Source organism: Pollutibacter soli (genome assembly GCA_029269725.1).
GTDB classification, from domain to species: Bacteria; Bacteroidota; Bacteroidia; order Chitinophagales; family Chitinophagaceae; genus Pollutibacter; species Pollutibacter soli.
Genome location: JARJHS010000012.1, coordinates 15664 through 131006, shown reverse-complemented (window position 1 = coordinate 131006; position 115343 = coordinate 15664). Strand labels below are relative to the sequence as shown.

At 41.3% G+C, this 115343-nt stretch carries 108 protein-coding genes (1 of these 108 running past the window's edge); 30 read left to right on the top strand and 78 right to left on the bottom strand.

From position 1 onward, the window contains the following. A protein-coding gene (locus tag P2W82_RS22715) for an aldo/keto reductase (protein WP_336518250.1) crosses the window boundary here: on the top strand, positions 1-931 show its 3' portion. Its footprint begins 101 nt before the window's first position; the window shows 931 of its 1032 coding nt (coding positions 102-1032); the start codon falls outside the window, past its left edge; the stop codon is at positions 929-931. 25 nt (positions 932-956) lie between these two features. Here the strand turns inward: P2W82_RS22715 and P2W82_RS22710 are convergent, their stop codons facing one another. From P2W82_RS22710 to P2W82_RS22700, 3 genes are all read right to left on the bottom strand, one after another. After that, positions 957-1346 carry a GxxExxY protein gene (locus tag P2W82_RS22710; RefSeq protein ID WP_336518249.1) on the bottom strand — a complete coding sequence of 130 codons (390 nt, stop codon included), beginning with the start codon at positions 1344-1346 and terminating at the stop codon, positions 957-959. A 2-nt stretch (positions 1347-1348) separates the two neighbouring features. Beyond that, positions 1349-1708, bottom strand: a complete 360-nt coding sequence (locus tag P2W82_RS22705; RefSeq protein ID WP_336518248.1) for a hypothetical protein — start codon at positions 1706-1708, stop codon at positions 1349-1351. A gap of 360 nt (positions 1709-2068) precedes the next feature. Then, the gene (locus P2W82_RS22700; protein ID WP_336518247.1) at positions 2069-2629 is read right to left on the bottom strand and encodes a hypothetical protein; all 561 of its coding nucleotides are present in this window, start codon (positions 2627-2629) and stop codon (positions 2069-2071) included. Positions 2630-2898: 269 nt separating this feature from the next. On the opposite strand from P2W82_RS22700, the gene P2W82_RS22695 reads away from it, so the two are divergent. From P2W82_RS22695 to P2W82_RS22670, 6 genes are all read left to right on the top strand, one after another. Beyond that, positions 2899-3366 carry a hypothetical protein gene (locus tag P2W82_RS22695; protein ID WP_336518246.1) on the top strand — a complete coding sequence of 156 codons (468 nt, stop codon included), beginning with the start codon at positions 2899-2901 and terminating at the stop codon, positions 3364-3366. Positions 3367-3733: 367 nt separating this feature from the next. Continuing rightward, positions 3734-4408: a response regulator transcription factor gene (locus P2W82_RS22690; RefSeq protein ID WP_336518245.1), complete on the top strand. Its 675-nt coding sequence runs from the start codon at positions 3734-3736 to the stop codon at positions 4406-4408. Beyond that, a complete protein-coding gene (locus tag P2W82_RS22685) occupies positions 4405-5448 on the top strand; it encodes a sensor histidine kinase (RefSeq protein WP_336518244.1) in 1044 nt (347 codons plus the stop codon). Before P2W82_RS22690 ends, P2W82_RS22685 begins: the two co-directional genes overlap by 4 nt. A 50-nt stretch (positions 5449-5498) precedes the next feature. Next, on the top strand, positions 5499-6185 hold the full coding sequence (locus tag P2W82_RS22680) for a phosphatase PAP2 family protein (RefSeq protein WP_336518243.1): 687 nt from the start codon (positions 5499-5501) through the stop codon (positions 6183-6185). A gap of 7 nt (positions 6186-6192) precedes the next feature. Beyond that, a complete protein-coding gene (locus P2W82_RS22675) occupies positions 6193-8601 on the top strand; it encodes a TonB-dependent receptor (protein ID WP_336518242.1) in 2409 nt (802 codons plus the stop codon). 11 nt (positions 8602-8612) lie between these two features. Beyond that, entirely contained in the window at positions 8613-9026 is a 414-nt protein-coding gene (locus tag P2W82_RS22670; protein WP_336518241.1) for an EamA family transporter, read from the top strand. Between the two features lie 1799 nt (positions 9027-10825). Here P2W82_RS22670 and P2W82_RS22665 read toward each other — a convergent pair. Then, positions 10826-12535 (bottom strand): LTA synthase family protein, encoded by a 1710-nt coding sequence (locus tag P2W82_RS22665; RefSeq protein ID WP_336518240.1) that lies wholly within the window; start codon positions 12533-12535, stop codon positions 10826-10828. Positions 12536-12557: 22 nt separating this feature from the next. Between P2W82_RS22665 and P2W82_RS22660 the strand changes: the two genes are divergently transcribed. Then, positions 12558-12818: a hypothetical protein gene (locus tag P2W82_RS22660; RefSeq protein WP_336518239.1), complete on the top strand. Its 261-nt coding sequence runs from the start codon at positions 12558-12560 to the stop codon at positions 12816-12818. A gap of 431 nt (positions 12819-13249) precedes the next feature. Here P2W82_RS22660 and P2W82_RS22655 read toward each other — a convergent pair whose 3' ends face one another. From P2W82_RS22655 to P2W82_RS22610, 10 genes are all read right to left on the bottom strand, one after another. Then, the gene (locus P2W82_RS22655; RefSeq protein ID WP_336518238.1) at positions 13250-13636 is read right to left on the bottom strand and encodes a nuclear transport factor 2 family protein; all 387 of its coding nucleotides are present in this window, start codon (positions 13634-13636) and stop codon (positions 13250-13252) included. 241 nt (positions 13637-13877) lie between these two features. Continuing rightward, positions 13878-14381 (bottom strand): GNAT family N-acetyltransferase, encoded by a 504-nt coding sequence (locus tag P2W82_RS22650; RefSeq protein WP_336518237.1) that lies wholly within the window; start codon positions 14379-14381, stop codon positions 13878-13880. A gap of 27 nt (positions 14382-14408) precedes the next feature. Continuing rightward, positions 14409-15335 carry an alpha/beta hydrolase gene (locus tag P2W82_RS22645; protein ID WP_336518236.1) on the bottom strand — a complete coding sequence of 309 codons (927 nt, stop codon included), beginning with the start codon at positions 15333-15335 and terminating at the stop codon, positions 14409-14411. A gap of 199 nt (positions 15336-15534) precedes the next feature. Further along, the gene (locus tag P2W82_RS22640; protein ID WP_336518235.1) at positions 15535-16413 is read right to left on the bottom strand and encodes an alpha/beta fold hydrolase; all 879 of its coding nucleotides are present in this window, start codon (positions 16411-16413) and stop codon (positions 15535-15537) included. Between the two features lie 402 nt (positions 16414-16815). Continuing rightward, complete coding sequence (locus tag P2W82_RS22635; RefSeq protein ID WP_336518234.1) at positions 16816-18324, bottom strand: serine hydrolase; 1509 nt, start codon at positions 18322-18324, stop codon at positions 16816-16818. 300 nt (positions 18325-18624) lie between these two features. Further along, positions 18625-19509, bottom strand: a complete 885-nt coding sequence (locus tag P2W82_RS22630; protein WP_336518233.1) for a class I SAM-dependent methyltransferase — start codon at positions 19507-19509, stop codon at positions 18625-18627. A 351-nt stretch (positions 19510-19860) separates the two neighbouring features. Continuing rightward, positions 19861-22893 carry a ligand-binding sensor domain-containing protein gene (locus P2W82_RS22625; RefSeq protein WP_336518232.1) on the bottom strand — a complete coding sequence of 1011 codons (3033 nt, stop codon included), beginning with the start codon at positions 22891-22893 and terminating at the stop codon, positions 19861-19863. Between the two features lie 76 nt (positions 22894-22969). Further along, positions 22970-23506: a DUF4269 domain-containing protein gene (locus tag P2W82_RS22620; RefSeq protein ID WP_336518231.1), complete on the bottom strand. Its 537-nt coding sequence runs from the start codon at positions 23504-23506 to the stop codon at positions 22970-22972. A gap of 225 nt (positions 23507-23731) precedes the next feature. Then, the gene (locus tag P2W82_RS22615; protein WP_336518230.1) at positions 23732-24181 is read right to left on the bottom strand and encodes a VOC family protein; all 450 of its coding nucleotides are present in this window, start codon (positions 24179-24181) and stop codon (positions 23732-23734) included. Positions 24182-24257: 76 nt separating this feature from the next. Beyond that, on the bottom strand, positions 24258-24752 hold the full coding sequence (locus P2W82_RS22610) for an AraC family transcriptional regulator (protein WP_336518229.1): 495 nt from the start codon (positions 24750-24752) through the stop codon (positions 24258-24260). Positions 24753-25108: 356 nt separating this feature from the next. Here P2W82_RS22610 and P2W82_RS22605 point away from each other — a divergent pair, with 356 nt between their 5' ends. Then, a complete protein-coding gene (locus P2W82_RS22605) occupies positions 25109-25678 on the top strand; it encodes a hypothetical protein (RefSeq protein ID WP_336518228.1) in 570 nt (189 codons plus the stop codon). 244 nt (positions 25679-25922) lie between these two features. Here P2W82_RS22605 and P2W82_RS22600 read toward each other — a convergent pair whose 3' ends face one another. From P2W82_RS22600 to P2W82_RS22550, 11 genes are all read right to left on the bottom strand, one after another. After that, on the bottom strand, positions 25923-26900 hold the full coding sequence (locus tag P2W82_RS22600) for a 5,10-methylenetetrahydrofolate reductase (RefSeq protein ID WP_336518227.1): 978 nt from the start codon (positions 26898-26900) through the stop codon (positions 25923-25925). An 87-nt stretch (positions 26901-26987) separates the two neighbouring features. Continuing rightward, positions 26988-27446, bottom strand: a complete 459-nt coding sequence (locus tag P2W82_RS22595; protein ID WP_336518226.1) for a hypothetical protein — start codon at positions 27444-27446, stop codon at positions 26988-26990. A 193-nt stretch (positions 27447-27639) separates the two neighbouring features. Continuing rightward, complete coding sequence (locus P2W82_RS22590; protein WP_336518225.1) at positions 27640-28410, bottom strand: MBL fold metallo-hydrolase; 771 nt, start codon at positions 28408-28410, stop codon at positions 27640-27642. 141 nt (positions 28411-28551) lie between these two features. Beyond that, on the bottom strand, positions 28552-29265 hold the full coding sequence (locus P2W82_RS22585; protein ID WP_336518224.1) for a DUF4386 domain-containing protein: 714 nt from the start codon (positions 29263-29265) through the stop codon (positions 28552-28554). Positions 29266-29413: 148 nt separating this feature from the next. Further along, positions 29414-29824, bottom strand: a complete 411-nt coding sequence (locus P2W82_RS22580; RefSeq protein WP_336518223.1) for a VOC family protein — start codon at positions 29822-29824, stop codon at positions 29414-29416. Between the two features lie 64 nt (positions 29825-29888). After that, a complete protein-coding gene (locus tag P2W82_RS22575; RefSeq protein ID WP_336518222.1) occupies positions 29889-30440 on the bottom strand; it encodes a DinB family protein in 552 nt (183 codons plus the stop codon). Between the two features lie 226 nt (positions 30441-30666). Continuing rightward, entirely contained in the window at positions 30667-31032 is a 366-nt protein-coding gene (locus tag P2W82_RS22570) for a VOC family protein (protein WP_336518221.1), read from the bottom strand. Positions 31033-31103: 71 nt separating this feature from the next. Next, positions 31104-31658 carry a Crp/Fnr family transcriptional regulator gene (locus P2W82_RS22565; RefSeq protein ID WP_336518220.1) on the bottom strand — a complete coding sequence of 185 codons (555 nt, stop codon included), beginning with the start codon at positions 31656-31658 and terminating at the stop codon, positions 31104-31106. Between the two features lie 67 nt (positions 31659-31725). Continuing rightward, a complete protein-coding gene (locus P2W82_RS22560; protein ID WP_336518219.1) occupies positions 31726-32028 on the bottom strand; it encodes a DUF1330 domain-containing protein in 303 nt (100 codons plus the stop codon). A gap of 572 nt (positions 32029-32600) precedes the next feature. After that, positions 32601-33407 (bottom strand): SnoaL-like domain-containing protein, encoded by an 807-nt coding sequence (locus P2W82_RS22555; RefSeq protein ID WP_336518218.1) that lies wholly within the window; start codon positions 33405-33407, stop codon positions 32601-32603. 11 nt (positions 33408-33418) lie between these two features. After that, positions 33419-33907, bottom strand: coding sequence for an SRPBCC family protein (locus tag P2W82_RS22550; RefSeq protein WP_336518217.1), 489 nt, complete (start codon positions 33905-33907; stop codon positions 33419-33421). Positions 33908-34107: 200 nt separating this feature from the next. Between P2W82_RS22550 and P2W82_RS22545 the strand changes: the two genes are divergently transcribed. Both P2W82_RS22545 and P2W82_RS22540 read left to right on the top strand, forming a co-directional pair. Next, positions 34108-35106, top strand: a complete 999-nt coding sequence (locus P2W82_RS22545) for a GlxA family transcriptional regulator (RefSeq protein WP_336518216.1) — start codon at positions 34108-34110, stop codon at positions 35104-35106. Positions 35107-35764: 658 nt separating this feature from the next. After that, positions 35765-36100, top strand: a complete 336-nt coding sequence (locus tag P2W82_RS22540; protein ID WP_336518215.1) for a hypothetical protein — start codon at positions 35765-35767, stop codon at positions 36098-36100. 183 nt (positions 36101-36283) lie between these two features. Here the strand turns inward: P2W82_RS22540 and P2W82_RS22535 are convergent, their stop codons facing one another. Both P2W82_RS22535 and P2W82_RS22530 read right to left on the bottom strand, forming a co-directional pair. Beyond that, positions 36284-37516 (bottom strand): alpha/beta hydrolase-fold protein, encoded by a 1233-nt coding sequence (locus tag P2W82_RS22535; RefSeq protein ID WP_336518214.1) that lies wholly within the window; start codon positions 37514-37516, stop codon positions 36284-36286. Between the two features lie 60 nt (positions 37517-37576). Continuing rightward, positions 37577-39391, bottom strand: a complete 1815-nt coding sequence (locus P2W82_RS22530; RefSeq protein WP_336518213.1) for a M61 family metallopeptidase — start codon at positions 39389-39391, stop codon at positions 37577-37579. A gap of 11 nt (positions 39392-39402) precedes the next feature. Here P2W82_RS22530 and P2W82_RS22525 point away from each other — a divergent pair, with 11 nt between their 5' ends. From P2W82_RS22525 to P2W82_RS22510, 4 genes are all read left to right on the top strand, one after another. Then, positions 39403-39546, top strand: a complete 144-nt coding sequence (locus P2W82_RS22525) for a hypothetical protein (RefSeq protein ID WP_336518212.1) — start codon at positions 39403-39405, stop codon at positions 39544-39546. Positions 39547-40564: 1018 nt separating this feature from the next. Next, positions 40565-41059: an Hcp family type VI secretion system effector gene (locus tag P2W82_RS22520; RefSeq protein ID WP_336518211.1), complete on the top strand. Its 495-nt coding sequence runs from the start codon at positions 40565-40567 to the stop codon at positions 41057-41059. 1159 nt (positions 41060-42218) lie between these two features. Continuing rightward, positions 42219-45356: a PVC-type heme-binding CxxCH protein gene (locus tag P2W82_RS22515; RefSeq protein WP_336518210.1), complete on the top strand. Its 3138-nt coding sequence runs from the start codon at positions 42219-42221 to the stop codon at positions 45354-45356. Between the two features lies 1 nt (position 45357). Beyond that, entirely contained in the window at positions 45358-46266 is a 909-nt protein-coding gene (locus P2W82_RS22510; RefSeq protein WP_336518209.1) for a hydroxypyruvate isomerase family protein, read from the top strand. 202 nt (positions 46267-46468) lie between these two features. Here the strand turns inward: P2W82_RS22510 and P2W82_RS22505 are convergent, their stop codons facing one another. The 4 genes from P2W82_RS22505 to P2W82_RS22490 form a co-directional block, all read right to left on the bottom strand. After that, positions 46469-47176, bottom strand: a complete 708-nt coding sequence (locus P2W82_RS22505; protein ID WP_336518208.1) for an SIMPL domain-containing protein — start codon at positions 47174-47176, stop codon at positions 46469-46471. 1508 nt (positions 47177-48684) lie between these two features. Next, entirely contained in the window at positions 48685-49053 is a 369-nt protein-coding gene (locus P2W82_RS22500) for a hypothetical protein (protein WP_336518207.1), read from the bottom strand. Positions 49054-49081: 28 nt separating this feature from the next. Further along, positions 49082-49234 carry a hypothetical protein gene (locus P2W82_RS22495; RefSeq protein WP_336518206.1) on the bottom strand — a complete coding sequence of 51 codons (153 nt, stop codon included), beginning with the start codon at positions 49232-49234 and terminating at the stop codon, positions 49082-49084. Then, positions 49231-49392, bottom strand: a complete 162-nt coding sequence (locus P2W82_RS22490) for a hypothetical protein (RefSeq protein ID WP_336518205.1) — start codon at positions 49390-49392, stop codon at positions 49231-49233. The genes P2W82_RS22495 and P2W82_RS22490 overlap by 4 nt, the downstream gene beginning before the upstream one ends. Before the next feature lie 159 nt (positions 49393-49551). Here P2W82_RS22490 and P2W82_RS22485 point away from each other — a divergent pair, with 159 nt between their 5' ends. Further along, positions 49552-49779, top strand: coding sequence for a hypothetical protein (locus tag P2W82_RS22485; protein WP_336518204.1), 228 nt, complete (start codon positions 49552-49554; stop codon positions 49777-49779). Positions 49780-49893: 114 nt separating this feature from the next. Here the strand turns inward: P2W82_RS22485 and P2W82_RS22480 are convergent, their stop codons facing one another. Then, complete coding sequence (locus P2W82_RS22480; RefSeq protein WP_336518203.1) at positions 49894-50415, bottom strand: DinB family protein; 522 nt, start codon at positions 50413-50415, stop codon at positions 49894-49896. Between the two features lie 272 nt (positions 50416-50687). Here P2W82_RS22480 and P2W82_RS22475 point away from each other — a divergent pair, with 272 nt between their 5' ends. Together P2W82_RS22475 and P2W82_RS22470 are read left to right on the top strand one after the other, a co-directional pair. Continuing rightward, positions 50688-52559 carry a bZIP transcription factor gene (locus P2W82_RS22475; RefSeq protein WP_336518202.1) on the top strand — a complete coding sequence of 624 codons (1872 nt, stop codon included), beginning with the start codon at positions 50688-50690 and terminating at the stop codon, positions 52557-52559. A 24-nt stretch (positions 52560-52583) separates the two neighbouring features. Next, on the top strand, positions 52584-53222 hold the full coding sequence (locus P2W82_RS22470) for a T9SS type A sorting domain-containing protein (RefSeq protein ID WP_336518201.1): 639 nt from the start codon (positions 52584-52586) through the stop codon (positions 53220-53222). A 91-nt stretch (positions 53223-53313) separates the two neighbouring features. Here P2W82_RS22470 and P2W82_RS22465 read toward each other — a convergent pair whose 3' ends face one another. The 12 genes from P2W82_RS22465 to P2W82_RS22410 all read right to left on the bottom strand — a co-directional run bounded on the left by P2W82_RS22465 (position 53314) and on the right by P2W82_RS22410 (position 60878). After that, positions 53314-53478 (bottom strand): hypothetical protein, encoded by a 165-nt coding sequence (locus tag P2W82_RS22465; RefSeq protein ID WP_336518200.1) that lies wholly within the window; start codon positions 53476-53478, stop codon positions 53314-53316. A gap of 507 nt (positions 53479-53985) precedes the next feature. Further along, a complete protein-coding gene (locus P2W82_RS22460) occupies positions 53986-54537 on the bottom strand; it encodes a DUF4256 domain-containing protein (RefSeq protein ID WP_336518199.1) in 552 nt (183 codons plus the stop codon). A gap of 58 nt (positions 54538-54595) precedes the next feature. Beyond that, entirely contained in the window at positions 54596-55180 is a 585-nt protein-coding gene (locus tag P2W82_RS22455) for a YdeI/OmpD-associated family protein (protein WP_336518198.1), read from the bottom strand. A 186-nt stretch (positions 55181-55366) separates the two neighbouring features. Continuing rightward, on the bottom strand, positions 55367-55750 hold the full coding sequence (locus P2W82_RS22450) for a DoxX family protein (protein ID WP_336518197.1): 384 nt from the start codon (positions 55748-55750) through the stop codon (positions 55367-55369). A gap of 6 nt (positions 55751-55756) precedes the next feature. Continuing rightward, positions 55757-56224 carry an SRPBCC domain-containing protein gene (locus P2W82_RS22445; RefSeq protein WP_336518196.1) on the bottom strand — a complete coding sequence of 156 codons (468 nt, stop codon included), beginning with the start codon at positions 56222-56224 and terminating at the stop codon, positions 55757-55759. Between the two features lie 5 nt (positions 56225-56229). Continuing rightward, positions 56230-56553 carry an ArsR/SmtB family transcription factor gene (locus P2W82_RS22440; RefSeq protein ID WP_336518195.1) on the bottom strand — a complete coding sequence of 108 codons (324 nt, stop codon included), beginning with the start codon at positions 56551-56553 and terminating at the stop codon, positions 56230-56232. Between the two features lie 102 nt (positions 56554-56655). Beyond that, positions 56656-57138, bottom strand: a complete 483-nt coding sequence (locus P2W82_RS22435; RefSeq protein WP_336518194.1) for a GNAT family N-acetyltransferase — start codon at positions 57136-57138, stop codon at positions 56656-56658. 30 nt (positions 57139-57168) lie between these two features. After that, entirely contained in the window at positions 57169-57966 is a 798-nt protein-coding gene (locus P2W82_RS22430; protein ID WP_336518193.1) for a PhzF family phenazine biosynthesis protein, read from the bottom strand. Between the two features lie 42 nt (positions 57967-58008). Beyond that, the gene (locus P2W82_RS22425) at positions 58009-59070 is read right to left on the bottom strand and encodes a serine hydrolase domain-containing protein (protein ID WP_336518192.1); all 1062 of its coding nucleotides are present in this window, start codon (positions 59068-59070) and stop codon (positions 58009-58011) included. Between the two features lie 64 nt (positions 59071-59134). Then, complete coding sequence (locus P2W82_RS22420; RefSeq protein WP_336518191.1) at positions 59135-59671, bottom strand: GNAT family N-acetyltransferase; 537 nt, start codon at positions 59669-59671, stop codon at positions 59135-59137. 250 nt (positions 59672-59921) lie between these two features. Beyond that, positions 59922-60356 carry a hypothetical protein gene (locus P2W82_RS22415; protein WP_336518190.1) on the bottom strand — a complete coding sequence of 145 codons (435 nt, stop codon included), beginning with the start codon at positions 60354-60356 and terminating at the stop codon, positions 59922-59924. Between the two features lie 117 nt (positions 60357-60473). After that, on the bottom strand, positions 60474-60878 hold the full coding sequence (locus tag P2W82_RS22410) for a putative quinol monooxygenase (protein WP_336518189.1): 405 nt from the start codon (positions 60876-60878) through the stop codon (positions 60474-60476). Positions 60879-61430: 552 nt separating this feature from the next. On the opposite strand from P2W82_RS22410, the gene P2W82_RS22405 reads away from it, so the two are divergent. Next, entirely contained in the window at positions 61431-61631 is a 201-nt protein-coding gene (locus P2W82_RS22405; protein WP_336518188.1) for a quinol oxidase subunit 4, read from the top strand. Between the two features lie 977 nt (positions 61632-62608). Here the strand turns inward: P2W82_RS22405 and P2W82_RS22400 are convergent. Next, positions 62609-63430, bottom strand: coding sequence for an alpha/beta fold hydrolase (locus tag P2W82_RS22400; protein ID WP_336518187.1), 822 nt, complete (start codon positions 63428-63430; stop codon positions 62609-62611). A 629-nt stretch (positions 63431-64059) separates the two neighbouring features. On the opposite strand from P2W82_RS22400, the gene P2W82_RS22395 reads away from it, so the two are divergent. From P2W82_RS22395 to P2W82_RS22375, 5 genes are all read left to right on the top strand, one after another. Beyond that, positions 64060-65013: an NAD(P)-dependent alcohol dehydrogenase gene (locus tag P2W82_RS22395; RefSeq protein ID WP_336518186.1), complete on the top strand. Its 954-nt coding sequence runs from the start codon at positions 64060-64062 to the stop codon at positions 65011-65013. 140 nt (positions 65014-65153) lie between these two features. Beyond that, the gene (locus P2W82_RS22390; protein WP_336518185.1) at positions 65154-65468 is read left to right on the top strand and encodes a hypothetical protein; all 315 of its coding nucleotides are present in this window, start codon (positions 65154-65156) and stop codon (positions 65466-65468) included. Between the two features lie 44 nt (positions 65469-65512). After that, positions 65513-66589, top strand: a complete 1077-nt coding sequence (locus P2W82_RS22385) for an efflux RND transporter periplasmic adaptor subunit (RefSeq protein ID WP_336518184.1) — start codon at positions 65513-65515, stop codon at positions 66587-66589. Further along, positions 66589-67848 carry an ABC transporter permease gene (locus tag P2W82_RS22380; protein WP_336518183.1) on the top strand — a complete coding sequence of 420 codons (1260 nt, stop codon included), beginning with the start codon at positions 66589-66591 and terminating at the stop codon, positions 67846-67848. Before P2W82_RS22385 ends, P2W82_RS22380 begins: the two co-directional genes overlap by 1 nt. Position 67849: 1 nt before the next feature. Continuing rightward, entirely contained in the window at positions 67850-68530 is a 681-nt protein-coding gene (locus tag P2W82_RS22375; protein WP_336518182.1) for an ABC transporter ATP-binding protein, read from the top strand. Between the two features lie 295 nt (positions 68531-68825). Here the strand turns inward: P2W82_RS22375 and P2W82_RS22370 are convergent, their stop codons facing one another. The 13 genes from P2W82_RS22370 to P2W82_RS22310 form a co-directional block, all read right to left on the bottom strand. Beyond that, on the bottom strand, positions 68826-69248 hold the full coding sequence (locus P2W82_RS22370; RefSeq protein ID WP_336518181.1) for an ester cyclase: 423 nt from the start codon (positions 69246-69248) through the stop codon (positions 68826-68828). A 74-nt stretch (positions 69249-69322) separates the two neighbouring features. Next, entirely contained in the window at positions 69323-69889 is a 567-nt protein-coding gene (locus P2W82_RS22365; protein WP_336518180.1) for a Crp/Fnr family transcriptional regulator, read from the bottom strand. Between the two features lie 77 nt (positions 69890-69966). Then, positions 69967-70170: a hypothetical protein gene (locus P2W82_RS22360; protein ID WP_336518179.1), complete on the bottom strand. Its 204-nt coding sequence runs from the start codon at positions 70168-70170 to the stop codon at positions 69967-69969. Positions 70171-70284: 114 nt separating this feature from the next. Further along, a complete protein-coding gene (locus tag P2W82_RS22355) occupies positions 70285-70923 on the bottom strand; it encodes a hypothetical protein (RefSeq protein ID WP_336518178.1) in 639 nt (212 codons plus the stop codon). 257 nt (positions 70924-71180) lie between these two features. After that, complete coding sequence (locus P2W82_RS22350; RefSeq protein ID WP_336518177.1) at positions 71181-71660, bottom strand: VOC family protein; 480 nt, start codon at positions 71658-71660, stop codon at positions 71181-71183. A gap of 70 nt (positions 71661-71730) precedes the next feature. Then, positions 71731-72021: a hypothetical protein gene (locus P2W82_RS22345; RefSeq protein ID WP_336518176.1), complete on the bottom strand. Its 291-nt coding sequence runs from the start codon at positions 72019-72021 to the stop codon at positions 71731-71733. Positions 72022-72241: 220 nt separating this feature from the next. Continuing rightward, positions 72242-72694 carry an Hsp20/alpha crystallin family protein gene (locus P2W82_RS22340; protein ID WP_336518175.1) on the bottom strand — a complete coding sequence of 151 codons (453 nt, stop codon included), beginning with the start codon at positions 72692-72694 and terminating at the stop codon, positions 72242-72244. 233 nt (positions 72695-72927) lie between these two features. Beyond that, complete coding sequence (locus tag P2W82_RS22335; RefSeq protein WP_336518174.1) at positions 72928-73458, bottom strand: hypothetical protein; 531 nt, start codon at positions 73456-73458, stop codon at positions 72928-72930. 7 nt (positions 73459-73465) lie between these two features. Next, complete coding sequence (locus P2W82_RS22330; RefSeq protein ID WP_336518173.1) at positions 73466-74071, bottom strand: hypothetical protein; 606 nt, start codon at positions 74069-74071, stop codon at positions 73466-73468. A 75-nt stretch (positions 74072-74146) separates the two neighbouring features. Continuing rightward, positions 74147-75241 carry a DUF6544 family protein gene (locus P2W82_RS22325; RefSeq protein WP_336518172.1) on the bottom strand — a complete coding sequence of 365 codons (1095 nt, stop codon included), beginning with the start codon at positions 75239-75241 and terminating at the stop codon, positions 74147-74149. A 279-nt stretch (positions 75242-75520) separates the two neighbouring features. Beyond that, complete coding sequence (locus P2W82_RS22320) at positions 75521-76144, bottom strand: DUF3267 domain-containing protein (RefSeq protein ID WP_336518171.1); 624 nt, start codon at positions 76142-76144, stop codon at positions 75521-75523. A gap of 472 nt (positions 76145-76616) precedes the next feature. Further along, a complete protein-coding gene (locus P2W82_RS22315; RefSeq protein WP_336518170.1) occupies positions 76617-77294 on the bottom strand; it encodes a DUF1349 domain-containing protein in 678 nt (225 codons plus the stop codon). Positions 77295-78639: 1345 nt separating this feature from the next. Continuing rightward, positions 78640-81120, bottom strand: a complete 2481-nt coding sequence (locus tag P2W82_RS22310; protein ID WP_336518169.1) for an ABC transporter permease — start codon at positions 81118-81120, stop codon at positions 78640-78642. 69 nt (positions 81121-81189) lie between these two features. Between P2W82_RS22310 and P2W82_RS22305 the strand changes: the two genes are divergently transcribed. After that, positions 81190-81648: an ASCH domain-containing protein gene (locus P2W82_RS22305; protein ID WP_336518168.1), complete on the top strand. Its 459-nt coding sequence runs from the start codon at positions 81190-81192 to the stop codon at positions 81646-81648. 364 nt (positions 81649-82012) lie between these two features. Here P2W82_RS22305 and P2W82_RS22300 read toward each other — a convergent pair whose 3' ends face one another. From P2W82_RS22300 to P2W82_RS22280, 5 genes are all read right to left on the bottom strand, one after another. Beyond that, the gene (locus P2W82_RS22300) at positions 82013-82912 is read right to left on the bottom strand and encodes a hypothetical protein (RefSeq protein WP_336518167.1); all 900 of its coding nucleotides are present in this window, start codon (positions 82910-82912) and stop codon (positions 82013-82015) included. A 489-nt stretch (positions 82913-83401) separates the two neighbouring features. Continuing rightward, positions 83402-85330, bottom strand: coding sequence for an ATP-dependent helicase (locus P2W82_RS22295; protein ID WP_336518166.1), 1929 nt, complete (start codon positions 85328-85330; stop codon positions 83402-83404). Further along, positions 85312-87405, bottom strand: a complete 2094-nt coding sequence (locus tag P2W82_RS22290) for an ATP-dependent nuclease (RefSeq protein WP_336518165.1) — start codon at positions 87403-87405, stop codon at positions 85312-85314. Before P2W82_RS22290 ends, P2W82_RS22295 begins: the two co-directional genes overlap by 19 nt. A gap of 454 nt (positions 87406-87859) precedes the next feature. Further along, on the bottom strand, positions 87860-88291 hold the full coding sequence (locus P2W82_RS22285; protein ID WP_336518164.1) for a hypothetical protein: 432 nt from the start codon (positions 88289-88291) through the stop codon (positions 87860-87862). Positions 88292-88305: 14 nt separating this feature from the next. Further along, positions 88306-88614, bottom strand: a complete 309-nt coding sequence (locus P2W82_RS22280) for a hypothetical protein (protein ID WP_336518163.1) — start codon at positions 88612-88614, stop codon at positions 88306-88308. A gap of 203 nt (positions 88615-88817) precedes the next feature. On the opposite strand from P2W82_RS22280, the gene P2W82_RS22275 reads away from it, so the two are divergent. Next, entirely contained in the window at positions 88818-89846 is a 1029-nt protein-coding gene (locus P2W82_RS22275) for a hypothetical protein (RefSeq protein WP_336518162.1), read from the top strand. A 194-nt stretch (positions 89847-90040) separates the two neighbouring features. Here P2W82_RS22275 and P2W82_RS22270 read toward each other — a convergent pair whose 3' ends face one another. Further along, the gene (locus tag P2W82_RS22270) at positions 90041-92218 is read right to left on the bottom strand and encodes a hypothetical protein (protein ID WP_336518161.1); all 2178 of its coding nucleotides are present in this window, start codon (positions 92216-92218) and stop codon (positions 90041-90043) included. A 1091-nt stretch (positions 92219-93309) separates the two neighbouring features. Between P2W82_RS22270 and P2W82_RS22265 the strand changes: the two genes are divergently transcribed. Beyond that, the gene (locus tag P2W82_RS22265; protein WP_336518160.1) at positions 93310-94572 is read left to right on the top strand and encodes an alpha/beta hydrolase; all 1263 of its coding nucleotides are present in this window, start codon (positions 93310-93312) and stop codon (positions 94570-94572) included. A 677-nt stretch (positions 94573-95249) separates the two neighbouring features. Then, complete coding sequence (locus P2W82_RS22260) at positions 95250-95426, top strand: hypothetical protein (protein WP_336518159.1); 177 nt, start codon at positions 95250-95252, stop codon at positions 95424-95426. 460 nt (positions 95427-95886) lie between these two features. On the opposite strand, the gene P2W82_RS22255 is transcribed toward P2W82_RS22260, so the two are convergent. From P2W82_RS22255 to P2W82_RS22195, 13 genes are all read right to left on the bottom strand, one after another. Then, entirely contained in the window at positions 95887-96540 is a 654-nt protein-coding gene (locus P2W82_RS22255; protein WP_336518158.1) for a DUF6064 family protein, read from the bottom strand. Positions 96541-96658: 118 nt separating this feature from the next. Then, the gene (locus P2W82_RS22250; RefSeq protein ID WP_336518157.1) at positions 96659-97024 is read right to left on the bottom strand and encodes a hypothetical protein; all 366 of its coding nucleotides are present in this window, start codon (positions 97022-97024) and stop codon (positions 96659-96661) included. Between the two features lie 205 nt (positions 97025-97229). Then, entirely contained in the window at positions 97230-97778 is a 549-nt protein-coding gene (locus P2W82_RS22245; RefSeq protein ID WP_336518156.1) for a cupin domain-containing protein, read from the bottom strand. A gap of 272 nt (positions 97779-98050) precedes the next feature. Further along, entirely contained in the window at positions 98051-99166 is a 1116-nt protein-coding gene (locus P2W82_RS22240; RefSeq protein WP_336518155.1) for a TlpA family protein disulfide reductase, read from the bottom strand. A gap of 253 nt (positions 99167-99419) precedes the next feature. Beyond that, positions 99420-100244, bottom strand: a complete 825-nt coding sequence (locus P2W82_RS22235; RefSeq protein ID WP_336518154.1) for an alpha/beta fold hydrolase — start codon at positions 100242-100244, stop codon at positions 99420-99422. Between the two features lie 241 nt (positions 100245-100485). Then, on the bottom strand, positions 100486-101610 hold the full coding sequence (locus P2W82_RS22230) for a leucine-rich repeat domain-containing protein (RefSeq protein ID WP_336518153.1): 1125 nt from the start codon (positions 101608-101610) through the stop codon (positions 100486-100488). Positions 101611-101924: 314 nt separating this feature from the next. Further along, complete coding sequence (locus P2W82_RS22225) at positions 101925-104327, bottom strand: multicopper oxidase domain-containing protein (RefSeq protein WP_336518152.1); 2403 nt, start codon at positions 104325-104327, stop codon at positions 101925-101927. 2 nt (positions 104328-104329) lie between these two features. Next, on the bottom strand, positions 104330-106525 hold the full coding sequence (locus tag P2W82_RS22220; RefSeq protein WP_336518151.1) for a copper-translocating P-type ATPase: 2196 nt from the start codon (positions 106523-106525) through the stop codon (positions 104330-104332). A 59-nt stretch (positions 106526-106584) separates the two neighbouring features. Then, entirely contained in the window at positions 106585-107055 is a 471-nt protein-coding gene (locus P2W82_RS22215) for a DUF3347 domain-containing protein (RefSeq protein WP_336518150.1), read from the bottom strand. 72 nt (positions 107056-107127) lie between these two features. Further along, positions 107128-107583, bottom strand: coding sequence for a hypothetical protein (locus tag P2W82_RS22210; protein ID WP_336518149.1), 456 nt, complete (start codon positions 107581-107583; stop codon positions 107128-107130). A gap of 11 nt (positions 107584-107594) precedes the next feature. Further along, positions 107595-107747 carry a hypothetical protein gene (locus P2W82_RS22205; protein WP_336518148.1) on the bottom strand — a complete coding sequence of 51 codons (153 nt, stop codon included), beginning with the start codon at positions 107745-107747 and terminating at the stop codon, positions 107595-107597. A gap of 132 nt (positions 107748-107879) precedes the next feature. Beyond that, positions 107880-110603 (bottom strand): phosphoenolpyruvate synthase, encoded by a 2724-nt coding sequence (gene ppsA / locus P2W82_RS22200; RefSeq protein WP_336518147.1) that lies wholly within the window; start codon positions 110601-110603, stop codon positions 107880-107882. Between the two features lie 212 nt (positions 110604-110815). Further along, positions 110816-111028: a hypothetical protein gene (locus tag P2W82_RS22195; protein WP_336518146.1), complete on the bottom strand. Its 213-nt coding sequence runs from the start codon at positions 111026-111028 to the stop codon at positions 110816-110818. Positions 111029-111485: 457 nt separating this feature from the next. Between P2W82_RS22195 and P2W82_RS22190 the strand changes: the two genes are divergently transcribed. Beyond that, entirely contained in the window at positions 111486-111791 is a 306-nt protein-coding gene (locus tag P2W82_RS22190) for an ATP-dependent Clp protease adaptor ClpS (protein ID WP_336518145.1), read from the top strand. Between the two features lie 50 nt (positions 111792-111841). Further along, on the top strand, positions 111842-112513 hold the full coding sequence (gene aat / locus P2W82_RS22185; RefSeq protein WP_336518144.1) for a leucyl/phenylalanyl-tRNA--protein transferase: 672 nt from the start codon (positions 111842-111844) through the stop codon (positions 112511-112513). Between the two features lie 25 nt (positions 112514-112538). On the opposite strand, the gene P2W82_RS22180 is transcribed toward aat, so the two are convergent. Then, positions 112539-114788, bottom strand: coding sequence for a Tex family protein (locus P2W82_RS22180; RefSeq protein ID WP_336518143.1), 2250 nt, complete (start codon positions 114786-114788; stop codon positions 112539-112541). Positions 114789-115343: the final 555 nt, after the last annotated feature.

Genomic DNA, 115343 nt, shown 5'->3' with positions numbered 1-115343 from the left:
AAATGCAATCGAACTGATCCGGGGATCATATGAAATGGGCGTCAACTTTTTTGATACCGCAGAAGCCTATGGTCCTTTCACTAACGAAGAATTACTTGGCGAAGCCCTGGCTCCGTTTCGTGATAACGTTGTCATTGCGACCAAGTTCGGGTTCCAGGATGGCGTTGCTTCCAAAGGAGTGGATAGTCGACCGGAAAGAATAAAACGGGTAGCAGAAGAATCCCTAAGACGTCTTAGAACTGATCGCATCGATCTTTTTTATCAGCATCGTGTCGATCCGAAAATTCCGATCGAAGAGGTTGCCGGTGCAGTTAAAGACCTGATCGCTCAAGGCAAAGTGAAACATTTTGGATTGTCTGAAGCAGGGGCGCAAACGATTCGTCGCGCGCACAAAGTTCAGCCTGTTACTGCACTCCAGAGTGAATATTCACTATGGTGGCGTGAACCTGAAAAAGAAATCATCCCGATACTGGAAGAATTGGGAATCGGACTTGTGGCTTTTAGTCCGCTGGGAAAAGGATTTCTTACCGGTGCCATCGATGCGGATACACAATTCGATAAATCGGATTTCAGAAATATCGTTCCGCGTTTTCAAAAAGAGAACAGGGAAGCCAATAAAACCTTAATTGATACTGTCCGGGCATTTGCTGAAAAGAAAAACGCAACGCCTGCACAGATTGCTCTTGCCTGGGTTATCGCACAAAAACCATGGATCGTACCTATTCCCGGAACTACAAAATTGCACAGGCTAAAAGAAAATGTCGGGGCAGCAGAAATGGAGCTGAGCACTGCAGATCTGAATGAGATCAATGATGCGTTTGACAGAATTGAAGTGATCGGAGATCGATACCCGGAAGCACTATCGCATATGCGCTTGGTTTTCCCGAACTCACCAATTTCAACAGTTTCTTCAAAAAACATACAACACTGAGTCCACTAAAATTCAGAAATCAGAATTAATCTGCATAAAACCTTCTGATTCCCTGTTTAATAAGTGGTACATGAAAATTAATGAGAAAGCCAACATGTTTCCCTGCGAGCTTCATGTTGCTGATGGTCTGCGCTGTCCAGTATTCATTTAAATGCATCATTGCTTTTAATTCGCAAACGACAAGGTCATCCACCAGCACATCCAATCGCAATCCTTCATCAAAAGTCAGATCATCATAATAAATTGGCAAATCCACCTGGCGTCGAAAAGAAATTCCTTTTTTTCTTAGTTCATGACAGAAACAAACTTCATAAATCTTTTCCACTACTCCAGGCCCAAGCTTCGAATGAACAATAAAAGCAGCATCTACAATTTCTTTGCATAAAAATTCTTCATGCGATGATAGTTTGTACATTTTTATTTGAAGATAACAAGCGTAAAAGCTAGAAGCAACGTTTCGTAAACGACAAATGGAGATATTTTTCCTTTAGATTTTTGTGGATTTTCCCTTTCTTTTTCGATATAGTTTAGATAAGAAAATTTTTTACAAGAAGACAGGAAGGCATTTTCTTCTTCCTGTCTTAATGCCTTCTTGTTTAAAAAACCCGATATCCAAACAAGGTTTAACAAGAAGACAGGAAGGCATTTTCTTCTTTCTATCTTAATGCCCTCTTGTTCAAAAAACCCGATACCCAAACAAGGTTTTAACAAGAAGACAGGAAGGCATTTTCTTCTTCCTGTCTTAATGCCTTCTTGTTCAAAAAAACCGATACCCAAACAAGGTTAAACAAGAAGACAGGAAGGCATTTTCTTCTTTCTGTCTCAATGCCTTCTTGTTCAAAAAACCCGATACCGAAACAAGGTTTAACAAGAAGACAGGAAGGCATTTTCTTCTTCCTGTCTTAATGCCTTCTTGTAAAAAAAACCCGATACCAGGTTTAACAAGAAGACAGGAAGGCATTTTCTTCTTTCTGTCTTAATGCCTTCTTGTAAAAAAAACCCGATACCAGGTTTAACAAGAAGGCAGGAAGGCATTTTCTTCTTTCTGTCTTAATGCCTTCTTGTAAAAAAAGCCGGGAAACTATTTTGGCCCCCGGCTTAATTTTAAAAATGTCCGATGATGGATTTTCCCGGTAATTAATACCTCAAGTGTCCCCTGTATGGATAATTACCGGCTTCGATATCATCTTTCATGTCGACCCTCCCGGAAACACCACTAAAGACACCTGTTCCGCTTCCAGCAACAACCGGGTGTTGACAGCGCCCGAAAATTTCCAGACCGAGATAGGAACCACCCGGATCGCAGCCTTCATATTTCGATTCAAACTTATAGGCCGTTGTGAAAGTTCCCGAGCCTCCATTATAAGTACCGATAAATAATTCTGTTCCCGTTTCCCGATAAGTACCGCTGGGAGAACAATCAAATGCGTCAACAAAAACAAAAAGACAACCCGTGAGATCGCCGGTCATCCTTACCGCAAAAGTTGCGTTTTGCGCAACTGAACTGCACTCACTTTCCGACGCTAAAAAGCCAGTTCCCGAAATCTGGATAGCTCCAGTCGACCTCAGATTCTTTTTGTTGGAAACATCCTTGTCGCCAGCCTTTACTTTTGCATCGCCGGAGACCGGAAACTCTTTTTCGCAGCCTGTGAACATGATGATGAGACAACAGATCACAGGAAAAAGTCTGATTTTCATGACTAACCTCCGTTTTTATGGTGAAAGAATAAAAGACATTTTCAAACCAAAAATGGAGTTCGCAGAAGGGGGAAATAATTGCCACAAATCCTGAATAATCGAAGGGTAGAACGATGGAGGATAAATCCTGATAAGAGGTTATATAAGTTATCATTTTTGGAACACTATAACAAATATTTTATTGGTTTGACGTTACAGCAAAGTGCAAATCATTTATCTTTTCTCTCAAATTGTTGCTCCAGCGTCATTCTGAATCATATTGTTAACATATGCAAAAGAAAATTTGCCTTCTACTGCCTCTGCTTCTTCCGGTATATACTTTTTCCTTTTCTCAAACAGTTCCTGGCAAGTACGTAACATGGTCGTTTCAATCAAAGAAAATCTCTGCCAACACCTGGGAAATTGCAATGACGGCAAACATCAATGGCAATTATCATTTGTATTCCCAGAAGGCTGGTGTGGAAGCCGCTCCTGCTACTGTCATTTCCATTTCACCTAACCCATTGATCGTGGTTGATGGCAATGCAAAAGAAAAAGATGAGCTGATAAAAAAATATGAAAGCGCCTGGCCCGGCACTGTCCACTACTACGAGAAATCGGTTGAATTTTTGCAGGTGATCAAAGTCAAGGCAAAAGCAAAAACTACTTTCAGGGGCAATATTGAATATGTGCTTTGCAATGACGCGCGATGTCTGCCTACGGCTTCCGTGCCATTTAGTATCGAAGTCGGTGGGTAGGTTTTAGGTTGTAAGTTTTAAGTTGCAGGTGTTAAGTTAATTCTTGCCGGGGATGGAACTCGTTTGGCCTGCGGTTTATCGTTGTAAGCGATTTTCCTGATGGACCAAAGGCCAAAATCCGAAGAAGTAACTCGTCCTCCACCTGGAGCTGAGGGATTTGACCACATTTTCTGAAAACGCAAATTCTAATTTTCCGTTTAGCCGGTATAATTATAATCTGATCACTGCTTCATCAGCATCTAACTTTTAACCTAAACTCATGACTCAAATCCCCTCCCTGCTTCATCAACCGCTTATAACCTATCACTTACAACCCAAAACTTAAACGACTTCCAAAAATATTCAGAATTCCTTCCGAATTTGCAGCATGAAAATTCTCATCGTTGAGGATGAAAAAGATTTTGCAGACAGTATCTCGCAGTACCTGTCGGATGAAAATTACCGCTGCGAAACAGCTAACGACTTCAGGACAGCCCTCGACAAAATAATGATGTATCAGTACGATTGCATCCTGCTGGATATCATGCTGCCGGGAGGTGATGGCCTGAAACTCCTGCAGGAAATCCAGCGCCTCAAGAAAGAAGACGGCGTTATCATTATTTCAGCAAAAGACTCTCTCCAGGATAAAATCAAAGGACTCCAGAATGGCGCCGACGACTATCTCGCAAAACCGTTCCACCTCCCGGAACTCGCCGCAAGGATCTATTCAGTTATCCGGCGAAAACAATTTGCCAACAACGATCTGATCCATCAGAATGAAATTACTATCGGTCTGCAGGGAAAAACAGTTAAAGTAAACGGAAAGGAAATTGCGTTAACAAAGAAAGAATTCGATCTGTTGCTGTATTTTGTCAGTAATAAAAATAAAGTGATTTCAAAAAACGCATTGGCCGAGCACCTGAGTGGTGATTTCGCTGAGATGATGAACAGCTACGATTTTGTGTACGCTCATATCAAAAATCTCAAAAAGAAACTTACAGACGCCGGGTATGGTAATTACCTTAAGACAATGTACGGGACCGGATATAAATGGGATATATGACCAGGTTACTGAACCATTCCATGTCCAAAATGCTGATTTACGCAGGAATTGTTCTTGCTGTAAGCATCCCGGTTTATTATTTCGCGATCAGCTTTCTCTGGCATTATGAACTGAATGAACACAGGATCATCCTTACTGATGCTGCAAATCGCGAAGACCGTTTATTCATTATCGTTACCGTTACCTCGCTGACGGTGTTGTTCTTTGCATTGATGCTTACCGGATTTATCATTTTGAATAAAAAGGTTTCGGAAAGAATCTGGCAGCCTTTTTATCAGTCACTCGAAAAAATAAAAAAATTTAAACTTACAGATAACGAGCCCGTTCTGTTTGACAATTCCGGTATTTCGGAATTCAACGAACTAAATCAAAGTCTTCAGAAACTGATAGCAGGAAACATTACCTCTTTCAAACAGCAGAAGGAATTTGCAGAAAATGCGTCGCATGAATTACAAACACCTCTCGCAATTGTGCAAAGCAAACTTGATCTGATCCTTCAGACACATTCTCTCACGCCAGAGCAATACGATATTGTGGAAGATGCGCTCACAGCATTGAGTCGCGTTACCCGGATCAATAAAAATCTGTTAATTCTTACAAAGATTGAGAACAATCAATATACTGAAACTGAACAGGTAAACCTATCAGATCTTCTGGAGGATACGCTTTCTGATTTTGCTCCTTTTATTTCTGAGCGTCAGCTAACAGCTGAGAAAAAGATAGATCCTGATATTCACATTGAAGCCAGCAGGACGCTGTTAGAGATCCTGATCAATAATCTTATATCGAACGCGATCAGGCACAGCAAACCTGATTGCCAGATCTTTATACACCTGGCTGGAAAGCATTTCAGCATTGCCAACACAGGGGACAATTCGCTCGATACTGAACAGTTGTTCCGCCGCTTTGCATCTGCATCCAAACATACACCAGGTACAGGCCTGGGACTTTCTATTGTTGATCAGATCTGTAAACATTCTGCCTGGGTAGTGAAGTACAATTATCATCACAACCTCCACATTTTCTCTGTTGATTTCTGATTCAGAATTTCTTCCAATTCGCTTGCTAACTATGCAGGATAAAACGATACATGAAATTCCGGTGCCTGGTCCTGTTTTCCATCGTAATTATTCAGCAACAAGCGCTGAATGGCCAATCCATTGACAGTTTAGAAATTAATTACAGGCTGAAATTCTCGAATGAACAGTTAGCCATTCCCGTTGGATTAATTGCCAGCGGCTTAATCACGAATAGAAATAAAAGTGAATCACTGAAAAATGAAATTGTTGAAGAACGCAATAAGCACCTGGCGAAATTTCATACACCAGTCGATAACTATTTACAGTTCGCACCTTATGCAATTGCATATGGTCTCGACTTTGCCGGCATCAAATCGAAAACAGATATCAGTAACCGTACTGCAATCATGATTAAAAGTGAATTACTGATGATGGGAACCGTTTCCTTATTAAAATATTCGACCGCACAATTGCGACCCGATGGTACGGCTCATAATTCTTTCCCATCAGGACATACGGCGCAGGCATTTGCGGCCGCAACATTTCTCAGTGAAGAATACAAACATCGCTTTAAATGGATGCCTTATGTTTCCTACGGAATAGCAAGCGGTGTCGGGCTTTTGCGCATGGCCAACAACAGGCATTATATCAGTGATGTATTACTGGGTGCGGGAATTGGTATACTAACAACAAAAGTCACTTATTGGACACATCAGTATAAATGGGGAAGAAAAAACGCTGAGCCACCGAAATTTTAGAACAATTGTGAAGAACCTGATTTTAACTATTGTCATTTTAGTCGCGATTGCAACCCCGCTTGCTGCGCAGGTGGACAAGGCATCACTATCTGCGAATGTCAAAGATGCTGAAACCAAGGCTCCGCTTCCATTTGCGAGTATTACCCTACTAAAAAAAGACAGCAGTTTTGTCGCAGGAACTATTACAGACGACAACGGAATTTTTGCAATTAACGAAGTTAAAAGCCAAATGGATTATATTTTACTGATCACACTAACAGGTTATCAGAAACATTATAGTTCTGTAGTGGTTGGTCAGCTAACCAATATACTTCACCTGGGAAATATCTTTTTGTCTCAGGATACAAAGCTGCTTAAGGAGGTAAAAATTGTTTCGAATACGGAAACAGTTTCTCCTGCAATGGATAAGAAAACGTATTCGGTTGCGGATAACATAAGTGCGGCCGGCGGCTCTATTCTTGATATGATGAAATCGCTCCCGGGTGTAACTACACAGGATGGCAAAGTACAGCTTCGTGGCAGCGAAAGGGTAATGGTGCTGATTGATGGCAAACAAACTGCGTTAACCGGTTTTGGCAATCAGTCAAGCCTTGAAAATATTCCCGCTTCTGCAATTGAAAGAATTGAGATCATCAATAATCCGTCATCAAAATATGATGCAAATGGCAATGCGGGCATCATTAACATCATCTATAAAAAAGAGAGAAAAGATGGGTTTAACGGAAGAGCGGGACTGACAGCGGGTGTTGGCGCACTTTGGGTAAAGAAAGAAAATTATCCAACAATCGATGAGCAATACCAGGCAACGCCAAAAATTAATCCATCCATTTCGCTGAACTACAGAAAAAAGAAAACCAATTTTTTCCTGCAGGCCGACGATCTGTATACAAAAACCCTGAACAAAAATGAATTTGTTGAACGGTTTTATGGTAACGGAGATACTGTTTACCAGCAGACAAGAAGAAATCGTACAACCAATATCGTAACCGCAAAAACCGGCGTGGATTGGCAGATCAACAAATCCAATACCCTTAATATTTCAACTTTATTCAGCAGTGAGAAAATACTTGATCGTGGTGAGGAACCTTTTTTCGGTCCGGCATTAAAAGAACGATTGAGACTATGGCAATTCCTGGAAGATGAATTAAAGACGACGGTTACAGCAAATGCTTCATGGCTACATAAATTTAAAGAACCAGGCAGGATTCTCAGTGCCAGCTTCAGTTATACTTTCCACAGGGAAAATGAAAAATATTTTTTCACGGATATAATGCCGACATATACAGGACTTGACTCATTTAAGCTGATTTCAGACGAGCATGTCGCGGATGTCAGCATCGACTATTTACAACCCCTGAAATCCGGGAAATTTGAGACTGGCGTCAAATTCCGGAGGAGATATATACCGACTGATATGCAGTTTAAACCGGGGTTGAATTCTCCATTAGACACCACCGCCGACGGCTGGGCGAACTATGGAGAAACAATCCCGGCGGTATATGGCAACTATCTTTTCGAGAACAGACTTTTCGAGGTCGAAGCAGGATTGAGATTTGAATATGTAAATGTAGAATATGATGTAAACCCTGGTCATCCGGTGTATAAAAGCAGTCGGTATAATTACATTCAGCCCTTTCCTAACCTGAGAATCGCCTATAAACTTAATGAAAACAACAGGCTAACAGCCTTCTATAACCGTAGAGTCGACCGTCCGAATGAAGTAGACATCCGCATTTTTCCAAAATATGATGATGTAGAAATTATCAAAGTGGGCAACCCCGAATTGAGACCACAGTTTACTGATAATGTTGAGTTAGGATACAAGACAAACTGGAAGACGGGTTTTCTGTCATCTGCAGTTTTCTTTAAAGCGATGAATGCAACGATCACAAGGATTGCCACTATCGTGCCACCGGAAAATCTTATATACAATGTCTTTCAGAATGCAGGCAGGAGCAGGAATTTTGGAATGGAGGTAATTCTTTCGCAGAGCATAGGGAAATGGTCGACCTGGAACCTTGGATTGACGGGATACAAAAGTGTGATCGATTCCTTTACGATCGTGAATAAGTATCCGGTAGAAAGTGTTTACAGCGCTCCCCGACAGGAGTTGATTTCAGGAAATATAAAACTGAATGGATTATTCAAACTCAAAGAAGATTTCGACGCGCAAATTGCCTTCACCTACCTCGCCCCGGACCTGATCCCCCAGGGAAAAGTCTATTCACGTTTCTCTATTGACCTTGGGTTCAGGAAAAAAATCCAGAAAGGCAACGGCGAGATCTTCCTGAATGCTACCGATATTGCCAATACATTCCGGCTCAGGAAGTCGATCAAAGGCAACGGGTTTACATTTGTGAGTACAGATTATTACGAAACGCAGGTCTTCCGGCTGGGATACAATTACAGATTCTAAAAATTAGTCTCATGTGGTGGATCTATGCATTGCTCTCAGCATTATTTGCTGCACTCACAGCTATATTCTCAAAAGTCGGAGTAACAGGTGTCAATTCAAATCTGGCCACAGCCATCAGGACTGTGGTGATTCTTATTATTGCCTGGGGAATCGTTTTCTTCCGCGGTGAAGGGAAACACCTTGGCCATCTTTCAAAACACAACCTTTTGTTCCTGGTTATCTCCGGGGTGGCTACAGGTTTATCCTGGATATTTTATTTTAAAGCGTTACAAATGGGAAAGGTATCACAAGTAGCGCCTGTAGATAAATTAAGCGTAGCCCTTACCGTTATCTTGTCGGTTATCTTTCTTGGGGAAGCTTTGACCATCAAAACCGCTGTTGCTACGCTGTTAATTATTGCAGGCGTTGTGTTGATGATCGTTTAACCCTGGTGATTTTAGTAAGCTTGTTTTGTAAATGATGTTGTAACTGGATCGCAGGGATAGGTAGTTTAGGCAATAATTCAATCTGGGTTTGGGCTGGAGTCAGATGGCTTTCGTAGCTCAATAGATAAATGTATGTTCTTCCGTATTCTTACCCCGCACACAACTTGTTCAATTTTAGACTAAAGGGCTTCCCGGCTACTTCTGAATAAGATCATTGCTGTTGCTATTTAAAAGACGCAGACGCCAGGGCTGCAAGAGCGCCTGTCCGAATAACCAGGCGACGGCAGGGAACGAAAAATGGTAAATATTTTCCGGGACTGAATTACGTAAATCCAGAAGCAAAAGAGACTAATCAGTGAATCTACCTAACCCTCTGTGGATCGATTAACCAGATCAATATTATGGAGTCATTGGGCGATGGGGTGATGTTGTTGACAGCCTATCGACTTTGATTGTAAATGGATCGAAAGTGTAGTCCAAATGGCATTCCGGGTGGTGATATAGAGTGATAATACGATTCCCCAAAAAGTGGTTCATCAAAAAATAATAGTTTGTCGGCCTGATTTACGATATTTTTTCAGAGATATTTTCGGTTTTTCCGGAAATCTAAATACTTCTGAATTTAAAAATCACATTCCGGGATCATCGTTGAAAAATTTCTTATATCAAAAACACTTCAACGCAACAAAAAAACTTTGGGCCCTCCCTGCCCCTCCCCCGCCTCCACCACCTTTTAGAGAGATGGATATGCCGGACGCTCCCGGGCGCGCCCAGGCATCATCCAACATATCCATTCGCCGCGACGAATGTTAGCTAACATCTTCACCAGTAGCTGCTGATGATCAGAAATCATACATGTATAATACCATACGAAAATAGGTTTCCAGGCTGCCGATTCCAAGGGTAAAACATCGGGACATGGAGAGAAAATCACATCCTTCCATTTGTGAAATCACGAAAACATGAAAATAGTAACACAGGTTGGATAATTGTTCTGACTCAGTGCCCCTGATTACCAGCTGTCGAAACTATAATGTAAATCAACAGTTAAATTCTGTTTGGAAGAGTTAACAGGACACGAATATTCTTTCAACCATTTTTTAAACAGGAAATAAGCGATTTGAAAATCAAACGCAGAATTGGAAACTGTTCCGACTCAGCAGCCCTGATTGAAAGCTGTAGAAACTCATAATGTAATCCAGCAGTAAAATCCTATTTGGAAGCGTCAACAGGACATGAATATTCGTTCAACCATTTTTTATACAGGAAATAAGCGATTTGAAAATCAGACGCAGAATTGGCAACTGTACTGACTCAGCAGCCCTGATTGAAAGCTGTAGAAACTCATAATGTAATCCAGCAGTTAAATCCTGTTTAGAAGAGTTAACAGGACACGAATATTCTTTCAAGCATTTTTTAAACAGGAAATAAGCGATTTGAAAATCAGACGCAGAATTGGCAACTGTACTGACTCAGTAGCCCTGATTGAAAGCTGTAGAAACTCATAATGCAATCCAGCAGTAAAATCCTATTTGGAAGCGTCAACAGTACATGAATATTCTTTCAACCATTTTTTAAACAGGAAATAAGCGATTTGAAAATCAAACGCAGAATTGGAAACTGTTCCGACTCAGCAGCCCTGATTGAAAGCTGTAGAAACTTTATAATGTAATCCAGCAGTTACATCCTGTTTGGAAGCGTCAACAGGACATGAATATTCGTTCAACCATTTTTTAAACAGGAAATAAGCTGTTTGAAAATCAGACTCAGATTTTGGCAACTGTTCTGACGCAATACCGCTAATTACCAGCTTTCGAAACTTTATACTGTAAACCTGTAGTTCCGGCCTGTCTGGCCGTGTCCGCAAGCGATGGATGCTCCTTCAATCCACCATTTTTAAACAGATAATAAGCTGTCTGATAATTAGCCACCGCCTCCATGACCACTGGATTGTCAGACGGGAGATGAATTGGTTTTTGCTCATTTGAAGCAAAAGAATATTTAAATGACTCCACCTTCTGTTGCGGACTTAGAATAACAACGCTGTCGTGTTGCAGGTACGCCAGTTTCTGATAGGTTCCCAGGAATGCCCGGGGAACATATTCTGGCGACAAAACATCCTGCCCATAAAGATTGCTTTGGTAATTCCAGTTGAACATACTGAATAGCGTCGGATACAGATCGATTTGTGAACATAACTGATCAATGGCAGTAGGTGGCATGGGCATATTAACCACCATTGCAGGTATATGATATTTGGAAACATCGATCTCATTTTTTCCCGCACTGCTTGCGCAATGGTCAGCAACCAGAATGATTATCGTGTTTTTATACCACGGCTTACTTCTAATTTTTTCAAAAAATCTGCCGATCGCATAGTCGGTATACTTTACAGCACCGGACCTGCCAGTACCAGAAGGTATATCAATTCTTCCTGCAGGATAGGTGTAAGGCCGGTGATTCGAAGTGGTCATCACAAAGTCATAGAATGCCTTTCCCTGGGCCATCTGTGCATCGGCATCACGGATTACAGCATCATAAAGATCTTCATCGCAAATACCCCAGGCGTTTTCGAAATTCACAAGGCTATCAGGGATGGGATGTCTTTCAGCTGCGAATTGTTCAGCTATAATTCCTGATCTTTTACGATCAGTTACTGTATAGCCGTTATTGCCGAAATATTGATTCATATTATCAAAATAACCGTCCCCTCCGTAAAAGAAACCCGTGTTATATCTTTTATCCCTGAAAATACTTCCGATCGTGGTGAGTTGCTCGTTGTGTTGCCTCCTTACAATACTATTTCCGGGTGTTGGTGGAATAGCTACAGAAAGCGCTTCCATTCCTCTCACTGTGCGCGTACCTGTTGCGTACATGTTTGTAAACAGGATACTTTTCTCAGCAAGCGAATCCAATACCGGTGTCAATCCCTCCCTGTTTCCAAAACGAGTCATGAAATCAGCACTGAAGCTTTCTATCGTGATCATGATTACATTGGGATTGATCGATTGTCCCGAATCAGCAATTTTTCTGCCGATAGAAAAAGAGTCACTTTCAAAATAAGATGAAGGATTTTTCAATTGCCGGCGTACAACTTCAAATGCGGATTTATTGTCGAGCCTTTTATAGAAGGCATCGTAATTGAGTTCGTTATTTCTGAATGCAGAGAAGAATGAATAAATACCTGCTTTTGCTAATTCATTCTGATACCTGTTGGTACTTTTTTCAGCGAAACTATTATTAATGCCAAGGGCGAAAATCAGGATAACTGAGCTGAACACAGAGCTAAGGACAACTCTGTCTTTTAATACGGTATTACCACGAAAACTTTTTTGAAAATATCTTCTTTTCTCGAATAGAAATTGAATAATCGTGACAATGATCAGTATTGAACCAATAAGGATCGGAAGAGGATATGACTGGTTGATATTGCTGACGACTTCATAGGTATATACCAGGTAGTCTACTGCAATAAAATTGAATCTGCTTTCAAACTCCTGCCAGAACACGATTTCTGCAAAAAAAGAAAAAATGACGATTGTAAGCGTGAGGAAAAAAAATACCCGCGTGGCAATCCTGTTGAATAAAGAGCTATTCCATTTCAGTGGAAATACCAGTAAATACAACAAATACGGAACCGTGATAAAAACTACGGTACCAAAGTCAAAAAGCAAACCCGTAAAAAAAATTCTGAAAAAACTTATCAGGCTCAAATCGACAGCAGATCCGGAAATGCTGAACAGAATTATCCGGACCACCATTGATATCGCGCAAAAAAATAATACGAAATAAGCCCAAAGGGTGTAGCTACTAAAGCGGGTTTTTAACATCGGAAGTAAGAATAGTATTCAGCCTGTAAGGTCAGATCAGAATCTGAAAACATTCTGAACTGAAACTGAATAAACAATTCAGATTTTCCTCAGGACCGAAAAGTCAGTTCGTTTTTTATAGCCTGCCCGCCACCTGCCTGTCCGGTAAGCAGCGCAGGCAGGTTCATTGTTTACTGTACTGAAATCAAATAAGGCTGATTTATAGTGGTATTATATATTAAATCAAACTGGCAGTTTTTATCATACAGCTTGATTGATCGAAATTGTTAAGGTTGTCAAAAAATCTGCAGGTGTTAACTAAAAATCGCCGAGGTCTCATGTATGACTTTTCCACGTTTTTTCAAGTGAAGACCCGGCAATATGGCTTTGACACATTGGAGGACTTTCAACCGACTACCTCTGCAAGCAACCGGCTGGCATTTCCTGGCTGATCATGCAGATCCAATTGCCGTTAGTTCGTTTATAGGTTTGAGTTACCCAATGTTCGGCGTTGAATTCAACATTATTATATTGTCCGTGATTGATTCCTTTGGAAATGACAATAGCAATATCATTTTCTACGATCACTTTCTGCACGGTCTTTTTCATCGATATATGTACCAGGTTTCCTGATCTTATTAGCGACAAAAATTTATCGCCGGGAGTTATCCCGAATTGCGGATCCAGCAGAAACCAATCTTCTGAAATCAAGGGTGTTATTTTTGAGACATCGTTTGATTCGAAGGCTGCGTTCAGGTTGTTGTCGATATTTTGAAATTCGTTTAGAGATGACGCATTCATTATTACAACGTTAATAGCATTCGGAGATATTTTAAATCCAAAACGCGGAGTGGCCGGAGAAAGATACACCAACTCGCAAGGAATACAGAATTATCGCCATCTGAAATTATAATTCCGGTTAAAATCCAGGACATTCTGTGGTTCCGGCAGTTCCTATTGCCTTTTGCCTGTTGCCTCCAATGATGAGAACCTGCTGCCCGGCTGTGTCCACTCGTCCCCGCAACCCGGCCTTCGCTTTACCTCATCCCCAGCAGTATCTTCTCACCAGGGCCTTCGATCCATCTTCATTTTCCTTCTCTACAGTTTCGACCAATGCACCATTCATCCTTTCATAAAATGCAATCGCCTTATAATTATTCTCAAATACCCACAGATACATTCTCTTAACTTTTGCTGCAGACAGCGTTTTCATCCCACATTCATTCAGCAATATTCTGCCAACACCTTTTTTGCGAAAGTCTGCACAGACATGAAGATTATCTACCAGTGAACCATAATTCGGATCATCATCAAGGTATATGCAACTAAAACCAGCCAGCTCTCTTTCATTTTCAGCAATAAAAATGAACTGGTTAGTACTGGGTTGATGAAAACGTTCATACCATACTTCTATCCTGTTGTCTTCTACTTCATTATCAAGAAAGAAATCGCTGTAAATACCACGATAATTTTCCTGCCAACTCTTTGTATGCAATCTTGCAACCGGCAAATAATCGTCAATGTTTGCCAATCTTACGTTGACCATATTAATTTTTTTTACCCATGTTCAGGATCATGATTTAAATACACTCTTCATCCATTCAACAAACTCAACTTCATCAACAATATTCCAGGAATGTGGATGCCGGGTTCCGTTGGAGCGATATCCTTTTCTGCCACTCACAAATTCAGCTTTTTTATTTTTTAATACCATCAATCGCAAGATCATTTCGGAAGCATTTAGAAGATTGGCATCATACCCACTCTGCAGTCGTTCTTTTAATCTCCAGTTGATATCAACGTCGTGGTATAACCGCACAGGGGTATCCTTGAGAAATTTCTCATTCCCCAATCCTTCCATTTTTTCGTAAAAAGGAGTTAGCTGTAAATACGTTGAACGATTAGAATCAGGAACTCCATGTTCCTGTTTCATGAGCTGACTCACAAATATTGCTTCCTGCACAGCAGGATCAGAATAATTCTTTCTGATCTGTTCTTCGAAAAAATGATAAATCGAAAAAATATCCACCGGCGAATCAACTGCAAATACAGCTTTTGGATATACGGTTGTTTTCTCCGGCATTTCCTTTGCCAATTCCGCATACCTTAATGCTATTGTGCCGCCTGCAGAAAATCCACCAATCAGAAACTGATCAGCATTTACTTTAAATCGTTTCTTCACATCGTCCATCAACAGGTTTAATTTGCTTACAACCGTACTGTCTGCATACATCTTTGGCCCCATCGCAGCCACAATTGTCAGATAGCCATTTGCAGCAGCCGTAACCGGTAGTTTGGTTTCCTGTAAAACACTTTCCGGATTTCCATTGAAGCCATCCAGCAGAACAAGGACGCCTTTTATCTTATCTGTAGCGGGTTTTATGACGAGGTAATAACCTGAAGCAGGATCATTATGATTTACAGAAATTTTTTTTGGTGATTGAGCAGGGGAACTATGGCAACCTGTCAAAATTAAAAACAGCACCACCAATCTCGTCATAATTACATTTTAAGTTTATCATGATAAATTTAATACAGTTATAGTAAACAGAAGTTACCGAAATAGAATTACAATACCATTGACATACGTTACTATGCTACGCTATTAGAAAATTTGACTTCAAATAAAAAAACGTGCGCACCGGAAATCCGATGCGCACGACCATCAGTGTGCCTGGTTAAGTATATCGATATTGAATTTACACGTAGTTTATTTTTTCTTCCGGGATTGATTTACCGAATGGCATTTGCCCCGACATAAAACTGATCAGATCGCGATTGAGTTGTTTACGATGTGTGTAAAACAGTCCATGCGGGGCTCCCTGGTATACGATATATGTTGCGTGCGGAATTATTTTCGCGGTTCGCTCTGCACTGGCTTCAATGGGTACTGTTTTGTCTGCATCACCATGAATGATAAGAGTAGGTACCTGCACCCTTCTCAGATCATCCCGGAAATCAGTTTGTGAAAATGCTTCAACACACTTGAGTGTCGAATTTGCAGATGCAAAAGAGCATAACATCCTGTAATAATCCAGCAACTGATTACTCACCGGATGCGAAAGAAGATTTACTCCGAAAAATTTCTTTCCGAAATCATCGAGAAATGCAATACGATCTTCCCTGATTTTTTCCATCATCTCATCAAATACTGCCGGGTCAACACCTTCTGGATTATCCAGGGTTTTCAACATGAATGGAGTAACCGATGCAATCAATGCTATACGCCTGACCCTGTTCCTTCCAAACCGGCTGAGATACCTGACCACTTCACCACCACCCATTGAAAAACCAACCAGCGTGGTATCCTGCAAATCGAGGTCTTCCATGAGCACATTCAGATCATCAGCGAGTGAATCATAATCATATCCATCCCACGGTTTTGAGGATTTACCAAAACCGAGTCGATCATATTTTATTACCCTGTGCCCAGCGTTCACAAGGTCTTCCAGCTGATATTCCCACATCTCGCGACTCAGCGGCCAGCCATGTATCAGAACAACAGGTGATCCCTGCCCGTAATCCGAATATGCAATTTTATGTTCTTCACCACTGCGTGTTGTAGTAATAAATTTCATTTTAAGTAGATTTTAATGATAAATGAACTCACATCCGCGTAAAATGCCGGATATCATATCTGCAAAAAATGTCATGCCTTGTGTCTGATAACAGGGAAAGAAGAAAACTACCTGCTTTTGTGTTTAGAAAAAGCCACAGTTCTACAGTCAGGCAGGAGGCAGGAGTAAGGAGGCAGGAGAATTAGTTTTCGAGGTACACCGTATTTTGCAAATGGTAAAGACAACGCCTGCGTTGCCTCTACCACTCGCATTGCCAGCTATCTACCATTTCAAGATTTCACTGGTTCTGCATTTTTTCAGTTTCAGCCAGCCTGTAGTCTCTGCAATAACAGCCAGGCTGTTCCTATTGCCTCTGTTTCTGTCTTCTGTTTCTGTATCTGTTTCTTTTCTATTGACTGTATGTTATTTTTTAACAAACTCCGAAATCGGATCGCCGAACAGACTTATTGAAAACCGATCAATTTTACCATTGGCGCCTGTAAGGAATGAGAGACGAAAATCAGGTTCACCATTGGTTTCATTTTTTGTAACAAACTGATCATAGTGAAAATGATACAGTAAGTATTGCAGTCCGCGGTAATTGATGTGCAGTTGATTATTGTTGAATTCAATAACGAAATCATCATAGATTGGATTTGAATAATTACCTGCATAATCTTTCAACTGATGCGATGGAGTAGTTCCTTCAATGCGGGTTTTGCTGACAGAGTCTTTGAATTTCTTTTCATCCTTCAGAGCGGTAAGATAATCTTCCCTGTAACGTTTACTCCATGGCGTTGGCGTCAATGATAAAAGCCGGTCGATTATTGGAAGAGCCATCATGGATCGTATACTTCCACCCGGCATCCCGTTGTGTACAACAAATAATGCGATCTTTTCCGAAGGTACAAAGGTGAGATTTGAATAAAACCCATCAATAGAACCTGTATGCATTGCAATCTTGTAGCCTTTATACGTCTGAATATTTCTACCTAATCCATAAAGACTGTTGGACAATTCCGGCCAGCGACCCTCACGATCAACAATGCTGTTGGGCACCAGAGTCATCCTGATCGCTTCAGCAGGAATCACTTGCTGTCCATTGTATTTTCCTTCATTCAATTGTGCGATCATCCATTTACTCATATCCGTCAGGTTGGACTTCAACGTACCCGCGGGGCCAAGGGCAATGCTCTGACCGCTGAATTCCATCAATGAAAGTTTTCCTGTACTGTCAGCTTGGAAATATGAACTGGCGAAATTGCCTTCTGCTTTCATGTCTTCATTGGTAAAACATGTCGACTGCATGCCCAGCGGCAGCAATATTTTTGAGCGGATAAGGTTCTCCCATGTCTGGTCGGTAACTTTTTCCATCACAGCACCTGCTGCTGCAAACATCATATTGTTATAGATATAACCTTGCCTGAATCCCAAAGACGGTTGCATATATGCCACCTTCGAGACAGTTTCACTGCGACTCATCTGCGAAGCCACCCAGATGGCATCATATCTCGGCAAACCAGTACGGTGGGAAAGCATATCCCTGAGGGTAACTTCTGAATTCAATTGAGGTGTACTGAAATTTAACGACGGCATGTAAGTTTTAACCGGAACATCAACGTTTAACCTCCCCTCTACCTGCAACATCGCTGCTATAGTCGCTGTAAACAGTTTTGTGTTCGATGCAATGGGAAAGATGGTATTGGCATCCACAGGTAATTTCTTTTCCAGGTCACGGTGACCAAACCCCTTTGCAAAGATCAACTGATCTTTATACACAATCCCTACAGCCATACCGGGAATATTCCATTCTTTCATCAGCGTATCGATGTATTTTTCAATCGATGAAAACTTATTCTGGAACGGTGTGGACTGTGCTAACGCTGTGGCCTGAACGAAAATGAAGACCAGGAGGAAAAATATATTCCGCATATGAGGGGATGGTTTGTTCTGAAGATAAGAAAATAAGGCCGAAGGCCGGACAGGCAAGAGACAATGGGTGTGTATCGTTATGATTTTATAGAAGAGGTTGCGGAGTAACTAGCTCTGTTTCTTCTGTGGGCTGTTCGCTCGCTGCTTCTCTGTGTTATTGCTTTGGATGTAGCCCCCCCAGCAACAAGCCGCAAAGGGAACAGCGAAGGATTCGCAAAGAAACAGCCGAGCACCCTTTGGCTGTTCAACTGACAACCGTCAACAGACAACTGACAACTTCTGTGAACTATGAACAAACAACTATGAACTATTCTTCACTCTCAGCCTCCATCTGCTATGGATCTTCGGCATTTCTGCAAACTTTTTGATATCCTCCGGAGTTGTTCTTTTGATCAGCTGCGGCAACACACTCAACTTTGAATAATCACCATCAAATTTTTTGTCGACGATAAAACCCATGCTGTCAAAAAATTCCGCTGCCTGTTCAAATGATTTAAAATAATTCTCTTCGATTTTTTGTACTTCGAAAAATTTTTTCATTTCCGGGCCCACATTCAATTCGAGTCCGCGTGGTTTTAACGCGATATAGATATCTGCGGTGATCCAGCAGCCTCCCCTTTCCAATAATATTTTATGTATGTTCCTGCAGAGTTTTTCTTTCTCTGTTGTGTTCAGATACATCAGCAAACCTTCATTGACAATGGTCAATTCGCCAGGTAAGAAATGAGATACGAGTTCATCAAAACTTTTTTCATCCAATGCATTTAATGTTGCGAGCTCGTATGTACCTTTCGGTGCGGGTAGTTCCTTTTTCAGAGTGTTAACCAGTTTCTGTTTTTGCGCGACCATATCCGGCAGATCAGTATCAATATAATGTACATCGCTGTGTTGTGCGAGATCAAGTCCGCGGAAAGAAAAACCGGACGAAAGTTCAAGAATATTTTTTGCATCGATTCCTTCCATGAGGTGATTGATACTTTTGTAACGATTTTCAAAATGCATCGTTCTTACCCAGAAACTCAGATCGGGATTTTCGAAATCAGGTTCAAACTTCTCGGGAGCGGAAACCAGTTCCATGGCTCTTTTCGAAAAAGGAATGGTGGTATGTGCTTTCATAATCAGGATCCATTTGGCAGAAGGGCTGATGGAATCGAAGTCACGTGGAGGTAATTGTTGTTCCGGCATAAGGGTAAAGTTAGTTATATCCTTGGAAGGCAGGAGGCAGGAGATTTAGTTTTTAGTTTGAAGCATCGAGCATGCTATGGTTGTCTGTTTTTTATTATTCACGAGACGGTAGGCAGCAGACGGTAAAAGTAAATAGTGAAAAGTAAATAGTTCCCTTTTGCATATTTTCTTTCAGCATTCAGCATTTCTGATTTTTATTTCTGTTGCTGCATTCTGACTCTGTATTCTGTTTCTGTTTCTAACAGCATAGGCTAACTTAAAACCTATAACTTATAACCAATAGGGAAAGGAATGTTATTCGAAACTACTTGCTCCCAAAACAGCGTACGTTCAACGTTCTACGTTCCACGTTCAACGCACGGGAATCTTCAGCACAAAACCAGCGCCGCTCTTTCCTGACCTGTACTCCAGCCGCGCATGGAGTTCCTTTAATTTTTCGGTGAGTTCGACTCTTTGCCGAAGGTTGGTATGGCGCTCGATTTCCATTTCAGCAGTATCGTAATCGAGTGTGTAGACTATTTCCGGCTTATCGTAGGTAATGTGAATTCTGCAATTGGTGCCGCCGGTTTTTACGACATTGGTAATGCCACTTTTGAATAATGAGAAAGCTCCGTTTCTTGTTTTCATTTTCAGCTGCAGCTGTTCGGCTTTGTGATCAATGAGTACATCGATCTGAACATTATATTGAATTTTTAATGCATCGATGTATTCACGGAAACGAAGCATGAAATTTTTCATACTGTCGTTTTGTGGATCGATACTCCATAAAATATCGTCCATCGCCAGCGCCATGTTCTGACTCTTCGTATTGATCTGCTCGATAAACTCCTTTGATTTTTCAGGTTCGCGATCAGCCTTCTTCTTAGCCATTTCACTCAGGATGGTGATATTGCCAAGTGCGGTATTGATATCTTTATACAGATCATCTGCAATATTGCTTCGCATCTGCAGCATTGCTGTTTTTCTTTTGATCCGTTCATGATCCAGCCAGAATAAAATGGAACCCAACACGAGTGCCAGCAACAAATAAAACCACCATGTTCGCCAGAACGGCGGAATCACTTCAATTGTAAGCGAGCTCTCCGTTACACTCTCAAGCCCCATGCTGTTTCTCGTTTTCAGTTTCAAAGTATAATCACCCGGCGGCAGATACGGGTAAACAATTTCATCATTCGTGACCTGCTTCCAGTCTTTGTCGAGACCATCCAGTTTGAAGTATATAAAATAATGATCAGGGAACTGAAGGGTACTTAGTGAAAATTGAAGCTGGTGATCATTATAACTCAACTGCAGTTTTCCTTCTTCCAACACCGAATCAACCAATATTCCCCGGTCGCCGATGGATATGCCCGTGATAAACGCGCCGGGAACTGAATCCGCGCCCAGCAATTTCGCGGGGTCAAAAACGATAAAATTCTTTGATGTTCCCATCGCCAGGCGTCCATCACGTAAACGCACAGCCGCGTCTACCTGGAATATATCGTTGGTGATACCATCTTCTCCATTAAAACTGACAAACAATTCTTTTTCAGGATTCAATCGGTATAAACCACCATCGAGTCCGACCCAGAGATAATGCTGATCATCCAGTTCTAAAGTTGTTACATGTTCCGCAGGCAATCCATTCGCTGCGCTCAGGTAGCGGAACTTACCTGTTTTTATATTCAGTATGCACAATGCATCGCTTGCCATAATATAGGTGCTGTCGTTGTAGTGCAGGATATCAGTTGCTCCTTCGTTCAGCAAGCCCGTACCGTCCTCTGCACCTATTTTATATTCATGCAACAATTTGCCGGAACCGGCTTCAAGATGTAATACACCACTGTTGGCTGTGCCAACCCAGAGATTTCCGGCTTTATCAGTATACAATTTCATGATATCCGAAAGATCATTCCGGAACATTTCAATAACAGGCGTTGCATCACTTGCATTTGTTGATTTCGCGATCACACCATTTCCTGTACCGATCCACACAACACCCTTGCCATCTTCCCTGATTTGTGTGATGCGCTCTCCTTTTAAAGATTCAGGCGCAAGCTGATGAAAACTGTTGTCGGAGGGTTTGTACACCACTATTTCGCCCATATGATTCCCCATCCAGACATCTCCGTTTCTCAGTTGAATCATCCCGCCCACATGCAAAGTATTTCCTTTTTTGTCTAAGGCTTTTACCGGATTACTGATCGGTCTGAACAGACTATCATAAGAAAAAATTCCCGAACCCCAGGTACTCACCCAGATTTCATGTTTATCAGTTTCCAGAATTGCCGAAACAGGTTTCAGCATCGAAATTGTATCGCCGGGTCTTTGGTTATTGATGGTACGTATCGCCTGCGCATCTGCATTAAACCGATACAATCCTTTGTTGGAACATACCCATACATTATTGTATCTATCCTCATACATGTTAACGACAAAATCATACTCGATACCACTTTGTCTTAAAGGATCGCTGGCAATATTCACGAACTGGTTACGCGTAGTATCGTAATAAGCAAACAGACCCATGCCATAGATCCACATCGTTCCGTTCTGCTGTTGAAACAGGCTCCATATTTCGTAATAGCTATCGCTTTTGTATGGTCGAAAATTCTCAAACAGTTTCACTGTCCGGAGAGCCGGATCGAACTGATACAATTTTGGTGCTGTTCCTGAAAAGGGAAGCCAGCTCACCAGCCAATATTTTCCATCCGTGGAAATGAAAGGATGTCGGCTATTCTTTACCGACAGGAAACTATCTGCAACCGCAGCTTTCAGCCCGGCGAAATCCGCAGGCAATCTTGAAGACGTAAAGGATTGAGCAATAAACGACCCATTCTTGCCCGCAAAAAAATACTGACCCGAAACTGTGTCAACAGCAATATCGCTCGCGATGAAACCCTTAGGTAAGGCACCCATTGCAAGCGAATCAAAGCGTTTTGTTTGTTCATTAAACACAAACTGGCGATTATCAGCGATCATCATCACGCGACCATCACCCAGTTCAGTAATCTTCCTGATCATGTTCAATGGGCGACTGATCGGGATTGATGTATAGTGAAAATTGCTGGTATTGAAAATGCCGGCCTGTTTATCGAACAACAGCCAGAGTCTTTGCTTCCGATCAAAATAAATATGATTGATTGTATTTCTCGGAATAGTTGTGCTGTCACCGGGCAGGTGCCGGAAACTCAGAAACCGGAAACCATCGTAGCGTTGAAGTCCGTTTTGCGAAGCGATCCACAGATACCCTTGCTGATCTCTCAGCGTTTGAAGTACAGAATTAGTAGCAAGTCCATCCTGTTTTGTAATTCTGCTGAAAACCAATGGTGATGCAGACTGCGACGATGCAGACAGTCCGCAGAACAGTAAAAAAAAGATGGTGGAGAAAGTGGATTTCAACATAGGCGATTAGCCAGACCAAATGTAAGGATTGTAGAACGTACAACGTACAATGTAGACTGTGAAACGCAGATCGGTTTTATAACGGGTGCGCTATTTTTAACATTGCCTGATATGGATCTCCGCTTAAACCCAGCAGTTTTGCGAATGCGGGCTCTGTTTTCCATCCGGCTAGTTTCAGATCAATGATTTTCCTGCGAAAATCTTCTCCATACTTAATAAGTAAACCATACTCATTTATCAAATGCAGATAGCCTGCCTGTTGCACTACAGGAGTTTCCTGGCCGAATATTTCCACAGGAAAATGGTTCGTTTTAAAGCTTGCAATCACAGTTTCAATGCCATCCATCCAGAGTTTCCGTACACGGAATTTTTCCTGCTTTGCAAAAAACAACTTCAAATCAATTTCAAATTTTATCGCCGAACTAAAACAACATAAAATATCCAGATCGCTGCCTTCGATATCGATACCAATCGGAATTGTTCCTGCGAGCACTGGATCATATTCATTAAGCAAATCAAATATGCGCAACTCTGCCAGGGTTTTGTGCGCGAGTACCTGCTTTGCTGTTCCTTTCAGCAGGTATTGAGGATCTTCAAAATTGATTACCGGCATCGGTTCGCAAGAAAAACAAAATTTCGTAATCCGGACAAATTAAAGAGACACAGAATACAGAAACAGAATACAGGAAGAATTTGAAACAGAATATTTGTTGCTACCACCTGTCAGCTAATGCTCCTGCCTCCCTGCTCCTTCGTGAAAAAATAGAAACAGAATACAGGAGGAATGTGAAAACAGCATGCTTGTTGTTACCACCTGTCAGCTAATGCTCCTGCCTCCCTAATGTTGAAAGTCCTTCGGCTGCGTCACACTGAACCAATTCCCACATCCATCATACATCACCGCTTCTATGCCGTAAAATTGTTCTTTCGGTTCATTTCTGAAATGCACTCCCTTAGCTTTTAACTCTTCATAGGTGGCACGACAATCACTGGTATAGAGCACTCCCGAGCCCATAATTCCTTTGTTAAGCAACACCCGAAAAGCATCAGCGCTCTCCTGGTCAATTCCGTCACCGTGTTCCTCAGTTTTAATCATTCCCGGGTGAAGAATATCCATAAGAACTACTTCGATATCGGGTTGATCGGGTGGGTTTAATGTTAACCAACGATATCCATTACCCATAAGTGCATCGGTATTCACTTTGAAACCAAGTTTGTTTACATAGAAATCAAAGGCTTTTTCCTGGTCGTTTACATACAAACTGATATGCGAAAATTTTGTGATCATACCATCTAATTTTGTATGAACCAAGATAGAAGTGCCGTCCGGAAATGGTTTCTTGATTCTTGCTTTTCTTAAAACATTATTCAGCCTTTAAGTCACCTTCCACTTTGAATTGTTCGATAAAACAATGTGGAACAAAGCGCCTGGGTTGTTCCTTCACGAGTCTTTTTTTCAACCAGGCAATATTGCGGTAGTATTGTGGAGAATATCCGCTTTGTTTACTGAAAAGCGTACTGAAGGATCCAAGACTCCCGAAGCCGATGAGGTTGCACACTTCCGTTATGCTGAGACCTTCTTTCGCCAGTAATTCTTTTGCAGCATCGAGTCTCACTTTGGTAAGATATTGCTTTGGTGTTTTTTTATAGACCTGTGTGAAGATGCGATGAAAATGAAACCTCGATAAAAAGGCCTTCCTGGAAATCTGTTCAAGATCGATGGGTTCATCATAATTTTCATCGATGAACTGCTTCGCCGCCGCGATGCGCTGATATAGTTGTGTGGTGAGTTGCAGGAATACAAGATAGTGAATTACAGAAAACAGAATACAGAAAACAGAAACAGTGAATACAGGCAATAGTAATAAGGCAATAGGGCACAGCCAGCCTGTAATCGTAGGGACAAGGCATGCCTTGTCCCTACGATTACAGAAACAGAAAACAGGAAACAGAAAACTGAAAACCGGAAACAGGAAGAAAGACAAAATACAGAATCTGGAAAACATGATGCTTGATACTTGCATCTGACATACAAATCTCCTGCCTTCGTTCTCCCGCCTCACGGAGAAACAAAATACAGGAAAAAATCAACGCCACTACATTGTATGTGCTGCCTGCTGCCCTAAAAACTTTCAATCCCGCAGGCACTTACCTACCACCTACCACTTACAACTTATACCTTAAATTCCTTATCATTGCTAAAACATCGTTCCCAATGAAACGACTGACACTTATACTTTGCGGGATCATCTTTTTCTTCATCTCCTGTCAGAAGGAATTTACAGGCCCCGATAATGCTACTGATCCACCGGTGACTCCTCCGGTAACGCCGCGCACTACCAGTTACTATATCCGGTTCAAACTGGATGGTGCAGCAAAAGAATATCTCATAGACGATACGGCAGCAATATCCGTTTCTCCCCTGGGAAACAGGCTGGATATCCAGGGATACAAATCGCCCAGTGATGATGACTACGAGGGCATCGGATTCGCGGTTTATTTTGAAGGAACCACACCGCCTGCGCGGACCTATACCAGCGATGCTGACCTGATATTTTTTGCTTATAGTCCCAATGACCCCGATCTGATCTACTCTGCAGGCTTCAAAACTCCGCCCACAGCCGACACCGTTGTGATCACAAAAATTGGCAATGGCGAAGTTTCGGGGACATTCAAAGCCACTGTTTACATTACCCAAACCGATGGCAACGGAAGTGTTACTGGCGTGGGCGACGAATACAAAAAAATCACCAACGGAGAGTTTAAAGTGCCCATGGCGAAGTAGAAACAAGGCATGCCTTGCTTCAGGTAACAGAATACAGAAACAGGATTCAGGAAGAAACGGCAGGGAACAGCAAACGGAAAACCGGGTGGATAAAGTAAATCAGAATATAACCAGGAGATACAATTGCAGGAAGCGTTTGCAATGTGGTCTCACGCCATTGGCGGCAACCTTATGCTTGTTATTCCTTATGCCTGATACAAACTTTTGAATTTTCTACCTGTTCCTGTATTCAGCACCCTATACTCTATTTATTGCTTCCTGCTGCCTGTTTTCCAACCAATGTGATAATATCCCTCAGCAACTGATTCGAGGCTTCGATCTCTTCCTTTTTGATCGAGATACTTTCAATATTAAATCCGATGGGAATTCCCTTTACTGCAGCATACTCCATAATCTCTGAAGCAATATTCTTGCAGGTGGCAACCGAGTTGCTGAGAATGTCTCTCGAATGCCGGAGATCGTTGTGCAGCCATTTGGGTACATCAATTCCAAGCCATTCCATAAACTCCAGCGTTTTTAAGGAGCCACAAGGTGCGAGCGTAAAAATGATAGGAGAAAATTCGCGGTTGTTATCAACAACTGAATAGTAATAATCTGATAAAAGATCTTTTGTATTACCCGGACTATAGACACACTGCGACACAAAGAAACTGCAACCTTTTTCTATCTTACTTCTTAGCCGAAGATGTTCATCACCTTTCTTAGCATGACGTTCTGGAATAGTAACACCTCCAAGCGTCAGAGACGATCTGTACCTGGATCTGATATCATAGGCATTACTTAAAGAAAAGCCGCTCGCTTCTATCTGTTTTTGCGATGAAGCACCAACAAAAACAGCATACTCAATGCTCTCCGTTGAATTAATCCAATCAATAAAAGATTGATCATTCTGGTTGGCTATACTTTTATAGATAATTTTTGGTACAGCCATCTTGCACAAATAATTATCGCAGTAGAATTCCGGGGTAAGCGTCGGAACAAACTGGAATGATCTCTCCATATCGGTCCTCTCCTGCTCATCCTGGATATCGTATAAAATCAGTCCGTCAATGTCAGCGCCTTTCAGCCTGTCCATCTGCTTTAGAGCGATCTCATTTATTCTTTCCTGTGTATTGTTGTGTTTCGGTGGAGTAAGACTGTAAAAAACCAGCCCCGATTGTTTATTTTCTATTTTCTCTCTGAGTGTCAACGCTTTAGTATGAAATTGGTTTACAGGATGCAATTAAGGGTGCAAATTTAGGGTGATTAATCAAACCTTACCCGAAAAACCCTTTAAAAACCAACGAATCCGGATGGATCACTTTTCCGTTTACTTTATTGCGACAGTCATCACCCAGTTGCCCGTCCAGGGATCACCAGCCATCAGGTTCTGTCCAAGGATGATCGTATAGTTTCCCTTTTGAGAAACGGGATAATCAATCGACATTCCAAAAGGCCCGTCAGGTTTTCCATCAGGCATTTTGATCTGGTTGATCCTAACATTTCCATTCCTGTCAGTCGCCTGCAATTTCAATGAAAGAGTTACAGCGCTGTCGACATATACTGAAATAGCAGGCTTGTCGCCCGGACTGATTGCGCCTTTGATTACAGCAGAATTATTCGTCAGCCTGATTTGTGTTTCCGGACTTTGATATACTGTTGTATCTGAAGGTTGTGCCGGAGCGGTTGTATTAACTGAACCATCTTTTCGCTCCGCTGTGTCAACAGAACCACTACATGAAAGCAACATCACTAACACGGAAGCATAAGTGAAAAGGGAAAAACTCATTGTTTGCAGGAATTTAAAGAAACTGAAAACAGGAAGAAATTCAGGCAATAGTAAGAAAGCAACATGCCGCGATACTTATGAGGGGGAAACAGCCGGCAAACAACAGAATACCGAATACAGAATCAGGAGAAAAAATCAATCAGGTTAACGGTATAATATATGTTGCCCCCACAATGCTGTGGGGGCCTGTTGCCTATTCAACATACCAATTCCTCAACCTCACATCAATACCCTTATTCCCCTCATTTACCAGTTTTTTGAAAGCTTCCGTATCACTGAATCCCTGGGCACCGCGGTAATGATAGGGATATACCATCTTCGGTCTGAATTCAAGAACTGCATTCGCCGCCTGTTCGATGGTCATGGTATATGGCTGATTCATACAAACAAAAGCGACGTCAATATTTTTCAACGCACGCATCTCTGGAATATCTTCCGTATCTCCGGAAATGTAAATATTTTTTCCACCGTAACTGATCACATAACCGTTGCCGCGACCCTTGGTATGTCTTGAAGTTGAATCGTCGGGAATATTGTACATCGGTAGCGCTGTAACGGTAATGAGCGCATCGTTCCATTTCTGTCCGTTGGGAAGTACTGTTGATTTTGCTTTGAGGGCAGGCGGTAATTTATCGGCCACGGCCTGTGGTACAATCAGTTTTGCTTTTGAAAGATCCAGCGCATGCAAGGTTCCGGTATCCATATGATCACCGTGTATATCGGTTATCAAAACGAAATCCGGCAGTGCCTGGTCCTTGTATGCTTTTCCGCCGTGATAAGGATCAACATATACCGTTTTATCACCGAGCCTGATCACGATGGAACCGTGGAAAACCGGCTGAATGATAATATCGGACTTATTGGTTTTGATTATATCGGCAGCTGGCAATTGCGCCATTGCAGACGTAGTAATTGAAAAGATGAAGACAATAAAAATGATCAGGATAGAATGTATATTTTTCATTTAATATGGTTTAAAAACAAACTAAAATTGACGAGAGTGATAAATATAAATCTGAATCAACAGCTTTTCAGAATCAAAAATTATTCCCGGTTATTACGGGCACGTTGCTTTCCCGCCTTTTCGAGGATTCAAACAGCATTATCAACTTAATTTTTCTTCCGAACTATACCGAACACCTTTGATCAATAACCAGAGCACCATAGCTAATTCAGCAATTGCCGAAAAAATAGCCACCATCACAGAAGTATATTTCTGAAAAGGCGGAAAAAGTATAAACGCAGTAGCATCGAGCAGATAGGAAATTCCACCAGCCACCAGGAGTACACCCAGAATTTTTGGAATAAAACCTGATCTGAAGGAAAGCATTCCGAATGGTATCAGCCAAAGTCCCCAGAATATACCAATGATGGTGTTTCCATTTTCATACATTTTCAGACTCGCCATTATCATCGACTGCCGGTAACCCGCATCGATATTCGTCATAAAGTTTTCCTTCAAAAGTACCAGGGCATAAAACTGGTTAAAAATGATAAAGTATGCAATTGGTACAGAAACAATCACGAGCGCGAGTAAGGTTGATGCAAGAGATTTACTTACTGTTTTAAAAAGCCTGAACAGTGTCAGCGCCAGGAAAATAAAAACAGTCTGGCAAACCAGTCCGCAGAATATACCCAAGCGAAACAAAAATTCCTTGCTGGTAATATTCATCACAGTAGCTTCGGTATTGCCGGGTACAAACAGCTTTTGTGGAACCATCATAATGCCAATCGCCCCGGTGATTCCCATCACAAGGTATAAAAGGCCAGCAATCCTTGCTGTCCTTTTCAATTGACTGGTCTCGCCTGCGCTTTGCATTGAAGTAAAGTTTGCCGATAGTTAAAGTAATGAATCTCTGAGATAAAACGGTCGCTGAAATGCAGAGGCGGCAGTAAGAAGACAATAGGACAGCCCAAAAAAACTGAAAACTGGACCAAATTCAAAACTATGAACTATGAACAGTGAACTATGAACCAGGAATTGTCAGAATATCTGCGGCCTGTTTACTACCGCCTGTCTTAAACTCTCCAAAATGCCACAACACCCCCGAAGGATCATGCAAAAAACATTCATTTCCCCAGTCGTTCCGACGCACCGGAACTAGTCGCACTCCCTTATACTTCAGATCCAGATTGAGTTTTAGAAGGTCATTCCAGAACCTGTCAACATCATCTACTTCCATAAACACCATCGTATTATCGATCCAGTCTTTCACGTAAGCATCCTGGAGATAAAATGCAAGATTCCCTGATGTAAAAACTGACATATTGGGAAATAATACGGTTTCTTTAAAACCAAGGTCACGGTAAAAGCTACGCGAAGTTTCAAAATTCCCTGCACCGATGAAGGGACGGATGGATTTTCCTCTGTGCTCCATATGCTGTATTTAGGTTGTGAACAACAAAGCAAATTACTGAAGCGGAATCAATCAAAAAAGAAGGTCACCCATTTAACGAATCGGCAGCATGGGAAACATAATCGGGAGCATTCCCTGTGTCCTGCCGCAGCATCATATTCATCTGCGCTGTATGATGCTGAACATGTCTTAAATTATACAGCAGGATTTCCATTACCGGATACGAAAGGGCATCTCTGCCGGACAGGTTGAGATCCATTTTACCTTCACCTGCTATCCAGTTTCTTTTCAGATCATCTTCGGTTAACGAGGCAATAACGGACTTGCATTTGTCCCTGCTGTGTCGAAGATATTTTATCAGTTCAGCCTTCGAGTACAGCCTGTCCGGCACCACATCATCGATGGCATCCGCAGGAATTTCCCCCGGTGATTTTAAAGTGTATGGTAGTGGCGATGAAAAATCCTTTGGCGGAATACTCAGGTAATAATCCAGGAAAACGATGGTGTGATAAGCAGCGTAAAAAAACTTCTTTTTTGAATGCAGATAATCGTCCGGGCATTGCAGAAGCGCATTATTCAACATATCTATAGATGCACCAAATTGCCGCCAGAGAGATTCCTTAAAAAAATTAATCATGCAGAGTTGACAGTTAAATGTTCAAAGTTTAAAGTAACAACAAACCGCATTAGAACAGCAAAGAAAACTTCTCCGTATTTTCTCTCCGTGTGCAGTTCCCGGGATATCGTCTGTAATCTGACTTTATTGATGAGGTAAAGACCAACCAAAGATGGAATACAGAGCACTGGGTATTCCTCTGACGTGACAACTAAAAAACATTTTTATTCGTAATGATTTCAATTCATCATTTCCTGAACTCACCAAAATGCCAGAGAATACCGGAAGGATCATGCAGGTAACACTCCCTTCCCCAGTCGAAATTTTTTATCGGGGTTAGTTTCACTCCGTTATATTTCCCGGGCAAATTGATGTGCACAAAGCTCTTGTAAAATTGATCGAGACGGTCTACCTCAAGAAACACCATAGTATTATCAACCCAATCTTTAACATACGCATCCTGCAGATAAAAAGCGATATGTTCAAGGGTAAACAACGACATATTTTTCGAAAGTTCCTTTTGCGTAAAACCGCAATCGCGATAGAACGCTGCAGATAGCTGATAATCTTTTGCGCCAATAAAAGGGCGTATCGAAACGATTCTTTGTTCCATAATTTTTAATAACGGGAGCAAACCTACGTCGGTGAAAACGGACAGCCAATTGATTCAGATCAAGAAATGACTCAGCCACGGGAGAGCGTCTCTCTGACCCGACTCAGCGTTTCAGGAGTAATCTTAAGAAAGGAAGCGATCATTTTCAGCGGGAAGAGTTGGAGCAGTTCTGGTTTATTATCCAAGATCCACTGATACTTCTGTGCAGGACTAAATCTATTGTCAAAAAACACAAGCCTGGATGCACTTCGTTCAAATATTTTTCCGAGTTGAAGAAAAGCCGGTGATCTGCCGATCAGGTAATGAAGTGATTGGATATCCAATTCCAGAACAGTACTCGCGGTAAATGATTTTATAAAGCTTTCTGACGGATTTTGCGAGGTAAAACTATTGATGTTGAGAAACCAATCCTCCGGGATAAAGAGATCAAGAATATTTACATCATCATTATTATTCTGGTACTGATATACAGCGCCTTTTACCAGGAATGAAATGGATCTGCAAATCTCACCGGGCTGTAATAAACTCTCTCCTGCTCCCGGTTCGCGAACTTTTGTATAGCGTTCAAAAAGTTCTGCATCAACAGTATTGTACACGCCATTCGTTTTTAAAATATCAGCAAACATAGCGGGGATAAAGTTAAGCGAATGGGCGAAATACAATTGCTTGCAGGAATTGGTCCTGAATCTGCTACTATAATTTATTCCCCTGGATAAGTATCGAAGCTGTGATTGACTTCTCCTTCAGGTGAAGAAATTTATTTCTTTCTTCGTCCTTTGAAAATGCCTGAAAATCGGATGCTGATTCAAACTGCACCAGATGAATTTCATAAGGTTTTTCCATACCCAATTCAATCACCGATCCTTCGTTTGGCCGGATCCGTAATAATAGTTTTCCATTGTATTTTGAGATTAAAGGAATGGCCACTTCTTCGAATTCATGAAAAACGGCTTCCTGCCCTTCCCGGATATAAATCAGTTGCGTGAAATAGATCATAGCAGGAAAGTTATTTCAAAAATCAATTCATGTGATATAGTCACAATTACTTTCCCACCGCTGCCTGGCTGGTTCTGCAGACGTGGTCACCGCCTTTTCGTCTGACTCAGGGTAAATTAAACATCGATGTATAAACCAGCGATAGTCGGAAAGCCGGGAAGATCGGAAAGCTTACGGTGAAGAATAATCACAGACATTGATTTTTTGCTGTTCAGGTGAAATCATTATTAACCATTTCACCTTTGCCCCGCAGTCACTTGTTTTTCGGACGGACATGGTCACGGCCTTGTCGTCTGCCACATATTAAATCAACGGCGATACTTTGCCAACATTACACACAAATAATATCATTCTACTATTGTAAAACTTCGTTTGGCCGGAAAGACGCCAGGATTTTAAGGATGCGCCAAGACAAACTCCGGGCATCCTTTCCGTCTTCGAGTCTTTGAGGCTATCACAGGGAAATTTTCATAATAATCAGTGCAATTAAAAAGGTTGGCGTTTTGCCAATAGTAAAACTGTTTAGTAAAGGCAACATGCATTAATGTTACTCCCTCGGCATCAGCAGTACGTCAATAAAAAAACTGTTCCGAAATTATTTTACCATCTTTCACTTCGTAAAGCATAATCTCATTGATAACCACTCTCTCATTTCCTTTGAGCGTCAGATCCATTTCTCTGCCAACAGCGAAATGATTTCCTGCTACCACAGGTTCTGTTGTAGAAACCCTGTTTACATTTTCGATCTTTCCAACAAACCCCTCTCCTTTTCTTCGCACCGCATCCTTTCCCTCTGCATTTTTCATATAGGGTGACCCTGCAGGCTCGATGCTTTTGACATCATCCGAAAACAACTGATCATGGATCTCAAACCATTTTTCTTCTTTGGCAAGCGCATTGAACCTGGCGGCTACTTCATGGGTTGTATATGCCGTTTCCTTCGAATTTGGTTTACCCTTTCCAGTTCTGATCAGTTCCGGCAAACTGTGGGTGATATACTGCGTCCACCCATTTACACAAGCGTTATAACATTCATAATCGGGAACGAGTCCATCGTGTACAAACCTCAATTCTGTTTGCTTCCCCCTGGGAACAATGTCAAAAATTATTTTGTCCCCTACCCACTCTTGTTTGTCCTCGGTAAAACTGAAATAATTATCAAGTATTTCCCAGACGACCTTTTTATCCGGAACAACCTCAGTCAGTTTCACTTTGCAACGATGTACATCCTGGTAACTATAGTCAAATTCGTCGTTGAATTTGGCAGTGCCGCCCTTGATTTCCTCTGACCACCACCCACGTACATTGGTGATTGCATCAAAAACTTTTTCCGGCGATTCTTCTACAGCAAATGAAAGCGTTAAACTGTTATTTTTCATAGCAAGACATTTTACAATAATTCATTTTTTTTAACTGAACGAAGCTTTTTATTTGGATTTGCCCTGCCTCCATTTAATATGGGTGCAAGACTTTGCTGGAGATAGTAATTCCAGCCATTCGAACAATTCTGATAACATTCAATCCCGGGAACAAGTCCTTCGTGGGTAAATGTGATTTTTGTTCGCTTATCCTCAGAAACATTATTCAGTTCGGTAATTTCAAAAATGTTTTTTGTACCGATCCATTCTTTTGGATTTTTCAAAAAGCTCAGATGACTGTCGGTAACCAGCCAGACTACTTTTTCCCCGGGGATCATTTCCACCACCCTATGCCTTGAAAAATGTATGTCTTCAAAAAACACTTCAAACTCATCACCTAATTTTTCTGAGCTGCCATTGAAATCTTCCGACCACCAGCCTCTCACCTTATTGATCGCACTGTATACTTCAGCTGCAGACTTATCTGATACGAATTCTATCCTGTAATTGTGATTTTTCATAATTCATTTTTAACCCTGGAAGGAGCTCCGTTATAGAGAAGATTAGTTTGACTATACAAAGCTATCGTCTCAATCACAGTAATAAAGGTGGCGATATGGACAATGTAGCGGGCAGATTTGGACAGCTTTAAATTTTATATTTGTGATAACGGATCAAGAAGCAAAGAGCCTGCTATCCTTTCGATGTTAAATATTAAACGATGAAACACATTACCATTTTGGTTCCCGACGGCGACAATACATTAAGTACTGTAGCTTGTATTGTTGGCACCTATGAAATATTTGCGCGGGCGAATGCATTTTGGGTGTCCCAGGGAAGAAAAGATCTGTACACCATTGAGTTAGCAGGGCTTTCCAAAAAAACAGAATTTGAGAATGGCATGTTTGCGGTGAAACCGGAAATAAATATTACATCTATCGAAAAAACAGGCCTGATCGTGATTCCATCCATGAACCGGGACTACAAAAAAGCAACCAGTAAGAACCAGCCGCTGATCGACTGGATCTCGAAACAATACATCAACGGTGCAGAAATCGCAAGCATGTGTACAGGCGCTTTCATTCTTGCTTCTTCAGGATTGCTGGATGGAAGAAATTGCTCGACACATTGGTCGGCGGCAGATACATTCAGGAACATGTTTCCGAAAGTATTGCTAAAGGCTGACCAGGTGATCACCGACGAACACGGCATCTATACTAACGGCGGTGCTTACTCTTTTTTGAACCTGGTGATCTACCTGGTAGAGAAATATTTCGACAGACCGACAGCGATCTACTGTTCAAAAATTTTCCAGATTGAAATGGACCGACAGAGCCAGTCGCCATTTTCCATTTTTACCGGTCAGAAATTGCACGGCGATGAAATGGTACAGAAAGCCCAGGCATATATTGAAAGTAAGCTTCATGAAAAAATCTCCGTCGAAGACCTTTCGACAAGATTTGCTGTCGGAAGAAGAAATTTCGACAGAAGATTTATCAAGGCCACCGGCAACACACCTATCGAATATTCTCAACGTGTGAAGATTGAATCTGCAAAAAAATCACTGGAGAGCACGCGGAAAACCGTCAACGAAGTCATGTATGAAGTTGGCTATTCGGATGTAAAAGCTTTCCGGGAAGTATTTAAAAAAGTCACCGGGATGTCGCCAGTCGAATATCGCGGGAAATACAATAAGGATGCGGCTTTGAAGATAATGTAATAGTTGTTAGTTGTTGGTTGTTAGTTGTTAGTTGTTAGTTGTTAGTTGTCAGCCTGTCAAGCACTTTAACTTATTTTGGTTTTTGAATTCACTTATCTGTTATCAGTTTTGCAAATTCCGGATTCATCTGTTTGTCCGATAAGACATGCATTTTAATGATTGTTTTAATTGCGGCGACAGGGCATGCGTTGTCGCTGCAATTAAAACTGTAACACCATACTATTTAAATTTAACCGCAAACTCGGGCTGTTCCTTTTGCCTTTTGCCTGCTTCCTATTGCCTTTTGCATTTCGATTCCAGTTGCTGATGTAACAGTTAAATAACCATCCTATAACTCATTTTGAAATTCTATTTGGTTTGTTTCATAATATTTTTTATAACTTTATTGTCATACTTGAAGACCGGACCACAAACTATACTCCAAAAAAACGTAAGCAGGGAAATTTTCTTCAGCAGGTACCCTTGGCTCCAATTGTTATCAAAAGTTACTTCAGTTTTTTGCAGACATCAATTTCGTAAAGGCACGAGATAGTATCGTTAAGGTGTGTGAAAATGAAAAAAAATAATTGTGATTGAGTCGGGATCGTGATAATGTGAATCGCTTCCTGGTTTAGTAAACAGATATCTTTTATTTATTCACCATTAAATTCAACAAAAAATGGCAACAGTCAGAAGAAAAGTAGCCAGAAAAGCCGTGGCAAAAAAAGCAGTGAAAAGAGCTGCTGTTAAGAAAGCTGTAAAAAGAGCAGCAGTTAAAAAAGCTGTTAAGAAAAGAGTAGTTAAAAAAGCAGTAAAAAGAGCAGCAGTTAAAAGGGCTGTTAAGAAAAGAGTGGTTAAAAAAGCAGTGAAAAGAGCAGTAGTTAAAAAAGCTGTGAAAAGAGCGGTAGCTAAAAAAGCTATAAGAAGAAGAGTCGCGAAAAAAGCAATTGCAAGAAGAGTTGTAAAACGAGCCATCCTGAAAAAGGTGGTTGAAAATGCTATGGCCAACCAATAGATTTGTTCCTGGAAAAAAAGTCCTGCAACTGCAGGACTTTTTTCATTTAAGACATCGTTGTCCGGTATTATTTAGGGCTTGCTGCTAATTTTGATAACTCTTACTGAAGGCCGGCTGTTTTACGTTTAACGTTATACGTACAACGTTAAACCTGCATATTCTCACTTAAACAGCAGCCTCTATTTACTTCATCAACCTATCAAGTTTCTCCCGGGTGGCTCCAACTTCTTTGATAGAAAGGGATTTGGTATAGTTTTCAATAGCCCCCTGCTTGTCTCCTATCGCTTCAAAATAATCACCATAAGAATCATATGCATTCGCACTTTGCGGATAGTTGATGACATTCATTTTAAAAAACCTCTCTGCTTTGCTGTATTTCTTCTGCGCCAGGAACTGGTAACCGAAACCGTTGATCTGATCCTCTGGAGCATTTACCTTATAGCCCATCATTTGTGATATCTTCTGGTAGTGACGCTCGATCTTGTCGGCCAGTATCGATGACTCATCATTATAATCGCTGAACGATAATTTAAAGCGGTAGGAATCGAAAATAAATCGCAATCCGTCATACTCCGCAATCAGGGGCACAGACCCATGATCATCATTACTGTAATACTTTCCTGAATACCGCAACCCATTCTGGGTTTGAGCCTTTAAGTATTTGTCAAGAGAGAGAATGGAACGGATATGCCTTGTTCCAGCGGACGTGTCATGGATCACTTTGTTAACATCCATGCCATCATCCATTGTATTTGCAATGCCAATATATAGCGCAGTACCAGCATATTTTTTCTCTGCCAGTTTTTGTTTTGCCAGCTTCAGGTACTGATCCTTATCCCACCACATACTGGGATCGATACTGATATACGCATTGAAAAGGCGGGTATGATTAATAAGTATATTGATAGCCGTTAGTCCACCAAAAGAATGACCGATCAGAATTTTGTATGGCTCAACCGGGTATTTCGATTCGATATAAGGTATCAGCTCTTTCTCCAGGAAAGCAGCAAATTTTTCTCCGCCACCGGAACTTTTTGAAAAACCAGAATCCATGAAAGGTTGATCTGCATCTACGTGTGTAGGCGTAAGATCCCTTGTTCTGTCCGTATTAGGAATACCCACCACAATCATTTCCGGACAAATTGTATTGCCATTGATCTCACTAAGTTGGTGTATCATGCCCACGACAGAATAAAAATGAGCATCGCCATCCAGCAGGTAAATCACCGGATACTTCTGTTTGGAATACACTTCGCCCTGCCCTTCCCGTGGAACATGAACCCAGATCTGCCGTTTTTCGTTGAGGATCGTAGACTGAATGGAATCAATATTCCCCAGCGTAATTTTATTGTCAGATTGCGCCAGTGAAAAATCGGTTATCAATAAAACAAAGCTGACCAGTAATAAATTTTTCATTGAAGTATTTTTGATGGAACCCGTAACAACGCCAAATGCAATTTCTGCATTCGAAAGATACTAATCAGCACGCTTCCATGAATTCAATATTTCCTTCTGTAAACGGTCAGGATTTTTTATCAGTGAAATACCAAATTTCTTTCCCCGCCGGCTGCCCAACTGAATGTCAGCCGACCCTTCTGTGTCGCCCCTTTTTGTTTTGCATTTCAATACCTCACCAGGTTTTTTGGTTAGAAGGATATCATTGATCACTTCAATATTGGGCTCACGGTCATCCAGGCTTAAAATGATATCTCCGACGCGCAAACCCGCGTTCCATGCAGGCCCGTTTTCTTCGACGCTATTCAGTGTCATCCATCCGCGCATCTGTATGCCCGTAGTAAAACCTGTATAAGCTTCATTGCTGACGGCCGTATCAACTTCCATTCCCGCATAAGCAAAATATTTCGGATAGTTTACCGGGGCGGTCGAGTTAACATAGCTGAAAACCTCATCCATCCTTCCTCCGGCAAATGACTCACACGCTGCCTGCAATTCTGCGTCGGTAAAACCACGTTTCAGTTCCTGGTAATATTTTTTATACAGAAAACGCATAACATCATCAAGACTGTATTTATTTTTTGTTCTGTGACGGATGTCGAAATCGATTATCATTCCAACGATACAACCTTTTTCATAATAAGAAATAGAACGATCTGCCTGCGTTTTGGTTTTTGAAAAAGGTGAATTGTCCCATGTAGCGAGACTGGATTCTGTAAGCGATTGAAATTTGTGACCGGGTTTATTCTCGTAGTTGCGGATGATATATTGAAAACTGCGGTTAATCTCAGCAAGATTCACAAGTCCACCCCGCAGCAACATCAGGTGAGCATAATAGTCAGTAACACCTTCGGAAAACCAGAGCAGCTTCGTATAGTTGGGACCGGAATAATCGAATGGACCTAGTTCTACCGGGCGAATTCTTTTTACATTATAATGATGGAAGTACTCGTGTGCAAGCAGTTTATAGTTGCGAAAACGGGCCTCCTTTGTAGAGAGAAAATCTTTTGTTCTGAAACCCACAACAGTAGAATTCACATGTTCGATTCCACCGCCACCGTAGCCAATAGAGAGAAAAGTATAATGTTGATACGGAATATCACCTATGACTTTGATCCCTGCGGCAGTCATCTTTTTCAGATCATTTACAAACATCGGACGATCGAGTTTCCCGATTTCATACCCGGTAAAATAATGCGGGATCTTATCGATAAAAAATGTTGAAAGTGTTTCAAGTTTACCCATAAGCATCGGGCAATCAAAAAGAACGTCAAAATTTTCAGCGCGATAAGTGTCAGTTTTGCCGGGAACCAGGTCAAGACCCGTTGCCACTGGTTCAGACCAGCTGGGATTATTCTCAACAGTAACTGTTACCGGTTTGTATGTTTCTTTATCTGCATAGAGATAGGTTCCGGTCGGTCCGATCAGGCCCCAGTTTTCGTCTACATATGGGAGTTCGATTGCCGGCCTCGTCGCATTGATCCGATAGCGAACAATGATTTTGCTTTCGCCATTTGTTGGAATGATCCAGTTATTTTTTACTGGTCGTGTCCAATTGAGCGATTTTCCAGATACGCCAGTTACTGAGAAACTATCAAGATTTGCGGCAAAGTCGATCAAAAAATATCCACCTGGATTCCATGCACACATTTTCAACAGCGCGGTATCACCCGGATTATTATAGGTTAATTCTACCAGGTAATAGTGTTTTGCGGGCTCAGGAATCCAAACGCGGTAGTGCATGCCGGATTCGCCTGGCTGTGCTCTGGCATTTCCTAATGAAAAAAGCAATAATGATACAACAAAGCGAGCCTTTTTACTTTTATAAAAATTCATTGTCCAAAGATATGGACAGAGCGGATTCATCGCCGGTGCTATTCACTTTGAATACAGTCAAATTTTCCCGCAGATTTCCGCTGATTGAATACACGCTGATTCGCGCAGAAGATTCAGTTGATTTTTCTATCCGCGAAAATCTGCGTGCCTTTTGATCTGCGAGATCTGCGGGAATAAGCTATTGTGTCCAAATCGAATTCTCAAAAAAAGAGAACCTATTGCACTACAGTCAAATTTTCCCGCAGATTTCCGCTGATTGAATACACGCTGATTCGCGCAGAAGCCTCAGTTGATTTTTCTATCCGCGAATATCTGCGTGCCTTTTGATCTGCGGGATCTGCGGGAAAAAGCTATTGTCTCCAAATCGAATGCTCGAAAACGAGAACCTATTGCACTACAGTCAAATTTTCCCGCAGATTTCCGCTGATTGAATACACGCAGATTCGCGCAGAAGATTCAGTTGATTTTTCTATCTGCGAAAATCTGCGTGCCTTTTGATCTGCGAGATCTGCGGGAAAAAGCTATTGTCTTCAAATTGAATGCTCGAAAACGAGAACCTATTACGCTACAGTCAAATTTTCCCGCAGATTTCCGCTGATTGAATACACGCAGATTCGCGCAGAAGCTTCAGTTGATTTTTTTTATCCGCGAAAATCTGCGTGCCTTTTGATCTGCGGGATCTGCGGGAGAAAGCTATTGTCTCCAAATCGAATGCTCGAAAACGAGAACCTATTGCACTACAGTCAAATTTTCCCGCAGATTTCCGCTGATTGAATGCACGCTGATTCGCGCAGAAGCTTCAGTTGAATTTTTTATAAGCGAAAGTCTGCGTGCCTTTTGATCTGCGAGATCTGCGGGAAAAAGCTATTGTCTCCAAATCGAATGCTCGAAAATGAGAACCTATTGCACTACAGTCAAATTTTCCCGCAGATTTCCGCTGATTGAATACACGCAGATTCGCGCAGAAGCTTCAGTTGATTTTTCTATCCGCGAATATCTGCGTGCCTTTTGATCTGCGAGATCTGCGGGAAAAACCCAATCGCTACCAGAAAACATACAAAGTATAGCTTAGGATGAGTGCCTTTAGTTAAACATGCTCCCTCGAAACTTTCCTGAAAAAGTTTACCTTAATAGTCTTCATTCAACTCTCACTAAAAAAAAGGAGCGTATACCATGGCTAACAATGCATTCCTTAGTTTCTTCGACAAAGCAGATGGAGAGTCGATCGTAAAAGGAAAAGAAAAATGGGTTGAGGTCCAGGGATGGGATTGGGAAGTAGAGGCCGAATCCAGCTGGACAAAGGGCGGCGGCGCAAGCGTCGGAAAACCCAATCCCGGCAAATTGAATTTCGAACATCGATTTGACTCATCCTCTACTGTAATCCTGGGTTTCATCTGTTCCGGCAAATCTTTCCCGAAAGCCGAATTACAGATCGCAAAGCAAGGTGGAAGAGCTGTGCCGGAGACTTTTTTTACTATGACAATGGAAAGCGTATTTATCACAAAAGCATCCAATTTTGGAACTGCCGATGGTACGATCATCCAGAAAGTAGAATTAGTATTTAAGACAGTGAAGATTGAGTACAAAGTTCAGGACAACAGGACTGGCGCATTTGGGTCGCCCAAAAACTTTGCCTGGGATATCAGTTCTGGAATAGTATCGCCGTGAAATGTTTTAAGTTTTAAGTTTCAGGTGGTAAGTTTCAGGTACGTTCATACGAACGGTAAATGTATCTTGTACTGCGGCAGGTGACAAGTCTGTTTGCATCAATCAAATTGTTTAAGAGAGAGGGAGGAGATAAACAGTATGCTGTAGTTTACAGTTTACAGAATAGTGTTTGTAGACAGTGCTTGCGTTATCATCCTGATATTTATCACTATGAACGGGGATTGAGGGCGACCGTGGTGTCTTCGCATTGTTTTTAAAACTGCTATGAAAATGCGGATCAATTGAAAATCTCAAGCTCGTTGGTACAAACGCAGTTGTACAGTGCCGCCACTTTACATGAAAATATCATTCTGAGCACAGCGATATTTCCATTTTCATTCTTTTTGGATTGATCTTTTTAAAATAATAAATCCAAAAAATATTTTAAACCGAGGGGTGAGTTATGGTCGCTCAATCGTCATTAGCATTATGACGATTGTGTGAACCTATGCTACATTTTCATCTTTCAGGGAAAATATGACGGTCAGCAGGTGCACCAAATAACATCATCCTGATAGAACCAATGGTTAAGCCAATGGTGATCGCAGGTCCGGTTGCAAATCAATTTGAAGCATTGCTGTTCCGAAAAACAAACCAAATCTGAATAATTTCCAAGAGGAATTGCGATGAAAAAAAAGCAAAAATAAAAGAGACAATAGAAATCAAAAGTCCATAGAATTGGACTGTATAAGTGAGATTGATTAAATAACAATTGTGCCGAGCCTGCAACGATGAAAACGCATATCACTATCGGGAAGACAATTTCCTTTCGTTGAGTTTCCAATGAAGAAACATTTTCTGAATACAGTTCTGACATTTCAGAAATGTATCGGATAAAAGTGGTGATTGAAAGGTAAACCTTGCCAATATTGTAAAGATGTGCAATTATTTAAATTCCGGTTTCTTACCTTTTTACCGCATTCGTATCAACCCGGTTTTATATTCAACATCGCAGATCATAAACCTGAATCAGACGGTAAGACGGCAATGAAAGAAAGGAACGATAAATGGCTCATTTGGTATATATGGATACAATAGAAGAGGTGCTACCGATCGATCTTCATACATTAACAATTTCAAATATTCTATCTTAGAAAGAACGACTCAACAAGCTTTGCGTATGACTACTATTATCCGCTGTTTGCTATTGTGCTGCATATTCACTGCGTGCTCAACAAAAGATCCCAAATCTACATCTGCTGAAAACAAAACCGGTCCACAGGTACCTGACGGTTTTATCATTGAAATGGCTGCGGATTCAACTTTGGTCGATTTTCCTATGTTCAGCACACTCGATGAATATGGCCGACTCTTTGTGTTTGAATCAACAGGAGATAAATACAAAGAATCGCAGGACGCTATCGACAGTCCGCAATTCAGAATTAATCTTCTCGAGGATACAAATGCTGATGGCAAATATGATAAGAGTACGATATATGCCGATAAAGTTGGATTTCCACAGGGAGGTGTATTTTATAAAGGATCACTTTATGCTTCTTCTGCACCCGATCTTATAAAATTTACAGATACCAATAATGATGGGGTGGCAGATACCCGCGAAGTAATCTTATCAGGCTGGACCTTAAATGTAAACGCCAACAGTCTTGTAGGCCCGTCGTTATCGCCAGATGGTTGGTTTTATATGAACAATGCCATTATGGGATTTGATGTTACGACAAAAGAAGGACAGCATCTGAAAGGCGCAACGGCAAGAACCTGGCGCTTACGACCTGATGGCAGTGGTCTCGAATGGATATCTGCAGGAGGGATGAATAATCCGGTTGAGCTGGCTTACACTGAAGCAGCAGAACCCATCGGTACGGAAACTTATTTCCAGGAACCCGCTGCAGGTGAACGCGATGCACTGGTATACTGGATTGAAGGTGGTGTATATCCAAAACCAAATAACAATATCAAGCGGGACAAACTTCCGCTGACCGGTGATCTTATGCCGGTGGTTACGAAATATTCACGCGTTGCACCATCAGGTATCGGGCGATATCGTTCAGCAGCATTTGGAGACGACTTTAAGGATAATATGTTCAGCGCTCAATTCAATACGCATCGTGTGCTCCGGCATAAAGTGTTCAGACAAGGCGCATCATTCAGAACCGAAGACGAGATCTTTTTCTGGAACAACAGCAATGAAGATTTTCATCCTACCGATGTGCATGAAGATGCAGATGGAAGTCTGCTTGTTGTGGAAACAGGGGGATGGTTCATCAAAGGCTGCCCTTTATCACAGGTATCGAAGCCGCAATTGAAAGGAGCCATATATCGTGTTCGTAAAAAAGATGCAAAACGTGCAGAAGATCCATACGGAAATAAAATCGAATGGACGAAGCTTTCGGCTGATGAACTAGTAAAATACCTGGAAGATCCTAATGCTTTTCTTGCTGATCGTGCGCAACAGGCATTGGTTGATGGCGGTGACGCATCTGCTGCGGCACTCAAACGAATGCTGGCGACATCAAAAGATGTTAATGCTAGAACAAAAGCGGTATTTGCACTCTATCGTATCGGAACTACAAACGCAATGGAAGGCGTTCGTTCCGCATTGAAAGATGCAGATGTACAGGTAAGTGTTGCTGCTGCCAGATCGATTGGTATGGCTAAAGATAAACAGGCAATGCCCGATCTTTTGAAAATGATTGCGACAGGACCCGATGCGTTGAAACGCCAGGCAGCAACCGCGCTCGGACAAATTGCTGATAAATCATGCACGTCCGCATTGATCGATGCATCAGCAAAGACCGATGATCGTTTTATCAGGCATGCGATCATTCACTCGCTGATGACCATCAACGATGTGAATGCAGTACGTGCACGTCTCTCAGATACATCAGCCCGAGTGCAGGAAGCTGTAATCATTACGCTGGACCAGATGCCAAATTCACCAATTACCGTAAAAGAACTCACGCCATTTCTTACAAATAAAAATAAGAAACTACAACAGATTGCCCTCTGGGCAGCATCACATCATCCGGAATGGAGCACAGATATGATTGCATTTATAGACAAACAATTGAAGGGAAATGAATCCTTAGCTGAAAATAAATTGTTGTCGGATATGCTGATTTCATTCGGCAATGAACCCACCATGCAAAAGTTCATTGCTGAAAAGCTTGTTTCTGCTTCACGGGATCGTCAGCTCTTTTTGCTTGACGGTATTATGCGTATGAAGATGAAAGAATTTCCGGCTGTATGGATAACAAGCATCGCTTCAATCCTGGATGGAAAGGCAGATGCTTTGGTAAAATCGAAAGCTATTGAACTTGTACAGTTACGTAGCATAAAAACACTCGGCAACCATCTTGCCTCTGTCGCAAATGATAAACAAAATCCTGCGCCGCTTCGCATGCAGGCTATTGAAGCGGTAAGTGCTGAAACAAAAAAACCTAATGATGAGAATTTCAATTTCCTGGTGGAACAGCTTTTACAAAAAGGAGAAATTGCAAATGCACAGCAGGCCGCTGCAATTCTTGAAAAATCTGAACTGACAGATAGTGAGTTGAAAATTCTTGCTGACAAATATCTTCCGCAGGCCGATCCTTTTATTCTTCCAAAATTGATAACTGCATTCCAGGGCGAACATTCTGCTGAAATTGGAAAATCGCTGGCAACAACTCTTGCGAATTCATCAACGCTGGATGGATATTCCGAAGAACGGTTGCGAAAAGTTTTTGAAAAATATCCTGCAGATGTCAAACCAGAAGTTGACAAGCTGATAGGGAAACTGAATACTGTTCATGCTGATCGAATCAAATACCTTAAAGAAATTGAAGCTGGTCTTGGCGAAGGTGTTCTCGACAATGGACGTGCTTTATTCTTCGGAAAAGCAACCTGCTACACCTGCCATAAGATTGGTCCCGAAGGCGGACAATTCGGACCAGACCTCACCTCTATTCAACGCGACCGCTCGACACACGATTTACTCGAAGCCATTGTTTACCCGAGTGCTTCTTTCGTGAGAGAATTTGAAACCTATAAAATAAAAACGCCGGGTGGTGAGCATACAGGAATCATCAAAAGCAAAACGCCTGACGAAGTCATTCTCGCGACATCACTTCAAAGCTCGATCCGTATTCCAAATTCTGATATCAGGGGCACTGTACAAACAGATGTTTCGATGATGCCGCAGGGTCTGGATAAATTATTAACGAAAAAAGAGATGGCTGACCTGATGGCTTTCCTGCAAGGCCAGGACCAGGATCCGGAAACAGATCAGAGAATTCTCAGACACACAGTAGATAAATAACATGCAAAGAAGAAAATTTATAGAACAATCGCTTTTCGGTGGTGCTGCACTGTTGGGTACTCCCGAATTGAAAAATGTTGAATATGCCAGGGCTTTCAACATGAAGTTCTCGCCCGAATTTGGAATTTTTAAAGCCGCGTCGGGTGACAGCCTTGCTGACCAGATCAGGTGGGGATACGACCAGGGATTTCGTGCATGGGAGAACACCGGTTTGAAGTCACGTCCTGTAAGCGAACAGGAAACGATCAGTAAAACTGTTCAGCAGCTGGGTATGGAGTTCGGTCAGTTTGTAGGTACAATGACTTTTGAACACGTGACTTTCGCAGGAAAAGATGCATCTGCACGTGAGGCGGTACTCAATGATATCAGGCAGTCCGTGGAGATTGCCAAACGCATGAATACAAAGTTTGTACACAATGTACTCGGCATGAGTGACAAGAAACTTCCCTATGATTTCCAGATGGCAAATGCAATTGAGTTACTCAAACGCATTGCAGAAATTTATGAACCGCATGGTATCATCATGGTGATGGAATCCATGAATCACAAGACCGATCATCCGGGAATGTTTCTTCACACTATCCCCCAGGCATATGCGCTGGCGAAAGCAGCAGGCAGTCCCAGTATTAAAGTGTTGTTTGATTTTTATCATGTACAGATTGAAGAAGGAAATCTGCTGAAGACCCTGGATTATGCTTATGATGAAATTGCCTATTATCAGCTTGCAGACAATCCGGGTAGAACAGAACCCACGACAGGCGAGATCAATTATGTAAATGTTCTGCAACACCTATACAACAAAGGTTACAGGGGATTTATGGGTTTGGAACATCGCACAAAAAAGCCTGGCAGGGAAGGCGCTTTGGCGGCGCTGGAAGCTTACCGGGCAATCGATCCCAAACCGCTCTAGGAAACAGTCAGCAGATATTACTCAGTGTTCGCGACGTCCCCAGCATTCTGTATCCTGTATTCGTATTATTCTGCTCCTATTCTCTTCAGCCCCTCCGGCTGTTCCTTATTGCCATATTTGTTGGTGTTCCACGAATCAATATTTCTCAAATGAAATCGGCTGGAACACCAACAAATATAAAAAATTGCATTTTTGTCTCTTTTTATTTCAAAACGAATTTTGCATCAATGGAAGCAGTGATTCTTATTTTTTCAAAATCAACCTGCGCCAGCTCTTTTTTGTCAGCCCCCATTGTTCCGTAACCCCTGATCACCACTTCAGCTGAACGATCCCGGTATTGATTATGTAAAGGTTCCGTATTTACATCAGTAATATGAATGGCAGCACCGGCAGATTGTCCTAAGGGTTGAGTCAGTGCGATGGCTCTTTTCTTTGCATCAGCCATGGCTTTGCTTCGCATCTGGTTACGGATTTCATTATATGCTGTATGATCGACTCTATCGATTGAAGCGTTGGAAACATCCATTTCTTCCAGCATGATAAATACACGGGTAACCGTAACCGCATCTTTTACCTTCAAAGTATAGACCTTGGTTTTAATGACATCTTTATTTTTGAGCAGGTAGTATTTGAAGTTGCTGGATATATCGGATGCTGACAGATCTTTTTCGGTATCGATACCAAGACCTTTCAATCCGGTAACCATTTTCTTTTCGAGATCTTCTATCGAAACTTTGTCGCGCGTGTCTTTTTCAGAAAGAGGAATGCGAATGTATATTTCATCGGGAATTACCAGTGTATCAGCATAGCCGTTAACTTCTATATATGGCTGATCGATAAAATTCTTTGATTGAGAAAATCCAAAACTAAAAGCAAACATCATCAGGCTTAGAGCAAATAATCTTTTCATTTGATTCTTTTCGCAAATGATGCGGGGATTTTGCAGATTACATAAGAGCTCTGTAAGGCTTTTTACCTCCGAAGGTGTTTTAACAATTCGTAAATAATCATGGATGTCTTAGAAACTGCAGCATATTTATTCTGACTATGCTGCTTATGCGATGGTCATAGCCCATTCTGTTTCCAGAAAATTGGCCGAGCCTACGGCTCTTGTTTTTTTCATGCCATTCTTACGGCGGATTGAAATCCGCCGCTATAAGATAGACCGAGCCTACGGCTCTATTATATCATCGTGCCTTCGGCACTTGCATGTTAATGATTGAGATTTCGTGAAGTATTTGTCTTTCAAATAATCCATCAGAGCCGTAGTATCGACAATTTTATAACCCCGGATTTTAATCCATCGAGCCTACGGTTCTAAGGTAAGCCTATGAAACAATGCTTTAGCGCAAACAGAATTTCGAAAACTGATTTTTGCACCTGCCGAAAAATTGCAAGTGTCGAAGGCACGACGACTTCACAGTGCTGAAAGCACGATATCTAAAAGAGCCGTAGGCTCGATGATCTTATAGCCCCGGATTTTAATCCGGGGCACGGCGCAAACAAAAGAAAAGATCCGTAGGATCGACCAATCTTTTTTACAAACGTAATGCTGCTAAACCTGTTCGAAAGGAATACCAGAGCATTGAAAATGTCTGATTGAAGGGATTATCTGATTGGATATCATCAGTTAACAATTTTACATTATAAATTCTACCCTATGCTATCAGAATCCGATGTAACATGGGTTGTGCTTTCGGATCTGAGGTACGCTGTTGAAAAAATGTAGCCCAAACCGTTTTCGAAAACTGATTTTTGCACCTGCCGAAAAATTGCAAGTGTCGAAGGCACGACGACTTCACAGTGCTGAAAGCACGATATCTAAAAGAGCCGTAGGCTCGATGGTCTTATAACTCCGGATTTTAATCCGGGGCACGGCGCAAACAAAAGAAAAGATCCGTAGGATCGACCAATCTTTTGGAAACGTAATGCTGCTAAACCTGTTCGAAAGGAATACCAGAGCATTGAAAATGTCTGATTGAAGGGATTATCAGATTGGATATCATCAGTTAACAATTTCCATTATAAATTCTACCCTATACTATCAGAATCCGATGTAACATGGGTTGTGCTTTCGGCTCTGAGGTACGCTGTTGAAAAAATGTAGCCCAAACCGTTTTCGAAAACCTGATTTTTGCACCTGCCGAAAAATTGCAAGTGTCGAAGGCACGACGACTTCACGGTGCTGAAAGCACGATATCTAAAAGAGCCGTAGGCTCGATAATCTTATAACCCCGGATTTTAATCCGGGGCACGGCGCAACAAAACAAAAGATCCGTAGGATCGACCAATCTTTTTTAGAAACGTAGCGCTTGATGAAGGTTCCAAAACCCTACTCCGAAAATTAAAAATGTTTCGAATAAAAAAGATTATAAGCGACCTGAATGTCCGATAGCCAAATAACTTACATCAGAAACACTACCCTCTTCTATCTGAAATTTCAGCACTTATTATTCCATACAAGATAAAACCGAGACAAAAGACCAGCAAACCTAAAATCATTTTCAGAAAAACGGATTTATAATTGATTTGTCTGAATCTTGCAGGAGAAAAAAGCAAAACGATTGCGTACCAGAATAAAATATTCAGCAGGTAACTCAATATAGTAGAAAATATTCCCGGAAGAATCAATGAAGAGCCACTGAATAAATATCCAAAAGGGAACAATGCAATCGCTTCCGCGATTCGGTTAGGTTTATCCTGGTCGGTCAGCGCATCCAATATCGAATATAGCCATGCCAATGTTAGTGGCAATGTGATGCATAGCAACAGCCAGGGTTTTATCAACGAAGATTTTGATTTCAAGAATCTTTGGTCATCTGCCTGCAAGTCCGTTCCAATTGTTTCCTGCAAGAATGTTTTTATATCCGGCGATTTTTACCCAATAAATAATCCCGCAAATCATTGCAGCAATTACCGCAGGAATAGTGATACCAGGAATAAAAGCCATACAATTAAGAATGCTCATGGCGTGCCGATATTAAAGCCTGGTCGTGATTCATCGAGTTGCAGACTCCTGCTTTTAGCTTCGGCTTTGATCGAATCTGAGATGTTCAGTACTACTAGAAAATGCCAGACAGCCCCAAAAAATGGTATAAGTGTAAGCCAGACTTTTTCAGGAGACATTTTCCTGTTTTCAGGTGAAACCGATTTTAGCGCCGTTTGAAGTGTGAGAAGATAAAATACACTGCTAACAATTACCAGCACAAAAGGAATTACAATAAATAGCCACTACATTCCGCATGGCATATTTAAAAGTAAAGTCATGTTTGATGTTTACAGGTTATGAGTAAAGTACCAGGTTACACAACACCATGGCGCAACTGCCATGGAAGTTTAAATTTGCTTCTTCCAAAATACAGAATTTATTTTGCAGCGGGAGGAAATGTACCTGGTTTTATAAAAACCCATTGTTACGACGACGTAATTGCCGGCACAGGACGGGTCGTGTTCACTACTCCACGCGACGCTGATGAAACTATGCTGTCGCGCAATCAGAATTCCGAAACCTGATTTATGAACTTGCCGAAGAGTTACAAGTGCTGCTGGCACGACGACATCCAAGTGCCGAAGGCACGAGAATATATAGATCCCTGGGATCAACAAATATTCCGGAATACAATTTATTCATTCTTTTCGCAATCCAAAATCATAACGCTCGTGGATTACACGTTTCAGTAATCCGATCTGCCCACAGTGATACATCGTGTGTTTGATGTTCCAGTCCAACGCTTCCCGTTTTATTTTTGCTATCGGATGAGGTATTGGAGTTGGCTCGAGTGCATGATCAAGATCATCTGGTGATAAATTTTCAAGAATATGGATCGACTTTTCCTGCACAATTTTTAAGTACTCCAGCAGCTCTTCCGGTTTTGTTTTTCCAACGCAAACCATTGGAGAACCGTCGGTGAAAAATGCATTGTACTCTTTCAACGGAACCATTTTTAGTACATCCATCTGATGACCTGCCACAACCATAATAGAATGATAATAATTACTCATGATCAGGTGACCCGCCTGCCAGGTGACATTTGTTTCCAAAATCCCGGGTGTTATATCCCATTTTTCAAATGGAATCGAATTCAAAAATGTATTCGTCCATTGATACGTATCCAGGGTTTGTGTGATCAGGATATCTTTCTCCGTCATTTAAAGTTTGTTTTCATTTGAATTTACTGAAGTGTTAGTTGTTTTGGTTTGCTGGGTTTTAAGTAACCCGGATCAGAACCGGCATTTCTTCCCGGATTGTGCACTGGTGTAAATATTTTGGCAAATGCGAACACCGCTTCAAAAAAAATCTTAAATTCCATATGCTCCATTAAATTCTTTTTTCAGCAACGCTGAATTTCCAGGCTCTCTTCCTAGCTCCGCCACCTAAAACCTGCCCTGAATTTCCTGAACAAATTAAACCGTAAATTTTTATGAAACAACATTTGCAATCCCTGATGGCAAAAGCAATTTTTTCTATCATTGCCTTACTGTTTCACTACCATCTTTCCGCACAGAATGTATTTCCCGCTACCGGGAATGTCGGTATCGGAACTGCTGCTCCGTCATCATCGGCTTTACTTGAAGTTAAATCGACCAATAGTGGAATCCTGATTCCTCGTATGACACAGGCGCAACGCGACCTCATTCCTACTTCAACAGCTGTGAATGGTTTACTCATTTACCAGACAAACAATCTGCCGGGATTTTATTACTACAACAACGGATGGGTTGCCATCGGGGCCAACACTTCACTTTCCAATCTGAGCGCCACTACACTCATCAATGCAAGCTTATCACCCGGTGTTACCAATACATTAACGCTTGGAACAACATTGAAAAGATGGAGTAATATCCATACATACGGAGTTACTTTCGCTGATGGTTCCGTTCAATCTTCCGCCGCATCTCCTGCCTGGAAATCATCAGGACCGAACGTTTATTTTACCACAGGCAACGCGGGCATCGGAACAAATGTGCCTGCGGAATCAGCAATACTTGATATAAAATCGACTACCAAAGGCTTACTCATTCCGCGTATGACACAAGCGCAACGCGACGCCATTCTGGTTTCCGCGGCAATAAATGGTTTGCTGATTTATCAGACCAACAATGCACCTGGCTTTTATTATTACAGTAATGGCTGGATACCGCTGGGGGTAAATTCAGCCTTATCAAATCTGAGCCCGAATACACTGATCAACTCAGGCCTTACACCCGGGATAACAAACAACCTTACATTAGGCACTGCAGCAAAGCGCTGGAAAAATCTTTATACCCATGCGATAACCTTTCCTGATGGAACTGTTCAGTCCACTGCAGCTTCTGCTTCCAGCCAATGGAAATCCGGAACTGGTACGATCTATTTTAATACAGGCAAAGTTGGTATGGGAACCAATGCACCATTGACAACTTTACATGTCGTGGGCGATCAAACTATGGGTGGCAATTTCAGATTTACTTCGGATACCCAGTCGATTCAATTCGCGAATCCCGTACTCAGGCCTGCACCAATGATGTACTTTTTCGAGTCGGGCATACAAAATCCCGATCGAATGGTATTTGCACACTCTCCCACATTTCCAAACTGGGGACTACAGTATGTGGATGTAAATGATCGTTTTGAATTTCTAGGTGCTGGTATTTCAAGGTTGTCAATCAATCTCGGTACAGGAAATATCGGCATTGGCACTTCCGAACCAGTATCCAAATTTCATATAGTGGGTTCGCAGACCCTGGCGGGTAACCTGACTTTCACCGAAGGAACCCAATCCATACAATTTGCAAATCCTGGTGCTACACCTAATCCGATGATGTTCATGTTTGCATCAGGAACAGTAAATACAGAACGAATGGTGATCGCTCACTCACCGGCATATCCAACGTGGGGACTTCGTTATACTGATGCCAGTGATAAATTTGATTTTATCGGTGCCGGTACGTCAAGAATGACAATAAGTCTCGGTAGTGGTAATGTAGGCATTGGTGTTACCTCCCCGGCGTATAAACTGGAAGTCTGCGGAACAATTCGTGCTAAAGAAGTGCGGGTGGAAACGGGATGGTGTGACTATGTTTTTGAAAAAGATTATAAACTCAGAACACTTGAAGAACTTGAAAGCTATATCAATGCAAATAAACATCTGCCCGGAATTGCTCCGGCCGCTGAAGTAGAAAAAGAAGGTTTGAAAGTAGCTGAAATGAATAAAGCCATGATGGAAAAAATTGAAGAACTCACCCTTTATGTAATTCAACTAAGCAAGGAGAACAAAAAATTACAGGAAGAAATTAATGCGCTGAAGAAATAATCTCCATCATTCAAATAAATCATCATGAAAAAATATACCGAATTCGCTCACATTAATCACCTTTCGCCCTTGCTGATCGTTATAATGCTCATACCGGTTTGCCTGCATGCGCAGAAAAAAAACATTACCTCATTGAATTCCGTTGCTGCAACATATAAAAAAGTGTGCGGCGATTTTTCCAGTGCGGAAAATTCGATATACAGTAATTCTGTATTGGCCGCCGGAGAAGATTGCAATACGATCATCAGGGAAAGCAGCTCGACAATCTATTTTACGGCGCGCGAAAAAATCATTTTATATCCGGGATTTACTGCAGTTGCAGGCTCAAATTTTGTTGCACGCATTGATTCAACAATGGCAACAGAAAGTAAAATTGCAGAGTCACCTTTATTTAACGACAAATTAAATTCTACGAATTTTTCTGTTTCTCCGAACCCTTTCAATGAGGGATTAATGGCGATTGTCAATTCCGCAAAATCAGGTAAAGCGCAAATTTCCATTTACAATGCGCAGGGATCGAAACTAAAAACGACGAACAGTATAAACCTCATCAAGGGTGCGAATAAGATACCGTTAAACTATCCGGATCTCGCTCCAGGCGTGTACATGCTTGAAGTAAATTATGGCGACTTAAAAATGGTGAAGAAAATTATTAAAGAATAAACGGTAAATGATCGACAGAAGACAATAGAAAACAAGTAGGTTCACGATTGACACATCAGGTGATCAGTAAGTGAAAAGATAAAATAATTTGTTATCCGGTTTCCGGGACTTCATTCCGGAACGTACCGCCTGTCGTTACAGCAATCATGTGTACAATCTCATCATATTCCCAGGAAACGATATCCCTGCCAAACAGGATCAATTCGCCATCATAATCGATTGCCAATCGATGATCACCGTGCATTTCGTTGATCACTTTCTATTCCGTTTCAAATCCGTGGTAATCAAGGTTTTTTCCTTTGAGCGGATGCCCGGTTAATTGCGGCTTTGAAAGAAAACGAAAAAGATCGGATTTTCGAAACCTCAAGGCGATGTACATTCCTGGTGAAAATACCCGATTGAATGATCTGGAATTCACTTTTACGGATAAGTAACGCTTCATACGTCCCGGCGGAATTGAGAAACCTGGTGACCGCCAGAAAACAAATGACCGCGCCGGCAGCAAAAAGAAAAATATTGATTCCTGATGACTCTTCATTAAGAAGTTGATAAATTAAGAATACGCCGGGTACCAGATACATAAAAGCCTTTATAAGAAACTAGTGTTTTGATCTGTCACCAAACCCTTTTTTCAGCGTAATCAGTTTGCCATCCGACACCTCTTTTACAGGTAATGAAAAATCCAAAAGATTCTTTTTTTTAAAGAAACAGATGCTTCTCAGCAATGTACAAAAAGTCAATTTTTTGAAAAATTGAAACCACATCAAACCCTTATCGAACCGCGAAATCCTCTTGCCGCATAATAAGATTCTGCACCGTTATGGTAAAGAAACACCTGGTTGTACCGACGATCACAAAACAAGGCACCGCCCAGTTTTCGTACAGATGGCGTGGTTTCAATCCAGCTGGAAGTTTTTGTATCAAAATTTCCCAACGCCTGTAAGCTCCGGTACTCCTCTTCATTTAAAATCTTTATTCCCATGTCAGCGGCCATATTGATAGCGCTGTTTTCAGGTTTGTGCTCTTTTCTGGACTCGAGTGCTTCATGATCATAGCATACACTTCTGCGGCCTTTCGGACTTTCGGCTGCACAATCGACGAAAATAAATTCTCCGGTCTTTTTATCTGCTCCAACTACATCGGGTTCGCCACCAGTTATCTCCATTTGATTGATTGATGCTAGTTTTCCAGGATTTGATCTCAGCTTTACTTCTACTTCTGCCCATTCGACTCCCTTATGCCGGTTCATGTTTTTTTCAAACCGGACTTTTAAAATGTTGATGAGTTCCTGCTGCTGACCTGCTGATAATTTCATGGCAAGCGATTTAGATATTATTAGATTATTTTCTACAGTAATAAAGGAAGACATTGATCTATTCATCATTCAGCCCCTTCCCGTCGAGAATATGCTGCTCATATTTTTCAATCCTCGATTCGCGCGTATTCGACTGTTTGGCCTGTGCGAAATACAAAAGATATCCTCTCTGCCGCCCCGGGGTCAATGCATAAAATGCTTTTTTTAGCGCAGCACTTTTATTTAATCGTTTCTCAAATTCTTCAGGCATTTCGAATTCTTTTGTTTTTTTCAGTTTCACACTCATTCCTGCTTTCTCCACTTCGATTGCCTGGTAGACATAAGCCTTCAGATCAGCTTTTAATTTGGTAATTTCCTTCGCATCCTTAAAACGGATCTGTCGGGCGGCCTGTACATTTTTTGTTTGCTGAATAAGAATTTCTTTCGGATCATTCAGTAACGCGCCTTTGAAGAAAAGCATCGCACAATAATCTTTAAAATCATGAATCAATACGATGTTCGCGTTCTGATAAGTATAGCAGGGCACACCCCATTTCAATGCTTCTTCTAATCCGCAATCGAGAATGATTTTTCTAAGCAATCCGACCTCCTTCTGCCACTGGCCTTTATTGAAATAGAAATCTACGCGTGGATTGGTGTTCATTGGAGTAGAAGGTTTAATATTTAAAGTTGAAGGTTTAAAGTCAGAAGTTAAAAGTTCTAAGTATTAAATTATATGTTAGCTTATTCAAGTGTCAAATTCATCTGGTTCTGCGACGAGATCCAACCTTTATGCTACCGAAGGAGCATCTTTTTTGTAGCCGCATGAAAGGCGGGATGGAGATAAAAATTACGACATTGACGCTATCCCTTTTCTGCTGGCAGGCCGGAAATACCAGGAGACAATTGTAAGCACAATCAGCAGTATCGGTCCGAAATATTCCTTCGCGACGTCATTCATTGCAAAATGTGAAAACACTGCGCCTGTCATCGTGAAAAAGAAACCCGCATAGGCCCATTCTTTCAATAATGGATATTTCGGTATCAAAACTGCGACGATCCCTAACAGTTTCCAAATACCGATGATCGTCATAAAATAGATCGGGTATCCAAGATCCGTAAACAAAGTGACCTCATCTTTATGGTTCATCACCTGCATTATTCCACTCGTTGCCATTCCCAGGGAAAGCCAGATCGTAGCAATCCAGTAAATGAGCTTGTTTCTCTTTGACATCATTACTTATTTTAGTTTGCCTGCAATTTCCTGTAATCGGTTATGCGCCATGTTCAGGCCCTGTTTAAAAGGAAGTTTCAACATCTGGTCGCGGAACTCCACTGTCCGGTACACGATCTGCATAGTCAGTTTACTCGTTTCTTCCGTCAGACTCTCAAATTCAAGAAACTCAAGTTGCACTGCAAACGGCGAGTTCTCCATTTCAAAAGTCCGTGTGATTTTTTCATTGGCAACAAATTCATGTATTACACCGTTGGCACTGAATACCACATTTCCATTCGGGTCACTGGTTTCAAATCGCCAGCCGCCATATTTTTTATTCTCAAGCATTATCACTTTTGTATTCATCCATTGTTCAACAAGCCCGGCCTCTTCATAAGCTTTAAATAATAAGTCCAGCGGTAAATCAAATTCCCTCGTGATTACGAGATCCTGTTTGCCCTCTTCGGAAGCAATCTTTGTTTTAAGTTCCATGCCAATTATTTTTTTGATTTATATTTTTTCATAACATCCTGCAGTTTGTTAAAACGATCATCCCAGAGTTTACGAAAGGGTTCGATAAAGTCAGATACTTCCTTCATTTTTTTTGCATTGATATAGTAGTAGATCTCCCTGCCCTTCTGCTCCTGCCCGAGTAATTCGCATTCGGTCAGTATCTGCAGGTGCTTTGACACTGTCGGCCTTGCTGTATCAAAATTGGATGCTATGGCTCCGGCCGTCATCGAATGCGTTGCCACCAAAAGAAGAATTGCCCTTCTTGACGGATCAGCGATCGCCTGGAAAACATCTCTTCTCCGATTCATTATGTAGCTATTTGACTACAAATATATGTGTAGCCATTTAACTACGCAAATTTTTTTTAATTTTCAGGCGCAGTCTATTATGTCCTGGCAGTTCTTACCTTATCACTGGTTGTAGAATACCTGGACCAATTTTCCATCACGGGAAAATTCATAGTAATCACCCCCGGTATACCTGGTGATTACTGTACGCCAGAAAAGTTGCGCAGGCAGATTGGTGTTCCATTGATAAACTTCCCAATTCCCTTTATGGAGATCAAAAGCCAGTTGTGCAACAATACTTCCCCATCCTTTTCGTCTGTGACTTCGCAGAATGAAAAACTCCGCGATGGAGAAATAGTTTTTTTCTTCGGAGATAATTTGCCTGACCAGTACGAAACCTACAATGGTATCGGCTGATTTTACCAGGTAAGGAAATCTTATTCCAGGTTGCTCCCAATAGCTGTCCAACGCAGGATAAGGAGCAAACTTTCCATCGGCCTTCAGATCTGTAGGTATGAACTCCGAAAAATCATAGATGTACAATTGCATGAGGTTTTCAAAAACAGGCTTTAAGTCCTCTTTTGCCAGCTCGAGACTTAGATTCACAAACAAATATTTTATTAAGAAGTAAACGCATCAGGCATTCATTTCACCTTCGAGAATGATGACTGCATCACCATAAATCAATACTTTATCATCACGATATTCAGTTGTCATATATCCTGTTCTCTCAGATGATTGAAAACAGTTTAATCTTGTTTTGCCCAGTTTTTCTGCCCAGTACTTTGTAAGAAATGTTTGCACGCCTCCGGTAACCGGATCTTCATTTGTTCCCGCCCATGGCCAGAAATACCTGTAATGAAAATCATATACATTGTCTGTGGAAACTGATGTGACCAACACACCATTGATACCAGTATAGGACGTAAGCAACGCCATGTAATCCGGCCGCAATGAGGCAAGTTTTTCTGCATTATCGATCTCAATAAGAATGATCTTATTTCTTTCACTAAGCCTGCTGTTCTCCATCTCCGTTATTCCTAGCGCATTCAACAATGTCCGGGGAACAGATATTTCTTCTGTGTCATACACAGGGAACTGCATCACAATTTTATCGTCTGCCTTCCCGATATGAAGCTCGGTATCCTCGCAATTAATAAAACGGATTTCCTGCCTATCGCTTTGATCAAACATAATTTTTGATGCCGCTAAAGTCGCATGACCGCACAAAGGAATTTCCTTTTTTGGAGTGAAAAATCTGATCCGGTATTTATCACCGTTTCCCTTGCTTACGAAGGCAGTCTCAGAAAAGCCAATCTCTATCGCAATATCCTGCATCGTTGAATCCGGAAGTTCATCCTCTAAAAAACAAACTGCGGCAGGATTGCCTTTAAATTTTTCCCGTGTAAAAGAATCGACAAAATAAATTTTCATATACGTGAGAGATCAGTTTGGTAACCGGGCATTTTAGGGAACCTATAAAAAATATGGATCAATCTTATTCAGAAAACGTTCGTCGTTCATACCAGTCCGGTTGAACATGATCACGCTTCCGCGCTGCAGGTCCGGGTACAGTCGGATTTCACAATAATAACCTCCGCCGCCACCGGCATGCGAAAAATACTGATGTCCTTTGATATTTCCGGTAAACCAGGACATACACATCCCCGATGGCTTACTATCACTTGTAAGGTTCTCTGAAAGCATTTTCTTTTTCCAATCTGTTGAAATCAACGGACAATTTGCATCAAGCAGTGATTGCAGATAAACTACAAATGCGCCTGCAGTACCAATCAATCCTCCATAGGAAGTCCCGTTGATATAATAAGTTTTGAAAGGCTTCCAGGCTCCTTCAGCCGGCGACATATATTTCGACTTATCGATAAAAAAACCCAGTACCAGATTTAAAAAGCTGTTTTTTTTGATATAGCCTTTGGCATGCTTTGAAATATCGGAGATAGTAAATCCAAGCGATTCAGTTTTCAAATTCAGCAAATCGAGAATATTTCTTTGTATGTATTCCTCATACCTTAGACCAGATATATTTTCGATGATCCGGCCCAATAAAAAATACCCGAGATTGGTGTAGACAAACTTTTGCCCGGGCAATGATTTCAATTTTTTATTTGTAGCCATTACCTCTTCAAAGAAACGGTCACGGCTGAAAGAAGCGTCGTCTTCAGCAAGATGTATCCAACGAAGTGGAACGGGATTGGGGATTCCTGCAGTATGTGTCAGTAAATTCCTGATTGTTATCTCAGCACCGTATGGAAATTCCGGTAAGTAGCTTTTTGCAGATTGATCGATATCCAGTCTCCCGTGTTCCTGCAATTGCAGGATAGCGAGCGCAGTAAATGTTTTTGTGACAGAAAAGGCGTTAAATGTAGTAGCGCCCGTAACTGCCATACCAGACTTAATATCCGCAGATCCGCCGCGAAAACTATAGATTAACTTCTCCTTGTTAAAGAAGTGATAAGTCACTCCGGGACTTTGATCTTTCCTGATTAAAGTCTGAAAAAAATCATCTGCTTTTTTCATATCACCCTATAGATTTGAAATCATGTCACTTCAAAGGCCATCTTTCAGCAATCAGTCAATATATTCAGCCCTTTGTATTTTCTTTCAGTTGAAGCTTCATCATAAGGTCAGTTTGCTCATCATTCCCCAACCTGAAAATATGCTTGTCGAATTCAACGAAATCATTTTTTTTATAAAACCGGATGGCCCGGTGATTCTCTTCCCACACACCCAACCAGATATAGTCAGCATTCTTATCGCGCCCCCGTTCCATTGCCTTATTGTACAGGAACTGCGCTATTCCTTTCCCGTGATACTCAGAAACAACGTATATTCTTTCTATTTCAAGTGCGTTTTCCATCTTCATTTCCGTCTGCGATTTGCCGTAATTCAGTTTAAGATAGCCAACCGGCACTCCATCAAGCCTGGCGAAATAGAACTCCGCATTTTCATCATTCAGTTCTTCCGTCAATTTTTTAAATGAAAAATTTTCATCGATATATTTTTTCATATTCTCACGGGTGTTGGCGGCTGAAAAGGTGTCGGAAAATGTTTTAATGCTGATATTTTGCAGTTCACCAATATCGCTCAATCTTACTTTTTCTATTTCAATCTCATTCATGTTCGTTGTTCGTTGTTCGTTGCTCGTTGTTAGTTGTTAGTTGTTAGTTGTTAGTTTAAAAAGATATAGCGCGAAATTATGAGTTATGTTCTGTATAGCGCTTTTGTTGATTGTTCCCAGGTTGGCAGCGGGCATGCAGATTCTCCGCTTCAGTTTGGGCTTTCTCCTCCTGCATATTCTTCAAGGATTGCGTATCCTGTATCCTGTTTTTAATAGAGACAAGGCATGCCTTTCCCCTGCTAAAAAGCCATTATCCCTCTGTCTCTATTCTCTGCTTCCGTCGGAATTTTGCATAAGATATAATCAATCCCGTAATAAAGGGGAGGTTCAATATAGTCAGGTATACAACTCCGAAATTGGAATCATGATACTTCATGTTATAAGAGATCGCCCGTATAATAAAAGCAATCATTAATGATACAGGAAGCAGAAACCAGCAGATCGTAGTAAGTATTTTATTTCGACCAATCGTCTTGAATCCCGTAAGCAGAATGGGCAGGCAAATAAAACTCATTGCTAAACAATAGATCAATGAAGCAATCAGCGATAAATGAATGATGGCTTCCGGCGTCAACCATTCGCTGATATAATTTCTGCTATCCAGCCAGGAATATACAAATGTCAGTGCAATGACTATCAATGAAGGAATGGCAAGAGAATTTCTGTAAGAATGAATTGCGCTCATATAAAATCGGCGAATAAACTTGAATTAGAAGTCCATGAACCTGCCATTAAGATCAAAATATCGGTCGCCATCCTTTTACATCGACTTTTCTCATACAATCCATCTTACATGCACAGGTTAATGATCACGCTTTTTTGCGACGCCAACTATATTAACATCGACCAGTTCCAATGACTTCACCATATCTTTCACAACATCCTTGTATTTTTTGAAATGAGGTGTCGTGATATGCAGGTTATATGCGCTGGTATCGGCATAAATTTCCAATATAGTAATGCTGGAAGGGTCTTTTTTATCCGACACGGCATAGTAAGTCAGTACACCCGGCTCAACTTTAATTGCCGTAGTCATTTGTTCCTTCAGTGCAGCGTTGTATTTATCAAGTTGTGCAGGATCAACTTTGATTTTTGCAAGTCTGACCATTTGCGTTTTTGATTGAGACATCACTGTTGCATTCATTGCTATAAGGAAAACAAAAAGTAAAATAACCAGGGACCACCTTTTATTGATTAATATTTTCATCTTTCAAAAGTGAGGATTTTTTGTTAATCGCTTGTTGCGGGGCAGGTAGAAAATTATCGCCGGCGACGGGTGGAACAGCCTACCGCAGTGATAACAGAAAAATTCAAGCGGCGGGCGGGGACGAAATTGAAGATTTTAGTCTTTCTGCTAAACTCATTCGACAGCAAATTCGTGAAATCTTCTTACCTGACAAACCCGACGTTGTCCTTGCTTTTGGAACATCCTCAGCAACAATAAAGTCATGCAATTTTTTATAAGCCGGTTTAATGGTATTTTCAATCGCCTTTGAGTAGTAGGGCCCGCCCTGGCACTAATATGATTTCTTTTGAATACTGTAACAAATAGCAACTCCTTGTATGTATTAGTTTCTGATACGCAAAAGGAAATTGGACAAAGATTTTTTTTACTAAAGATTATTGCACTCCACCCATTTTCAAATAGGATAAATAGGATCATTGGAAAAAGAAAATGTGCAAAAAAAAATCCGAGGATTCCGATACACTCATGCTGCTGTGTCAAATAAATTAGCGCGAACAACGTTTGAAATGAACTATGAAAACTTTTTTAAAGCAGCTGGTGGTTTTTAAAAGCTTATTAAAAACCTTTGTATTACCATTAATAATTATTGGTGTTTTATTTTCCTGCACGAAAAACTATCATACAAGTAAAAATGTTCCTCCCGGTCAGGCAAAAAAGGCAACGGGTGCTAAATCTGCAAAGCAGTATGCGCCAGGGCAAAGAAAGAAGCATTAGTAACAGAATCCTGTTATGAAATGTGCAACCGGGGACTCAGGTCTGATTGAATTATTCATTCTTTACATTACCTGATGAATAAAAGCTGTTTTGGAAGGATTGAAATCCTTTCGTGCTTCATTATTTCTATTCCGGATTTTCAAGCTTAAAAGAATGATCTGCGTTTAGCTAGCCTTTGTTGATAAGAACAATGTCTACTTATCAATTTTAACCAGAAAATCGTCAGTCGAACTCGCGGGTCAAAATATTGTTGAAGTATACGTTGATACTTCGTTGAAATCCCGAGCTGGTCAATTGCTTCCAACTGCTCATCGATTGTTCTCTTTAATGCAACTGCAGCATTGTACAATTCAATTTCCTGATCCGATAAAATATTAAGGGAAATATCCATACCCAGGTTCTAATAAGATTAACGCTTACATGAACGGCTGAGTGCGGTCGGGTTTCCGTATTAATGGTGTCCGGCCGGCCGGTTAACATTTTACCGGATTTTATTCTGAAGTTGAAAAGCCGCGATTCTATTGATGACCAGAATTATGTCGATCAGGATTTATTAGCCGGCCCTTTTTTGGGCTCAGCCCAATGTTATTCGCGACACGTTACTATTTAAAGTTCCATTCAAAATGTCATTTCCTGAATTGGTTATATACATTGTTCGACTACCTGGAGAAAAGAACATTCTTGTCAGCAATCCTGGTAATTGACTGTATAACTTCGGTGTAATTCATAGTTCATGTCATAAATCGGGATCGTATCGCTTGTGATACCTTCGATTATTCCACTCCAGCACGATCGCATTGGCTCATGACTGTATTTAAAATGTACCTGAATAGATTCGGCAAATTTTTTCACCGTTTAAGGTAATTGGAGATGGCGGGACATTCAAAATGTATGCACATTTCGAAATGCTATGGATTAACGACTGGAGAGAATACAATTTTCGCCCCGCCATCGCCAATACGATTCTTATGCCAGGATTATGAATTTATAAATTCCAATATATCCTTGTTAATAGTAGCATGCTCTGTCGTGGGCATTCCATGCGGGAACCCGGGATAAGTAATTAGTTTCCCTTTTTTCAGAAGCTTCGCTGCCTTAATTGCAGAATTTGCAATGGGCACGATCTGGTCATCGTCGCCATGAAGTAATAAAACCGGGATGTCTGCGGCTTTCAAATCTTCGCTCAGGTCCGTTTCGGAAAAAGCTTTGATGCCATCATAGTGTGCAACAATTCCTCCCATCATTCCCTGGCGCCACCAGTTTCGCTGTACACCATCCTTCACCGTTGCTCCTTCCCTGTTGTAGCCATAAAAAGGAAATGTCAGATCATAATAAAACTGACTTCTGTTATTTAACGTCTGCTCCCTGATACCATCAAAAACAGCTATTGGCACACCATCCGGGTTGCCTGCACTTTGTACCATCACTGGTGGTATGGCACTTATTAAAACTGCTTTCTTTGCCCTGCCATTGGCATATTTGCTGACATAGCGAATCACCTCGCCACCACCTGTAGAATGGCCGATGTGAACAACGTCTTTCAGGTTTAAAAAGGAAACCAGTTCTGCTGCATCGGAGGCATACTGATCAATGGTATGGTTGTAAATATTCTGACTTGACCGCCCATGCCCTCTCCTATCGTGGGCGACTACCCGAAAGCCTTTCTGCAAAAAGAAAATCACCTGGGCATCCCAATCATCCGAAGACAATGGCCAACCGTGATGAAACATTAATACTGGTCCTTCTCCCTGATCTTTGTAATAAATTTCTGTTCCGTCTTTTAATTGTAAAGTACTCATGATTATTAAATTGAATTAACAAAGATTTGAATGACTTGCATCGTTTGTTATTACTGGCGTCTGTCCTATCCGGGTAGTTAGCGGTTGAACCTGGCAGCAGGCAGGTAAAGGTAGGGTGTAGAGCCTATATTTCAATTATGCGGATCTGGGTCCGATGTAGCTCATCTGGCGCTGCAGGTCATCTGCTTCAGCGTGGACCAGAATTTCGGAAGTAAGGCCTGCCGGTTATGCCAAATTTTTACCATCGTCAGCTGTGCGGTATCTGACCTTAAAGATTGTTTCAAATGGCTTTTGACCCTCCATTTTTTACACGTCAATGGTGTATATGTCTACCTGCAAAAACTGAAAATAAAAAGGTGGTCTTATTTTACTTTTGATGCAGCTTCTCTTTTGTCTTTATCTGACATGTTGCTGACTGTTTGCTACTGATTCCCCAGCCTATCTTCACATTATCAACTTTATAAAAATGGTGATGAAAACAGTAGCTTATATTATTCCGCGGACTGTTGCATTTAAACGCCGGGGCAATTGTAAAGAATACCGAGTAAACAAGGTTGATTGCACCCAGGTGTAGTTAAATCAATTTTAATTCTTCAATTATAAATTTTCAATTTTCAAATACAAAAAAAATGAAAGCAGCAGTTTATACCAGGTATGGCTCACCGGAAGTTCTCCGGATTAAGCAAGTAACCAAGCCGGTGCCAAAGGACAATGAAATTCTTTTACGGATTAAAGCCAGTGCCGTTAATTCAGGTGATGTACGTTTGCGAAAAGCCGACCCATTTGCCGTGAGGTTTATTTTTGGTTTGCTAAAGCCGAAGGTTAACATTCTTGGAAGTGTTTTTTCAGGTGAAGTGGAAAGTGCAGGTAAAGGTGTCAGGCAATTCAAAGCAGGTGATTCAGTGTTTGGTCATACCGATATGCGTTTTGGAGCATATGCGGAATATATTTGTCTGCCTGAAGACGGATCAGTGACTTTTAAACCTGCTAATATTTCGCACAATGAAGCAGCAGCTATTCCTTTTGGCGGAGTTACAGCATTGCATTTTATAAAAAAGGCAATGATAACGCCCAATCAAAAAGTTCTCATCGTAGGTGCTTCCGGTGCTGTGGGTAGTGCGGCGGTTCAACTGGCAAAATCGTATGGAGCAATTGTAACGGCGGTGTGCAGCACTTCAAATATTGATTTAGTAAAATCCATTGGCGCTGATAAAGTGATTGATTATACAAAAGAATATTTTAATGAAACCGGAGAAAAGTATGATGTAATATTTGACACAGTGAATACCATATCTGTTTCACGTTCATTAAAATCACTTGCAAAAAATGGCAAAATGATTTTAAGCGCCGCAGGAATGCTGGAAATGATGCAGGGTTTATGGATTTCCATCACCGGCAGGTGGAAAGTGATCACAGGTGTAATCAGTCATGCAGCAGCCGACATTGTTTTTCTAAAGAATCTTATTGAAGCCGGTAAATTCAAAGCAGTAATTGACAGAACCTACCCGGTAGAGCAGATTGCAGAAGCACATGGGTATGCTGAAAAGGGGCACAAAAAAGGAAACATTGTTATTACCATGTAAATATTAAATTGCGATGGGTGATAAGGTGAGAACTGGTGGGGGTGTTAGTTCTTAGTTGTTAGTTCTTAGTTCTTAGTTCTTAGTTCTTAGTTGTTAGTTGTTAGTTGTTAGTTGAGCTGCTGCGTTTTGCAGAAAAAAAAATGAAGTGGAAGAAGTGTAAAAGGAAACGGAAGTCAACCATGTGCAAGGGGCGCGCGTTTAACGGTATGACTTTTAAATCCGCCCAGACGCTGACACCACCATTCCTCTTAATTCAATATCGAATCGGATCCCTTATAAAGAGAAAATACTACCCGCCCTCCGGTGAGATTGCATTCGGGGTTATATTCAGGGGAGAGGAAGGCGAAAGTATTGGCATGGGAAACCCGGAAGAATATGCGAGGAAAGGCCTGACGCTCTTTAACCTACTTATACAATATTCCGGAGTTATTGATCTTGCTCATCGTTCCTGCTGACCAATATCATATCCGATCAGATACTGAACATTTAATTTGAATTAATGAAATGGTTTTTTTCAGCAGCCATGCTGGTTCTTTGCGCCTGCAACCGGAAAAGTAAAGAACTGATCCGGCCGGTTGTTCAAAACATTACAGAATCAGCTTATGCTTCCGGCATTGTTAAGAGTAGAAATCAATATGAAGTGTTTTCCAAGGTTAACGGCCTTATTGAAAAAACATCAGTGACGGAAGGCGACACCGTACATGCCGGAGACATCATTATGACCCTGGCAGATGAAGTTTCGAAACTGAGCTCCGAAAATGCAAGAATCGCTGCCAGCTATTCTTCGACCTCCGCCAATGCCGACAGGTTAAGCCAATTGAAAATAAATATCGCCGTTGCGCTTGCAAAAAAGCAAAACGATTCTGCTTTACTCTCTCGCCAGCAAAATTTATGGAAAGAAGGAATAGGCTCACGTAACGAACTCGAACAAAGAGAGCTTGCATGGAAGAATTCTTCAGAAGCTTACGAGGCTGCGCTGCTGCAATACAATAACCTGAAAAAAGAAATTGATTTTGCGGCACAGCAGTCGGTAAAAAATCTGCAGATTTCAAATGCATTAAGTAATGATTATACCATCAAGTCCCGGCAGAACGGCAAAGTGTATAAGATATTAAAAGAACCAGGTGAAATGGTAAACCCGCAAACACCACTGGCCATCATTGGCGACGTCAACGAATTCGTGATCAAATTGCAGGTGGATGAATACGACATCGGTAATATTAAGCCTGGGCAGAAGGTGTTCCTGAGCATGGATAGCTACCGGGGGCAGGTATTTGAAGCGGCAGTATCCGGTATTCAGCCAATAATGAATGACCGCTCCAGGTCATTTGAGGTGGAAGCAATCTTTACTTCCAGGCCGGCAACGCTCTTTCCCAATTTAACCGTTGAAGCCAACATCCTTATTACCACAAAAGAAAATGCAATGACAATTCCCCGTGCTTACCTGATGGATGGTGATTACGTACTACTCAAAAACGGAGAGAAAAGAAAAGTAGTCACGGGGTTGAAAGATTACCAGCGCGTGGAAATAGTCAATGGCTTAAGCAAGGATGACGAAATACAAAAGCCACTCTGATGAAGTATAAGTTGAATACAGAGATTGCGATATCCCTCCTGCTGGCGAGGTGGAGGCAAACGTTAATAGCAGCGATTGGCGTTACATTCAGCATTACTATGTTCATTGCGCTGCTGGGATTTATGACGGGTTTAAACACATTGCTCGACGGACTGATTCTAAACCGGACTCCTCACATCCGCCTATACAATGAAATAGAACAGAATCCTTTTCAACCCATCGCCAATGCCCGGGGGTATGACAAAGCTTATCACTTTATTTCGTCAGTAAAAGCCGCCAATATCCGCGAAGAAATTTATAACAGCGAAGCCATTATCAAAACTATTGTTGAAGACAAAAGGGTGCGGGGCACTTCACCAAAACTTCATTCACCCGCATTTTTCAACCAGGGCAATGTGCGTATTGCCGGTGTTATTGATGGTATCAATCCACAGGTAGAAAATAAATTGTTCAACTTCTACGAATACGTTAGTGGCGGGTCAGGCAGCGACTTAAACATCATTCCGAATAGTATTATTCTTGGCAGGCCACTGGCCGAACAGCTACTGGTGGATATCGGCGACATTGTTTATGTCACTACTACGGCAGCTGAGATATTTCCACTGAAACTGATTGGTTTTTATCAATCCGGTATAAGAGATCTTGATAAAGTTCAGGCATACACTTCTATCGCAACCGCACAAAAAATATCGGGCAGGCCAGCCAATTATGTTACTGACATACAAGTGAAACTACATGATATCAATGATGCACCTGCTGTGGCAAAGGAGTATAAACGTTTGTTTGGTTTACAGGCCATTGACATACAAACTGCAAACAGTGAGTTTGAAACCGGCAGTTCCATAAGAACATTGATATCTTTTGTCGTGGGAATCACTTTACTCATTGTAGCCGGGTTTGGCATTTATAACATTTTAAATATGCTGATTTATGAAAAAATGGATTCTATTGCTATTCTGAAAGCCACGGGATTTTCGGGCACGGATGTAAAGAGAATATTTTTAATGATTGCTTTGAGCATCGGCATTTTTGGCGGCACAATCGGGTTGATCTTTGGTTACCTGTTGTCGCTTATCATCGATACCATACCATTTAATTTCCCATCACTTCCGTCCATTACCACCTACCCTGTCAATTATAATCCCATGTATTATCTTATCGGCATTTTGTTTTCGCTGGTCACTACCTATATGTCGGGATTATTCCCTGCCGTAAAAGCCAGCAAAGTGGATCCTGTGATCATTATAAGAGGCAAATAATATGAGCGACATCGTTCTTGAAGCCAGGCATATCAGTAAAACATTCCATGAACAACTAAATGTTCCGGTATTGAATGATATCAGTTTTACCGTTAACAGAGGCGAGTTTGTTGCATTGATGGGCAAATCGGGCTGCGGTAAATCCACATTGTTATATGTCCTGTCCACCATGGATACAGATTATGAAGGAACCCTGCTGGTGGAAGGAGAAGTGATGACCGGCAAACCGGGTTCAAGGCTTGCTGAAGTGCGAAATGAAAAGGTAGGTTTTGTATTTCAGTTTCATTACCTGCTGAACGAATTCAGTGTTTTAAAGAATGTTATGCTGCCCGGGCTGAAATTAAACCGACATACGAATAAAGAAATTGAAACTGATGCATTGAAATGGCTGAATGTGCTCGGTATAGAAAACCTGAGTAACAAAAAACCGAACCTCCTTTCAGGAGGAGAAAAACAGCGAGTAGCCATCGCAAGAGCTTTGATCAATAATCCTTTGATCATTATGGGAGACGAGCCCACAGGCAACCTCGATAAAAAAAACAGTAAGCTTGTCTTTGACATCTTTAAAGATTTATCGGTTAAGTTTCATCAAACCTTGTTCATAGTCACCCACGACCCCGAATTTGCAGCCCGAACCAGCAGAATGATAGAAATGGAAGATGGAAAGATCATTCGTCAATGAGTAACCTCATTTCCATCAACAGGCACTGAAGCATTCAACCTTCGATACAGCCTCCTCAATTCCTACAACATACTTTAAGTAATACGATCAGGGAGCAGGACTCGCTGCAGAATGGCGGAAATCATGCGCAGGCTATAGCCGCTGCTGATTAAAAACCGAAACTCGAAATGGCCACAACAAAAAGACAAATAAAATGAAGCCGACAAGACCTGCTGACAGCGATCTAATAATACTGAGGGTCCTTCTCATAATATTTCCTGGCTTTGAAACCTTATCAAATTTACTCCGGTGATTTTTATGCGGTAACTGCACAACCGTGAGATGCTTTTTTCAGCATATTCGCTATGTTTTCCCCATCAATTAAGGCCCAGTGTTCAATAATTCTTTCATCCTTGATTTTAAAATGCCTGTACCCTGAGGTGCTTAATTCGATTCCTGTGGGTTCAATGCCACGCCAATTGCCGATGTGCCTTAATTTCATTTTTATCCTCAACATTACCTGGTCACGTTCAGACACATGGTCTTCGATCGTCGTTGTGTGCTCAAAGGAAATACCTGTTGCAGTAATCCATTTTATCAGTCCTTCTTTGTCCGGAGATAGAATGGGTGACAAGGAATGATCTTTAAACGCCGGATGTAATAAGTTATCGAGTAATTGAAACGACTTTTTATTCCAGATCTGTTCGATGAAGGTTTGTACTAAAACTGAATTTTTCATTTGTGTTGTTTTTTAAATTGTACACAAAGTTGGAAATCCGGAACATCACAAACCTGCGTCAAAAATCACAAAATTCACTTTTTTTTAGCCCGAAAACGACTTAATGTCTCACGACTGATTCCCAGATAGGATGCTGTTTGAGTCAGTGAAACTCTTTGCAGAAAGTCAGGGTGCTGGGAAACTAATGCATTAAATCTTTCCATAGGGGTTAGCAGTTTGAAACTGCCGGAATGTTCTTCCTGTTTCGCCACAATCAGTTCTAATACCATTCTCCCAAATGTTTCAATTTGATGGGACTGTTTGTAAGCATCTAATAATTTAAACTTGTCAATGACAACCGCCCTGGTTTTTTCGTGCGCCTTAATAATGTATTCTGACCTTGTTGATGCTCTCAGGCTCTTGATATTTGTCGTAAACTCATTTTCAAAATAAAAAGCAGTATTGATTTCTTTCCCATCCTGGTTGTAAAATGATCTGCAAACTCCTGAACTGACAAAATATATTGAGTTGCAGATTTCCCCTTCCTTCAATAAAATTTCGTTTTTTTTAAATAGCCTTTCAGTCAGACAATAAGATAAAACCTCCCAGCCTTGTTCCGATAAATCTGTTAACGATTCGATATATCTTTTTAAATTATTCACCTGAATTTATGAGTCCTGGATATCAGATTTGATTTTACAAAATTTCTGTTGTGCGTTTTGCATTTAATTGTAAATAATCATTGGTATGACCTCACAACCAATAAGTCGGACGAATAAGCTTTGAGCCCTGCCAAGTTCGCTAAACTACCGAAATCAGAAAGATATTCTGCTGCTATTATTTTATCTTCATGATTGCCTTTTACAGCAATTGTTTTCAATATTTGAACAGCCTTGTCTATACGCTTATCAAAATGCCTATCAACTAAAATTACATTTTCCAAATCAGGAATTCCTATTTTTATCTTAAACCATTCTGTTCTATAAAAGCCAGATAGAACAGCGAGCGATTAATTACGGGATTAAATTCGTCAGCCCGCGTTGCAGCAAGCCGAATGTTAATGGTCAGCTGCCAATTCCTTTTGTACCACCGGTTTCATTGGTTTAAAGTCTTCATACCTGGTAAAATACTCAAGACCTAAAACCAGCAGCATCGAGCAAATAATATATACTTTCTGCAGGATTACTGCCGGACCCAGCATACCAAAACCATAGAGGAAAAAGAAACAGTAATAAGTCAATAAGCAGACAATACAACAGAATTTAAGTAAAAGGAGTTTTGTCTTCAGGATAAATACGGTAATTACAAATAAGCCTGTCAATGTTAAGACGATTGAAATTGTTCCCAGGTCATGCAAGGGTGTTGCAATTAAGAAAATAAATATGATGTTTGCAGCGCCGATAATTTTTAAAATGCCGGCCCATCGTACTGAAGGAATTTTTTTCGACATATGGATAAAAAAAATTCCATAACCAACCGAGTGAAATGCCATTCCAATAAGAGCCCAGATCCAGCCACGGTTTTCTGAACCGTTGATCGCCTGCATGGAAAACAGGTTGCTCAGGAAATTTTCAGACCAGGCAAAACCTGAAGAGTTTTTGTCGACTATTGAGCCGCCGGGATAGTTGAATGTTGCTATTATCAGTAATACCGCTGAAGCCAACAGGCATATCAATACGGCGTATTTCTTAATCATCTGTTTGATATTCTGATCCTGAATTATTAACGTCGTTTAGGTAAAATAATTTGAAATTGCCGCTGATCAATACATCGTTTATGGAATATTGGAATCTTAGTTAACCGGGGATGCTGTCTGTTGAGCAAATCCTGGTCAATATTGAAGTACAAAATAATTTTGATGCAGTGGCTGTATGGATGTAAATGTCGAAGCGTGAAAACAGTTGCATTTTGGTTGACCTCGTTGAACGTTCAACGCTCAACGCCCTCACTCAATCATGAAGACTTCATCAGTCCTTTATTATTTTCATTTGGCTCAATCAGGTCCCACAAATTGCCATATAAGTCTTCGAAAACAGCGACATTTCCGTATTCAAAAGTGGCTGGCGTGCTCACAAAATTTATCTGCCTGCCCATCATTTTATGATAATCTCTCCAAAAATCATCCGTAAAGAGAAAAAATCCAACCCGCCCTCCGGTTTGATTTCCAATACTGCCGGTCTGTCTTTCGTTAGCAGCTTTTGCAAGTACCAGGCAACATTCTTTCGCCCCTTTGGGTGCAACCATTACCCACCTTTTATCCTCGCTTAGTTTAGTATCTTCCAGTACCTCGAAGTCGAGTTTTTGGGTATAGAACTCAATAGCTTCATCATAGTCTTTAACCACTAAAGCAATATGTGCAATTCGTTGATACATTTTCCTGCAGCGGCCCGGTGAGCCGTGTGCAATGATACTGATTGGAATTTGAAATAGCAAAGACCGACATTCTTTTATACTGCAGAAAGTCGCTGGACCGCATTTCGAAAAATGATTACCTCATTGCTGACTAGTTGCCTTCAAGATTTTCTGAAATGAATAATTCCTTTGTAATGATGCGGCAATTTTCAGCCAATTGATCCAGGGTACAGGCAATAAAATCAAGATTTACAGGCAGCCCTTTTTCCGTCTCCATAAATTCAAAATACAGAACATTTTTTTCACTGACATTGGGTGAGCCTTTAAGCTGCCTGAAAATATTCAAAGCAAGATCACGATGGTTTCCTATGAAAAATTTTGCAAAGGTTTCAAGACCTTTATGCGTCTTTAATGTTATCGTGATATAAAATTGCGTCTCCATAATATAATAACATCTGTGAGATTGAAATTATTAATGCTGGCATCGATCAAAAAAGCTTCTGCTGCATTACGCTATACTAATTTCGTATATTAAACCACTACCTGCTGTATTTTTTGTAACCGAGGCGCAATTACCTGGCATTTTTCAGATGACTTCAATTTTTTTCAAAAACAAAAGTTGCCTTTCATCAAGGCAACTTTTGAGGCGAAGAAGCATTTAATTAAGAAATCTGAATCAGCCTTGGCGGCTTTTGTTTGGCTTCTTCTTTTTTAGGGATGAGCAGGAGCAATAATCCATTTTCATACTTTGCTTCAATCTTATCAATATCTACCACCTCTTTTTGCAAGGTGAATGTTCTCTGGAAAGATTGGTAACTGAATTCCCTGCGGGCATAACGCTCACCTTCCTTGTCCTCTTGCTGATGGGTTTTTTCGGAACTGATGGTCAGCGTATTTCCGTCCAGTTCCACCTTGAAATCTTTTTTTGTCATGCCGGGTGCTGCCACTTCCACTTCATAATTCTCAGCAGTTTCTTTGATATTAACCGCCGGAATCGTGGTGTTGGTGTCGGAGAAATTGGAGGTTCCCCAATTGAAATAATCCCGATTAAAGAAATCATCAAAGAGCATTGGCAATGGACTCACCAGGGTTCCATTTCTTTTTACCAGTGTCATAATTACCTTCTTTTTAATGGTTAATAAATTGATTTTAAAATCCGGAAATCAACCCCTGTGCCATTGGAATTTGTTGCCTGAAAAAATGAAAATTTGTCGGAGTGGCAGGAAAAAAATGTCAGCAAAAAAAGTCAAATTTTCGGTCTTCGTTTTGGGAGAATTATTGCCGAAGAGCATTTATCATTACCCGTTTCGGACGATAGCGATCTGGTACACCATTACCGGGTGATTGCTCAATCCTTGGGCGTTTTATTCGTCTTCTCTTTCATTAAGCTGTTGCTGAATACTGCTCCACCTATCAAAACAGCAATAAAAAAGATCACCGCCGGGAATACATACCAAAACAAAAACGTTCCGGCATACTGAAGCGTAATCCTTTCCTTCAAAAGTATATAAAGTACAAGGTAAAGCAACAACAAAAGAACCAACGAAACAATGCTGCTTATTAATATTGATTTGCTGAGATGTACATCCGGATTGAGCCACAACAATACTCTTCTCAATATTACTCCTGCCACCGCACCAGCCATTGATGAAACCATCGCCATAAGGAAAGAAAACACGCCCACCGAGTAAGCAACCGAAAAACCACTGGCCCATAAGATTTTGCTGCGTTCCGGGGATGGCATAATGCTGCAGATACTTACAGAAGTACGGATGATTGTATACAACATCACTGCAAACGAATAGGCAAATACACCTGCCACCGCAATCAAAGCGCCGTTGTATGCTGCTGTTTTGTTTGAAATAACTGTGTTCTTCATCCCGTTTTTATTTTGCTTCCGCCCTCTGTTTAATCCCCATCATCATTCCCGATTCCATAATGAAGTGCAGTGGCTCAAACAAACCGTAGTAGTAAGCCCTCATCAAAACACTTTGTTTTACTTCCATAGACGGATAGCGGACAATTAATCTTGTATGATCAGTATCCAGGGAATCAAGATAGAATGTCCATCCGCCTAACGCATAGTATTCATTTCGTTTTACAAACGATATCATTTCATAACCCTCTCCTTCTCCATAATAAATAGTATCACCGGGAACCGGGTTCTGCCACTGCGGTACGATGGAATCTGCATTGTGCATGCTGGCGGCAAATAAATTTTCCAGCCAGTAATAACTGTTAAAGCCGCCACGGTTCTGCCCGGTTTGTGCGATCCATGGCCATATTTTTTCTGCAGAGGAATGAATAGCAATGGCTCGCGTGGTAACAATTCTGTCGGGGGAAATAAATTCGTCGGCCGGGAATTTCATCTGTTGTTCTGCAGCGGTGGCACCCCAGCTCATATGCACAGGGCGGATGAATATCCAATACACCAATGCAATGATTGCATAAAAAATAAGAGAGTATTTAATAAATTTCCTTATCCTTCTCATTATTTAATTATCTGCTTACGCCTGTCTGCTGAAAGGGTTAATCATAACAGAATGGTATCACCAGCTTTCCTGGTTTCAATTCTTAAATTCGTTTCCGTTGTACTCAATATCTTTCAGTAAAAATTTCCCATATACAAACTCCCCTTCAGGGTAATGCCATACCGCATCTCCTTTATACAACAGGTTATGGTTTTCAAATTTTTTATACTCATGCACCAGGGTGGAAAATGGTATCCATAGTTTTTCGTTTACATCATACCGGTCATCGGAAGTAAAATTGATCAACTGTCCCTTCTCATTGAAATACAGGATTGCGGTGATGCTGATATTTCCGTTGGTGAAAATGGCTTTTGATTTTGTATCATCAATGGCTTCCCATCTGATGCGTTTATCAATCAAAGTTGCAGGAGCCATCAGGCACATATCATTAAAAAAGGTTACTGTTTCTGTTTTATTCATTTCCTCTCCATCCATTTTTACAATTCCAAACAAACCAAATAATCGTATATCCATCACTGCCTTTTGTTGTAAGTAGTGATGATACCCGGGTACGGTAACACCAAACATTTTTCCTTTTATAAAAAACAACCTTGCGGGTTCATCTAAGAAATTGTATTGAACAGAACGGAACTTAAACCAATCCTTTCCCCTGCTCCGCATTTGTCCTTCAAACACGATCCTTACGTTTTTTACTTTTGGTTTATTTACCACCCCGGTATAATGTAAATATCTTTGCACCGGCGCTGGCAATGGCTGCAAATCCGCTTCGGTAAGTAAACTGGCTGGTAAACTGTTGTTGGAAAGAAATTGCTGTTGAACATCTGCCCGGAAAGTGTTTTCAAACCGTACTGCTGTAAATGAAAAGAAAGCTGCTGCTAAAATCAGCACGTTGGGGATAGTTCCAAACCTGGCATCTTTCCAGCTCATTATAATTACCACCTCCGAGATCACAACAGCAACTGCAGCCACCATCCCCCAGTTGTCTTTTTTCATAAAAAACAACATGGCGGTGATGACAAACAGAAAGCCCGTAAGCAGCCACAATGCACCAATGGTTCTGGAAACAGGGATCATCAGCTGGTTGATCTCTCCATAGTTAAACGCTTTGGCAAAACCCATAAAGTGAATGAGGCCATGAATGAATATAACAGCTGCAAAAATGAACTTCATAATCATGTATCAGTTAGTCGCAACCAAGGTTGCAGATCGCGCCAACCGAAGAGGCTCCAGGTAATGTTCCAGATACCTTCTGTAACCGATTTGCTGTCAGATTATCTTTACCTGCAATCATGAACCCACCAGCGGATGGCGATACTTACAAACATATCCTGTTCATTGAGCGATGCAGATGATATGTGTCAGAAATAATTATGATACTGGTCAATAGCTGGCTTTACATTGAACTAGTTGTGGCTGGCATTTAGCTGACATTCGAATCTGCTCCATAATTTACCTCGCTTTCCCGTAAAAAAACGACAAACCCCTTTCCTTCTCGTCGTAGGTAACTACATCCTTGTCTTTGTGAAAAGAAAAAAAACTCAATAAACCGAAATCTCCGGAGCACATCGCTGTATGCATCAGCAAAACTCCTGTAACAGTAATTTTCCATGGGGCGTTTACGAATAAACAGATTAAAATCAGCAGAGTCGTAATGAATGCAAACGGTGCCAGGGCAACAATGGTAAATTCCCTGCGGTCAGCTACAAACCTATCCGCAATCGCCATCACATAGAATTTTTTCAGGTTGACATCATAGGAAGTATTTTTTGCCCCCAGCGCTTTGTAGGCCAATACGTGAATGTATTCATGCAGCGGAAGTAAGGCCAATGCTAACGCTATACCATAGGCGAGATGAGCAAACCGGGTACCGAAATCATAATCCGGTATGTGGACATCTTTAAGTAACATATAACCTGCTACGGCAAAGAGAAGGAAGTTAGCAGCATAATAGAAAACAGAATAGGCCGTCCGTTTTTTCAAATATTTCTGAATGAATGGAACGAGTTCTTTGTGATTCAACGTTTCCAGTTCTTCGTATCCATGAGCAGTTAATTCTTCGGTCCCTATTTTCATACATTATAGGTGAGTGGGGATTTAATTTTTGGCTATATCCGGAAGGAACAAACCAAAGGCTTTTTTGTTTAAAGCGGGCCTCCTGGATAAGATCCAACATTAATTTTCGCTCCATCGGAGCGTCCTGAAACCTGCATAAGTAGAAGTCTCAAAAATCCATTTTTGTACATCATGCCTCCTTTGAAAATTATTTGCTCGTTTCATTTTACAGGACGCTCCTACGGAGCGACAAATCAGATGCTACAAACATTGTTTTCTACAAACAGGATGCTCCTACCGAGTAAAAGGCAGCAACCAGATCAGATGACAGGGCGGATCGAACACGGGATGTTTACTTCGCAAGTGCAATGGTTTTTATCGATTCTGCTTAGAACACCAGTTGTCAGGGCCTGCTGACCAAGAATATTCAACAATAATTTTTCGCTCCATCGGAGCGCCCTGTTTGTAGCAAACGCCAATCAATTTGAAAAGATTACTCGCCTGTGTAAGGATCTTTTATTTTTCTGGACTCATACACAATATCAGAAAACGTCACACGGCAGCTATTGCCTGTCGGCGATTGAGCTAAGAACCCGACTTTCAACGGTTTTGTATTGTTGAACTGGAAATGCCTGGTTAAAAACCACTTTTTATTGTCCAGGGAATAATAAAGAGTAATTACGTTATCGGCTTTCGCCAGTTTGTAATATACTTTATCGCTTTTGATTTCAGCAGAATTACAATCATCCGAAATATCCCTGGTGACTACACTCACCACTCTCCTTGCGCCGGTATAATCTTTTTCAAAGCAGAATTTAATCCAGTTTACACTGTCTTCGACGAGTACAATCGCTCCGCCATCCCATTTGTTTGCGAAAGAATGCTGTATCGAGACTTTCAGGATAAAATCATTGTCCGGTGGAAACAGCAGCTTAGGCGCGTTGTCTGTATTATAGGTGACATTGGGATCACGAAACATATCCGTTTTCGCTCCTGCGACAATAATTAAGGATCCGTTTTTAATTGAATAGCTCTCCGGAATGTTATTCCAAACCAGTGGGTATGGAATTGATTCGATCATTAGTGAGTTGTTTTCCTGGGTAAAGCAGGGACTGATACTTAACACTAATAACTTCAATGTAAGGATCGAAGCAAATATTATTCTTTTCATTTTTAACCATTAATGTTATTTCCCCGATTTACTATTCCAAACTTATCATTTTAATTCTTTGGAAAACCATTTCCGACAGAAGTTGCTTTGTATCTGGATTTTCTTGATGCAGTTGGGGTAATTGTTTATCATTTCTCATTCCCCGCCGTTGCTCGGCTAGTCGGGCATGCGCTCTTGACTTCCCTTCTGCGTCTTTTAATATCAACAGCGATGATATTGCTCAGCAGTAGACAGGAAGCCGGAAATGTCGGAAAGGATACGGGAAAAATATACACACAGAAAGAAGTAACACCCGGAAAAAAGGTGCAGGTGCCATGATAATTTAATACATCTTTTAGAAAAACCCGAACGATGATTTATCGTTCTCTGGAAGTTACAATGTCTCTCGTGGTTTCGTTCATGTCGTTGTCGTAAACAACAACCTGCAGACAACCTTTTGCAATAGGCCGACTAAAATTCTTTGAACCACATAGGACATGGAGACACATAAGATTTCCTATGTGCCTATGTTTTTCTATGTTCACTATGTGGTTCAACACCCGGAGGCCGTAGGCCGACTAAACTTCTTTGAACCACATAGGACATGGAGTCACATAAGATTTCCTATATGCCTATGTTTTCTATGTTCACTATGTGGTTCAACATCCGAAGGCCGTAGGCCAACTAAAATTCTTTGAACCACATAGGACATGGAGACACATAAGATTACCTATGTGCCTATGTTTTCTATGTTCACTATGTGGTTCAACACCCGAAGGCCGCAGGCCAACTAACATTCTTTGAACCACATAGAACATGGAGACACATAAGATTTCCTATGTGCCTATGTTTTTCTATGTTCACTATGTGGTTCAACACCCGGAGGCCAACTAACATTCTTTGAACCACATAGGACATGGAGACACATAAGATTTCCTATGTGCCTATGTTTTCTATGTTCATTATGTGGTTCAATACCCGTAGGCCGTAGGCCGACTAACATTCTTTGAACCACATAGGACATGGAGGCACATAAGATTTCCTATGTGCCTATGTTTTTCTATGTTCACTATGTGGTTCAACACCCGGAGGCCGCAGGCCGACTAACATTCTTTGAACCACATAGGACATGGAGACACATAAGATTTCTTATGTGCCTATGTTTTTCTATGTTCACTATGTGGTTCAACACCCGAAGGCCGTAGGCCGACTCAAATTCTTTGAACCACATTGTTCATGGAGACACATAAGATTTCCTATGTGCCTATGTTTTTCTATGTTCACTATGTGGTTCAACACCCGGAGGCCGCAGGCCAACTTAGAATCTACGTTGTTCAAAAAAAAAGTGAAGACCTGGTTGCGACAATCACTCCGCCCTGAGATTCTCCACCGGATTTGTATTCGCCGCCTTCCAGGTTTGCGAGAAGATGGTGGTTAGTCCGAGGATCAACACGACCGCGAGGCTGAGGATGATTTCAAAGACTCCGATCGGCGCATGGTAATACTGTCCCTCCTGCAGCATCAGTTCCATCAGCACATACACACAGGGAATCGCGATAAGGCCCGCGATGGCCAGCAGCGTTATAAAGTCCCTCGATAGCATGAACACCAGTTGTCCGGAAGAGGCGCCCATCACCTTCCGGATGCTCACTTCCTTGATCCGGTTTTTAATGGTGAACACGACTGTGCCCAATAATCCCAGGCAGGCTATGGTGATGGCCAATACTCCAAGGAATCCCCACATCTTCATAGTGCTGTTGTAAAACGAATAGGCATCGCGTATCTGGTCGGCGAGAAATTCACCTTTAAATGGATTGCGGTTCCCGACAGCTTTCCACACGGCGCCCATGTCCAGGAAAGCTTGGGGCTTGTTGGTGGTTTGCAGGTGAAAATTCGCATAGCTGAATTTCTCCGGTGCATATTCGAAGAAGAAGTTTCCAATAGGCGCTTGCAGGCTTGCGTAGTGAAAATCTTTCACCATACCCGCTACCCGCACTTCTCTTTTACCTTGCCTGCCGGCAGGCAGGTCGGGCACAATGATCACCTGATTGATAGCTCCTGAAGCATTCTCCGGACTCAGCTTTTTTGCAAATGTTTCATTGACGATGATCAATCGCTGGTTTTCATTAGCATCGTTGCTGAAATTTCTTCCCAGCACAAGTTTCAGACCCATGTTGGTGATAAAATTTTCATCGATCGATATCGCGTTTGCTTTTATGGAATCTGCACTGGCCAGACGTTTCACATAGAACCCTGGCACCTTTCCGACGCCCGGCGCGTGCGACGACATCGAGATTTGCGAAACGAAGGAAAGTTTTTGAAATTCATTTTTAACCAGCTGCGGATTGGCCTGTTGCAGATCAACGTTGAATATGTTCTGCTGGTCGAATCCCAGGTCATAATTTCTCGAGTACCGATGCTGTTGTACCGTAACCGCCACCGCAAAAACAAAACCAAGTGATAGCATGAATTGCAGGGTGATCACCAGCTTTCGTAAGGAAAACCGGCCGCTCCTTTTTGTGTGCAGCTCCTTCCCTTTCAGTGCAAGGATGGCACCCAGCTTTGAAAAATGGAGTGCAGGAACAATGCCCGACACCAGGCCAACAAGTATCGCGAAGACGATGAAACCAACAAAGGTTCCCGGGCCGGGACTCAGATCGACATCAGTTTCGGCGACAAGCGAGATGGTTTTACTGCGAATGATCTGAAAGAAACAATACGACAGTATTACGGCCACCAGCATGATGATCGTACTTTCCAACACAAACTGTGTAAAGATCTGTCGCTTCTGTGCGCCCATCACCTTACGAACACCAACCTCTTTCATACGCTTCAGCGACTGGGATATGGCGAGGCTGACGTAGTTGCTGCAGGCCGCTAATAGTATAATCATCGGCAGAACTCCCATGAGCAATATTTCCTGGTAACTCCATTCGTTGCCCATGTCATTGTCCAGCTCGGGCCCGGGAACGATTTTGTCGAACCGTTGCAATTCGAACGATGCTTTATACTCCGGTTTCGTATATTTTTCTTTTGCCACCCGGTTGAGAAAAACTTCGATGGCAGCGGGACGTGCGTTGTCAGCGAGCTGCAGGTATACGTATGAGTTGTGAAAATTACTCCAGTTCTTTTCATCGTTGGTAAAAGACGCACCAAGATGAGAAGTGAGTGTAGCGAATGAGACCAAAACCTCCGCCTTCAGGTGCGTGTTCTTCGGCATGTCTTTCAGGATACCGGTGATCATCACATCACCATAGGGCTTGATGGCTACGATTTCGCCCATCGGGTCCCTGTCACCAAAGATCCGGGCCGCTGCGGCCTCGGTAATCACCATCGTATTGGGCCGCGCCAGCGAAGTGGCCGGGTTGCCACGCAGCAGTGGGAAGTTAAACATGGAGAGATACGCTGCATCCGCAAAATATCCTTTTACCTGGAAATCAAATTCCGCATAACGAACAGTTTTGGGAAGGGATTGATTTATCCGAACCACTTTTTCAACTCCGCTGAAATTGCCTTTCAGCAACTCAGCAGTACTGACTGGCGTTGATGCAAACGACGGATTCTCATCCCGGTCGCGTACATGGGTAATGATCCGAAAAATCTGCTTTTTATTGGGATGGAAGTTGTCAAACTGGTATACGAATACCACCATGGCCACCCACAGCAGGTTGAGCGACATGCCCAGTGCCAGGCCAAAGACATTCAGGGTTGTGAAAAATTTGTTTTTCGAAAGGTTGCGGGTGGCGGTTTTGAGGTAGTTTTTGAGGATGGCGGGGTGAGGGAGTGTTCTGAAGAGATCCTGGATGTGGCGGGTCAGATTTGTGGAAGGAGTTAGTTTTTTGGCCATGCCCTTTTTCCATATGACTATTAAACTATTTGGAAGGTTACAGGCGATAAGGATCTTTCAGCTCCAGGAATGGCAATTGTAGTATTTCTCTTAATGGCAGAAAAGCAAAGAATATACAAGGCTTTAATTATGAACGATTATCCAGGCGCACCATATGCGGATTGGATAAAGAACGGAGAAAAAACGATAGAGACCAGGTTCAGAACTTTTAAATATCGTGGTGATATAGTTATCTGCTGCGGTAAAACAAACTCCGTTGGGAAAAATGCCGGCAAAGCCTTATGCATTGTTGAATTATGGAAAATAAGACCCATGAAAAAAGGAGATGAAGAAGCTGCGGGAGTAAAATTTAACCCGAAACTCAATTGTTTCTTACTCAAAAACTGGAGACATTTTAGCCGTGACTTTGATTTCTCACCACAACGAATTTCCGGAGCATGGCAAAGTCTTTTTGATATATCTATACCTAACGATGTTGAGATTATTTCAAAACCCAACATAAGAGCCTTTCCAGAAAAAGAGCAGTGACCTGCGATATCATAAATATCATATCCCATTATATGTAAAGACAGGTCATTTACAAGACACCACACTTAGCGCTCGCAGCGCTGCCAAGTAGGAGAAGTCATATTCAATCGACCCGGCATTTCATCTGAGTAATGAAAAATTGTCGATCTCATATTCACAAGCCAAGCCCCTTTCCTGTTGTCTGTATTATAGCTCAAAGACAAGCAGATAATTTTATCAGCCCATACTTCAGAAAAATGATGTTGTATGCATATCCAAATGGCAAACAATTTCAAGTAAAAGGTGCTCAATTAAATATTGTCTTAATAATGTATACAATCAACATTTTTTGAGGTACAAGTTGGATCTTGGATTATTGTATTGTTTAAGGAAATTCAAGTGATACTTTTAATTTTCCATTGTCATACTCAATTCCAAAAGATTTAAAACTAATTGCAAATGAATTTCCATTTGAGCTAATCTTAAATGAAAAGCCGTTTGAACATTCCATTTCACCACTTACTGACCTCTCTTTTTCATTAGAACACATTTCTTTGATGTGACATCCTTCATTTTCAGCTTCTTCCATTTTTTTATTTAACTCTTCAAGAGTTACTTCCTTTAACTCGCCGTTTCGTTCTTTAAGAAAAATCTTAGATGGCGACGGAAGCGCTTTGCCGAACCTGATCTTTAGATACGTATCTAAATACATTTTTTTTCTCACCCGATAGCTTAAGTCCGTACCCCAACATATTCTCCTTTCATTGGTAAAACAATCCTCGTTTAAAAATTCATCAATCAAATTTTTTGTACTGGCGTTAATTTCACTAGTTACATTAGTATTATAACCTAATAATTTCAAAATACCCTTCATATCCGAAATCTCTTTTGCATCCATCGCATCGAGTGCTTTTATTATGGGTTCAGAACCCAAAGTCATTCCATGAAAAATAAAATTGCAAGTCACTTTTGACGACAACTCGGAAGGATTCCAATCCTTAGCTTGAATCGCTCGTTTATTTTCTATTGATAGCATCGTATTTGTCTTAATCAATTCACTCTTAAAGGTCAATTGTTTTTCGGGCGATAATTTTTTAAACTCAGAATCAAAAAAAGCATTTTCGCTTTTTAAGTAAGCATCCGAATAAAGATTTCTTTCACAGCTTATAAGAAATGTTGTATAAAGCTTAAGGAGGATAGACTGTTGTGCAATAGTTAGATTAGATATTATTGACAGAACAATCGATAAAATAACAACTCTTCTGACTTGAATATTTATTCTCATAAAAATATCGTTTACACTTTCGACGTTTTAACCACACAATTTATAACTGCATGTTTTGGGCAGAGATTTTCATCGTTTTCAACTCCTGTTTGAAAGGATTTTTTATATACTTATGGGCTTGAGATAACTCCTAAGAACAATAAATTCCCGCAAGCTGATAGCCAAATCTATTTTGTTACTCTTAGATCCAATAGTATCAACATTAAATCTCAACAATTCAAACCTGCATCGCAATAGATTCACGATAAAAGCTTTTCCATTAAATTAAATTTTATTGGTTCAAAAAACAACGGTGTTTACACCCTTTTTTCACAGGCATTTGAAAAAGGCTGCTTGCAGCCGGTGACGAGCAGGAGTGAACATTTGACGGCAAACGGGGATAGTATAAACCGGACATCAAGAAGACAGATTGAAATGGGATATGATTAATGATTATTAAACGCGCTTTATAAAAAGCCGATTTTGACTGTCATCTAGGAATAGAATGTCTTAAATGCTAATGACGTTTTCGTCGCCAAACCATTGTTTTGCTTTGTCGATAACTTGGACGCTCGGATTGTGAAAGAAAACGCACAGATTTTCCATTGCACGTGTGCAACAAACGTAAAATATCTTTTGTGTTCTTGCTAAAACAGATGGAGTACCTGAGTTCAAAAATAAATTGGCGAAGTTGTAATGATTCCATCCACCATTATCTAGTATAACTAAAATAGTATGGAATTCTGTTCCTTTCGTTTTATGCTGCGTTGAAAATGGTGTGTGCCCTTCAAGATAATCGTATAATTTTTGAAACTCTTTATACTTCACCTCCTTTACTCGATCATAAACATACTTTTTGTCTCGCATAAATCTTTCAAGAGGTTCATCAATCAGGCAAATACCAAGCTCATGAGCTTCATTGATTACTTCTTCAATAGTTTTGTCACCAACATTCATAAGTGTTTCAATATTCCGCTTTAATTTCCTCTTGTCTTCAATACTTGTGATCTGTGTTCGAAAATCCGTAGCCCTTAAAAACTCGTTATATTGCTTATTGGTGTATAGATCTATATTGGTTTGAATTTTAAAAAGATGTTTTATCAGGTTATCTCTTTTGGATCCCTTTCGGCTTTCCTCCTCTTGCGATTGTTTTTTATCATCAATGAGTTGATCCTTATCGACATAAATTTTTAGAAACGCTGCATAGTTGTAAGCCAACGCAATATTAAATAGAGCAGTGTGCCCATTAATAAACGTCTGCATTCCTGCTGTTGGATTTATTGGAGTAAGTGCAGCTCCTGACTTTCCCTGCTTTAGAATGTCTATGACTTCGCCAAAAGTATTCGCGGAAAAATCGTCGGTAATGCCTTTGTCTTTTATGTATTTTTTTATCCGGTTTCTGTAGCTCAAAATTTGATCTCTGTCGTAAATATCCATTAGTGTCCGAAACTCCGCCTTATCTGCAATTAAATTATGTGTTAAATTGAGTTCCTTTGTTTTGGCGGGGTCATCAATCGGCCAGGATAAAGTATTTTTGAGGTAATCCTTAACCCGCTTGAAATCATCATTTGCTGAATGAATAAATTTTATATTTCCTTGTTTGACGACGCCAGCAATCATATTCGGAGCTGCGGGATCAGCTGAAGGAATCTGCGTAATTCCATCTGTCCTTAACAAGTTGGCGAGAGAAATAACTTTTTCGGGGTTTCTGCGATTTTGTGTTTTCTTTATTTCGGCTACCTGATCATCGTTATCGCCTTTGTAAAAATCAAGATTTCCGATACCATCATCGTAGATCGATTGCATTGCATCTCCAAAGAAGCCGATTACATTTTTTTTGTCGCTTTTTTTGAAGTGTTCTAAAAATATCTGAATAACTAAACTGTTAGTGTCTTGATATTCGTCTATGAAAATATATTTGAACTTATCCTTTAATATTTTGCTGATTTTAGGATATTTTTCGAAGAGTTTATTTGCCAGGATTAAAAGCTCATCGTGTGAAATGATACCCTCTTTCAGCCTCAAAAATTCCTTATATTGAATTCCATCTGGTTGGGCATTGAAATAATCTTCAGGAATATGATCCCCGTCGTCAATTTGTATTCTTTTCTCATCGGGATCGTTTGCCAATCCTATAAGACATGATTTTAACTCTTTTTGAAAATGCTGGATGTTATCCCAAAGGAAATCATGGATTGTTGAAACTGTAAGGTTTTTATGATCTACCCGTTGTTCTATTTCCCTTACGGCTGCATTAGTATACGTCATGCAGGCGACTTTAACCTCTGGGTGCTCAGTTAAAACCTGTTTGATAACCTGCACAAGCGAATAAGTTTTCCCGCTGCCGGCTCCGCCACTTAATAGGAAGTTGCGTCCGGCGTCTATCTTTTCAAGAACGCTCTGGACTTCCGTTTCGAGAGTTAATCTTTTTTGAGCCATAGTAAGCCTTCTTTTATGTAAGACGGAATTCTCCAATTGCTAAAAATCCGGTCACTATGATAGATGATGTCCAACGCAAAGTGGGTTTTCTTCTTTATACAATTTGCTGCAAGAGCATAAGATTGTATTGTAGGATCATCAAAATCATCCCTGTTTTGTAAGGCTTTAAAATCGTTTTTCAGAGGCCTTATGAAATCCCGATTAATTTGGATAAAGCCATCTTCAAAGCTTCTGGCATTATATCCATCCTCTAAGGTCTGATATGCAACACATACCTTTCCATCACTGTTTGTGGTCCATGTTCCAGCAGCTTTATCGAAACACTTGTTTGTAAGTGTGTAGCCTTTCAGATCATCAAGGCTTACGGCACCATAAAAAAATGAAATGGCCTCGTTCGAATATGACACCCCGGCTGAAACTTCACATTTTTTTCCCTCACCATCAACAGCATCTAGATCTGTTATGATTAACGTCTTTATTCCTAGGAAATCTATAAAACGTTCAAATATGTGACAATAAGCCCCAACTTCAACAATAGAAATATTTTGAGATAGTAAAGGCAAATTCGGGTCTGTTTCACCCGCATCTTTTATTCTTTTTTGTTCCTCAATGTCGATCTTACGCATTATCGTAGGAATAAGAATTCTTTCAGTGTCCCCTTCAATCAGAATAGCCTTGTCTGCAAAAAATATTTCAGCTCTACTAATTGTCAGGTACTGTTTCAAAAATTGATACTGGGTAGTCTCTTCGTCGTACTCTTTTCTTAAGTCTTTAAGATTTCTTGCAGTAACTCCGTCGTTATTTTCCCGTTTTAAATATTTAATATCGGCGAAATCACTATCAGCGACTATATGTGATGAGTGCGTCGTGATGATATATTGTAAGTTCCGACTTTGCCCATCACTTCTTACCACTCCTTCTTTCAACAAATGTTTGATGTTTTTGATGAAAACGTACTGCATTTGAGGATGGGTATGCGCTTCCGGCTCTTCAATGAAAAGTAAATTTATGTCTGCCGGGATCCGTTCCTTTTCACGTTTGAACTCATGTACCAGTATCTCTATCTCGAAAATCATACTGATCAGGTTCATATAGCCTAACCCGTTGTAGTTTTCTGGAAGTTGATTATCTGTATCGTGCCTGTAAACAACCGTGGTATTACCTTCCAATAATTCTCGGTGTTGAAGAGTTGAAATGATTTCGATGTCAGAGTCATTCTTTTTAATTCCGCCGAAGCTTTTTACTTTATCGATAATCTCTCTGAAGAGACTTGAATAGATGGTGCTTAAAGTAACATCAGTATTTGTCAGGGTATCTTTAAACTTCTCAACAGCTTGGGACCGGTCCTCATTCTCTTCAGTTTTCTTATAAATCTTTGAAGTCTGGCCAGATAAAGTTTTATCATATTCTTTATTCGTTACATCGCGTCTCGCGCTTATGAATTTAAAATTTATAATGTCCTTAATGCTGATTTCTTCTTTAAGGAGATCAATGAAACTTGCCTCATTGATCAACCTAGTCGACTTGTCAAACTCGTACGATTTTCGGCTGTGTCGAAAATACTTGTGGTGGTTGCTTTTTAAAAAGTCGAAAACATCTAGCGGCTTATAATTAGCGTCTTCGGCAACTTTAGCGGCTTCCCTTGCTTTAAATGTGCGATAATCTTCTTTAAGATTCTTGTAAGACACAAAATCAAGTAAATACTCAAAGCCAAGAACAATTACGTTATTCTCAGGATCGAGGTCCATCATAACCCGGCTAACGTTGGCCAGATTATCTGCTTCTGTATATTCTATGAAAAGCTTTAGTGACATATGGGTAACCTCATAATCGGCCTCGCTTAAATCATCGGCTTGATTGATGAGAGCTTTCAATGAATTTTTGAAAACTATATTAAAGTCATCAAAGGTGAATTTATTTTTTTCGGATTGATTTAGAAACTTTTCTAGAGAAGATAATATTGATGTTTTGCCGGTATTATTCTTCCCGATAACAAGGGACAATTCGTCCTCCAAATCGACCGAGAAGTTTCTCAGAAGACGGTAGTTGGTGATTTCAATTTTGAAAATTTTCATGTTGGCTCGCTTAACGGTTAAGAGTTGTTAATCATCAAAATTAATCTTGGTAAGACAGATAATCAATTTCTAATTTCCATTATCTATAAGGGTTCCAATTTTAAAAAAGACAGACTAAAGCTCTAAAGCCTTGGTATTGTGATCTTCACTTTTCTAATTGCGGCATCAAGGGCATCATCTGCATCTTTGTGTATATAAGGTTTGCCTGATATCCTACTGTTGTCTTGAGGTCTGAATGCTTATACTTACTAAAAAATAGAAGTCAACGACCTCGGCCTTGCGCAGTTGAGTAATTTCATGTTCCGTCTGCCTGGAACGTTAACAGAGTAAAGTTATGCTGTCGTGTTATATTCCAAAGTCGATCCATGTTCCTATCGCCTGAACCACAGCTCATCTGTGTAACCATCGATCAGTACATATTCCCGTGATTTTGGGAGGCCGATGTTGTGTGCCGTTAAATATTATGAATTTTCAGTTCCTTTGCATCAATATCATATTCCCAAATTTCAACATTCTCTGGAATAAGATGACGGTAAGTTCTGAAATAGTAGTCTGCTAATGTTTCCCTCCTATTGTCACAAATACTTTTTTTAACGAAAAGAATATTTGTATAATCTTTTGGTGTTAACATGAAATAAAGCATTGCTTCATTCCAAATAGTCATTTTTGCACTTGGCGAATTTCCTACAGATGTCCAAGCATGATGTTTACATTCCACTAAAATCTTCTCATCGATATTGCCAAGATCAAACTTGTGTTTCTTCTTATTTTTAGATACACCAACTTCGACAACAACATCCTTTAATAGCTTTAAGCCTTTCTGAGAAGAAATTACAGTCTTCGCTATCTCTTCAAAATTCAACCCTTGGTGCTTTGTCGAACTCATAATTTAAAAAAGTTCTAACCTTGTGTATACTCAACATTTATTTCTGTACTTGCCCAATTATCTAACAAAACTTTAAGCGCTAACCCACAGTTAAAATCATCTCTCTCAAATATAAATATCATTCGACTCGACCTAATATAGTTCCTTTCGGCCTCAAAAGAATCTGAAATATGTCTTTTCATTATCGCCTTATCACCAAAATCATTTTGTTTATTAAAGGTTGAAAGTGGTATTACTATCAAATTCGGCATCGGGTATAATGTTCCCATTTCATTTGCTACACTAACTTTTTCAGCCGAATTTCCAGCCTGATCATTCGGCATATTTCGCAATATATGCGCAAAAACATTAAAAATTGAGGCCACAATTGCGAAATACGGTTATGGTTGAGTGGGTGGAGTGAGACTCATAATTCACCTCATTGTATTTCGTCATACTTTACAATTTTGGAAAAATGTAAAAGATTTTAGAGTATTGCAAAGTTATTACGAGGATAAAGTTAACCTACTTATCAAACACCAAACCAATGCCAAGACGCCCAAAAAAACCGAAAATAAAAAAATCAACAACCGAAATTTTGCCATCTCAGGTATCTAACTCAAACCCAGATTATAACAACTTAAGCGCGGATAATTTTGAGAATTTACTGGCTGAGTTTTGTAAGCAAGATCTCCCTGAAGGTTTTAATATAGAAGTAAAAAGAGAAGTTTTAGGTAATGAAAGTGGAGTATTACGAGAAATTGATGTAGAATTAACCGGGCGCGTTGGTATGCTTTCACTTTTCATTTGTGGTGAAGCTAAGAATTGGAGCGATCCTGTTGACATACAAGTTATTGACGCGGCTCTAGGAAAATATAAAATGGGCGAAGTTCGTGCAGATAAAGTATTTCTTTTCTCAAAAAACGGCTATTCTGCCGCAGCAAAAGAGAGAGCTTTATTAAATAAATTTGAGCTTTTGCAACCAGAAACTCTTGGAAAGCCAATTGTACTTCTGGCACATATGCTGGGGTACGCCGAAATTAAATATAGGGACTTCAAAGTTTTCAGCCGAACCAAACAGGATATTAAAATCTCGGTCGAACCCAAAGACTATACTATAATAGTTGAAGGAAATCGCTATTCCTGTTTCGACTTTTTTTTCAAAAAGATATTAGAGTCATATCGCCGTGATATACATAAGGTAGCTACGGCTTTTCCGGATATATTGACTATCGAACAAGCAAATGTTCAATATGAAATAGCTCAGGCTCCTGGGGAAAGATATATTGCAAATTTTGAAGTTTCATTCGAAACTGGGTGGACTATTCTGTATTCAACATTACCAACAGGAAGAATACTACATATCAATAAAAATGAAGTTCGAAATGTTCACTTGAACGGATTAAAACATAGTGAAATTGCAGATAGTATTCGTAATTCACCTACAGTAGTTCAGTTTTTAAGCGAAGCCCAGATCGAAGAAAAACTAAAGGCTACGGGAGGTTTTTGTTTTTTTCTCAGATATCTTGCGAAACATAATGACAATGGAGACACAGTCCTCTATTTCCTCGAATAGCCATCGCAAAAACCTCCGTCGTTTGTGACTGATAAAATAAAAAGTCCATCAGACGAATCCGCTAAAAAAGGATCGATATAACCAAAAAAAACAGTTTCAGTGCTTTGGGTTGTAAAACACCCTTTAATTAAAAGTTTGAAAGAAATTTTGAATACGCCTCTGCATCACAAAAACTTCTTAGCATCGGCATAATTCTACCTCGCCAACGGATCCGGCCTCATCTGAAACTTGAAAACCTTACTCGGCGTCCCCTTTCCACCTTCCATATGAAAAGGTGCCCTTGTACTTATAGTCGCCCATAATCCCCGGCCTTTCCATCCGGCATTGGGATCGTCAATCCGCCCGTCCATCCACTTGGTATAAAATCCCAACGGGTAGGGTACACGAAGTACCACCCACTTCCCATCCTTCAACGCTAAGAGAGCTTCAGATTCATTGCCCGTGTTGATAGGTGTATTTTCTCCCAGTCCAGATGTGTTGAACTGGTCCACCCAGGTATAGTAGCTGGACTCCGCACTGCCTGGAATATTCAGACCTTTGAATTGTGGAAGCGGCTCTGTGTAAAAGGTCCAGCCTTCGGCACAATGCTGACCTGTAGCTGTTGGCCCGTTCCGTGTTTTGCATTTTCTGGGATCAAAGCTGGCCAGGTGTCCACTGGCGAGTGCCACCCAGGCCACTCCATTACGGTCTACATCCATGCCCCGCGGAGAAAATCCCTCAATGGGTTCACCCTTTTCATTCAATGGAAGTTCAAAATATTCTGCAAGCGCCGTTTCCGTAGGATTGCTTCCCGGATTTAACCGGACTAACGCACCCGGATAACCGAGACTCGATCCCCATACAGAACCATCAGGGGCAGGTGAACACGCATATAAACCTTTGGTGATTCTTTTGTCTTTCTTTGGATCATCCGGTGCATCAGGCTCCGTGTATGCATCACGTTTACCATTGCCATTGAAATCAAGAATAATCGGGGTCCAGCCCTGCGCTTCTTTTTCATCTCCTGTCTCCAGGTATTTTTTCGTGTCAAACCAACCGATCACCTGTCCCCCACCGCTGGTCCAGAGCGTGTTGTTTGCATCTTCAGCAAACATGAGGTGATGCGTACTGAAACAGGTATTTATGGGAGTGTATTTCTTTGTCTTTGGGTCATAGACACCGAGTTGCCTGTATGATTTATCAACAGGAAAAGCTTTTGCGGAAGGATGATCAGAACCTTCCCTGCAGAAATCAGGATTGTCTGTTGGCCGGACGGTTGTCGTGATCCAGACACGCCCTTCCTTATCAAACATGGGATTGTGCACATTCGTCTTGCTGTTCCAGATCGCCGTGTCGCCCCAGTAGGCCGACCGTTGCACTACATCGCCTGATGCCGATGGCGTATTGGGGTCAAGAACAGAAAGCGGCACCTGGCTGATTTGATTGGACATTGGATCAAGCACAGGAAGGTAGTCGGTACTCAACTCCGTAGCACCGTATACGGGACCGTTAGCATTTATTGTCGGGTCTCTTCGGTCGGTTGATACCACATCGTGCAAATAAGCTTTTGGATCGGCCCAGTCCCACTGTGAGATCACCACATTGCGTTCGACTCCCTGCGGCCGTTGTGGTTTTGATGGAAGTTCGCCCTGTGCAATGCGATCTGTCCAGTCGGCGAACATGCCTAACATCTGTTCACGACCAAAAGTCATCATGCTGCTGGTCATTTGTCCGCCCGCCTGGCCTGATTGTAATCTTCTCTCCCATGCCATCATCGAACTGGTAAATTTTCCAAGTGAAGACGGCAACTCACGCGTTCCTTTAGTGCCCAGCGCGTGGCATGCAAGGCAGGTACCCGACTTGATACTCCGGAGAAAATCAGCCTGCACTTTGATGTTTGGAGAGATCCCGTTACCATCAGGTCCGGTACCTGGAAATTTGCTTTTATCGGGAACATTCAGCAGCGAGAACCAATACCCTGCAGGATAATATTGTGCAGCTTCTTTTTCCGAAGGAGCAATGACGGCAGTAAGATCGATATTACTCCCGGGTTTTGCATCTTTCTTTTCTGAATCAATTAGTCCATAACCACGGACCCAGATCTTATAATTGGCTGCCGGAAGTTCTGGGATCAAATACTGCCCGGAGTCGTTGGTCACTACAATTTTCGCAAAGCGTGTAGGCAGGTCGTAGGTTTCGGCAATTACCCACACGCCGGCTTCGGGTCCATTGGGTCCTGTAACGGTTCCGCCGATGTCGTTGGTTCCTGTGCTGACTTCTTTGGTTTCCGTTTTGCACGTCGCTATTAGTACTGAAGAAATCAGGACGAACATAACAGGAAAAAGATAGGATGTAGCTTTTTTTACAAATGGCAGGCTTTGATTTTTTTTCATACCGTTGACGGTTTACAATCGTTGCGTGTAATTGTAGTTCAACTAATATACAAAAGTTGAGGCGAATTAGGTTTGATCAGCTCATTGATTTGCGCTGACACATCAGCGGTCATCTGCGGAAAATGATGGTTATATCTTAAATGCTTCTACTGATTATAAACCGGATAGCAAACAACCTTTTATTTCACTGGAGTTTTCCCGCTGATTTTCGCAGATTGAATACACGCTGATCACGCAGAAGAATCTGCGATCATCTGCGGGAAATGATGGTTGTATTTTAAATGCTTCTACTGATTATAAACCGGATAGCAAACAACCTTTTATTTCACTGGAGTTTTCCCGCTGATTTTCGCAGATGGAATACACGCTGATCGCGCAGAAAAATCTGCGATCATCTGCGTGCCTTTCAATCTGCGCCATCTGCGGGAAATGATGGTTATATCTTAAATGTTTCTACTGATTATAAACCGGATAGCAAACAACCTTTTATTTCACCGGAGTTTTCCCGCTGATTTTCGCAGATGGAATACACGCTGATCGCGCAGAAGAATCTGCGATCATCTTCGGGAAATGATGGTTGTATTTTAAATGCTTCTACTGATTATAAACCGGATAGCAAACAACCTTTAATTTCACTGGAGTTTTCCCGCTGATTTTCGCAGATGGAATACGCGCTGATCACGCAGAAGAATCTGCGATCATCTGCGGGAAATGATGATTGTATTTAAATGCTTTTACTGATTATAAACCGGATAGCAAACAAACTTTTATTTCACTGGAGTTTTCCCGCTGATTTTCGCAGATGGAATACACGCTGATCACGCAGAACATCAGCGGCCATCTGCGTGCCTTTTAATCTGCGGTCATCTGCGGGAAATTCGTTTTGTAATAAACGCTTTTACTGACTATAAAGCAGAAAACTTAACTATGCGAAAAACAAAGTAAAAAGCAATTGCTTCCTGCTGATCACAACCCCACTGGCGTGAATGCAATTTTAATACGAAATTGGCTCTCAAAACAACGTGTTGCACTTACACCTGGTACATCAACTGAAGCTATATTACAGAAAGCTCACACGTATTTAAAAAACTATGAAGCATAACAGCATTACAACGCCACCAGCTAATGAAAAAGCTTACCAACTCCTTCAGCAATTGCAAACGCCCGTGTCTGTTGGTTGTCGATTTGCAGCAAACAGAACAACGCTGTTTTTTTGTCTTTTACTTTTTTCCACCCATCTTTCCGCGCAATTCAATGTTATCATACATCTGCGCTCCACTCCCGAAAAACATAAGAACGATACAGTATATATGGCAGGTTCCTTCAACGGATGGAAACCAGATGATGATGACTACAAAATCCCTGGTAATTCGGTTGTACTAAAATTAAATCCAGGCAGTTACCAGTTCAAGTTTACGCGAGGCAGCTGGTCCAAAGTGGAATCTAATGCAGACGGGACTGACACACGCAATCGTTCGATACAAATCAACAGTGATACGGCTCTTGATTTTTCGATTGCCGCATGGAAGGATGATTTCGTTGTTGCTGAAAGAAAACATACCGCTTCCCGTAATGTGCAGTTGATTGCAGAAAAATTTGACATGCCATCGCTGCACAAACAAAAAAGCATCTGGGTTTATCTGCCACCCGGTTATGAAAAAAGTAAACAACGATACCCTGTCATGTATATGCAGGATGGTCAGAATGTATTTGATGAATACACTGCATTTTCCGGAGAATGGGGCGTGGATGAATGCCTGGATTCTTTGATAGAAAATGGAAAACCCGGATGCATTGTAGTCGCCATAGAAAACGGGCAAAATGAAAGAATGAGCGAATACAATCCTTTTGCATTCACCTACAAAAGCGAAAAAGATTCCATCACGTTTCCACCAAAAGCAAATGAATATTTAAGTGACATTGTCAACACACTGAAGCCATTTATTGATAAACAATTCCGCACGCTGACTTCAAAAGAGAATACCATCATCGCCGGTTCATCCATGGGAGGATTGATCTCCTGGTACGCGGCAATCAAATATCCCGATGTGTTTGGCAAGGCCGGAGTTTTCTCCCCTGCATTCTGGACAGCCAGCGGTATTGATTCACTGACTGATGCAAACATGGATAAGCTCAGGGGAAAATATTTTTTCTATATCGGTGGAAAGGAAGGAGAACCCCATATGGAAAACATGAAACGTATTTATGAAAAGGTTGGAAAAAATTCTTCTGTACAGAGCTATTCACTCATTGACCCTGAAGCTGCGCATAACGAAAAGTACTGGCGTAAATGGTTTGGTGAATTTTATCAGTGGATAATGACTGATGGATACAGGGTAGTTCAGGCCCGCTGATAAAGATTATTCAACGTTAATTCTTCGCTACATCGTCGCGCCCTGTTTGTAGCAAACGCAAATGAACCTGAAAAGAACGTATCGCTCCGTAGGAGCGTCCTGAAACCTGTATCAGGTTGAATCTTAGATTCATTTCTCTACAATCAATCGATTCCTCAAAAACTATTTCATTCGTTCCATCTTACAGGACGCTCCTAACGGAGCGACAATTCGAACTCCACGCGCCATCCTTGCTACAAACAGGACGCTCCTATGGAGCGAAAGGCAACAACCGGATCAACTTTCATGACGTTCATTACGCGTCGAAAACGGGAAATTTATTTAGAACAGTGCAAAGATTTTCGGCCATTGCGCATAAAAGGTTTACATGTGAAACCAGATTGCTTCGTAGAATCAGTATCCCATATGAATTGAATTCGAAGCATAAGGCTTTATTATAATGGTCTGCTCATGAACACGATTGAGCGTTATTTTTCCGCTCCATCGGAGCGCCCGGTTTGTAGCAAACGCCAATGAACCTGAAAAGAACGTATCGCTCCGTAGGAGCGTCCTGAAACCTGTATCAGGTTGAATCTTAGATTCATTTATGTACAATCAATCGATTCCTCAAAAACTATTTCATTCGTTTCATCTTACAGGACGCTCCTAACAGAGCGACAAATCAAACTCTACGAGCCATGCTTGCTACAAACAGGATGCTTCTACGGAGCAAAAGGCGACAGCCAGGGCAGGCGGCGTTGTTCGTTTTTCGTTATTCGTTGTTCGGTGATGATACGGGATTTGCAGCAATGGAGAATAAAATTTCGATGCTGCATAAAGATAAAAAAGATGACGAGACGCAAATGACTAAATAGATAAGGTTAGGTTGGATATGCAGATGCCCGATGAACGAAAAGTTGAAACACGGCTACGTCAGCCTGCATTTTGGAAATACTTTTGTTAGCCGCACACTTGGTTTTTGTAATCACAAGGTTAGTACATGAGAGAATAATGTGCCTTACCCTGTAACTGCCGTAAAACTTCCGGATGTCATTTGCAGTTTCTTTTGGTATTTCCCATTTGGAAAAATATCCGTCGGTACACTGTAAAAGCACCCAGTCCATGCTTTTAGTGCAGCGATAGTAATTCCCCTTTCCAGGGCTTACTGATAGCTACCAAACGTCTGTGAATTTGATATGAACATCGCTTTCGGTACGTTCGGGCTGGCGTCCAGCCCGGACTGCAGATCATATCCGAACGGGACGATCATGATATATGCTTCAGCCAACCTGGCAGAAAACCCTGTGTTAGCAGTTGGTGCTTCTTTTTAAAATTTTATTTACCGGGGCCATAAGTTAGTCTTCTGTCCTTTATTGCAATTATTATTATGCCTGCTATTCCTGCAATGAGCAGACCGGTATCTTCACGAATTCCAAGTTGCAGTGCGGCAAAAAAACCGATGATTGACCAGATAAAAGGAATAACCAGAATTCCTATCGGTGTTTTCTTGTCAAGCCACATGAGTATTCCAAACGTGAAAATAGTTGTCGGACATGGTAAGCCAAATGTTGGTGAGCCTGGATAAATGTGTCCAAATGCGTGACCTAAGAAAGGGTAAATAAGTAAAGCGAATGTTACCAATAAAAGCCCAGCCCAGCCAAATTTGTCAAAACGAAATGTATAACACAATTTATTTTTTAAAACTCCCTGATAAAAAAACAGTAATCCTTGCAGAATAAAAGCTCCTCCGAAGACATAAGCAGCTTTATTTATTCGGGCAAAATAAAGTAAATGATAAACAATACCCATCCATAGCCAAAAAAAAGAAAGAATAACATTTATTACCTTATCTGCATTTGCTGACTTCTGTATTGAAATAAAAATTACAGTCAAGCCAAGAATATTAAAGACAATCTGCATTGGGAAGACATATTGATTATAGTTTTTAAATACGTCTATAAATTGTTCAACTGTAAAGGGCAGTTTCATTTTCTGAGTGTCATTAATATTAAAAAGGTAATGTTAATGCAACATTTAGAAAGATTAACTGATGCATAGCAAAATAAGAAATGACATTGATCAGTTCCAGCCTATATATTTAAGTGTATTACTGAATAGCATGACCGTTAACGCCAACGCCATGCGCAGTACGAGTTAACTCAGCCGTCCAGGATCCTTGAGTATTTTTTAAAATCACTATTTGGTTTTCGAAAGCCATACTGTGCCCTAGCCAAATTCTGATCTGCACTGAATCGAATCCATTCTTTATTAAATCGAGCCCTAACTCATTGGAGAACTTATTATACACATTGTACATATAATCTGCCTGACCTTTAGTCGCGCCGGATTGCTCAATTGGAATCTCTCTAATGAATTTTGAATTATAGTCACTAGCCGCGTCATACTCGTTGGTATTGCAGCCATAAAAAACTAATAGTAAAAATTGAAAAATATAAAATTGAAGTCTCTGCATAGTGCACAACGTTAAAGCATTGGCGATGTGGCGGAATTCTTTGTCCCGTCGGTCCGGTGCCGCTGCTGATTAAAAATACAAAAGCCCATTGTTTATTCTGCAGCCCGGCGTTATTCGTCGCACTGGAGCCGAAGCTGATTAAGGATTAATAGCTAATTGCTCTTCCGTCGTCCGCCCTAGCGCCAATGCGGTGTTAGCGGCAACTTCAATCCTTATAAATCATCCCCCACCTTTTGGCAATTGCCCTTCTTTCTTCCATGGTTTTTGGGATAAAAGGTTGGTCGAAAGGTGATCCTACTTCTCTAAAATAACCTTCAAATCCTGATGGTGAGTAGCCGAAACGTACTTCTGTATTTCCATTACTGATATTTTGCCAGCCATGCCAAACTCCCTTTGGTATTAGGATCACTGCTCCTTCACTAACTTCGTATTGTTTTTCACCAAGAGTAACTATGCCAGACCCTTTATGAAAAAAAAGGAATTCATCTTCATTCATGTGTTTATGAACAGGTGCCCCATCGCCAGGTCTGACCGATTCAGATAAAAAACAAATAGATTGTGATCCCTGTGCTTTTGCTATTTTAATCCTTACAATGGCTGTGCCATCCCTTATCCTTATTTTTTCACCTTCTGCATCATTTACTACCAATCCGCCAAAGTCAGATGTAGCGTTTGAAAGTGCATGTACTGGAAAGGTGAATAAAGATAGAAGCCCCATACTACTTTGTCCAATGAATTTTCTTCGTGATTTCATTGCCGCTTAATTTAATATTTTAATATAAGAAAGTGAGTTCTAAATTGCCTTGCTTAGTACGGGAATTCCATGTTCTGTCTGCCCGGGACCCCGATAGTTATCGGGGCTGAGTAAAGATATATTGTCGATGTTATACTTGCCTGCCGGCAGGCAGGTTCCAAAAGCCGATCTGTGTTCATGTTCGCTGTAACTACAGTTCATCTGTGTTTATGTCGATCAGGGTAAATTCTTCAGCCCGTATTGCGTCACAAGCAACTATGTTAGCGCCAGTTTTACAGCTCCCTAATGACAAGTAGAAGCTTTTGTAAATCGCCATCATCACTTTCTGATTTAGAGTAAATAATCTTTCCCGTTTTATCAACCAAATACACCTGTGGAATACCATTTGGATCTCCATAGGCTTTTTCAACTCGAGGATCATTTATGATATTCGTCCAATTCATTTGCTGCTTCTGTATAACCTGTTTACATTTTTCAAAATTACGATCTAGAGAAATAGAAATTATCTCTACTCCTTTACCTGAATACATCCTGAATATTGAATCAATCACAGGCATTTCTGCCATACATGGCTCGCACCAGGTAGCCCAAAAATTTAAAATGACATATTTTTCTCCTATAAATTTTGAAAGATCAATTTTTCTGCCGTTGTAGTCATGTGATATGAACAATGGTGCCTGTTTTCCAACAAAAGTGCTTTGTCTTTCATTTAATGCACTTATAATTTGTTTTGCTTCGGGAGTTTTAGAAAATCTACTTGCAAAATGCGAAGCATAAACATTTAATAAAGTATCCTTGTCATAATTAGTATCATAAATAAAATCATCTTTGAACATCCATAAAGAGTAAAATGACTGATCAGATTTAACAAAATCCCACTTCCTTTTCTTAAGATTTGAGAGAAGATCATAGTATTTGTTGTAAATCGCAACACTATCATTCAAATATGCGCCATTCCATAATAAGTAGTTTTTAATACTATCCAATTCTGTTTTTGCATACTCGTTAAATCTACTTTCCCCAAAATCTAACATGCTTACTGCATTAAGTAATTTATCCTCGGAGAAATCAGATCTGTTGGCAAATGTAATTTTGGCGTTTTTCTTAAGTATTACATAATTCTTAAAAACTTTATCGCTATTACCTTCGGAACCAGAAGTAATTAAAATAATAGGATATGACAAATTTGAATTCCCGTTAACCCTAACAGTGTGATTTAAAGTATCCACAAAAACATCTCGGTACTTAAGTCCATCGTGATAACTAACGGTAACGGTTTTCAAATCAATAGAAAATGGAAATTCGATTTGTACATTGAATTTTGTTTGAGAAGCTGATGTATACCCCAAAAACAGTATTGCAAATAGAATCGCAGTTCTAAACTTCAAAATAGAAAAATAATTGGTTAAACAATATTGCTGATTCAAAAACTGGCGCTAACGTCCACAGCCTTGCGTTCGGCAGGGCATTTGGAAAACGTCCAGCCCGGAACTGAAGCCGGTTAAAGGTACAAAAGTTGAAAATATATTCTGTTGCTCATCCGTGGTTGGTCAGCCAGATATGAAGCTGATAGTAGCACTAAAATGAGGATATATTAGTCGCCCCCTGCTGACGCAAAACTGCATGTTAGCGCCAGTGCAATTAATCGTTAGTGTCCCACTTTCCATTTAAGAACTCAATCGAGATCTTTAGAAATTCAGATTGAATACGAGCGTCCAAATGTGGTAAATGCCCGCCGTTAGGAATAATCCAAAGTCGACTTTTCGGTATGTATTGATGCATTTCTATAGCCTGCTGTAAGGGAACAGTGGCGTCATTGTCTCCTTGTACAACCAACCACTTAGCATCGATTGTATTAAGCATGTCCGGAGTAAATGAAGGGTCTCCGTAAAGTTTGTGCATTTGCGAAAACTGTCTAGCTAGGGTCATCTGTTTTTCCGGGCCGTGAGACCTGGCCCATTCCAAGAATTTATTCATTCCAGTTTTTGTTGCCCAATCTCTTACATGTTTACTAAAATAAATTTGTGCTCCAATTGTAATAACAGAATTAAACCTCTCCGGCTGCATCGTATTGAGATAAAGTAATGTCATACCTCCGCTACTTGCCCCAATTGCATTCACATTATTTAATTTCAAAGAGTCCAACAATGCAAGAACAATTTTTGCATAGTCTGCGTGCCTAAAAGTGCTATCCTCTTTTCTATAAATATCCGACCGACCATGCCCCATCATGTCAATGGCAATTGTTCTAAATTGTTTTGAATAAGCTTCCACATAAAATTTCCAATGTTCAACAGTTCCAAAGAAACTATGGAGTAACAAAAGAGGTTCTCCTTTACCGGTATCTTCATAATAAATTTTGATGCCGTTGTAGTCAAAGAACTTTCCGTTCGGATTAACTTTTACTTGGCCATAGCTAGAGAAGCAACAAGTAAAAACCAAAATCAAATTTGTCAGTTGCCTCATGTCTTGGGTTGTTTGGAGATTGTGACTGCATTGGCGCTAACGCCCACGGCCTTGCGCAGTACGGGAATTTCATGTTCCGTCTGCCGGGACTGTCGCTGAGTAAAGTTATGTCGTCGATGTTATATTCCAAAGCCGATCCGTGTTCCTGTCGCCCGAACCACAGCTCATCCGTGTTCCTGTTGATGAGGATTTGTTCGTCAGCCCGTATTGCGCAGAGGCCGATGTTGTGTGCCGTTATTCGTCACTCGAAATCAATTTTTGCTTTGGGAACCATAGCTTGAATTCGTTTCTTTTCAGCATTATCAAATGAATTGAATGTTAGCCAAAATGTGTCAATCTGTTGAAGTCTTTCAAAACCCAAAGGCATATTTGGAAGTTTCATCGTGTACATTCCAACCCTTTTTAAATTCGATAGTTTTTCCATAATTGTAAATGCCTTTGTCCAGTCTAGAGTATGCAAGTCGCCCAAACCTAACTGCTGAAGTGTCTTGATTTGCTCAAGTTCAATTGGTAATTCCTTTAAAGGGTTGTCGCTAACAGTAAATCGTTTTAACTGCTTAAGATTTGCAACCTTATTTGATATAACTGCAATATTATTTCCTTGCAAGTCGAGTTCTTTTAAATTGTAAAGGTTATAAACGACTTTGACGCTTTTATCGGAAAGCTTGTTATCTCTTAAACTTAACTTTTGAAGAGTTTTAAGTCGTCCGAATTGTTTGGGTAATGAAGTGAGATTATTGCTTTCAAGATTTATTTCTTCGATTTTCTTAAATAGCTTAATGCTTGCTGGAATTTTATTAATTGTGTTGTGCCAAATAATAACTCGTTTCAGACTGAGAAGAGCTGACAACTGAACAGGAAACGTTTCAAATTCGTTATAACAAAGGTCAATGTATATTAAGTTTGGTAATTCCTGTTTTTTGAAACTTAGCATTTTGATTTTATTGCCAAATAGTCTCAAGTATTTTAAACTCTTTAATTGCTTAACTGGTTCTGGAAATGTAGCTAGCTCGTTATCGTCCAGCCAAAGCTCTTCAAGATTTTTAAGTTCAGAAATGTTATTAGGGATTGTTTTTATTCGTCCGTCTGTCAGCCAAAGGATCTTTAAACTTCCTATTTGTTTTAAAATGTCAAATGCTTGCACTAAGTCCAGGTCTGGGTTTGAACCTATGTCAATCTTTTCGAGTTTTGTGAGCTTTATAACGTCGTTTGGAAGTTGTGAAAGCTTTTGGTCAGAAATGTCAAGCGACTTTACAGTTAACGGGTTAACCAAGGCTTCTTTGATAGAGTTGAAAACCACTTCTTTGTCTTCCTGTCCGAATGACTTTAAAGAGAGTATGAGGAAAATAAATAGAAATCGTTTCATTGTCACTTTAAGTTAGTAGGGTGGTATCTTAAAGGCACACAACACATAAATATACGCACCGCCATACACAATCCAAACACTCCCCACCCATCTAAAATCAATTAAAATCATTTGCAAACGCCCATTAGCCGGGGATTGTCGAAAAAAACGTTTCACAATACCTGAAACCAATTATATCTGACTAAAACGACTGTAAGTTTGAATAACCGACTGTAAGTATGTAAACTCGAATGACGGTTTTGCAATAAATGTTTGATTGAAAGAACATAAGAACTTCTTTTCAACTACTGCATATTTACCAGCAATAACTCACCTCAATACGTCAACGTCAACCCAGCTCCCAGCCCCATGTCACTATCATAATGCGTCGAAACGCTCAGGTATTTGGTCAGTATATATCTTAATCCCGCCATATACTCTTTGTCCGTATTCACCATCATGTTCAACCGCAACCTGGTGGTCACGGGGATATCCTCCCTGCTCAGCTGAAACCGCAGCTTTCCATCAGTATCGACCCTGAAATCGGCAATGAACATCATCGGCAACGTATAGGCGATACCGGCCACCGCAGCACTACGGTTGAGTTTATTGCTCGTCTGACCAAACATATTCTTATCCTCGTCACCAAAAATATTTTTCGGACCGCCCTCCATTTTATAATGATAGTCGTACCCGACATAGGGAAACCACCACTGCATCCTGCCCAGGTACCTTCCGAACATAGTCTCGCTTTCATACCCATGCATATCGTTATACCCCAGGTGCCATAACGTGGATGCACGCCAGCGTGTGTTCATGTACATGACCTGACCATCACTTCCGTTGCTTTCAACAGCAATATTGGCCATCAGGTGAAACATCCTGTCATCTGCAAATAATTTTCTTTGCGCATATGCCGGATCCCTTATCAACGGATTCGGTGGAGAATTTTCATACCTGAATACACGACCCATCCCGCTCATCATGTGGTAAAGAATATGACAATGAAAAAACCAGTCTCCACCCTCTTCGCTGGCAGCAAACTCAAGCGTATCTCTCTCCATCGGCATAATATCCAATACATTCTTCAACGGAGCATATTCACCCTGGGGATTAACAATCCTGAAATCATGACCATGCAAATGCATCGGGTGACGCATCATGCTGTTGTTGTACAAAATGATTCTCAGGTTCTCTCCTTTTTTTATCAGTATCCTGTCTGCTTCTGACAACACTTTATTATCCAGGCTCCAGACATAACGGTTCATATTTCCCGTAAGATCAAACTTCAGTTCACGCCACGGTCCATCCGGCAATACCGTTCTTTCTGTTGAACGAAGCATATCATAATTCAGCGTCACCATGCTCCCGCTGCTGTGAGCAGCATGATCCATTTCCATTTTCATGGTGTCCGTCTGCATTGATGGCGCCGGCTTCTTACTTTTCTCCGGCCCGCTGATCTCCGGGTACATCACCACATTCATATCCATCGACTGGTTCTGCATGCGCATCCCTTCCATTTCAATGAGATTGCCCTTCATATCCATCATTTCATTCATCATCTTCATTCCCGCGAAATATTTTGGCCGCTGCCATTTCAGAGCAGGCACTTTTTCACCATTGCCCAGCCAGAGCGAGGCATATTTTGTACGGTCTTCCGGTGTTACGAGAAACTCATAACTTTTATTTTCCGGGACAGCTACAACTACGTCATAAGTTTCAGACACCGCGATCAGCAACCTGTCCACCTCCACCGGTTCCACATCATTTCCATCACTCGCAATCACGGTTATTTTTCCACCGGCATACGAGAGCCAGAAATTATCTGACGCACCTGCATTTGCTATCCTTAACCTCACCTGATCACCAGCCTTCAATTGCAGATATTCATTCTGATTCTTTCCGTTGATCAGGAAATTTTCATAATACACATCCGTCAGGTCCATCGCATTCATCCGCTTCCATTCATTCGTGACCTTTGTTTTGAACCACCCCTTTTGTATCGCTTCAGCATAACTCTGTGTGCTGTTCTTTTTTATCGAAAACCAATCCGTTGCGGCATGCAGACTTCTCTCTACCTCATGTGGCTTCATATCCGTCCACTCGCTGATTACTATCGGAATAGCCGGCATATCCGGTTCTTTCTTTTTGTGCATGATGAATGCACCATACATGCCGATCTGTTCCTGCAGACGGCTATGACTGTGATACCAGTGCGTACCGCTTTGCCCGATCGGGAACCTGTACACATACGTTGCGCCCGGATCTATAGGCATCTGCGTCAGGTAAGGAACGCCATCCTCCTTATTCGGTAAAAACAGTCCGTGCCAATGCAATGAAGTATTTTCTTTCATCCTGTTGTGTACAACGATCTCCGCTGTGTCCCCTTCGGTAAATTCCAAAGTCGGCATCGGGATCTGGCCGTTTACAGCGATCGCGCGCTTTTTCTTTTTCCCGAAATTGACCATCGTATCGGCAACATACAACTCATACCTCACGACACGCGGTGGATGATTATTATCGATATATTTTGCCGATGCACGACTGAATTTCTTCGCTTGTCCGTGACCGGTATGACCGATACGATTGCTGTCACCAGTCATTTTTCCGGGAATAGTATCCATCTGATGTTGTCCGTGATGCTTATGAACAGAATCCTTCTTTTCTACCTGAGCAAGCGAAGGATTCACACCAATTGACAGAAGCGTAAAAATTATTGCTATCATTGTTTTATTCATAATTAACTACGGATTTTAAGAAGCGTTGCATTAACTGCAACAATGATTGTGCTTAAACTCATCAGTACCGCACCCATAGCCGGACTCAATACAAAAGACGGGTACAGAATACCCGCAGCAAGCGGAATCGCTATCACATTATAACCCAAAGCCCAGGCCAGGTTCTGGATCATTTTACTATAGGTACGTTTACCAAATGAAATCATCTTCACCACATCTCCGGGATCACTATTGACAAGAATGATATCAGCAGTTTCCGCAGCAACATCAGTACCCGATCCCACAGCAATTCCTACATCGGCCTGTGCGAGCGCGGGTGCATCGTTTACTCCATCGCCCGTCATTGCCACAATTTCTCCGCGATCCTGGTATTCTTTTACTTTCTCCTGTTTCTGATGCGGTAGTACATTCGCCAGCCATCCATCCATTTTTAATTCACTTGCAACAGAGCTGGCAATGGTCTCATTATCCCCGGTAAGCAAGAAAGATTTTATACCAATTTTACTGAGATCACTGATTGCTTTTTTCGAACCAGGCCTGATCCTGTCCGCAAGTGTAATGATTCCCACCGGTTGGTTATCGATCATAACATAACTGATCGTTTCCGAAACAATATCAATACCCCCAGGTGTTGGAGGAATCGCAATCTTCTTCTCCTTCAAATAGTTTGGTCCGGCTGACACAATTTCCTTCCCATCCACTTTTCCACTCACGCCCATTCCGGGTATGTAATGAAAATCTGTCGAGCTTAACAACGGAATCTTCTTCTCTTTCAACGCACTCATTATCCCATGTGCAATATGATGTTCGGATTTCTGCTGAACAGCGGCTGCATATTGAAGGATCTTATCAGAACTGAAACCAGGAGAAAGTGTAATAACTTTTTGTACTTTATGCGATCCTTCCGTAAGTGTTCCCGTCTTATCGAAAATAATCGTGGTAAGCTTCCTCGTATTTTCAAATGCAGTCCGGTTACGGATAAGTAATCCGCTGGTAGCAGATTTGGCTGTCGAGATCGCCACGACCAGCGGGATCGCAACACCCAACGCGTGCGGACAGGCAGTAACCATCACCGTTACCATGCGTTCGAGTGCAAAAGCCAGGTTGTTCTCTGCATAGAACCAATAAGCAAACGTGCCGACGCCAAAAACAATGGCAATAATGGTCAGCCATTTTGCCACTTTATCTGCGAGATTCTGTGTGTTGGATTTTGCCGCCTGTGCATCCTGCACGAGACTGATCACTTTACTCAGGTAATTATCCTTTCCCACGGCAGTGGCCTGCATCTTCATGGCACCTTCTCCATTAATCGAACCCGCGATCAGTTTCGCATCCTTATCTTTTTTCACGGGCTTACTTTCACCCGTAAGCATACTTTCGTTTACATAGGACGTCCCGTCAATAACTATCCCATCAGCAGGAATTTTTTCTCCCGGCCGGATGATGACGATATCATCTTTTTTCAATTGCTCCAGCCGGATTTTTGATTCGACACCCCTGACTTCGATATTCACGTCAGCAGGAAGCAATTCAACAAGCGTCTGCAAAGCTTTTGATGCAGCCATCTGCGATTTCATTTCCAGCCAGTGACCCAATAACATGATATCGATCAGTGTCGCCAGTTCCCAGAAAAAATCCATCCCTTCCAGGCCAAATACCACTGCGACACTATAAACAAATGCAATGGTTATCGCGATCGCCACCAGGGTCATCATTCCCATTGCTTTTGCTCTCAGTTCGCTGATCATCCCCTTCAGAAAAGGCATTCCTCCATAGAAATAAATAATAGTGCTCAGTGCGAGCAACAGGTACTGACTTCCATTAAACCGGATACTTATGCCCAGCCATTGCTGGACCATATGCGAGAGCAGCAGTACCGGTACTGTCAGGGCCAGGCTGATCCAGAAACGCTTGAGAAAATCAGAAGTGTGATGCCCTGCATGCTTATCGAATGACGTTGGTCCGTCACCGTTATGAGAGCTATGTTCGTGGTGATCATGCATTCCATGATGGGCAAGAGCTTCAGGACCTTTATGCTGATGAGCATGATGTGTGTTATGACCTCCATGGGATGTAGGTGAATGTTTATCCTGGCTTCCAGGATTCTCCATTTCCACAAGTTTCATTCCGCAAAGCGGACAGTTTCCCGGCTGATCCATGATGATCTCGGGATGCATTGGACAGGTATATTTTTTCATAACGCAGTAATAACAAGCAGCTGCCGGATTTCACCGGCAACTACATCAGCAATAAATAATCAGAATGTTGATTTAACAGATCCGCAGGTAAGCATCGCATTGCCGTAGTAAGGGTTTTTTATTTCCTTTTCACTACTAAGCCAGGATGCCTTCTGCATGGGGCAATACTGCTCGTATACTGGCTGTGGAGAAAGTTTTACCGTCTTTGCCAGCTCGACCATGTTTTCAGACAAAGAGGCAAATGTCTTTCGTTGTTTTTCCAGATCGCCTGACTTTGCAATGGCCTGGGCATCTTTCTGAAGTTTCGATTTCAGGTTTGCGTTGATGCCTTTGAGATTCTCAATTGAGAGTGTTTGAATAAAGGCTTTCGCAGCAGTTGCAGACAATTTTGCATCGCTGTTGACCAATGCATCTTTCAGTTGAAAATAGGAAGCCAGAAGTTTCGAATGGCTTTCAGTTTGTTCCTGGGCAATGCCGAAATGAGATAGTGTGATAACGAAAACGGTAAAGAGAATATTTTTGATTTTCATTTTGATCTGATTGAGGATTATTAATAGAAGACATGCAGTGAGTTAATGGTTTCACCGGCGAACAATCTGCAATCAAATCTGAAAACTCTGAATCGCGATACGTATATCGGGTATGGGAGGATGATGCCCGGGAATAAGGTAGCTTGATAAACCCTTTGTATTATCAGGGTGTGGAGAACTGAGTTTAAAGAAATGAACAACTGAAAATAAAGTGGTGTAAACAGGATTGATCTTTTCTACTGACTTCGGCACTGATTTGTCAGCAAGCGAAATCGTCAGCACATTTCCTGCGCAGCAGTCGTTATTTTTTTCTTTTTCGGTCGCAGGCTTTTCGCGATCGTTATCATCTGAGTGATGATGTGAGGCCTTTTCTGGTGAATGATGTTCAGCTGTTTTTTCGTGCTGATGATGACCCGCATTAAAACCGAGGTTCCACCCCGCACTGCAGGCAAAGCCCAGCAAGCTGTTCATGGAGAATACCAGCAACAAAAAACTGGTCGTGACGTACCTGGTAAATGCTTTGTTCATTGAATCGAATACTACAAAGCTAAAACACTATGCCAGAAATCAGTTATAGAATTTTGAGGGAAAGTTGTAATATTTACTTTTTGGGGTAAAGTCGATTTTTTCACCAGGTATCCGATACTTGCAAGTATCGGATACCTGGGAGCTTTCAGCAATTTCGAATGCATTTTTGAGAATTCCAAGGGAAAAAAACGTTACATCGACAGAATATTCTCATCCGTTAGCGGTGTTTTCCGTGGGAAATTTGAGTGGTTTGATAACCAGCGGGACTCTATGTACTACCAACTACTTTGTCGATGTTATCCGCAATCTCCTGATCCCGTATTTCGTGCTGCGACAGATTTACCGGGGCTGAGTCGCACCCAACCCTCAGTACCATTTACAACAATGCGCTGACCATCTTTTATAATTTCCGTAGCATTCTCAACAGCAACAACTGCAGGTAAACCATATTCCCGCGCGATGACTGCACCATGCGTCATCAATCCACCGACCTCTGTTACAAGCCCCCTGACCGAAACAAAAAGCGGCGTCCAGCTGGGATCAGTAAATGCGGTGACCAGTATATCCCCTTCTTCCAGTTCTGCATTTTCCATATTGAGAATAACACGTGCACGACCTTCAACAACACCGGATGAAACGGGAAGACCCGGTATCGCATCTGCCGGTAAGTTTTCCCGGTTATACTTCCCGGTAATGATCTCACCATCCGATGTGATCACGCGGGGCGGTTGAAGCTTTTCAAAAAACCGGAACTCTTCTTTTCGTTTTTGAATCAGCTCAGTTAATGAATCTAAACTACTGTTTCGGGCTATTACTCGCCTGAGTTCTTCGAAACTCAGATAATAGATGTCCTCTTCTTCCCGGATCAATCCATCCCGCACAAGCGACTCCGCTTCTTTTAACAAAGCCTGCTTGTAAATAAAATAATGACAAACATTATTATATTTCGGGTACTCACGATAACCACTGAGATTCCGTAACAGCCCGATCATTCGTTTTGTTTCTTTTGCTTTCTGTTCACCATCAGGTAACTGCTTCAATCTATCAAGTAGTTGCTGCTCCTTTTTTATTGCTTCTTCTTTTCCCTGTTCAAATTTTCTTTGGCCGGCACCCGCAGTAAATATTCTCACATTATTAAGAATCGCGGGAATAATCATGAGAGGGTCTTCGCTCCAGCGTGTTTTTGTAATATCGATTTCTCCGGCACAACGCATCCCGTATTTTTCTAAGAAAGCCTGTATTACTTCGTAAGCGCGTTTGCCTTCCTGAAACTGCAACAGGTTTTCCGGAAATTTTTTATTGTTCTCGTTCTGTAAACAACCGACGAGATTCGGGTAAGGACGAATTTCATCCGCTACATCCATCAATGCCAGTCCCATTTCGGAGGTCACATTGTTGGGAAGAGATTGCGACAAAACATCTGCTGCATTATTTTCATTTAACCATTCTTTCGTTTTTTCATTGATCCAGGATGCAGCATTCATGCCAGTCATAATTACGCCAAAACTTTGCGGGTTCCAGAGATTGCTGGTTAATCTTTTAAAATCATCTTCAATAAATTTCATCAGCTCAACACCAGATTTAGAACTGATTTCCTGTTTCAATTTCGCTATCGCTTCTTCACCGCGTCGGATCAATTCCGGAACCACCTGCGGATCATAGTCGGCCAACTCCTGGAAATCACGTGCCGACGCAGCTTTGTTCCCAAGCTGACTACCACCCTGTTCCGGGATAATAGTAATAAAATCGTCACGCTGCATCAATGTGATTAGTGCATCCTTCGTCAATAAATCATTTTTTCCCAGCACATTTACCAAAACATTTCTCTTCGCCACCGACTCCAGTTCAGAAGTGATATCAACAAACAATCTTCCGGCTGCATCAAACATCGACCTGCTGGATGTCATGTTCCAGATAGAAAGTCCAAGCGGCCTCATTGCATCGGTCATCATTTGCTGATGACCTACAGAAACAAAGGCCCTGTTTTGCCGATCGTCATCTTTTAAGCCAAGATACTGCTTTATTCCCCCGGGAATGGGAAACAAGGTGGTGATCGGTCGGCTCTGAACAGTGAAAAACTGATCCCCCGCCAGGCACCATTCTATATCCTGCGGATAATCGAAATGCTCTTCTATTCTCCTCGCTATCCGTTCCAGATAAAGAATCTGTTCATCTGTAAGCACCTGCTTATTCACGAAGTCAGATCGGAGCGCAGATTCCTTCGTACCTCCATGCGCATCAGCATATACGGCCAGTGTCTTCGAAGTAATCTTTTTATCAATAATAGTTCCTTTTCGAATTTTATAATTATCAGCATTCACAAGGCCGGAAACGAGTGCCTCACCAAGTCCAAAGCTTGCATCTATTGCTACCACCTGCCTGTTCGAAGTGACAGGATCAGCAGTAAATAAAATTCCTGATACATCAGAGAATATCATTTTCTGTACAATTACTGCGAGATAAACTTTCCGATGATCGAAATCATTCTGAATACGATAGCTGATCGCTCGTTCGGTAAATAATGAAGCCCAGCATTTGCTGATATGTTTTAATATTTCATTTTCGCCGATGATGTTTAAATAAGTATCCTGCTGACCGGCAAATGATGCAGTCGGCAGATCCTCAGCGGTGGCACTGGACCTGATAGCAAATGCATTTTTTTCTCCTGTTTCCATCAGGCGACCTGCGATTTCTTTTTTGATCTCATCAGGAATGAAAATATTTTCAATGATGGACCGGATCTGTGCACTGATTTCGGTAATTTTTTTTCTTTCATCTGCTTTCAACTCTCCGAGAAGATTAAACAGTGCATTCAGTTCCTTATTTTCTGAAACGATTCTCCTGAAAGCATTGGTTGTAATGCAAAATCCACCCGGAACCTGAATGCCATCAATTTTCGCCAGTTCGCCAAGGTTTGATGCCTTACCACCGACAATCCCAATATCATTTTTGCTGATCCTATGAAGACTTAAAGTATACAAACTCATTTCAATTCTTGAGGCGATGAAAAAATTTTTCATTGAAACGAACTCATCAGTGACTGTCTTTTCTGATGAGGGTAATGTTTCAATTTTCAAATATTAGTAGAATTGATACAATTTAATATGATCAGCAGGTATATTTTGGAAGAAAGAAATAAGACTGAATTTCCTGCAACTTTTTTTTCAATGTGGTGTTGTTAATGCAAATTATTTTGGTCCGCGCATTGAATCAACTTAATCAAATATTTCCCTCAGATGGGCGCTGATTGAAGACGCAGATTTTCGCAGAAGTTCTTCAGCGAAAATCTGCGTGGATTTGATCTGCGCCCATCTGCGGGAAAGAATGATGCCTCCGCAAATGCAAAGCTGCGCTGCATTTTTTCAAGTGCGTTGCGGAGCTGCGCCAGGGATTGAAGCAAGTACCCCGCAAGCCGGTACAGGCAGGAGCTTTTTATTGGAGTCATTTATTTGTACCGGCTGAGGAGTACTGCGGAAAGCCCGTCCGGCGCCCAAGAAAAAGGCAGAAGAAATTCATAGTTCATAATTGATAGTTCAGAAGTTTGAAATATATAGTCGATCTTGACAACCCGTGATTTATGGGGCCATTAAAGCCATTTCCTGACATTTTATGATACTGTAAACAGTTCAACATATCTCGATCCGCTATTCAATTGAATATGATTTCAGACCTATATTCTTCACCCGGAACGAATGAATTTTAACAGTTTTCATGGTCTGCCGACTTAATTCCATCCTGTTCTTTAACATTTGAAACTCCGGGTCATTAGCGGCCTGCCTTTTGCTTTTGGTTTTAGCAGACTTTGGGGCAAGGGATTGACTGGCGGTTTCCCACTAATTTTCCCCCGGGTTTTACTATAAAAAAATTAGTTTTTAATTTTGTAGAAACCATGATATTTGAAGATGGCTAAACATTCTGTCAATCCGCAGTATGATGTTGAAGAAGAAGTAGATACGCTGGAGGACATCGACCAGTCGTGCAGCCTGATTGTGTGGAACGATGAGGTGAATACTTTCGAATGGGTTATTGAGACCCTGGTGGAGGTTTGCGGTCATAGTGAAGAGCAGGCCGAACAGTGTGCGATGATTATTCATACACAAGGCAAGTATGCTGTGAAGCACGGTGATTACGATACGCTGAAACCGATGTGTGACCAGATCACCGACAGAGGTATCGGTGCCACGATCGAAGTGATGTCGGAATCGTAATTCTTCAACAGATATCGTTGCGTTCAAGGACGCAAAACTGATCACCGGCGATGAGCCGGATTTTTTTTATCCCGATGCCGATTTATATTCTCGACAAAAAAATGTATTTCCCGCCGGTTACAGAATCGATGCCGGATGGTATGCTCGCCATTGGTGGTGATCTTTCTGTTGATCGATTATTGCTCGCTTACCGCAGCGGGATATTCCCCTGGTTCGATGGCGACCTGCCCATGTGGTGGAGTCCTGATCCACGCTTTGTACTTTTTCCGGATGAACTTGTTGTTAGTCATAGTATGAAACCACTGCTTCGGAAAGAAGCATTTCGATTCAGTACAAATACTGCATTCGATGAAGTGATTGAAAACTGCAGCGCCATTCCGCGTTTCGGTCAGGGTGGTACATGGATAACACCGGAAATGATCAAGGCATATAAACATCTCCACGCACGCGGATTTGCGAAGAGCGCAGAAGCCTGGAACGGTGATCGTCTTGTCGGCGGACTCTACGGCATCCGCATGGGAAAATTGTTTTTTGGTGAGAGTATGTTCAGTCTGGAATCCAATGCAAGCAAGTACGCGTTCATCCGATTTGTTCAGCAACTGCAATCCGAAGGCGTTGTGCTGATCGATTGCCAGGTGTATACGCCGCACCTGGAGAGTTTAGGTGCGAGGATGATTGCGAGGAAAGAATTCCTGCGTTATCTGGATCTGGCTGAACGTTAAACGTTCAACGTTAAACGTAGAACGTTTAACGTTTGAATTTCTTCTTCAACTCACTCAACGCATCACTCATTGCCATACCCGACAAATCTTTTTCCTGTTTGCGCGGTTGAATACCTTGTTTGAAATTTCTTGAGCCGACAGGGCGCTCCGCACCACCGGGTTCGGCTTGCTTGATGGATAATGAAATGCGCTTACGTGGAATATCCACTTCCAGCACTTTCACCTGTACCTGCTGATTGAGTTTCAGTTTTTCAGAAGGATCGGCAATGTAGGTATGTGAAATTTCAGACACGTGCACCAACCCATCCTGCTTAACTCCAATGTCGACAAATGCACCAAAGCGGGTAATATTAGTTACCACTCCAGGTACTACGATACCTGGAGATACATCTTCAATTTTGAATATCGCAGCGAATTCAAAACTCTGTGCCTCGCTTCGCGGATCAAGACCCGGCTTGCGCAACTCCTGCAGGATATCTTTGATCGTGTGCTCACCGAAATTTTCACCGATGTATTTTTTATAATCGATCTTTTTGATCAGCTCTTCATTACCTATCAATGAACGAAGTTCTACACCGAGATCTTTTGCCATCGTTTCCACGATGCCATAGGCTTCCGGATGTACAGCACTTGCATCCAGTGGATGCTCGCTCTCCTTCAATCTCAAAAATCCTGCACACTGCTCAAATGCTTTATCGCCTAAACGTGTCACCTCACGCAACTGGCGACGATTGGTGAACCTGCCAATACTGCTGCGATGCTTCACAATATTTTCTGCAATACCGGAATTGATACCGCTCACATAAGAAAGCAAATGTTTGCTCGCCGTATTGAGATTCACTCCAACATTATTCACACAGCTGATCACGGTTTGGTCGAGACGTTCTTTCAGCCTGAACTGGTTCACATCGTGCTGGTACTGACCAACACCAATACTCTTGGGATCGATCTTTACCAATTCCGCCAGCGGATCCATCAACCGGCGACCGATACTAACGGCGCCGCGTACGGTAATATCTTCATTCGGAAATTCTTCGCGTGCAGTTTCACTGGCGCTGTACACGGATGCACCATCTTCATTCACCAGGAAAACAGGAAGGCCGAGGCCGAGTGATTTAATGAATTGTTCTGTCTCGCGACCAGCAGTTCCATCACCGATAGCAATAGCCTGCGGTTTATATTTCTCGTTCAACGATCTTATGTTGTGCTCTGCATCGTGGAGTTTTCCGGGTTCATGGATAAAGATCAGACCTGTTTTCAGCAGATCACCTTTTTCATCAAGACAAACAATTTTGCAACCGGTACGATAGCCGGGATCGATAGCGAGTAATCGTTTTCCTCCCAGCGGACTTGCCAGCAAAAGCTGACGCAGGTTTTCAGCGAATACATTGATCGCTTCTTCATCCGCCTGTTGCTTTAATGATGTACGCCATTCCGTTTCAAGCGCTGGTTGCAATAGTCTTTTATAGCTGTCTTTGACTGCTTTTTTTACCTGTTCTGAAGAGGCGTTGTTTCCTTTTACTTTCAATTCTTCAAGCAAAAGAATAGCAGACTCCTCTTCAGGTGCAATTGTAATTCTGAGAAATCCTTCCAGAAAACCACGCAGAATTGCAAGGGTCCGATGCGATGGAATTTTATTGACTGGCTCAGAAAAATCAAAATAGTCTTTGTACTTGGCAGCCTCTGTTTCCTTGTCTTTCACAAGTACGCTTTGCATCGTTGCTTTCTGCTCAAAAAGCTTACGCATTGCATTACGGACCTCTGCATCTTCATTGATCTGCTCGGCAATAATATCCCGGGCACCCTGAAGTGCATCATCTGCTGTGAGTACTTTATCATTTATAAAAGCTGCTGCTTCAGTTGCAGGGTCAACATTTCCTTTTTGTTCGAGTATCAGAACCGACAATGGTTCCAGTCCGTTTTCCCGTGCAACAGAAGCTTTTGTTTTTCTTTTTGGTTTGTAAGGAAGGTAAATATCTTCCAGCTGCGCGATGGTGAGCGCTTCGTCGAGCTTTGCCTGCAGGGCATCGGTCATTTTGCCCTGTTCAGAAATACTTTTGACAATGGCCGCTTTGCGGTCGTGGAACTCTTTCAGGCGGTTTGCTTCATCCTGGATCTTTCCGATCTGTACCTCATCGAGCGCACCGGTTTTATCTTTCCGGTAACGGGCAATGAAAGGTATCGTAGCGCCCTCTCCCAGCAACTGCAATACGGTTTCCACCTGGTTGATCCTGAGATTCTGCGACTGCGCTATCGGTATAATGAATTCCTGCATTAGTGATACGGTTTTTTTAAAGGAATGCGAAACTAAGTGCTTCGATGAAAAGAAAAAATTTCGATTTTTCGTTGTTGATAAGTTTTAGGCAGCGGGCACTATTAAAAGACTCAATCAAGCAAATAAAATGAGAAAATGAACGATACGGGCATTAGTATTCAAAATGTTAACCTGATAGCATACAATTCCAATGTCAACAAAGCTTGTCCGGCTGATTTCGCAGATCGAATACACGCGGATTTGCGCAGAAAAATCTGCGATCATCTGCGTGCCTTTTCATCTGCGCCGTCAGCGGGAAAAGGTAGTAGCGTCATAATTGCTGTTGCCAATTGTAAACCGAATTGCGACTAACCTGAATTTCAACATAGGTTTCCCGCTGATTTACGCAGATCGAATACACGCGGATTTGCGCAGAAAAATCTGCGATCATCTGCGTGCCTTTTCATCTGCGCCATCTGCGGGAAAAGGTAGTAGCGTCATAATTGCTGTTGCCAATTGTAAACCGAATTGCGACTAACCTGAATTTCAACATAGGTTTCCCGCTGATTTACGCAG

What these genes read in the sequence shown, in the direction of transcription:
- P2W82_RS22710 (WP_336518249.1), bottom strand. Translation starts at nt 1,346, where the DNA reads ATGTACAAACTATCATCGCATGAAGAATTTTTATGCAAAGAAATTGTA.
- P2W82_RS22700 (WP_336518247.1), bottom strand. Translation starts at nt 2,629, where the DNA reads ATGAAAATCAGACTTTTTCCTGTGATCTGTTGTCTCATCATCATGTTC.
- P2W82_RS22695 (WP_336518246.1), top strand. Translation starts at nt 2,899, where the DNA reads ATGCAAAAGAAAATTTGCCTTCTACTGCCTCTGCTTCTTCCGGTATAT.
- P2W82_RS22690 (WP_336518245.1), top strand. Translation starts at nt 3,734, where the DNA reads ATGAAAATTCTCATCGTTGAGGATGAAAAAGATTTTGCAGACAGTATC.
- P2W82_RS22685 (WP_336518244.1), top strand. Translation starts at nt 4,405, where the DNA reads ATGACCAGGTTACTGAACCATTCCATGTCCAAAATGCTGATTTACGCA.
- P2W82_RS22680 (WP_336518243.1), top strand. Translation starts at nt 5,499, where the DNA reads ATGAAATTCCGGTGCCTGGTCCTGTTTTCCATCGTAATTATTCAGCAA.
- P2W82_RS22670 (WP_336518241.1), top strand. Translation starts at nt 8,613, where the DNA reads ATGTGGTGGATCTATGCATTGCTCTCAGCATTATTTGCTGCACTCACA.
- P2W82_RS22660 (WP_336518239.1), top strand. Translation starts at nt 12,558, where the DNA reads ATGACGATTGTAAGCGTGAGGAAAAAAAATACCCGCGTGGCAATCCTG.
- P2W82_RS22655 (WP_336518238.1), bottom strand. Translation starts at nt 13,636, where the DNA reads ATGAATGCGTCATCTCTAAACGAATTTCAAAATATCGACAACAACCTG.
- P2W82_RS22650 (WP_336518237.1), bottom strand. Translation starts at nt 14,381, where the DNA reads ATGGTCAACGTAAGATTGGCAAACATTGACGATTATTTGCCGGTTGCA.
- P2W82_RS22645 (WP_336518236.1), bottom strand. Translation starts at nt 15,335, where the DNA reads ATGACGAGATTGGTGGTGCTGTTTTTAATTTTGACAGGTTGCCATAGT.
- P2W82_RS22640 (WP_336518235.1), bottom strand. Translation starts at nt 16,413, where the DNA reads ATGAAATTTATTACTACAACACGCAGTGGTGAAGAACATAAAATTGCA.
- P2W82_RS22635 (WP_336518234.1), bottom strand. Translation starts at nt 18,324, where the DNA reads ATGCGGAATATATTTTTCCTCCTGGTCTTCATTTTCGTTCAGGCCACA.
- P2W82_RS22630 (WP_336518233.1), bottom strand. Translation starts at nt 19,509, where the DNA reads ATGCCGGAACAACAATTACCTCCACGTGACTTCGATTCCATCAGCCCT.
- P2W82_RS22625 (WP_336518232.1), bottom strand. Translation starts at nt 22,893, where the DNA reads ATGTTGAAATCCACTTTCTCCACCATCTTTTTTTTACTGTTCTGCGGA.
- P2W82_RS22620 (WP_336518231.1), bottom strand. Translation starts at nt 23,506, where the DNA reads ATGCCGGTAATCAATTTTGAAGATCCTCAATACCTGCTGAAAGGAACA.
- P2W82_RS22615 (WP_336518230.1), bottom strand. Translation starts at nt 24,181, where the DNA reads ATGATCACAAAATTTTCGCATATCAGTTTGTATGTAAACGACCAGGAA.
- P2W82_RS22605 (WP_336518228.1), top strand. Translation starts at nt 25,109, where the DNA reads ATGAAACGACTGACACTTATACTTTGCGGGATCATCTTTTTCTTCATC.
- P2W82_RS22595 (WP_336518226.1), bottom strand. Translation starts at nt 27,446, where the DNA reads ATGAGTTTTTCCCTTTTCACTTATGCTTCCGTGTTAGTGATGTTGCTT.
- P2W82_RS22590 (WP_336518225.1), bottom strand. Translation starts at nt 28,410, where the DNA reads ATGAAAAATATACATTCTATCCTGATCATTTTTATTGTCTTCATCTTT.
- P2W82_RS22585 (WP_336518224.1), bottom strand. Translation starts at nt 29,265, where the DNA reads ATGCAAAGCGCAGGCGAGACCAGTCAATTGAAAAGGACAGCAAGGATT.
- P2W82_RS22580 (WP_336518223.1), bottom strand. Translation starts at nt 29,824, where the DNA reads ATGGAGCACAGAGGAAAATCCATCCGTCCCTTCATCGGTGCAGGGAAT.
- P2W82_RS22575 (WP_336518222.1), bottom strand. Translation starts at nt 30,440, where the DNA reads ATGATTAATTTTTTTAAGGAATCTCTCTGGCGGCAATTTGGTGCATCT.
- P2W82_RS22570 (WP_336518221.1), bottom strand. Translation starts at nt 31,032, where the DNA reads ATGGAACAAAGAATCGTTTCGATACGCCCTTTTATTGGCGCAAAAGAT.
- P2W82_RS22565 (WP_336518220.1), bottom strand. Translation starts at nt 31,658, where the DNA reads ATGTTTGCTGATATTTTAAAAACGAATGGCGTGTACAATACTGTTGAT.
- P2W82_RS22560 (WP_336518219.1), bottom strand. Translation starts at nt 32,028, where the DNA reads ATGATCTATTTCACGCAACTGATTTATATCCGGGAAGGGCAGGAAGCC.
- P2W82_RS22555 (WP_336518218.1), bottom strand. Translation starts at nt 33,407, where the DNA reads ATGAAAAATAACAGTTTAACGCTTTCATTTGCTGTAGAAGAATCGCCG.
- P2W82_RS22550 (WP_336518217.1), bottom strand. Translation starts at nt 33,907, where the DNA reads ATGAAAAATCACAATTACAGGATAGAATTCGTATCAGATAAGTCTGCA.
- P2W82_RS22545 (WP_336518216.1), top strand. Translation starts at nt 34,108, where the DNA reads ATGAAACACATTACCATTTTGGTTCCCGACGGCGACAATACATTAAGT.
- P2W82_RS22540 (WP_336518215.1), top strand. Translation starts at nt 35,765, where the DNA reads ATGGCAACAGTCAGAAGAAAAGTAGCCAGAAAAGCCGTGGCAAAAAAA.
- P2W82_RS22535 (WP_336518214.1), bottom strand. Translation starts at nt 37,516, where the DNA reads ATGAAAAATTTATTACTGGTCAGCTTTGTTTTATTGATAACCGATTTT.
- P2W82_RS22530 (WP_336518213.1), bottom strand. Translation starts at nt 39,391, where the DNA reads ATGAATTTTTATAAAAGTAAAAAGGCTCGCTTTGTTGTATCATTATTG.
- P2W82_RS22525 (WP_336518212.1), top strand. Translation starts at nt 39,403, where the DNA reads ATGGACAGAGCGGATTCATCGCCGGTGCTATTCACTTTGAATACAGTC.
- P2W82_RS22520 (WP_336518211.1), top strand. Translation starts at nt 40,565, where the DNA reads ATGGCTAACAATGCATTCCTTAGTTTCTTCGACAAAGCAGATGGAGAG.
- P2W82_RS22515 (WP_336518210.1), top strand. Translation starts at nt 42,219, where the DNA reads ATGACTACTATTATCCGCTGTTTGCTATTGTGCTGCATATTCACTGCG.
- P2W82_RS22510 (WP_336518209.1), top strand. Translation starts at nt 45,358, where the DNA reads ATGCAAAGAAGAAAATTTATAGAACAATCGCTTTTCGGTGGTGCTGCA.
- P2W82_RS22505 (WP_336518208.1), bottom strand. Translation starts at nt 47,176, where the DNA reads ATGAAAAGATTATTTGCTCTAAGCCTGATGATGTTTGCTTTTAGTTTT.
- P2W82_RS22495 (WP_336518206.1), bottom strand. Translation starts at nt 49,234, where the DNA reads ATGAGCATTCTTAATTGTATGGCTTTTATTCCTGGTATCACTATTCCT.
- P2W82_RS22490 (WP_336518205.1), bottom strand. Translation starts at nt 49,392, where the DNA reads ATGTCTCCTGAAAAAGTCTGGCTTACACTTATACCATTTTTTGGGGCT.
- P2W82_RS22485 (WP_336518204.1), top strand. Translation starts at nt 49,552, where the DNA reads ATGAGTAAAGTACCAGGTTACACAACACCATGGCGCAACTGCCATGGA.
- P2W82_RS22480 (WP_336518203.1), bottom strand. Translation starts at nt 50,415, where the DNA reads ATGACGGAGAAAGATATCCTGATCACACAAACCCTGGATACGTATCAA.
- P2W82_RS22475 (WP_336518202.1), top strand. Translation starts at nt 50,688, where the DNA reads ATGAAACAACATTTGCAATCCCTGATGGCAAAAGCAATTTTTTCTATC.
- P2W82_RS22470 (WP_336518201.1), top strand. Translation starts at nt 52,584, where the DNA reads ATGAAAAAATATACCGAATTCGCTCACATTAATCACCTTTCGCCCTTG.
- P2W82_RS22460 (WP_336518199.1), bottom strand. Translation starts at nt 54,537, where the DNA reads ATGAAATTATCAGCAGGTCAGCAGCAGGAACTCATCAACATTTTAAAA.
- P2W82_RS22455 (WP_336518198.1), bottom strand. Translation starts at nt 55,180, where the DNA reads ATGAACACCAATCCACGCGTAGATTTCTATTTCAATAAAGGCCAGTGG.
- P2W82_RS22450 (WP_336518197.1), bottom strand. Translation starts at nt 55,750, where the DNA reads ATGTCAAAGAGAAACAAGCTCATTTACTGGATTGCTACGATCTGGCTT.
- P2W82_RS22445 (WP_336518196.1), bottom strand. Translation starts at nt 56,224, where the DNA reads ATGGAACTTAAAACAAAGATTGCTTCCGAAGAGGGCAAACAGGATCTC.
- P2W82_RS22440 (WP_336518195.1), bottom strand. Translation starts at nt 56,553, where the DNA reads ATGAATCGGAGAAGAGATGTTTTCCAGGCGATCGCTGATCCGTCAAGA.
- P2W82_RS22430 (WP_336518193.1), bottom strand. Translation starts at nt 57,966, where the DNA reads ATGAAAATTTATTTTGTCGATTCTTTTACACGGGAAAAATTTAAAGGC.
- P2W82_RS22425 (WP_336518192.1), bottom strand. Translation starts at nt 59,070, where the DNA reads ATGAAAAAAGCAGATGATTTTTTTCAGACTTTAATCAGGAAAGATCAA.
- P2W82_RS22420 (WP_336518191.1), bottom strand. Translation starts at nt 59,671, where the DNA reads ATGAATGAGATTGAAATAGAAAAAGTAAGATTGAGCGATATTGGTGAA.
- P2W82_RS22415 (WP_336518190.1), bottom strand. Translation starts at nt 60,356, where the DNA reads ATGAGCGCAATTCATTCTTACAGAAATTCTCTTGCCATTCCTTCATTG.
- P2W82_RS22410 (WP_336518189.1), bottom strand. Translation starts at nt 60,878, where the DNA reads ATGAAAATATTAATCAATAAAAGGTGGTCCCTGGTTATTTTACTTTTT.
- P2W82_RS22405 (WP_336518188.1), top strand. Translation starts at nt 61,431, where the DNA reads ATGAAAACTTTTTTAAAGCAGCTGGTGGTTTTTAAAAGCTTATTAAAA.
- P2W82_RS22400 (WP_336518187.1), bottom strand. Translation starts at nt 63,430, where the DNA reads ATGAGTACTTTACAATTAAAAGACGGAACAGAAATTTATTACAAAGAT.
- P2W82_RS22395 (WP_336518186.1), top strand. Translation starts at nt 64,060, where the DNA reads ATGAAAGCAGCAGTTTATACCAGGTATGGCTCACCGGAAGTTCTCCGG.
- P2W82_RS22390 (WP_336518185.1), top strand. Translation starts at nt 65,154, where the DNA reads ATGAAGTGGAAGAAGTGTAAAAGGAAACGGAAGTCAACCATGTGCAAG.
- P2W82_RS22385 (WP_336518184.1), top strand. Translation starts at nt 65,513, where the DNA reads ATGAAATGGTTTTTTTCAGCAGCCATGCTGGTTCTTTGCGCCTGCAAC.
- P2W82_RS22380 (WP_336518183.1), top strand. Translation starts at nt 66,589, where the DNA reads ATGAAGTATAAGTTGAATACAGAGATTGCGATATCCCTCCTGCTGGCG.
- P2W82_RS22375 (WP_336518182.1), top strand. Translation starts at nt 67,850, where the DNA reads ATGAGCGACATCGTTCTTGAAGCCAGGCATATCAGTAAAACATTCCAT.
- P2W82_RS22370 (WP_336518181.1), bottom strand. Translation starts at nt 69,248, where the DNA reads ATGAAAAATTCAGTTTTAGTACAAACCTTCATCGAACAGATCTGGAAT.
- P2W82_RS22355 (WP_336518178.1), bottom strand. Translation starts at nt 70,923, where the DNA reads ATGATTAAGAAATACGCCGTATTGATATGCCTGTTGGCTTCAGCGGTA.
- P2W82_RS22345 (WP_336518176.1), bottom strand. Translation starts at nt 72,021, where the DNA reads ATGGAGACGCAATTTTATATCACGATAACATTAAAGACGCATAAAGGT.
- P2W82_RS22340 (WP_336518175.1), bottom strand. Translation starts at nt 72,694, where the DNA reads ATGACACTGGTAAAAAGAAATGGAACCCTGGTGAGTCCATTGCCAATG.
- P2W82_RS22335 (WP_336518174.1), bottom strand. Translation starts at nt 73,458, where the DNA reads ATGAAGAACACAGTTATTTCAAACAAAACAGCAGCATACAACGGCGCT.
- P2W82_RS22330 (WP_336518173.1), bottom strand. Translation starts at nt 74,071, where the DNA reads ATGAGAAGGATAAGGAAATTTATTAAATACTCTCTTATTTTTTATGCA.
- P2W82_RS22325 (WP_336518172.1), bottom strand. Translation starts at nt 75,241, where the DNA reads ATGAAGTTCATTTTTGCAGCTGTTATATTCATTCATGGCCTCATTCAC.
- P2W82_RS22320 (WP_336518171.1), bottom strand. Translation starts at nt 76,144, where the DNA reads ATGAAAATAGGGACCGAAGAATTAACTGCTCATGGATACGAAGAACTG.
- P2W82_RS22315 (WP_336518170.1), bottom strand. Translation starts at nt 77,294, where the DNA reads ATGAAAAGAATAATATTTGCTTCGATCCTTACATTGAAGTTATTAGTG.
- P2W82_RS22310 (WP_336518169.1), bottom strand. Translation starts at nt 81,120, where the DNA reads ATGGCCAAAAAACTAACTCCTTCCACAAATCTGACCCGCCACATCCAG.
- P2W82_RS22305 (WP_336518168.1), top strand. Translation starts at nt 81,190, where the DNA reads ATGGCAATTGTAGTATTTCTCTTAATGGCAGAAAAGCAAAGAATATAC.
- P2W82_RS22300 (WP_336518167.1), bottom strand. Translation starts at nt 82,912, where the DNA reads ATGAGAATAAATATTCAAGTCAGAAGAGTTGTTATTTTATCGATTGTT.
- P2W82_RS22295 (WP_336518166.1), bottom strand. Translation starts at nt 85,330, where the DNA reads ATGGCTCAAAAAAGATTAACTCTCGAAACGGAAGTCCAGAGCGTTCTT.
- P2W82_RS22290 (WP_336518165.1), bottom strand. Translation starts at nt 87,405, where the DNA reads ATGAAAATTTTCAAAATTGAAATCACCAACTACCGTCTTCTGAGAAAC.
- P2W82_RS22285 (WP_336518164.1), bottom strand. Translation starts at nt 88,291, where the DNA reads ATGAGTTCGACAAAGCACCAAGGGTTGAATTTTGAAGAGATAGCGAAG.
- P2W82_RS22280 (WP_336518163.1), bottom strand. Translation starts at nt 88,614, where the DNA reads ATGCCGAATGATCAGGCTGGAAATTCGGCTGAAAAAGTTAGTGTAGCA.
- P2W82_RS22275 (WP_336518162.1), top strand. Translation starts at nt 88,818, where the DNA reads ATGCCAAGACGCCCAAAAAAACCGAAAATAAAAAAATCAACAACCGAA.
- P2W82_RS22270 (WP_336518161.1), bottom strand. Translation starts at nt 92,218, where the DNA reads ATGAAAAAAAATCAAAGCCTGCCATTTGTAAAAAAAGCTACATCCTAT.
- P2W82_RS22265 (WP_336518160.1), top strand. Translation starts at nt 93,310, where the DNA reads ATGAAGCATAACAGCATTACAACGCCACCAGCTAATGAAAAAGCTTAC.
- P2W82_RS22260 (WP_336518159.1), top strand. Translation starts at nt 95,250, where the DNA reads ATGCTTGCTACAAACAGGATGCTTCTACGGAGCAAAAGGCGACAGCCA.
- P2W82_RS22255 (WP_336518158.1), bottom strand. Translation starts at nt 96,540, where the DNA reads ATGAAACTGCCCTTTACAGTTGAACAATTTATAGACGTATTTAAAAAC.
- P2W82_RS22250 (WP_336518157.1), bottom strand. Translation starts at nt 97,024, where the DNA reads ATGCAGAGACTTCAATTTTATATTTTTCAATTTTTACTATTAGTTTTT.
- P2W82_RS22245 (WP_336518156.1), bottom strand. Translation starts at nt 97,778, where the DNA reads ATGAAATCACGAAGAAAATTCATTGGACAAAGTAGTATGGGGCTTCTA.
- P2W82_RS22235 (WP_336518154.1), bottom strand. Translation starts at nt 100,244, where the DNA reads ATGAGGCAACTGACAAATTTGATTTTGGTTTTTACTTGTTGCTTCTCT.
- P2W82_RS22230 (WP_336518153.1), bottom strand. Translation starts at nt 101,610, where the DNA reads ATGAAACGATTTCTATTTATTTTCCTCATACTCTCTTTAAAGTCATTC.
- P2W82_RS22225 (WP_336518152.1), bottom strand. Translation starts at nt 104,327, where the DNA reads ATGAATAAAACAATGATAGCAATAATTTTTACGCTTCTGTCAATTGGT.
- P2W82_RS22220 (WP_336518151.1), bottom strand. Translation starts at nt 106,525, where the DNA reads ATGAAAAAATATACCTGTCCAATGCATCCCGAGATCATCATGGATCAG.
- P2W82_RS22215 (WP_336518150.1), bottom strand. Translation starts at nt 107,055, where the DNA reads ATGAAAATCAAAAATATTCTCTTTACCGTTTTCGTTATCACACTATCT.
- P2W82_RS22210 (WP_336518149.1), bottom strand. Translation starts at nt 107,583, where the DNA reads ATGAACAAAGCATTTACCAGGTACGTCACGACCAGTTTTTTGTTGCTG.
- P2W82_RS22205 (WP_336518148.1), bottom strand. Translation starts at nt 107,747, where the DNA reads ATGCATTCGAAATTGCTGAAAGCTCCCAGGTATCCGATACTTGCAAGT.
- ppsA (WP_336518147.1), bottom strand. Translation starts at nt 110,603, where the DNA reads ATGAAAAATTTTTTCATCGCCTCAAGAATTGAAATGAGTTTGTATACT.
- P2W82_RS22195 (WP_336518146.1), bottom strand. Translation starts at nt 111,028, where the DNA reads ATGACTCCAATAAAAAGCTCCTGCCTGTACCGGCTTGCGGGGTACTTG.
- P2W82_RS22190 (WP_336518145.1), top strand. Translation starts at nt 111,486, where the DNA reads ATGGCTAAACATTCTGTCAATCCGCAGTATGATGTTGAAGAAGAAGTA.
- aat (WP_336518144.1), top strand. Translation starts at nt 111,842, where the DNA reads ATGAGCCGGATTTTTTTTATCCCGATGCCGATTTATATTCTCGACAAA.
- P2W82_RS22180 (WP_336518143.1), bottom strand. Translation starts at nt 114,788, where the DNA reads ATGCAGGAATTCATTATACCGATAGCGCAGTCGCAGAATCTCAGGATC.